The sequence below is a fragment of the Myroides pelagicus genome, assembly GCF_009711055.1.
In the GTDB taxonomy this organism is placed as follows: Bacteria; Bacteroidota; Bacteroidia; order Flavobacteriales; family Flavobacteriaceae; genus Flavobacterium; species Flavobacterium pelagicum.
In genome coordinates this window covers 1-115,343 of record NZ_WMJY01000003.1, presented here as the reverse complement: position 1 = coordinate 115,343, position 115,343 = coordinate 1, and the positions used below count along the sequence as shown (strand labels likewise).

108 protein-coding genes and 4 tRNA genes (1 of these 112 running past the window's edge) are annotated in these 115,343 nt (G+C 34.8%); 92 read left to right on the top strand and 20 right to left on the bottom strand.

Going from position 1 to position 115,343, the window contains the following annotated elements; genetic code table 11:
• The 24 genes from GJV77_RS02560 to GJV77_RS02445 form a co-directional block, all read left to right on the top strand.
• Positions 1 to 444, top strand: the end of a protein-coding gene (locus tag GJV77_RS02560) for a tyrosine-type recombinase/integrase (RefSeq protein ID WP_155034788.1). The gene continues 453 nt to the left of window position 1, outside the view; the window shows 444 of its 897 coding nt (coding positions 454–897); the start codon falls outside the window, past its left edge; it ends in the stop codon at positions 442 to 444.
• Between the two features lie 26 nt (positions 445 to 470).
• On the top strand, positions 471 to 767 hold the full coding sequence (hpf, locus tag GJV77_RS02555; protein WP_155034787.1) for a ribosome hibernation-promoting factor, HPF/YfiA family: 297 nt from the start codon (positions 471 to 473) through the stop codon (positions 765 to 767).
• Positions 768 to 863: 96 nt separating this feature from the next.
• Positions 864 to 937 (top strand) — tRNA-Thr (locus GJV77_RS02550).
• 30 nt (positions 938 to 967) lie between these two features.
• Positions 968 to 1,051: transfer RNA gene (locus GJV77_RS02545), tRNA-Tyr, on the top strand.
• A gap of 21 nt (positions 1,052 to 1,072) precedes the next feature.
• Positions 1,073 to 1,144, top strand: a tRNA-Thr gene (locus GJV77_RS02540).
• 58 nt (positions 1,145 to 1,202) lie between these two features.
• A complete protein-coding gene (gene tuf, locus GJV77_RS02535; protein ID WP_155034786.1) occupies positions 1,203 to 2,390 on the top strand; it encodes an elongation factor Tu in 1,188 nt (395 codons plus the stop codon).
• Positions 2,391 to 2,451: 61 nt separating this feature from the next.
• Positions 2,452 to 2,522, top strand: a tRNA-Trp gene (locus tag GJV77_RS02530).
• 12 nt (positions 2,523 to 2,534) lie between these two features.
• Positions 2,535 to 2,732 (top strand): preprotein translocase subunit SecE, encoded by a 198-nt coding sequence (gene secE, locus GJV77_RS02525; RefSeq protein ID WP_162521551.1) that lies wholly within the window; start codon positions 2,535 to 2,537, stop codon positions 2,730 to 2,732.
• Between the two features lie 11 nt (positions 2,733 to 2,743).
• Positions 2,744 to 3,298 carry a transcription termination/antitermination protein NusG gene (nusG, locus tag GJV77_RS02520; RefSeq protein WP_155034784.1) on the top strand — a complete coding sequence of 185 codons (555 nt, stop codon included), beginning with the start codon at positions 2,744 to 2,746 and terminating at the stop codon, positions 3,296 to 3,298.
• Positions 3,299 to 3,352: 54 nt separating this feature from the next.
• Entirely contained in the window at positions 3,353 to 3,790 is a 438-nt protein-coding gene (rplK, locus tag GJV77_RS02515) for a 50S ribosomal protein L11 (protein ID WP_155034783.1), read from the top strand.
• 18 nt (positions 3,791 to 3,808) lie between these two features.
• Complete coding sequence (gene rplA / locus GJV77_RS02510) at positions 3,809 to 4,498, top strand: 50S ribosomal protein L1 (RefSeq protein WP_155034782.1); 690 nt, start codon at positions 3,809 to 3,811, stop codon at positions 4,496 to 4,498.
• A 22-nt stretch (positions 4,499 to 4,520) separates the two neighbouring features.
• Positions 4,521 to 5,009: a 50S ribosomal protein L10 gene (gene rplJ, locus GJV77_RS02505; RefSeq protein WP_155034781.1), complete on the top strand. Its 489-nt coding sequence runs from the start codon at positions 4,521 to 4,523 to the stop codon at positions 5,007 to 5,009.
• Positions 5,010 to 5,100: 91 nt separating this feature from the next.
• A complete protein-coding gene (rplL, locus tag GJV77_RS02500; protein WP_090405223.1) occupies positions 5,101 to 5,469 on the top strand; it encodes a 50S ribosomal protein L7/L12 in 369 nt (122 codons plus the stop codon).
• A gap of 123 nt (positions 5,470 to 5,592) precedes the next feature.
• Complete coding sequence (gene rpoB, locus GJV77_RS02495) at positions 5,593 to 9,405, top strand: DNA-directed RNA polymerase subunit beta (RefSeq protein WP_155034812.1); 3,813 nt, start codon at positions 5,593 to 5,595, stop codon at positions 9,403 to 9,405.
• Between the two features lie 70 nt (positions 9,406 to 9,475).
• Positions 9,476 to 13,747, top strand: a complete 4,272-nt coding sequence (rpoC, locus tag GJV77_RS02490) for a DNA-directed RNA polymerase subunit beta' (RefSeq protein ID WP_155034780.1) — start codon at positions 9,476 to 9,478, stop codon at positions 13,745 to 13,747.
• 27 nt (positions 13,748 to 13,774) lie between these two features.
• A complete protein-coding gene (locus tag GJV77_RS02485; protein WP_155034779.1) occupies positions 13,775 to 14,080 on the top strand; it encodes a DUF3467 domain-containing protein in 306 nt (101 codons plus the stop codon).
• A gap of 411 nt (positions 14,081 to 14,491) precedes the next feature.
• Entirely contained in the window at positions 14,492 to 17,734 is a 3,243-nt protein-coding gene (locus tag GJV77_RS02480; protein ID WP_155034778.1) for a SusC/RagA family TonB-linked outer membrane protein, read from the top strand.
• Between the two features lie 11 nt (positions 17,735 to 17,745).
• The gene (locus GJV77_RS02475) at positions 17,746 to 19,191 is read left to right on the top strand and encodes a SusD/RagB family nutrient-binding outer membrane lipoprotein (protein ID WP_155034777.1); all 1,446 of its coding nucleotides are present in this window, start codon (positions 17,746 to 17,748) and stop codon (positions 19,189 to 19,191) included.
• A 1,045-nt stretch (positions 19,192 to 20,236) separates the two neighbouring features.
• Positions 20,237 to 21,235 carry a pyruvate dehydrogenase (acetyl-transferring) E1 component subunit alpha gene (gene pdhA, locus GJV77_RS02470; RefSeq protein WP_155034776.1) on the top strand — a complete coding sequence of 333 codons (999 nt, stop codon included), beginning with the start codon at positions 20,237 to 20,239 and terminating at the stop codon, positions 21,233 to 21,235.
• A gap of 9 nt (positions 21,236 to 21,244) precedes the next feature.
• On the top strand, positions 21,245 to 22,873 hold the full coding sequence (locus GJV77_RS02465) for a pyruvate dehydrogenase complex dihydrolipoamide acetyltransferase (RefSeq protein WP_155034775.1): 1,629 nt from the start codon (positions 21,245 to 21,247) through the stop codon (positions 22,871 to 22,873).
• A 138-nt stretch (positions 22,874 to 23,011) separates the two neighbouring features.
• Positions 23,012 to 23,944 carry a M28 family metallopeptidase gene (locus GJV77_RS02460; RefSeq protein ID WP_155034774.1) on the top strand — a complete coding sequence of 311 codons (933 nt, stop codon included), beginning with the start codon at positions 23,012 to 23,014 and terminating at the stop codon, positions 23,942 to 23,944.
• A 5-nt stretch (positions 23,945 to 23,949) separates the two neighbouring features.
• The gene (locus tag GJV77_RS02455; RefSeq protein WP_155034773.1) at positions 23,950 to 24,630 is read left to right on the top strand and encodes an SDR family NAD(P)-dependent oxidoreductase; all 681 of its coding nucleotides are present in this window, start codon (positions 23,950 to 23,952) and stop codon (positions 24,628 to 24,630) included.
• Between the two features lie 12 nt (positions 24,631 to 24,642).
• Entirely contained in the window at positions 24,643 to 25,266 is a 624-nt protein-coding gene (locus GJV77_RS02450) for a SprT-like domain-containing protein (protein ID WP_155034772.1), read from the top strand.
• 8 nt (positions 25,267 to 25,274) lie between these two features.
• Positions 25,275 to 26,345, top strand: coding sequence for a mannose-1-phosphate guanylyltransferase (locus GJV77_RS02445; RefSeq protein ID WP_155034771.1), 1,071 nt, complete (start codon positions 25,275 to 25,277; stop codon positions 26,343 to 26,345).
• 35 nt (positions 26,346 to 26,380) lie between these two features.
• Here the strand turns inward: GJV77_RS02445 and GJV77_RS02440 are convergent, their stop codons facing one another.
• From GJV77_RS02440 to GJV77_RS02430, 3 genes are all read right to left on the bottom strand, one after another.
• A complete protein-coding gene (locus GJV77_RS02440; RefSeq protein ID WP_155034770.1) occupies positions 26,381 to 27,157 on the bottom strand; it encodes an ABC transporter ATP-binding protein in 777 nt (258 codons plus the stop codon).
• 2 nt (positions 27,158 to 27,159) lie between these two features.
• Positions 27,160 to 27,906 (bottom strand): MlaE family ABC transporter permease, encoded by a 747-nt coding sequence (locus tag GJV77_RS02435; protein ID WP_155034769.1) that lies wholly within the window; start codon positions 27,904 to 27,906, stop codon positions 27,160 to 27,162.
• Between the two features lie 67 nt (positions 27,907 to 27,973).
• Positions 27,974 to 28,810, bottom strand: a complete 837-nt coding sequence (locus GJV77_RS02430; RefSeq protein WP_155034811.1) for a glycosyltransferase family 2 protein — start codon at positions 28,808 to 28,810, stop codon at positions 27,974 to 27,976.
• Positions 28,811 to 28,958: 148 nt separating this feature from the next.
• On the opposite strand from GJV77_RS02430, the gene GJV77_RS02425 reads away from it, so the two are divergent.
• Positions 28,959 to 30,443, top strand: a complete 1,485-nt coding sequence (locus tag GJV77_RS02425) for a lipopolysaccharide biosynthesis protein (RefSeq protein WP_155034768.1) — start codon at positions 28,959 to 28,961, stop codon at positions 30,441 to 30,443.
• Between the two features lie 42 nt (positions 30,444 to 30,485).
• Here the strand turns inward: GJV77_RS02425 and GJV77_RS02420 are convergent, their stop codons facing one another.
• The 4 genes from GJV77_RS02420 to GJV77_RS02405 form a co-directional block, all read right to left on the bottom strand.
• Complete coding sequence (locus tag GJV77_RS02420) at positions 30,486 to 31,403, bottom strand: DMT family transporter (protein ID WP_155034767.1); 918 nt, start codon at positions 31,401 to 31,403, stop codon at positions 30,486 to 30,488.
• 220 nt (positions 31,404 to 31,623) lie between these two features.
• Positions 31,624 to 33,012, bottom strand: a complete 1,389-nt coding sequence (locus GJV77_RS02415; protein ID WP_155034766.1) for a phosphatase PAP2 family protein — start codon at positions 33,010 to 33,012, stop codon at positions 31,624 to 31,626.
• Positions 33,013 to 33,450: 438 nt separating this feature from the next.
• Complete coding sequence (locus GJV77_RS02410) at positions 33,451 to 34,509, bottom strand: 3-oxoacyl-ACP synthase III family protein (RefSeq protein ID WP_155034765.1); 1,059 nt, start codon at positions 34,507 to 34,509, stop codon at positions 33,451 to 33,453.
• Between the two features lie 148 nt (positions 34,510 to 34,657).
• The gene (locus tag GJV77_RS02405; protein WP_240142802.1) at positions 34,658 to 35,653 is read right to left on the bottom strand and encodes an alpha/beta hydrolase; all 996 of its coding nucleotides are present in this window, start codon (positions 35,651 to 35,653) and stop codon (positions 34,658 to 34,660) included.
• A gap of 776 nt (positions 35,654 to 36,429) precedes the next feature.
• Between GJV77_RS02405 and GJV77_RS02400 the strand changes: the two genes are divergently transcribed.
• A complete protein-coding gene (locus GJV77_RS02400; RefSeq protein ID WP_155034763.1) occupies positions 36,430 to 39,912 on the top strand; it encodes an AAA domain-containing protein in 3,483 nt (1,160 codons plus the stop codon).
• Positions 39,913 to 40,156: 244 nt separating this feature from the next.
• Here the strand turns inward: GJV77_RS02400 and gcvP are convergent, their stop codons facing one another.
• Positions 40,157 to 43,009 carry an aminomethyl-transferring glycine dehydrogenase gene (gcvP, locus tag GJV77_RS02395; RefSeq protein WP_155034762.1) on the bottom strand — a complete coding sequence of 951 codons (2,853 nt, stop codon included), beginning with the start codon at positions 43,007 to 43,009 and terminating at the stop codon, positions 40,157 to 40,159.
• A gap of 126 nt (positions 43,010 to 43,135) precedes the next feature.
• Here gcvP and GJV77_RS02390 point away from each other — a divergent pair, with 126 nt between their 5' ends.
• A complete protein-coding gene (locus GJV77_RS02390; protein ID WP_155034761.1) occupies positions 43,136 to 43,972 on the top strand; it encodes a UbiA prenyltransferase family protein in 837 nt (278 codons plus the stop codon).
• 24 nt (positions 43,973 to 43,996) lie between these two features.
• On the opposite strand, the gene GJV77_RS02385 is transcribed toward GJV77_RS02390, so the two are convergent.
• From GJV77_RS02385 to GJV77_RS02375, 3 genes are read right to left on the bottom strand one after another with little or no spacing between them, the layout of a single operon-like run.
• A complete protein-coding gene (locus GJV77_RS02385; RefSeq protein ID WP_155034760.1) occupies positions 43,997 to 44,203 on the bottom strand; it encodes a helix-turn-helix domain-containing protein in 207 nt (68 codons plus the stop codon).
• 9 nt (positions 44,204 to 44,212) lie between these two features.
• Complete coding sequence (locus GJV77_RS02380; RefSeq protein WP_155034759.1) at positions 44,213 to 44,863, bottom strand: DUF2975 domain-containing protein; 651 nt, start codon at positions 44,861 to 44,863, stop codon at positions 44,213 to 44,215.
• The gene (locus GJV77_RS02375) at positions 44,850 to 45,002 is read right to left on the bottom strand and encodes a hypothetical protein (protein ID WP_155034758.1); all 153 of its coding nucleotides are present in this window, start codon (positions 45,000 to 45,002) and stop codon (positions 44,850 to 44,852) included. The genes GJV77_RS02380 and GJV77_RS02375 overlap by 14 nt, the downstream gene beginning before the upstream one ends.
• Before the next feature lie 187 nt (positions 45,003 to 45,189).
• Here GJV77_RS02375 and GJV77_RS02370 point away from each other — a divergent pair, with 187 nt between their 5' ends.
• The 3 genes from GJV77_RS02370 (at position 45,190) to GJV77_RS02360 (ending at position 47,624) form a co-directional block, all read left to right on the top strand.
• Positions 45,190 to 46,581: a leucyl aminopeptidase family protein gene (locus GJV77_RS02370; RefSeq protein ID WP_155034757.1), complete on the top strand. Its 1,392-nt coding sequence runs from the start codon at positions 45,190 to 45,192 to the stop codon at positions 46,579 to 46,581.
• 114 nt (positions 46,582 to 46,695) lie between these two features.
• Positions 46,696 to 47,205: a GNAT family N-acetyltransferase gene (locus GJV77_RS02365; RefSeq protein WP_155034756.1), complete on the top strand. Its 510-nt coding sequence runs from the start codon at positions 46,696 to 46,698 to the stop codon at positions 47,203 to 47,205.
• Positions 47,205 to 47,624 carry an HIT family protein gene (locus GJV77_RS02360; protein WP_155034755.1) on the top strand — a complete coding sequence of 140 codons (420 nt, stop codon included), beginning with the start codon at positions 47,205 to 47,207 and terminating at the stop codon, positions 47,622 to 47,624. Before GJV77_RS02365 ends, GJV77_RS02360 begins: the two co-directional genes overlap by 1 nt.
• 93 nt (positions 47,625 to 47,717) lie before the next feature.
• Here GJV77_RS02360 and GJV77_RS02355 read toward each other — a convergent pair whose 3' ends face one another.
• Positions 47,718 to 48,671 carry a sulfatase-like hydrolase/transferase gene (locus GJV77_RS02355; RefSeq protein ID WP_155034754.1) on the bottom strand — a complete coding sequence of 318 codons (954 nt, stop codon included), beginning with the start codon at positions 48,669 to 48,671 and terminating at the stop codon, positions 47,718 to 47,720.
• A 384-nt stretch (positions 48,672 to 49,055) separates the two neighbouring features.
• On the opposite strand from GJV77_RS02355, the gene GJV77_RS02350 reads away from it, so the two are divergent.
• Entirely contained in the window at positions 49,056 to 49,370 is a 315-nt protein-coding gene (locus tag GJV77_RS02350; protein ID WP_155034753.1) for a zinc ribbon domain-containing protein, read from the top strand.
• Between the two features lie 898 nt (positions 49,371 to 50,268).
• On the opposite strand, the gene GJV77_RS02345 is transcribed toward GJV77_RS02350, so the two are convergent.
• Positions 50,269 to 51,171: a DMT family transporter gene (locus GJV77_RS02345; protein ID WP_155034752.1), complete on the bottom strand. Its 903-nt coding sequence runs from the start codon at positions 51,169 to 51,171 to the stop codon at positions 50,269 to 50,271.
• Between the two features lie 246 nt (positions 51,172 to 51,417).
• Between GJV77_RS02345 and GJV77_RS02340 the strand changes: the two genes are divergently transcribed.
• The 5 genes from GJV77_RS02340 (at position 51,418) to GJV77_RS02320 (ending at position 61,648) form a co-directional block, all read left to right on the top strand.
• Entirely contained in the window at positions 51,418 to 52,080 is a 663-nt protein-coding gene (locus GJV77_RS02340) for a hypothetical protein (RefSeq protein ID WP_155034751.1), read from the top strand.
• A gap of 132 nt (positions 52,081 to 52,212) precedes the next feature.
• A complete protein-coding gene (locus GJV77_RS02335) occupies positions 52,213 to 53,772 on the top strand; it encodes a M20/M25/M40 family metallo-hydrolase (RefSeq protein WP_155034750.1) in 1,560 nt (519 codons plus the stop codon).
• 173 nt (positions 53,773 to 53,945) lie between these two features.
• On the top strand, positions 53,946 to 60,011 hold the full coding sequence (locus GJV77_RS02330) for an alpha-2-macroglobulin family protein (RefSeq protein WP_155034749.1): 6,066 nt from the start codon (positions 53,946 to 53,948) through the stop codon (positions 60,009 to 60,011).
• 120 nt (positions 60,012 to 60,131) lie between these two features.
• On the top strand, positions 60,132 to 61,010 hold the full coding sequence (locus tag GJV77_RS02325) for a pirin family protein (RefSeq protein WP_155034748.1): 879 nt from the start codon (positions 60,132 to 60,134) through the stop codon (positions 61,008 to 61,010).
• Between the two features lie 89 nt (positions 61,011 to 61,099).
• Positions 61,100 to 61,648: a hypothetical protein gene (locus GJV77_RS02320; RefSeq protein WP_155034747.1), complete on the top strand. Its 549-nt coding sequence runs from the start codon at positions 61,100 to 61,102 to the stop codon at positions 61,646 to 61,648.
• 150 nt (positions 61,649 to 61,798) lie between these two features.
• Here the strand turns inward: GJV77_RS02320 and GJV77_RS02315 are convergent, their stop codons facing one another.
• Entirely contained in the window at positions 61,799 to 63,826 is a 2,028-nt protein-coding gene (locus GJV77_RS02315; protein ID WP_155034746.1) for a M3 family metallopeptidase, read from the bottom strand.
• 256 nt (positions 63,827 to 64,082) lie between these two features.
• On the opposite strand from GJV77_RS02315, the gene GJV77_RS02310 reads away from it, so the two are divergent.
• The gene (locus GJV77_RS02310; RefSeq protein WP_155034745.1) at positions 64,083 to 65,144 is read left to right on the top strand and encodes an acyl-CoA dehydrogenase family protein; all 1,062 of its coding nucleotides are present in this window, start codon (positions 64,083 to 64,085) and stop codon (positions 65,142 to 65,144) included.
• A gap of 487 nt (positions 65,145 to 65,631) precedes the next feature.
• Here GJV77_RS02310 and purE read toward each other — a convergent pair whose 3' ends face one another.
• The gene (gene purE, locus GJV77_RS02305; protein ID WP_155034744.1) at positions 65,632 to 66,111 is read right to left on the bottom strand and encodes a 5-(carboxyamino)imidazole ribonucleotide mutase; all 480 of its coding nucleotides are present in this window, start codon (positions 66,109 to 66,111) and stop codon (positions 65,632 to 65,634) included.
• Between the two features lie 3 nt (positions 66,112 to 66,114).
• Complete coding sequence (locus GJV77_RS02300) at positions 66,115 to 67,269, bottom strand: 5-(carboxyamino)imidazole ribonucleotide synthase (protein WP_155034743.1); 1,155 nt, start codon at positions 67,267 to 67,269, stop codon at positions 66,115 to 66,117.
• 677 nt (positions 67,270 to 67,946) lie between these two features.
• On the opposite strand from GJV77_RS02300, the gene hpt reads away from it, so the two are divergent.
• The 13 genes from hpt to GJV77_RS02235 all read left to right on the top strand — a co-directional run bounded on the left by hpt (position 67,947) and on the right by GJV77_RS02235 (position 81,655).
• Entirely contained in the window at positions 67,947 to 68,480 is a 534-nt protein-coding gene (gene hpt, locus GJV77_RS02295) for a hypoxanthine phosphoribosyltransferase (RefSeq protein WP_155034742.1), read from the top strand.
• Positions 68,481 to 68,506: 26 nt separating this feature from the next.
• Positions 68,507 to 69,082 carry an adenylate kinase gene (locus GJV77_RS02290; protein ID WP_155034741.1) on the top strand — a complete coding sequence of 192 codons (576 nt, stop codon included), beginning with the start codon at positions 68,507 to 68,509 and terminating at the stop codon, positions 69,080 to 69,082.
• Positions 69,083 to 69,166: 84 nt separating this feature from the next.
• Positions 69,167 to 70,171 (top strand): GTPase ObgE, encoded by a 1,005-nt coding sequence (obgE, locus tag GJV77_RS02285; protein ID WP_155034740.1) that lies wholly within the window; start codon positions 69,167 to 69,169, stop codon positions 70,169 to 70,171.
• 157 nt (positions 70,172 to 70,328) lie between these two features.
• A complete protein-coding gene (gene mbhE / locus GJV77_RS02280; protein WP_155034739.1) occupies positions 70,329 to 72,644 on the top strand; it encodes a hydrogen gas-evolving membrane-bound hydrogenase subunit E in 2,316 nt (771 codons plus the stop codon).
• The gene (locus tag GJV77_RS02275; protein ID WP_377086640.1) at positions 72,622 to 73,068 is read left to right on the top strand and encodes a Na+/H+ antiporter subunit B; all 447 of its coding nucleotides are present in this window, start codon (positions 72,622 to 72,624) and stop codon (positions 73,066 to 73,068) included. Before mbhE ends, GJV77_RS02275 begins: the two co-directional genes overlap by 23 nt.
• Before the next feature lie 3 nt (positions 73,069 to 73,071).
• On the top strand, positions 73,072 to 73,425 hold the full coding sequence (locus GJV77_RS02270) for a Na+/H+ antiporter subunit C (RefSeq protein ID WP_155034738.1): 354 nt from the start codon (positions 73,072 to 73,074) through the stop codon (positions 73,423 to 73,425).
• Entirely contained in the window at positions 73,422 to 74,933 is a 1,512-nt protein-coding gene (locus GJV77_RS02265; protein WP_155034737.1) for a proton-conducting transporter transmembrane domain-containing protein, read from the top strand. Before GJV77_RS02270 ends, GJV77_RS02265 begins: the two co-directional genes overlap by 4 nt.
• Before the next feature lie 6 nt (positions 74,934 to 74,939).
• Positions 74,940 to 75,422, top strand: coding sequence for a Na+/H+ antiporter subunit E (locus GJV77_RS02260; protein ID WP_155034736.1), 483 nt, complete (start codon positions 74,940 to 74,942; stop codon positions 75,420 to 75,422).
• Complete coding sequence (locus tag GJV77_RS02255) at positions 75,419 to 75,694, top strand: cation:proton antiporter (RefSeq protein ID WP_155034735.1); 276 nt, start codon at positions 75,419 to 75,421, stop codon at positions 75,692 to 75,694. Before GJV77_RS02260 ends, GJV77_RS02255 begins: the two co-directional genes overlap by 4 nt.
• Positions 75,687 to 76,052, top strand: a complete 366-nt coding sequence (mnhG, locus tag GJV77_RS02250; protein ID WP_155034734.1) for a monovalent cation/H(+) antiporter subunit G — start codon at positions 75,687 to 75,689, stop codon at positions 76,050 to 76,052. The genes GJV77_RS02255 and mnhG overlap by 8 nt, the downstream gene beginning before the upstream one ends.
• Before the next feature lie 99 nt (positions 76,053 to 76,151).
• Positions 76,152 to 78,305, top strand: coding sequence for a S46 family peptidase (locus tag GJV77_RS02245; RefSeq protein WP_155034733.1), 2,154 nt, complete (start codon positions 76,152 to 76,154; stop codon positions 78,303 to 78,305).
• Positions 78,306 to 78,387: 82 nt separating this feature from the next.
• Positions 78,388 to 79,395, top strand: a complete 1,008-nt coding sequence (locus GJV77_RS02240; protein ID WP_155034732.1) for a hypothetical protein — start codon at positions 78,388 to 78,390, stop codon at positions 79,393 to 79,395.
• Complete coding sequence (locus tag GJV77_RS02235; RefSeq protein WP_155034731.1) at positions 79,355 to 81,655, top strand: hypothetical protein; 2,301 nt, start codon at positions 79,355 to 79,357, stop codon at positions 81,653 to 81,655. Before GJV77_RS02240 ends, GJV77_RS02235 begins: the two co-directional genes overlap by 41 nt.
• Positions 81,656 to 82,096: 441 nt before the next feature.
• Here the strand turns inward: GJV77_RS02235 and GJV77_RS02230 are convergent, their stop codons facing one another.
• Positions 82,097 to 82,594, bottom strand: coding sequence for a DUF4190 domain-containing protein (locus GJV77_RS02230; protein ID WP_155034730.1), 498 nt, complete (start codon positions 82,592 to 82,594; stop codon positions 82,097 to 82,099).
• A gap of 150 nt (positions 82,595 to 82,744) precedes the next feature.
• Here GJV77_RS02230 and GJV77_RS02225 point away from each other — a divergent pair, with 150 nt between their 5' ends.
• From GJV77_RS02225 to GJV77_RS02215, 3 genes are all read left to right on the top strand, one after another.
• Entirely contained in the window at positions 82,745 to 84,103 is a 1,359-nt protein-coding gene (locus GJV77_RS02225) for a UDP-N-acetylmuramate--L-alanine ligase (protein ID WP_155034729.1), read from the top strand.
• A 199-nt stretch (positions 84,104 to 84,302) separates the two neighbouring features.
• The gene (radC, locus tag GJV77_RS02220) at positions 84,303 to 84,995 is read left to right on the top strand and encodes a RadC family protein (RefSeq protein WP_155034728.1); all 693 of its coding nucleotides are present in this window, start codon (positions 84,303 to 84,305) and stop codon (positions 84,993 to 84,995) included.
• A gap of 52 nt (positions 84,996 to 85,047) precedes the next feature.
• Positions 85,048 to 85,743, top strand: coding sequence for a YjjG family noncanonical pyrimidine nucleotidase (locus GJV77_RS02215; protein ID WP_155034727.1), 696 nt, complete (start codon positions 85,048 to 85,050; stop codon positions 85,741 to 85,743).
• 25 nt (positions 85,744 to 85,768) lie between these two features.
• On the opposite strand, the gene GJV77_RS02210 is transcribed toward GJV77_RS02215, so the two are convergent.
• On the bottom strand, positions 85,769 to 87,046 hold the full coding sequence (locus GJV77_RS02210) for a replication-associated recombination protein A (protein ID WP_155034809.1): 1,278 nt from the start codon (positions 87,044 to 87,046) through the stop codon (positions 85,769 to 85,771).
• 141 nt (positions 87,047 to 87,187) lie between these two features.
• Between GJV77_RS02210 and GJV77_RS02205 the strand changes: the two genes are divergently transcribed.
• Entirely contained in the window at positions 87,188 to 87,949 is a 762-nt protein-coding gene (locus GJV77_RS02205) for a rhomboid family intramembrane serine protease (protein ID WP_155034726.1), read from the top strand.
• Positions 87,950 to 87,961: 12 nt separating this feature from the next.
• On the opposite strand, the gene GJV77_RS02200 is transcribed toward GJV77_RS02205, so the two are convergent.
• Positions 87,962 to 89,011, bottom strand: coding sequence for a hypothetical protein (locus GJV77_RS02200; RefSeq protein ID WP_155034725.1), 1,050 nt, complete (start codon positions 89,009 to 89,011; stop codon positions 87,962 to 87,964).
• A 6-nt stretch (positions 89,012 to 89,017) separates the two neighbouring features.
• Positions 89,018 to 89,752 (bottom strand): 23S rRNA (guanosine(2251)-2'-O)-methyltransferase RlmB, encoded by a 735-nt coding sequence (gene rlmB, locus GJV77_RS02195; protein WP_155034724.1) that lies wholly within the window; start codon positions 89,750 to 89,752, stop codon positions 89,018 to 89,020.
• Positions 89,753 to 90,879: 1,127 nt separating this feature from the next.
• On the opposite strand from rlmB, the gene rpsL reads away from it, so the two are divergent.
• The 38 genes from rpsL (at position 90,880) to GJV77_RS02005 (ending at position 115,012) form a co-directional block, all read left to right on the top strand.
• Entirely contained in the window at positions 90,880 to 91,260 is a 381-nt protein-coding gene (gene rpsL / locus GJV77_RS02190; RefSeq protein ID WP_002987523.1) for a 30S ribosomal protein S12, read from the top strand.
• A gap of 26 nt (positions 91,261 to 91,286) precedes the next feature.
• Positions 91,287 to 91,763: a 30S ribosomal protein S7 gene (gene rpsG, locus GJV77_RS02185; RefSeq protein WP_155034723.1), complete on the top strand. Its 477-nt coding sequence runs from the start codon at positions 91,287 to 91,289 to the stop codon at positions 91,761 to 91,763.
• Positions 91,764 to 91,784: 21 nt separating this feature from the next.
• Positions 91,785 to 93,920 (top strand): elongation factor G, encoded by a 2,136-nt coding sequence (gene fusA, locus GJV77_RS02180; protein WP_155034722.1) that lies wholly within the window; start codon positions 91,785 to 91,787, stop codon positions 93,918 to 93,920.
• Positions 93,921 to 93,932: 12 nt separating this feature from the next.
• A complete protein-coding gene (gene rpsJ, locus GJV77_RS02175; RefSeq protein ID WP_006259497.1) occupies positions 93,933 to 94,238 on the top strand; it encodes a 30S ribosomal protein S10 in 306 nt (101 codons plus the stop codon).
• 111 nt (positions 94,239 to 94,349) lie between these two features.
• A complete protein-coding gene (gene rplC / locus GJV77_RS02170; protein WP_155034721.1) occupies positions 94,350 to 94,967 on the top strand; it encodes a 50S ribosomal protein L3 in 618 nt (205 codons plus the stop codon).
• Positions 94,967 to 95,596 (top strand): 50S ribosomal protein L4, encoded by a 630-nt coding sequence (gene rplD, locus GJV77_RS02165; protein ID WP_155034720.1) that lies wholly within the window; start codon positions 94,967 to 94,969, stop codon positions 95,594 to 95,596. The genes rplC and rplD overlap by 1 nt, the downstream gene beginning before the upstream one ends.
• Positions 95,597 to 95,603: 7 nt before the next feature.
• A complete protein-coding gene (rplW, locus tag GJV77_RS02160) occupies positions 95,604 to 95,894 on the top strand; it encodes a 50S ribosomal protein L23 (protein WP_155034719.1) in 291 nt (96 codons plus the stop codon).
• A gap of 6 nt (positions 95,895 to 95,900) precedes the next feature.
• Positions 95,901 to 96,725 (top strand): 50S ribosomal protein L2, encoded by an 825-nt coding sequence (gene rplB, locus GJV77_RS02155; protein WP_155034718.1) that lies wholly within the window; start codon positions 95,901 to 95,903, stop codon positions 96,723 to 96,725.
• 11 nt (positions 96,726 to 96,736) lie between these two features.
• On the top strand, positions 96,737 to 97,015 hold the full coding sequence (gene rpsS, locus GJV77_RS02150; RefSeq protein WP_155034717.1) for a 30S ribosomal protein S19: 279 nt from the start codon (positions 96,737 to 96,739) through the stop codon (positions 97,013 to 97,015).
• A gap of 9 nt (positions 97,016 to 97,024) precedes the next feature.
• Positions 97,025 to 97,435 (top strand): 50S ribosomal protein L22, encoded by a 411-nt coding sequence (gene rplV, locus GJV77_RS02145; protein ID WP_155034716.1) that lies wholly within the window; start codon positions 97,025 to 97,027, stop codon positions 97,433 to 97,435.
• 8 nt (positions 97,436 to 97,443) lie between these two features.
• Positions 97,444 to 98,163 carry a 30S ribosomal protein S3 gene (gene rpsC / locus GJV77_RS02140; protein ID WP_155034715.1) on the top strand — a complete coding sequence of 240 codons (720 nt, stop codon included), beginning with the start codon at positions 97,444 to 97,446 and terminating at the stop codon, positions 98,161 to 98,163.
• An 18-nt stretch (positions 98,164 to 98,181) separates the two neighbouring features.
• Positions 98,182 to 98,601: a 50S ribosomal protein L16 gene (gene rplP / locus GJV77_RS02135; protein WP_133712297.1), complete on the top strand. Its 420-nt coding sequence runs from the start codon at positions 98,182 to 98,184 to the stop codon at positions 98,599 to 98,601.
• A gap of 13 nt (positions 98,602 to 98,614) precedes the next feature.
• The gene (gene rpmC / locus GJV77_RS02130) at positions 98,615 to 98,806 is read left to right on the top strand and encodes a 50S ribosomal protein L29 (protein ID WP_155034714.1); all 192 of its coding nucleotides are present in this window, start codon (positions 98,615 to 98,617) and stop codon (positions 98,804 to 98,806) included.
• A gap of 17 nt (positions 98,807 to 98,823) precedes the next feature.
• Positions 98,824 to 99,081 carry a 30S ribosomal protein S17 gene (rpsQ, locus tag GJV77_RS02125; protein ID WP_155034713.1) on the top strand — a complete coding sequence of 86 codons (258 nt, stop codon included), beginning with the start codon at positions 98,824 to 98,826 and terminating at the stop codon, positions 99,079 to 99,081.
• 2 nt (positions 99,082 to 99,083) lie between these two features.
• Positions 99,084 to 99,452, top strand: coding sequence for a 50S ribosomal protein L14 (gene rplN / locus GJV77_RS02120; RefSeq protein ID WP_155034712.1), 369 nt, complete (start codon positions 99,084 to 99,086; stop codon positions 99,450 to 99,452).
• Between the two features lie 12 nt (positions 99,453 to 99,464).
• Entirely contained in the window at positions 99,465 to 99,779 is a 315-nt protein-coding gene (gene rplX / locus GJV77_RS02115; RefSeq protein ID WP_155034711.1) for a 50S ribosomal protein L24, read from the top strand.
• A 2-nt stretch (positions 99,780 to 99,781) separates the two neighbouring features.
• Positions 99,782 to 100,333 (top strand): 50S ribosomal protein L5, encoded by a 552-nt coding sequence (gene rplE / locus GJV77_RS02110; RefSeq protein WP_155034710.1) that lies wholly within the window; start codon positions 99,782 to 99,784, stop codon positions 100,331 to 100,333.
• Between the two features lie 2 nt (positions 100,334 to 100,335).
• On the top strand, positions 100,336 to 100,605 hold the full coding sequence (gene rpsN, locus GJV77_RS02105; protein ID WP_155034709.1) for a 30S ribosomal protein S14: 270 nt from the start codon (positions 100,336 to 100,338) through the stop codon (positions 100,603 to 100,605).
• 22 nt (positions 100,606 to 100,627) lie between these two features.
• The gene (rpsH, locus tag GJV77_RS02100; protein ID WP_155034708.1) at positions 100,628 to 101,026 is read left to right on the top strand and encodes a 30S ribosomal protein S8; all 399 of its coding nucleotides are present in this window, start codon (positions 100,628 to 100,630) and stop codon (positions 101,024 to 101,026) included.
• A gap of 17 nt (positions 101,027 to 101,043) precedes the next feature.
• Positions 101,044 to 101,586 carry a 50S ribosomal protein L6 gene (gene rplF, locus GJV77_RS02095; protein WP_155034707.1) on the top strand — a complete coding sequence of 181 codons (543 nt, stop codon included), beginning with the start codon at positions 101,044 to 101,046 and terminating at the stop codon, positions 101,584 to 101,586.
• An 11-nt stretch (positions 101,587 to 101,597) separates the two neighbouring features.
• Positions 101,598 to 101,948: a 50S ribosomal protein L18 gene (rplR, locus tag GJV77_RS02090; protein ID WP_155034706.1), complete on the top strand. Its 351-nt coding sequence runs from the start codon at positions 101,598 to 101,600 to the stop codon at positions 101,946 to 101,948.
• Between the two features lie 6 nt (positions 101,949 to 101,954).
• The gene (rpsE, locus tag GJV77_RS02085) at positions 101,955 to 102,479 is read left to right on the top strand and encodes a 30S ribosomal protein S5 (RefSeq protein WP_155034705.1); all 525 of its coding nucleotides are present in this window, start codon (positions 101,955 to 101,957) and stop codon (positions 102,477 to 102,479) included.
• A gap of 12 nt (positions 102,480 to 102,491) precedes the next feature.
• On the top strand, positions 102,492 to 102,674 hold the full coding sequence (gene rpmD / locus GJV77_RS02080; protein ID WP_155034704.1) for a 50S ribosomal protein L30: 183 nt from the start codon (positions 102,492 to 102,494) through the stop codon (positions 102,672 to 102,674).
• Positions 102,675 to 102,685: 11 nt separating this feature from the next.
• Positions 102,686 to 103,138, top strand: a complete 453-nt coding sequence (gene rplO / locus GJV77_RS02075) for a 50S ribosomal protein L15 (protein WP_155034703.1) — start codon at positions 102,686 to 102,688, stop codon at positions 103,136 to 103,138.
• 16 nt (positions 103,139 to 103,154) lie between these two features.
• A complete protein-coding gene (gene secY, locus GJV77_RS02070; RefSeq protein ID WP_155034702.1) occupies positions 103,155 to 104,501 on the top strand; it encodes a preprotein translocase subunit SecY in 1,347 nt (448 codons plus the stop codon).
• 5 nt (positions 104,502 to 104,506) lie between these two features.
• Positions 104,507 to 104,722: a translation initiation factor IF-1 gene (infA, locus tag GJV77_RS02065; RefSeq protein WP_155034701.1), complete on the top strand. Its 216-nt coding sequence runs from the start codon at positions 104,507 to 104,509 to the stop codon at positions 104,720 to 104,722.
• Between the two features lie 13 nt (positions 104,723 to 104,735).
• Positions 104,736 to 104,852 carry a type B 50S ribosomal protein L36 gene (gene ykgO, locus GJV77_RS02060; RefSeq protein ID WP_002987490.1) on the top strand — a complete coding sequence of 39 codons (117 nt, stop codon included), beginning with the start codon at positions 104,736 to 104,738 and terminating at the stop codon, positions 104,850 to 104,852.
• Between the two features lie 2 nt (positions 104,853 to 104,854).
• Positions 104,855 to 105,229 carry a 30S ribosomal protein S13 gene (rpsM, locus tag GJV77_RS02055; protein WP_155034700.1) on the top strand — a complete coding sequence of 125 codons (375 nt, stop codon included), beginning with the start codon at positions 104,855 to 104,857 and terminating at the stop codon, positions 105,227 to 105,229.
• A gap of 11 nt (positions 105,230 to 105,240) precedes the next feature.
• Positions 105,241 to 105,624 carry a 30S ribosomal protein S11 gene (rpsK, locus tag GJV77_RS02050; RefSeq protein WP_155034699.1) on the top strand — a complete coding sequence of 128 codons (384 nt, stop codon included), beginning with the start codon at positions 105,241 to 105,243 and terminating at the stop codon, positions 105,622 to 105,624.
• Positions 105,625 to 105,708: 84 nt separating this feature from the next.
• Entirely contained in the window at positions 105,709 to 106,314 is a 606-nt protein-coding gene (gene rpsD, locus GJV77_RS02045) for a 30S ribosomal protein S4 (RefSeq protein ID WP_155034698.1), read from the top strand.
• Between the two features lie 25 nt (positions 106,315 to 106,339).
• Positions 106,340 to 107,332, top strand: a complete 993-nt coding sequence (locus tag GJV77_RS02040; RefSeq protein ID WP_155034697.1) for a DNA-directed RNA polymerase subunit alpha — start codon at positions 106,340 to 106,342, stop codon at positions 107,330 to 107,332.
• Positions 107,333 to 107,363: 31 nt separating this feature from the next.
• On the top strand, positions 107,364 to 107,837 hold the full coding sequence (gene rplQ / locus GJV77_RS02035; protein WP_155034696.1) for a 50S ribosomal protein L17: 474 nt from the start codon (positions 107,364 to 107,366) through the stop codon (positions 107,835 to 107,837).
• 109 nt (positions 107,838 to 107,946) lie between these two features.
• Positions 107,947 to 109,059: a glutamine-hydrolyzing carbamoyl-phosphate synthase small subunit gene (carA, locus tag GJV77_RS02030; protein WP_155034695.1), complete on the top strand. Its 1,113-nt coding sequence runs from the start codon at positions 107,947 to 107,949 to the stop codon at positions 109,057 to 109,059.
• A gap of 115 nt (positions 109,060 to 109,174) precedes the next feature.
• Complete coding sequence (gene eno, locus GJV77_RS02025; protein WP_155034694.1) at positions 109,175 to 110,464, top strand: phosphopyruvate hydratase; 1,290 nt, start codon at positions 109,175 to 109,177, stop codon at positions 110,462 to 110,464.
• 281 nt (positions 110,465 to 110,745) lie between these two features.
• Positions 110,746 to 112,029, top strand: a complete 1,284-nt coding sequence (locus GJV77_RS02020) for a citrate synthase (RefSeq protein WP_155034693.1) — start codon at positions 110,746 to 110,748, stop codon at positions 112,027 to 112,029.
• A 123-nt stretch (positions 112,030 to 112,152) separates the two neighbouring features.
• Positions 112,153 to 113,067 (top strand): dimethylarginine dimethylaminohydrolase family protein, encoded by a 915-nt coding sequence (locus GJV77_RS02015; protein ID WP_155034692.1) that lies wholly within the window; start codon positions 112,153 to 112,155, stop codon positions 113,065 to 113,067.
• An 11-nt stretch (positions 113,068 to 113,078) separates the two neighbouring features.
• The gene (gene ctlX, locus GJV77_RS02010) at positions 113,079 to 114,020 is read left to right on the top strand and encodes a citrulline utilization hydrolase CtlX (RefSeq protein ID WP_155034691.1); all 942 of its coding nucleotides are present in this window, start codon (positions 113,079 to 113,081) and stop codon (positions 114,018 to 114,020) included.
• Between the two features lie 332 nt (positions 114,021 to 114,352).
• Positions 114,353 to 115,012, top strand: a complete 660-nt coding sequence (locus GJV77_RS02005) for a class I SAM-dependent methyltransferase (RefSeq protein WP_155034690.1) — start codon at positions 114,353 to 114,355, stop codon at positions 115,010 to 115,012.
• Positions 115,013 to 115,343 lie beyond the last annotated feature (331 nt).

The following is a 115,343-nucleotide window of genomic DNA, read 5'->3' as shown; positions in this document are numbered from 1 at the left end:
AATCTAAAAGTGACAGATATCGACTTTAACTTGCATCAGGTAAGGGTAATTGGTAAAGGGGATAAAAGGCGAAATCTACCGATGTTAGAGTCGTTAGAAGAGGTGTTGGTTGAATATTTGAGGCTTAGAGATTTGGAATTGAAAGAGATAGGTGTTAGAGATGCTTTGGTTTTAAATAAGCGCCGAAATAAAGTTGATGAAATGTTTGTTTATCGAGTAATAAATGGCTACTTTAGTAATGCAACATCGAAGGAGAAGAATAGTCCGCACGTGTTGCGTCATTCGTTTGCGAGTCATTTGATAGAGAATGGTGCAGATATTAATTCGATAAAAGAATTGATGGGGCATGAAAGTTTGTCGACAACACAAATGTACGCACAAGTTAATCTTGCGGAGTTGAAAAAAGTGTACAAGGCAAGTCATCCTCGAATGAAAAAGAAATAGAAATTAACCTTTTAAAATCGTTAGTTATGAAAGTAAACATTCAAGCCGTAAATTTTAACGTAGATCGTAAATTAGTAGATTTTGTTAATGACCGTTTGGCTAAGGTGGAAAAGTTTTATGATAAAGTAATTTCAGTTGATGTTTTTTTGAAATTGGAAAATTCAAGTGATAAGGAAAACAAAACGGCAGAGATGAAATTATTGGTTCCTGGAGATGAAATGGTCGTTAAGAAAACGTGTAAAACGTTTGAAGAAGGAGTGGACTTAGGGGCTGATGCTTTAGAGCGTTTAGTTGTGAAATTCAAAGAGAAACAGAAGTTATAATAATTGAAAAAAATAGGTAAATTGTTTTTTTTAATCAATAAAATATATACATTTGCAGTCCGTTAGAAATAGCGGACTTTTTCTATTGAGTAGAATGCCGGTGTAGCTCAGCTGGCTAGAGCAGCTGATTTGTAATCAGCAGGTCGTGGGTTCGAGTCCCTCCATCGGCTCAAAGAAAACTAAGTCAAACATAGGTTTGAGGGGAGATACTCAAGCGGCCAACGAGGACGGACTGTAAATCCGTTGGGAAACCTTCGCAGGTTCGAATCCTGCTCTCCCCACCACTAAATATAAGAGATAAAAGCGCCGGTGTAGCTCAGGGGTAGAGTGCTTCCTTGGTAAGGAAGAGGTCACGGGTTCAAATCCCGTCATTGGCTCAGGTTTTTTTATTATATTTGAACACTAATTATATAACTAAGATTAAATTATTAAATCATGGCAAAGGAAACTTTTGATCGTTCGAAGCCCCATTTAAACATCGGTACTATCGGACACGTTGACCACGGTAAAACTACTACTACAGCTGCTATTACTAAAGTATTAGCTGACGCTGGTTTCTCTGAGTTGCGTTCATTTGATTCAATTGATAACGCTCCAGAAGAAAAAGAGCGTGGTATTACAATTAACACTTCTCACGTAGAGTATCAAACTAAAAACCGTCACTATGCACACGTTGACTGTCCAGGTCACGCGGATTACGTGAAAAACATGGTTACAGGTGCTGCACAGATGGACGGAGCTATCTTAGTAGTTGCTGCTACTGATGGACCAATGCCACAAACTCGTGAGCACATCCTTTTAGGACGTCAGGTAGGTATTCCAAGAATTGTTGTTTTCTTAAACAAAGTTGACTTAGTTGACGATGCTGAGTTATTAGAGCTAGTTGAAATGGAAGTAAGAGATTTATTATCTTTCTACGACTATGATGGAGACAATGGACCAGTAGTTGCTGGGTCTGCTTTAGGAGCTTTAAACGGTGAGCAAGAGTGGGTTGATAAATTATTGCAATTAATGGATGAAGTTGATAACTGGATTGAAGAGCCAGTACGTGACAACGAGAAACCATTCTTAATGCCAGTTGAAGATGTATTTACAATTACAGGACGTGGAACTGTTGCTACAGGGCGTATCGAAACTGGAGTTGCTAATACAGGAGATGCTGTTGAAATCATCGGTATGGGAGCTGATAAATTAACTTCTACTATTACAGGAGTTGAGATGTTCCGTAAAATCTTAGACCGTGGAGAAGCTGGAGATAACGTAGGTTTATTATTGAGAGGTATTGACAAAACTGATATCCGTCGTGGTATGGTTATTTGTAAGCCAGGTTCAGTTAAGCCACACGCTAAATTTAAAGCTGAGGTTTATATCTTGAAAAAAGAAGAAGGTGGACGTCACACTCCATTCCATAACAACTATCGTCCACAGTTCTACGTTCGTACAACTGACGTAACTGGTACTATTTCTTTACCAGAAGGAACTGAGATGGTTATGCCTGGAGATAACTTAACTATCACTGTTGAGTTGTTAAGCCCAATCGCTTTATCAGTAGGTTTACGTTTTGCTATCCGTGAAGGAGGTAGAACAGTAGGAGCTGGTCAGGTAACTGAAATTATTGACTAATTTATTTAGGAAATATAAAATTAGAAAGTCAGTGGTTAAGGCCACTGACTTTTATTAACAAACGGGTGTAGTTCAAGGGTAGAATAGCGGTCTCCAAAACCGTTGATGGGGGTTCGAATCCCTCCACCCGTGCAAAAAAGATTTATCATGAAAGTTATTAATTACATATCAGAGTCTTTTACAGAGCTTAAAACAAATGTGACATGGTCTCCATGGTCAGATGTTCAACGATATACTATCATTGTAGCTATTTTTACAGTGTTGTTTTCATTGGCAACTTGGGGTGTGGACACTGTTTTTGCAGATTTGTTAGGGATATTCTATAAATGGGCTAAAGCATAAGGAGAAATAGTATGGCTGATACAAGCGTAAAAAAATGGTATGTAATCAGTACAGTCAGCGGACATGAATTAAAAGTTAAGAATTATATCGAAACTGAGATTGCTCGTTTAGGACTTTCTGATTATCTATCTCAAGTCTTAGTGCCTACCGAAAAAGTAGTTACGGTTACTAAAGATGGGAAAAAGAAAACAACAGAGCGTGTTTATTTTGCTGGGTATGTATATCTGGAAGCAAGTTTGACAGGAGAATTACCTCACGTGATAAAATCTATACCAAGTGTAATAGGGTTTTTAAGTGAGAAAAAAGGTGGTGAGCCTTTGCCAATTAGAGAAGCTGAAGTAAACCGCATCTTAGGAAGAGTTGACGAATTATCAGTGAAAGTTGATATGGGTGTGATACCTTTCGAAGAAGGAGAAAATGTAAAAGTAATTGATGGTCCGTTTAATGGATTTGATGGAGTTGTTGAGAAGATTAATGCTGAGAAGCGCAAGCTGGAAGTGATGGTAAAAATCTTTGGAAGAAAAACGCCATTAGAGTTGACTTTTACACAAGTTGAAAAATTATAATGTTACATACAAACGCATCTTGCTTCCAAATGAGATGTGCTAAATTTTTGAAAAATGGCAAAAGAAATTAGTAAAGTAGTTAAACTACAAGTTAAGGGAGGTGCTGCGAATCCTTCGCCACCGGTTGGACCTGCTTTGGGGGCTGCTGGAGTTAATATCATGGAGTTCTGTAAGCAATTTAATGCTAGAACACAAGATAAAGCCGGCAAAGTTTTACCAGTACAAATTACTGTGTATAAAGACAAATCTTTTGATTTTGTTGTTAAAACGCCACCTGCTGCTGTTCAATTATTAGAGGCTGCGAAAGTGAAATCTGGATCTGGAGAGCCAAATAGAAAAAAAGTAGCTAGCGTAACTTGGGAACAAGTTCGTGCTATTGCAGAAGATAAAATGCCTGACTTAAATGCATTTACAGTTGAAGCAGCTATGAGTATGATAGCTGGTACTGCAAGATCTATGGGTATATCAGTAACAGGAAATGCTCCTTTTTAATTGTAAAAGAAAGAAGAAATGGCAAAATTAACGAAAAAGCAAAAAGAAGCAGCTGCTAAGATCGAGAAGAACAGATTATATTCTTTAAAAGATGCATCTGCATTGATTAAAGATGTTGCATCTGCAAAATTTGACGAATCTGTAGATATCGCTGTGCGTTTAGGTGTAGATCCTCGTAAAGCTAACCAAATGGTTCGTGGAGTTGTAACTTTACCTCATGGAACTGGTAAAGACGTAAGAGTTTTAGCATTAGTAACTCCAGATAAAGAAGCTGAAGCAACTGCAGCTGGAGCTGACTATGTAGGACTTGACGAGTATTTACAAAAAATTAAAGATGGTTGGACAGACGTTGATGTAATCATCACTATGCCTGCTGTTATGGGTAAATTAGGACCTTTAGGACGTATTTTAGGGCCAAGAGGATTAATGCCAAACCCTAAGACTGGTACAGTTACTATGGATGTTGCGAAAGCAGTTCAAGAAGTTAAAGCTGGTAAAATCGATTTTAAAGTTGATAAAACTGGAATTGTTCACGCGGCTATCGGAAAAGCGTCTTTTGATGCTGAGAAAATCGCAGACAACGCAGCTGAATTAATTCAAACATTAATCAAATTAAAACCAACTGCAGCTAAGGGTACTTATATCAAGTCTATTCATATATCTAGTACTATGAGCCCTGCTATTGCTTTAGATCCTAAAGCAGTATAATTGGTAAATAAAAATTACACGTATGACTAGAGAACAAAAAGCAGTAGCGATAGAAGATTTAAAAGCTAAATTAGCTGAGAACAATATTGTTTATATCGCTGATATTTCGGGATTAAATGCAGATGTTACTTCAGGATTAAGAAGAGCTTGTAATAAAGCTGGGATTAAATTAGAAGTTGTAAAAAATACATTGCTTGAAAAAGCAATGGAGGCATCTGATAAGAACTATGAAGAGCTTCCATCTACTTTAAAAGGTAATAGTGCAGTTATGTTCGCTGAAGTAGCTAATGCTCCAGCTAAAGTTATCAAAGATTTCCGTAAAAAAGCTGAGAAACCAGTTTTAAAAGGAGCTTATATCAATGAAGAGGTATATGTAGGAGATAACTTATTAGATACATTAGTAGCTATTAAATCTAAAGAAGAGGTTATTGCAGAAATCATTGGATTACTACAATCTCCAGCTCAAAGAGTTATTTCAGCTCTACAAAACCAAAACAAAGACGAAGAGTAATATATTATTACTGATTTAACGTCTTTCATTGTTCACATTAAGAACGCACATTAATAAATTATATTTTTACAAATCATTAAAAGATAGAAAAATGGCAGATTTGAAACAATTCGCAGAACAATTAGTTAACTTAACAGTTAAAGAAGTTAACGAATTAGCAACTATATTAAAAGATGAGTACGGAATCGAACCAGCTGCTGCAGCAGTAGTTGTTGCTGGTGGTGCTGAAGGTGGTGCTGCTGAAGAGCAAACTGAATTCACAGTTGTATTGAAAGAAGCAGGAGCTTCTAAATTAGCAGTAGTTAAAGCTGTTAAAGAATTAACAGGTTTAGGATTAAAAGAAGCTAAAGATATCGTAGATTCTACTCCAGCTAACATCAAAGAAGGAGTTTCTAAAGATGAGGCTGAAGGTCTTAAAAAATCATTAGAAGAAGCAGGAGCTGTAGTTGAGCTTAAATAAGCTTATCTTCTAAATCATATTAGGTTTAGGCCTTGGGAGCATACCCTTAGGCCTAAACCATTTTGCGTATAAAGCGATTTGTACGTTTTTATTCAAATTCTAATCAAAATTTTTTGTCCATTGATGATCACTAATCAGACTGAAAGATTAAATTTTGCTTCTACGAAGAATATACCAGCATACCCAGACTTTTTGGATATTCAGGTTAAGTCTTTCAAGGATTTCTTTCAATTAGAAACGAAATCAGAGGAAAGAGGCAAAGAAGGTTTGTATAATACCTTCATGGAGAACTTCCCGATTACTGATACTAGAAACCAGTTCGTGTTGGAGTTCCTTGATTATTTTGTGGATCCTCCGCGTTACTCGATTGAAGAATGTATCGATAGAGGATTGACATATAGCGTTCCGCTAAAAGCCCGTTTGAAGCTGTACTGTACTGACCCTGAACACGAAGATTTTGAAACTATCGTTCAAGATGTTTATTTAGGAACAATACCGTATATGACTCCAAGTGGTACTTTCGTAATCAATGGAGCAGAGAGAGTTGTTGTGTCTCAGTTACACCGTTCACCTGGTGTTTTCTTTGGACAGTCTTTCCACGCAAATGGAACGAAACTTTATTCGGCGAGAGTTATTCCTTTTAAAGGATCATGGATTGAGTTTGCTACTGATATTAATAGCGTGATGTATGCTTATATCGATAGAAAGAAAAAGTTACCTGTGACCACTTTATTCCGCGCAATCGGATTCGAAAGAGATAAGGATATCCTTGAGATCTTCGATTTAGCAGAAGAAGTGAAAGTATCAAAAACAGGTTTAAAAAAATACATCGGCCGAAGACTTGCTGCACGTGTTTTAAATACATGGCATGAAGACTTCGTAGATGAGGATACTGGAGAAGTTGTTTCAATTGAGAGAAATGAGATTATCTTAGACCGTGATACAGTCCTAGATAAAGATAATGTCGAAGAAATCATTGAGGCTAACGTTAAAACTATCCTTATACATAAAGAGGACAATAATCAGGCAGATTATGCCATTATACATAATACGTTACAAAAAGACCCTACGAACTCTGAAAAAGAGGCAGTAGAGCATATCTATCGTCAGCTGCGTAATGCTGAACCGCCTGATGAAGAGACTGCACGTGGTATTATTGACAAGTTGTTCTTCTCAGATCAACGTTACAATCTAGGTGAGGTTGGTCGTTACAGAATGAACAAAAAACTTAATCTTGATACACCTATAGATAAACAAGTATTAACAAAAGAGGATATAATCACGATTGTTAAATATTTGATTGAATTAATTAATTCAAAAGCTGAGATTGATGATATTGATCACTTATCTAACCGTCGTGTTAGAACTGTAGGTGAGCAGTTATCGGCTCAGTTTGGTGTTGGTTTAGCTCGTATGGCTAGAACAATTCGTGAGCGTATGAATGTGCGTGATAACGAGGTGTTTACTCCGATTGACTTAATCAATGCTAAGACTTTATCGTCAGTTATTAATTCATTTTTTGGAACAAACCAGTTATCTCAGTTTATGGATCAAACGAATCCATTAGCGGAGATTACACACAAACGTCGTTTATCAGCTTTAGGACCTGGAGGTTTATCTAGAGAGAGAGCAGGTTTCGAGGTTCGTGACGTTCACTATACTCACTATGGACGTTTATGTCCTATTGAGACACCAGAGGGACCAAATATTGGATTGATCTCTTCTTTGGCAGTATATGCTAAAGTTAATAATATGGGATTCATTGAAACGCCTTATCGACCTGTTGTTGATGGGAAAGTTGATATTAATAGTGAGCCTGTATATTTAAGTGCTGAAGAGGAAGAAGGAATGTTAATTGCTCAAGCAAACGTTGCTATCGATGCAGAAGGAAGAATGACAGATGAAAGAGTTGTAGTAAAAGAAGAAGGGGATTTCCCTGTGGTAGAGCCAAAAGATATCCATTATACGGATGTTGCGCCTAATCAGATCGCTTCTATTTCTGCTTCTTTGATTCCTTTCTTAGAGCACGATGATGCGAACCGTGCGTTGATGGGATCTAACATGATGCGTCAAGCTGTTCCATTATTACGTCCAGAATCTCCAATCGTAGGTACTGGATTAGAAAGACAAGTTGCTTCTGATTCTCGTGTATTAATTAATGCAGAAGGAGAGGGAGTAGTTGAGTACGTAGATGCTCAAAAGATTATTATTAAGTATGATCGTACGGATGATGAGCGCTTAATTAGCTTTGATCCAGATGAGAAAGCTTATAATTTAATTAAGTTTAGAAAAACTAACCAAAGTACTTGTATTAACTTGAAACCTATCGTTAGAAAAGGGGATAGGGTAACTAAGGGACAAGTATTATGTGATGGTTATGCTACGCAAACTGGTGAATTGGCTTTAGGTCGTAACTTGCAAGTGGCATTTATGCCGTGGAAAGGTTATAACTTCGAGGATGCGATTGTGATTTCTGAGAAAGTAGTGCGTGAAGATATCTTTACATCTATTCATATTGATGACTATACGTTAGAAGTTAGAGATACAAAGTTAGGTAACGAAGAGTTAACTAATGATATTCCTAACGTTAGTGAAGAGGCAACAAAAGATTTAGATGAGAATGGTATGATTCGTATTGGAGCGGAGGTAAAACCTGGTGATATCTTAATAGGTAAGATAACGCCTAAAGGAGAATCTGATCCAACACCTGAAGAAAAATTACTACGCGCTATCTTTGGTGATAAAGCAGGAGATGTAAAAGATGCTTCTCTAAAAGCTTCTCCTTCATTAAGAGGAGTTGTATTGGATAAGAAACTTTTTGCTCGCGCCGTTAAGGATAAACGTAAACGTTCTAAGGATAAGGATGAATTAGCTTTATTAGAAACTAAATTTGAGGTTAAGTTTAACGACTTAAAAGAACGTTTGGTTGAAAAGCTTTTCTTCATTGTTAATGGAAAAACCTCTCAAGGAGTTTTAAATGACTTAGGTGAAGAGATCTTGCCAAAAGGTAAGAAGTTTACTCAAAAAATGCTTTATGCAGTAGAGGACTTTGCTCATCTAACAAAAGGTCAATGGACAACTGATGATGATGCTAATGCTATGATCACTGACTTGATTCACAACTATAAGATTAAGTTAAATGATCTTCAAGGAGTTCTTAGAAGGGAGAAATTCATGATAACTGTAGGAGATGAGTTACCATCAGGTATTCTTAAATTAGCTAAAGTATATATTGCTAAGAAAAGAAAACTTCGTGTTGGGGATAAGATGGCAGGACGTCACGGTAACAAAGGTATTGTGGCAAGAATAGTTAGAGATGAGGATATGCCATTCTTAGAAGACGGTACACCAGTTGATATCGTATTGAACCCACTTGGGGTACCTTCTCGTATGAATATTGGTCAGATTTATGAAACAGTACTAGGATGGGCAGGTCTTAAATTAGGTAAGAAATATGCTACTCCAATTTTTGATGGTGCTGAATTGGATCAAATAAATGAGTTAACAGATGAAGCTGGAATTCCAAGATTTGGACACACTTACCTATATGATGGAGGTACAGGAGAAAGATTCCACCAGAGAGCGACAGTGGGTGTTATCTATATGTTGAAATTAGGACACATGGTAGATGATAAAATGCACGCACGTTCTATTGGACCTTACTCGTTGATTACTCAACAGCCTTTAGGTGGTAAAGCACAATTTGGAGGTCAACGTTTTGGAGAGATGGAGGTATGGGCATTAGAAGCATATGGTGCATCTAGTACATTACGTGAGATTTTGACGGTGAAATCAGATGACGTTATTGGTAGAGCGAAAACTTACGAAGCTATCGTTAAAGGAGAAACTATGCCAGAACCAGGATTGCCTGAATCATTCAATGTATTAATGCATGAATTAAAAGGGCTTGGATTAGACATCAGATTAGAAGATTAAACTAAGGTAATAGAGTAAGCAGTTTTGCTGCTTACTCTTTATATCATACACTTTAACAAGTAAGTTTACCATGAATAAAAATAAAGAGAAAAATACCGTTAAAAGGTTTAATAAAATCTCAATCGGTTTAGCTTCACCAGAATCGATTCTTGCTGAATCAAGAGGAGAGGTTTTAAAACCAGAAACAATTAACTATCGTACTCATAAACCTGAGAGAGATGGTCTTTTCTGTGAGCGTATATTCGGTCCGGTAAAAGATTATGAGTGTGCTTGTGGTAAGTATAAAAGAATCCGATACAAAGGGATCGTATGTGACCGTTGTGGGGTTGAAGTTACTGAGAAAAAAGTACGTAGAGATAGAGTTGGACACATCAATTTAGTTGTGCCGATTGCTCATATTTGGTACTTCCGTTCTCTTCCAAATAAAATTGGTTATATCTTAGGATTACCATCTAAGAAATTAGATATGATAATCTATTATGAGCGTTACGTAGTAATCCAACCTGGTATTGCTAAGGATGCTGAAGGTGAACCAATCAAACGTTTAGATTTCTTAACTGAAGAAGAGTACCTAAATATCTGTGATACTCTTCCAATGGAGAATCAATTCTTAGATGATAAGGATCCTAATAAATTTGTCGCTAAAATGGGGGCAGAGTGTATTATGGATTTATTAGCAACTACTGACTTAAATGAGTTATCTTATACATTACGTCATGCTGCTAATAATGAAACATCTAAGCAAAGAAAAACGGAAGCTTTAAAACGTTTGCAAGTAGTAGAATCTTTTAGAGAGTCAAATTTAAACCGTGAGAATAAGCCAGAGTGGATGATTTTAAAGGTTATACCTGTTATTCCACCAGAATTACGTCCATTAGTTCCATTAGATGGAGGTCGTTTTGCTACTTCTGATTTAAATGACTTATATAGAAGAGTTATTATCCGTAATAACCGTCTTAAACGCCTTATGGAGATTAAAGCTCCAGAAGTTATTTTACGTAATGAAAAGCGTATGTTACAAGAGGCTGTTGACTCGTTATTCGATAATACAAGAAAATCATCTGCTGTTAAGACAGAATCAAATCGTCCATTGAAATCTCTTTCAGATTCATTGAAAGGTAAACAAGGACGTTTCCGTCAAAACTTATTAGGTAAGCGTGTTGACTATTCTGCTCGTTCTGTAATTGTTGTAGGACCAGAGTTAAAATTATATGAATGTGGATTGCCAAAAGATATGGCAGCTGAGCTATACAAGCCATTTGTGATTCGTAAATTAATCGAAAGAGGTATTGTTAAGACAGTTAAATCTGCTAAGAAAATTATAGATAAAAAAGAGCCTGTTGTTTGGGATATCTTAGAAAACGTAATCAAAGGACACCCTGTTCTATTGAACCGTGCCCCTACGTTACACAGATTGGGTATTCAAGCGTTTCAACCTAAGTTAATCGAAGGTAAAGCGATTCAATTACACCCATTAGTGTGTACGGCATTTAACGCCGATTTCGATGGTGACCAGATGGCTGTGCATTTACCATTAGGACCTGAAGCTATTTTAGAGTCTCAATTGTTAATGCTTGCCTCTCACAATATCTTAAACCCTGCAAATGGGGCGCCAATTACAGTACCTTCTCAAGATATGGTACTTGGTCTTTACTATATGACTAAGTTGCGTAAGTCAACAGAAGATGAGATTGTAAAAGGTGAAGGACTTACTTTTTATTCAGTTGAAGAGGTACACATTGCAATCAATGAAGGTAAACTTGACCTGAATGCGGGAGTGAAAGTTCGTGCTAAAGATTATAATGCTGAAGGAGAATTAGTATATCAAATTATAGAAACTACGGCTGGTAGAATTTTATTTAACGAAGTAGTTCCTGAAGTAGCTGGATATATTAATGAGGTATTAACTAAGAAGTCGCTTAGAGATATTATTGGTGGTATTTTAAGTATTACTGATGTACCTACTACAGCTGCATTCTTAGATGATATTAAGAGTATGGGATACGGTTATGCATTCCGTGGTGGTCTTTCTTTCAGTTTAGGAGATATCATGATTCCAGGTCGTAAACAAGAGTTAATCGATGATGCTAACCAACAAGTAGATCATATTACTATGAACTATAACATGGGACTTATCACGAATAACGAACGTTATAATCAGGTAATTGATGTTTGGACATCAACAAATGCAATGTTAACTGAGTTAGCTATGAAAAATATCCGTGAGGATAAACAAGGATTCAACTCTGTGTACATGATGCTTGACTCTGGAGCCCGTGGTTCTAAGGAGCAGATTCGTCAGTTAACTGGTATGCGTGGTTTGATGGCTAAACCTAAGAAATCAACTGCAGGTGGTGGTGAGATTATTGAAAACCCAATTCTTTCGAACTTTAAAGAAGGTCTTTCGATTTTGGAGTATTTTATTTCAACTCACGGTGCTCGTAAAGGTCTTGCCGATACGGCTCTTAAAACTGCCGATGCTGGTTATCTAACTCGTCGTCTACACGATGTCGCACAAGATGTTATCGTTAATAGCGTTGATTGTGGTACATTAAGAGGTATCGATGTTAAAGCACTTAAGAAAAATGAAGAGGTTATCGAATCATTAGGAGAAAGAGTTTTAGGTCGTGTATCTTTAAATGACGTAATTAATCCATTAAATTCAGAAGTTATCGTTGCTGCAGGTGAAGAAATTACTGAGGCAATCGCTAAAGCTATCAATGCTGCGCCAATTGAGTCATTAGAGGTTCGTTCTCCTCTGACTTGTGAGGCTAAGACTGGTATTTGTTCTAAATGTTACGGACGTAATTTAGCAACTGCTAAGATGGTTCAGAAAGGTGAAGCAGTTGGAGTTGTTGCAGCTCAATCAATTGGAGAACCTGGTACACAGTTAACATTGAGAACCTTCCACGTTGGGGGTACTGCGGGTAATATCTCTGAAACGTCTAGTATTAAAGCTAAGTTTAAAGGTCGTCTAGAAATGGAAGACTTAAAAACTGTAAAGGGTGAGGATAATGAAGGTAATGTTATAGATATTGTTATCTCTCGTTCTACTGAAGCTAAATTATTTGATGTAAATACAGGTATTTTATTGACGACAAATAATATCCCTTATGGTGCTACTATTTATGTGCAAGATGGTGATGTAATTGAAGAAGAGACTACTATCTGTAAATGGGATCCTTACAATGGTGTAATTGTTTCTGAGTTTACTGGTAAAATTGCTTATGAAGACATTGAACAAGGACAAACGTTCATGGTTGAGATTGATGAGCAAACAGGATTCCAAGAAAAAGTTATTACTGAGTCAAGAAATAAAAAGTTAATTCCTACTTTATTAATTTATGGTAAAGATGGTGAATTAATACGTTCATACAACTTACCAGTAGGTTCTCACTTAATGGTTAACGATGGTGAAAAAATTAAAGCTGGTAAAGTTTTAGTTAAGATCCCTCGTCACTCATCTAAAGCTGGGGATATTACGGGAGGTCTTCCTAGAATTACTGAGTTGTTAGAAGCTCGTAATCCTTCAAACCCTGCTGTAGTTTCTGAAATTGATGGTGTTGTGTCATTTGGTAAGATTAAACGTGGTAATCGCGAGATCGTTGTTGAATCTAAAACAGGTGATGTTAGAAAATATCTAGTGAAATTATCTAACCAAATCCTTGTTCAAGAGAACGACTTTGTGAAAGCTGGTATGCCGTTATCTGATGGAGCCATTACCCCTGAAGATATCTTGAGAATTCAAGGGCCTTCTGCTGTTCAACAATATCTAGTTAATGAGATTCAAGAAGTGTATCGTCTTCAAGGAGTGAAAATTAGTGATAAGCACTTTGAGGTAGTAATACGTCAAATGATGCGTAAAGTAAGAATTCAAGATGCAGGTGATACAGTATTTTTAGAGGATCAATTAGTTCATGCAAGTGACTTTATCGAAGAAAACGATAGATTATTTGCAATGAAAGTTGTTGAAGATGCTGGAGATTCTGAGAATTTGAAAGAAGGTCAGATTATTACGATGAGAGATTTACGTGATGAAAACTCATTGTTACGCCGTGAAGATAAAAACCTTGTGGTAGCACGTGATGTGATGCCGGCTACAGGTACACCAATTCTTCAAGGTATTACAAGAGCTTCACTACAAACGAAATCGTTTATTTCTGCAGCATCTTTCCAGGAAACTACGAAAGTGTTAAACGAAGCTGCTGTTGCAGGTAAAGTGGATACATTAACAGGATTGAAAGAGAATGTTATTGTTGGTCACAGAATTCCTGCGGGTACTGGTATGAGAGACTATGATGATATCGTTGTTAGCTCATTAGAGGAAGATGGAATTATATAAATAGTAATGAAATATAAAGTTTAGATTATGACTGAAGATCAAAAGTTTAATATTGAATTAGATGAAGTAACCGCTGAGGGTGTTTTTAGTAACTTAGCAATTATCAATCACTCTGATACTGAGTTTGTTGTTGATTTTGTAAAAGTTATGCCAGGTATGCCTAAAGCTAAAGTTAAGTCGCGTGTTATTCTTACTCCGCACCACGCTAAGAAATTAGCTAATGCACTGCTCGAAAACCTAAATCGTTTTGAGGCTTTACATGGTGAGATTAAAGAGACTGACGGTGCTTTTGATCCTAGTTCAGTTGGCTTTGGACCTAAAGGAAAGGCTTAACTTGTATAGTACTTATATAAAAGTCCCTACTGCATTGCAGTAGGGACTTTTTTGTTTTACTTGCTAATTTGATAGGATAATTAAAAGGTTTGCGTCGTGTTTTTTTTTTTTTTTCCTTAACGATAACTAAACAGATCTGAAGATTCACTGCTATGTTACTTCATTGTTAATCTCGTTTTAATGTCTTCTTGTTTTATTTAAGTGATTGTTATTTAGGTTATTCGCTTGTCTGGTGTTCTTTATTCTGTTATTTTTTGGCGGGTTTGTTTAGTGAGTGTTAATTATTTGTTTAAGTAGGTTAATGTATACTTAATCTCGTTTCTTGAATTTTCAGGTTTTTATTAGTGTTATTTGCGAGTAGGTAATGAAAATTGCCTTAATTCTTTATTAAGCAACACAATTATAATCCAAATGAAAAGAAATAGAAGAAACGGTCTGGCATTCTTTATTTTTCTAAGTACGCTGAGTGTGTTAACTACACAGCAAGTATCAGCTGAAGAGCGTACGTCTATAGAGAGATCTGAGCAAACTTCTAATCGCTCGATTGACCAATCATCAAATTTTAGTGGACAAATAGTTGACGAATCTGGTATTTCGCTTCCTGGTGCTACTGTTATTCGTTTAAGTGATGGCAAAGCTCTAAGTACTGATTTAGATGGAAAGTTTATATTGGCTTCTACATCAGATGAATTGACTAGTGAATTTCAAATTTCCTTTATTGGATTTGATACCAAGAAGGTAACTCTTAAGCGTGGGGAGTTTGTACGTATTCAGTTAAATTCAACTTCAAATATGTTGAATGAAGTTGTTGTGACTGCACTGGGTATTAAAAGAGCAGAGAAAAAGTTAGGGTATTCTCAACAAACCATCAAAAGTGATGACCTAGAACGTGCGCGATCAAATAGTTGGTCTGATGCATTGAAGGGAAAAGTTGCGGGTATGTCTATGCTTTCTTCAAGCTCAGGGCCTATGAACTCTACTCAGATAAAACTAAGAGGGGATCGTTCTCTTGATTTATCTTCTAATGGTGCTTTAGTTGTTGTTGATGGAGTGATACTTAATAATGATCTTTGGGGAAGTGGAGCTGATAGTTCATATATCAGTAATGATGCTCCTGTTGATTACGGTAATGGATTAGCAGATTTGAATCCAGACGATATTGAATCTATCACTGTTTTAAAAGGACCTGGTGCTGCTGCTTTATATGGTTCTAGAGCTTCGAATGGTGTATTAATGGTTACTACTAAGTCTGGGAAGAAACAAAAGGGATTAGGTGTAACATTTAATTCAAATGTAAGTTTTGATGTTATACAGCGTTGGCCGGATTATCAGTATGAATATGGTCAAGGTACTGGAAAGAGTTTTGATAAAGAGGGTAATGCTTACTACTCTTATGGATTATCTGATGATGGTGGGAATACTGGAAGTACAAGTAGTGCTTTTGGACCAAAATTCGATGGACAATATTTTTATCAATATGATCCTTTAACCGAAGGTCAAGGTGAAGAAAGAACGCTTTGGAGACCTTATAAAAATAATATTAAGGACTTTTGGAGAACGGGTATTACGACAACTAATACATTAGGTTTCTTTGGAGGTAATGATAAGGGAGATATTCGCTCTACTATTACGCACTCTAAGAATGAGTGGATTATGCCTAACACAGGTGTAGATCGTACGACTATTTCTACTAAAGCTAAATACGCTGTATCTAAAGATATTACTATTAATGCTAATGTTAGTTATTCTAATCGTAAGAGTGACAATTTACCAGGTACTGGTTATGGTAACCATACTATAGGATACTTTATGATTTTCCAAAATCCAAACGTTGATTTAGATTGGTATCGTCCAATTTGGAAGAAAGGGTATGATCAAATAGAACAGATACATCCTTTTAGTTCTTATATAGAGAATCCTTATTTGATTGCCTACGAGACCACTAACCCTATCAATGCTAATACCATTAAAGGTAGTCTATCAGCTGATATTGAATTAGCACCGAAGTTGCAATTGATGGTTCGTGCAGCTTTGAATAGTAGAAATGATAAACGTGAACAACGTAGACCATATAATACAAGCAAATTTGGTCAAGGTTATTTTCGCACACAACAAATTAACTTCCAAGAAATAAATACAGATTTCTTATTATCGTATAACAACGATGATTCTGATATTTTTACTTACGGTGCATCTGTAGGGGGAAATATGATGGACTCTAAGTATCACGATGTGTCAGCATCTGTGACTGGACTGGTTACTCCAGGTGTTTACATGTTGTCTAACGGTATGAATATCCCTGATACACGTGTGAAGGATTTAAATATGAAGGTAAATTCGTTATACGGAATGGCTTCTGTAGGGTTTAATAACAAGGTTTTCGTAGATGCAACTTTGAGAAATGACTGGTCTAGTACACTTCAAAAAGGAAACTGGTCGTTCATGTATCCTTCAGTTAATACAAGTTTTATACTTAATGATATTTTCAATCTTCCAGCAGTTATTGATTATTCTAAATTGAGAGTGTCTTATGCTGAAGTAGGAAATGGAACGAAGCCATACCAGACCTTATTATACTATAGTAATAGTGCATTCGCTAGTTCGGCTACATCACCGACAACCTTGCACAATGACAATCTAAAACCTGAACGCACGCGTAGTTTTGAGATAGGTTATGAACATAAAATGTTTAAAAATCGTCTTTCATTTGATGTGACCTTGTATCAAACAAAAACAAAGGACCAAATCTTAACGGTACCTTTAAACTACGCGACTGGATATAGCCGAAAAGTTTTGAATATGGGTGATATTCAAAATAAGGGTATTGAGTTAGTAGTTAGTGCTACTCCTGTAAAAACAGATAATTTCAGATGGAATACTACGGTAAACTGGGCAAAGAATAAAAATGAAATTCTAAGTCTGGCTGATGGATATGAAGGTGGTGATGAGCAAGTTTTGGCTCAAGCAGGTAATGCCTCAATAATTGCTAAAGTAGGTGGTAGTACAGGTGATTTGTATGGATATAAATTTGTTCGTAATGAACAAGGTCAAATAATCTACAATAGTAAAGGGCTTCCTGAGCGTCCTGACGCTATCGAATACATCGGTAGTGCTTATGCTGATTGGACTATGGGGTGGACTAATACCTTAAAATATAAGAATGTTACTTTTAGTTTTACACTAGATGGACAATATGGTGGTAATGTTTATTCTCAATCACATCATAAAATGAGTGAACAAGGAAAGCTTAAACATACCCTTCACGGTCGTGAAGAGGGGTATATTGTAGGAGATGGTGTCGTGTTAAACAACGATGGTACCTACTCTCCTAATGAGACAAAAGTTGATCCAGCTACGTATTATAAAGAATATTATAGACGTGCAAATCTAGAGTCTAATACGTTTGATGCTTCTTATATCAAATTACGCGAAGTGAGTTTAGAGTACAATTTCTCTAAAAAAGTATTGGATAAACTGAGGTTAAAAAAATTGAGTTTATCTGTATTTGGTAGAAATTTAGCGATGATTAGTGATTTTCCAATCTTCGATCCTGAAACCGCAGCCCTTAATGGAAGTAGTATGGTGCCTGGTGTAGAAATGGGACAGATGCCTTCGCCTGCTACCTATGGATTTAACTTAAAACTTGAACTTTAATTTACTTAGTGATGAATTACAAAAAGATATTAGTAGCAGTTGTTGGGGTATTATCTATCGCGAGTTGTACTGCTAACTTTGAAGAGACAAACACGGATCCTAATCGATTGCAAAAAATATATCCTTCTACTTTGCTTAACCCTATTATCTATGAGGCGGCAAGTCATGGGCTATATAGAAGTTGGTCTCATAATAACCAATTTATGCAAGCTAATGTTGCTTTTCCAAGCAGTGTTGATGGTATTCAACGTTATGATTTTTCTGACGATATAGGTTCTTCATCTTGGAATGCTTATTATCGTTGGATTAAGAATGCAAGAGATATGGAGAAAGAAGCTATCAAGGTGGCTGACGCAAACTATGAGGCTATCGCTATTACACTTCGAGTATGGATGGCTGCTAATTTGACTGATTTATTTGGACCTATACCTTATTTTGATGCTTCTCAAGGAGATAGTGGAAAGTTACTTCCTAAGTTTGATAATCAGGAAGATATTTATGCTAGTTTTTTTGATGATTTAGAGCGTGCAAATTCGCTGTATGATACAGGTAAAGCTTTAAAATTTAATCCTGACATCTTATTTACTGATGGAGGGGCTTATTGGAAGCGTTGGCAAAAGTTTACTAATTCACTTCATTTACGTTTATTGCTTAGAGCCTCGAATCGTGCAGAGGTGGGCGCTTATGATAAGATGGTAGCTATGCTAAATGATCCAGTAAAATATCCTGTGATTGAGAGTAATGAAGAGTCCGTTGTTTTAGATATTACTGGGATAACACCTAATGTTTCGCCATGGAGTAGAATTCAAGATTTTACTTTAAGTAAGAAAATGGCATCATTCTTTATCGATCATTTAGTTGCTTTTGAAGATCCTCGTTTGCCAATATACGCTACTGAAGCGTATCGAATTGAAAACAAAAAGAAAGTTTATATCGGATACAAAGGTATACCAAGTGCTTGGGACGGTCCTGATTCTCAGTTTGACTATGAAGCTTCGGGGTTAAACAATGAAATGGCTAAGAATCCTACGAAAGCACCTATTCTAACTTATGCTGAATTATTGTTTATTAAAGCAGAATTGGGAGTGAAGGGTTATCTTCCTGATGCTGAAAAGAACTATAAAGAAGCGGTGAAATCTGCGATAACTCAATTTGAAATTGAGGTGCCTGCTAATTATTTTGACAAGGCAGAAGTTGCGTTTGATGGGTCTTTAGAGAAGGTTATGCTACAGAAGTATTATGCGCTTTATATGACAGATTACCAACAGTGGTTTGAATATAAACGTACAGGACTTCCAGAGTTGCCAAAGACACAATCAATGTTGAATAATGGAGTGATGCCTAGTCGTTTTCCATTTCCACTATCAATTCGTACACAAAACAGAACAGAGTATGAAAAAATAGTTGGAGAAATGGGAGGAGATGACATCAATGTTAAGATGTGGTGGCAAAATTAAAATTTCTTGATCGATTAGATTACTTATTCTTAGTCTATTGGTTTTAGATGTTGAAGTGAGATGTACTTGATTGTACATTAAATAATATACTAAATTGACTTTAGGTTGAACCATTGTCTGTTTAGAAACGATAATAGCGAAGTGTATTCGGATTGTTCTATACACTGAAGTTTGGTTGTGGTTTTGAAACCCAAGAGATATTTTTCTCTTGGGTTTTTCTTTTAAATTCACTTTTTATTTCTTGGATTTATTACTTTAGAGATGTAATTTTTTATTTTAATGTATTGATTTTAAATGTAGTGTATGTGAGTGTTGGTCAGAGTTTAGGCATTTTGACATTACTTTCGAGAAATACCTAACCTATGGTAGAATAAAATTCGTCTTTTAGACTTTTAAATATTAAAAAGTAGGGAAGTCGCTAAGGAAGAGTGTTTGTTATTTTCATTGGTATTGGTAGTTTTTTGTTTTGTATGGTCGGGATATGATCAGGAGATGGTCGGGATATTTTGTAGTAAAAAGTCCCTATCATATCCCGATAAACTCATAAGTAAATCCTTATGATGGAGAAAATGTCGATAAATTTACATCTGTAGTAAATTAGTATAGCGTTCTGATAAGGGAATAGTAATCCAATAGATTGTTAACTCTAAAGAGGTCGCTATATGGAAGACTGAATTGAATTTTGATGAATACTAAAATGAAAAAGTGTGATAATTGGAGAATAGAATAAATATGCTATTCTTTGTATCTTATATCGTAATGTATCTCTTCTATTGAGTAGTCAATAAATAAGAATATATAGGTATAGAGCAATTAGAAAAAAGTATCGATATAGTCATGAATGTTGCTAAAAGATAATAGATACTGTAAAAAAGGTTAAATAAAGTCATAAAATTTATAATTGAAGTGTTTAGGTTTTTAAAATAGATAAAATAAATTTTCCTATGTAAAGTAGATGTGCTACTTTTGCTTCATCACAGTATTGTGGAATATTGAAAAAGTCTGTATTTTAAGCGGTCACGCCGCAGATGAAAAGTAAAGTCATATGAAAGAAATTACAAAAGAAGTTTATCTAAAGTGGTATGAAGACATGCTACTTTGGAGAAAGTTTGAAGACAAACTTGCTGCCTTATATATCCAACAAAAAGTAAGAGGATTCTTACATTTATATAATGGGCAAGAGGCTGTTTTAGCTGGAGCTTTACATGCAATGGATAGGTCAAAAGACAAAATGATTACGGCATACAGAAATCACGCTCAACCGATTGGTTTAGGTGTTGACCCGCGTAGAGTTATGGCTGAATTATTAGGGAAAGCAACAGGTACTTCTCAAGGTTTGGGAGGATCTATGCACATTTTTTCTAAAGAGCACAATTTCTATGGAGGACATGGTATCGTAGGAGGACAAATTCCATTAGGAGCTGGTTTGGCTTTTGCAGATAAATATTTTGACCGTCAAGCAGTGACTATGTGTTACTTTGGTGATGGAGCTGCACGTCAAGGATCGCTGCATGAAACATTCAATATGGCTATGAACTGGAAGTTACCAGTAGTATTTTGTATTGAGAATAATGGGTATGCAATGGGTACTTCAGTAGAGCGTACAGCAAACCATACAGATATTTGGAAACTAGGTTTAGGGTATGAAATGCCTTGTGGACCAGTTGATGGAATGAATCCGGTAAAAGTAGCAGAGGCAATGTATGAGGCTATCGAAAGAGCTCGTCGTGGTGATGGACCTACTTTGTTAGAGATCAAAACTTATCGTTATAGAGGGCACTCAATGTCTGATGCTCAACACTACCGTACGAAAGATGAGGTAGAAGAATATAAGAAAATTGACCCGATTACTCAAGTATTGGATATAATCAAAGCAAATGGTTATGCTACAGAAGAGGAAATTGAAGTAATCGATAAACGCGTGAAGGATCTTGTGTCTGAATGTGAACAATTCGCTGAGGAATCTCCGTTCCCAGAAAAAAGCGTAATGTATGACGTAGTTTACGATCAAGAAGATTATCCATTTATCCCTCATAGATTATAATAGATTAATATGGCAGAAGTAATTACAATGCCTCGCTTGAGCGACACTATGACTGAAGGTGTTGTTGCAGCTTGGTTAAAAAAAGTAGGAGACAAGATTTCAGAAGGAGATATCCTAGCTGAGATTGAAACTGATAAAGCAACTATGGAGTTTGAATCATTTCATTCAGGTACGTTGTTATATATTGGGTTACAAGAAGGTGAATCAGCACCAGTTGATTCATTGTTAGCTATTATAGGAAACGAAGGAGAAGATATTTCTGCTTTGTTAAACGGAGGAGGATCTGCTGAGGCTCCAACAAAAGAGGAAGCATCTACTCCCAGTGAAGCAGAAGCTAAACCTGTTTCAGCGCCTGCTGCATTACCTGCGAATGTAAAGGTGATCACAATGCCTCGTCTAAGTGATACGATGACTGATGGTACTGTGGCTACTTGGATCAAAAAAGTTGGTGATAAAGTAGAAGAAGGAGATATTTTAGCAGAAATTGAAACGGATAAAGCTACGATGGAGTTTGAGGCATTTGAGTCGGGAACTTTATTATATGTTGGTATTCAAGAAGGAGAATCTGCTCCAGTCGATAGCGTATTAGCTATTTTAGGACCAGAAGGCACAGATGTGAATGCTGTTGTAGAATCTGTAAAAAACGGTGGGAATACTAATGCTTCTGCTGCTGAAGTTTCTACAGAAGATGTGAAAACTGAGACTACTGCTGTAGAGGCTGTAGTAACAAATGCAACTGCAAATGGAAGAATCTTTGTTTCTCCATTGGCTAAAAAAATCGCTGAGGAAAAAGGAATTAACTTAACAGAGGTGAAAGGTAGCGGAGAGAATGGACGTATCATCAAACGCGACATTGAGAACTTCGTTCCTGCTGCTAAGGTAGCAACAGCACCAGCTGTAGAAGCACCAGCTACACCAGCGGCAAAAGAGGTAAAACCTTTTATTCCTGCAGGTGAAGTAAGTGTTGATGAAGTGAAAAATTCACAAATGCGTAAAACGATTGCTCGTCGCTTAGGTGAATCTAAATTTACTGCACCTCACTACTATTTGACAATTGAAATCGACATGGATAATGCGATGGCATCTCGTCAAGTAATTAATGCATTACCTGATACGAAAGTATCGTTTAATGATATGGTTGTAAAAGCATGTGCTATGGCATTGCGTAAGCACCCACAAGTAAATACACAATGGACAGAGAATGCGACACTTTATAACAACCATATTAATATTGGTGTTGCTGTTGCTGTAGAAGATGGATTAGTTGTGCCTGTATTGCCTTTTACTGATCAGATGTCTTTAACACATATCGGTGGAAAAGTAAAAGAATTAGCTGTTAAGGCTAAAACTAAAAAACTTACTCCAGCAGAGATGGAAGGAAGTACATTTACAGTTTCTAATTTAGGAATGTTCGGTATTCAATCATTTACATCGATTATCAACCAACCAAACTCGGCTATCTTGTCAGTTGGTGCTATTGTTGAAAAACCAGTAGTTAAAAATGGTCAGATCGTTGTAGGTAATACTATGACAGTTACATTAGCTTGTGATCATAGAACTGTGGATGGTGCTACTGGAGCACAATTCTTACAGACATTGAGAAATTATATTGAGAATCCAGTGACTATGCTTGCATAATCCTTGATTTAAAATCATATTTTAAAGTCCTGCTTTTAATTTAAAAGCAGGACTTTTTCATTAAACTTAGATTTATACATAGTTATTATTAGTTGTATGAACAAGGTTTTTTGTATTTTTGAGTCAAAGTAAAAAGTAATGAGAATATTAAGTATACTTGCTTGTGCAATAGTATTTGTTGGATGTGGTTCTTCACGTCTAAGTCAGTCAACTGAAAAAGTTAGTCAAGAGAATATAAAGGAAAGTGTTTACTATTTAGCTAGTGATGAGTTAGAAGGTAGAAATACAAGTACTGAAGGTAACCGTCTAGCAGCGAAATACCTTTCAGATAAACTAAAAGATTATGGAGTAAAGCCTTTCTTTAGTAGTTATAACGATACTTTGGCGACAATTGATGATAGCTGGAATGTAGTAGGTGTAATTGAAGGAACAGATGCTGAATTGGCTAAGGAATACGTGGTATTAGGAGCTCATTACGATCATATCGGTTTGGCCAAAGAAGGTGAAGATAAGGTTGCAAATGGAGCAAATGACAATGCTTCGGGTACGGCTATTCTATTAGAACTTTCACGTCATATCGCTTTGGCCAAAGAGAATAAACGAAGTGTTATCATTGCTTTTTTTACAGCAGAAGAGATAGGACTAGTAGGTGCAAAGCACTTAGCTAATCGAATGAAAGATGAGCAGGTAAATGTAGTCAGTATGTTGAATTTCGAAATGCTTGGACTTAAGATGAATCGAGATTATGCTGCTTATTTGACTGGATTTGATCATTCGACATTAGCAGGGAAAATTAATGAATATGCTAAATCATCTCTTGTAGGTAGACTAGAGAAAGCAGTAGAGTATAATTTATTTAAGCGTTCAGATAATTATCCGTTCTATGAAGTGTTTTCAATACCAGCACAGACGTTTAGTTCTTTTGATTTTGAGAACTATGAGTACTATCACCATGTAAAAGATGAAGCAGATCAGATGGACTATGAGTTTATGACAGATTTTACGACGCGTGTATTACCAGTAGTGAAAAAAGTAGTTAATGCTCCTGAAGGAGAGATAAGAATGAATTAAGAAAAATGAAGAATATTATAGTAACTGGTACTAGTAGAGGTATCGGTTTAGAAGTGGTGAAAAAGTGTGCGGTATTAGGACATAATGTATTAGCCCTTTCTAGAAAAGTATCAGAAGAATTGTCATCATTAGACAATGTGACTTGTCTGTCTGTAGATATTACGACTGAGAATGATCTAGCTACTGTAAAGACGTTTATCAAAGATAAGTGGGATAGTCGTGTAGATATTTTAGTGAATAACGCAGGTCGTTTGATTAATAAACCCTTTGAAGATTTAACACAAGAGGACTTCTTAGAAGTGTATCAAGTGAATGTGTTCGGTGTTGTACGTTTGATACAAGCCTGTATTCCATTTATGCCTGTGAATAGTCATGTGATCACTATTAGTAGTATGGGAGGAGTACAAGGAGCAATGAAATTTGGAGGTTTAGCGGCTTATAGTTCTAGTAAAGGAGCTGTTAGTATCTTGAGTGAGCTATTAGCAGAAGAATACAAGGAAAGAGGAATATCGTTTAATGTGATTGCTTTGGGAGCTGTACAGACTGAAATGCTAGAAGAAGCATTCCCAGGGTATCAAGCACCTTTAATGCCAGATGAAATGGCTGATTACATTAGTGATTTTGCACTTCACGGTAATAAATATTTTAATGGGAAAGTACTACAAGCATCTAGTACAACACCTTAAAAGAGCATCGATTTGATTGAAAAGTTAAGACCATATTTACCAGAGCATGCTGTAGAGCCAGTTTTTGAATTGATTAAGGCGTATGAGATCCACTTGAAGATTGTCAATGAACGATTTACAAGACATGGAGATTATACGCGTCGATTTGATGGAAAGCATTTGATTACGATTAATTCGAATCTGAACCCTTATCGTTTTTTGATGACTCTCATTCATGAAATAGCTCATTTAGTTGCTTATCAGAAGTATGGTGGACGCATTAAGCCTCATGGGGTAGAATGGAAGTCAACTTTTCGCTTGTTAATGGTGCCATTTATTCGCCCAGAAATATTTCCCAATCAGTTATTGCCTCTTTTAGCAAAGCACTTTAAGAATCCTACGGCGAGTAGTGATACTGATGAGCGTCTGTCTATAGCGATGCAGCTGTATGATAAACGAGAAAAAAGTTTGAATAATTGCTATGTTTATGAGGTTCCTTTGGGAAGTCATTTTAAAGTAAGAAATGGCAAAGTGTTTAAACGTGGACCTTTGAGAGTAAAGCGTTTTGAATGCGAGGAAGTTTCGACTGGATTACTATATACCTTTAAGGCAAATGCAGAGGTAGAGTTATTAAGTCATTATGTTTTAAAAAGTTAATATACTATATGAGTTCGAATTATTATGCTGTGGTTATGGCAGGTGGAGTAGGGTCGCGTTTTTGGCCAGTGAGTACACCTGATTTTCCAAAGCAGTTTCACGATATGTTAGGTACAGGAGATACCTTAATACAAAAGACGTTTAAGCGTTTGTCTCAATTGATACCTAAGGAGAATATTTTAATCCTTACGCACGAGAATTATCGTGATATAGTAAAGGAGCAGTTACCTTCAGTAGCAGAGCAGAATATCATACTAGAGCCAGCTATGCGAAATACAGCACCGTGTATTTTGTATGCAGCTATGAAGATAAAGAAGATAAATCCAGATGCAGTAATGGTGGTAGCTCCTAGTGATCACTGGATAGAAGACGAGGTACAATTTGTAAGTAATCTGCAGCGTACTTTTGACGTTTGTGAACGCGATAAAGTGTTAATGACGTTAGGTATTTTACCTACTTTTCCTAATACAGGATATGGTTATATCGAGTTTAATAAGTTAGATTCAAGACCTATAAAGAAAGTAGTGCAATTTAGAGAGAAGCCTGATTATGTCACAGCACGTAAGTTCATTCAAAGTCGTCATTTCCTTTGGAATGCAGGTATATTTGTGTGGAGTGTAAGCGCTATTATAGATGCATTTTCGGCATATCAACCAGCAATGATAGAATTGTTTGACAAAGGATATGATTTATATAATACAGATAAAGAGCGTGCATTTATAGAAGAGAACTATCCATTAGCAGAGAATATATCGATTGATTACGCAGTAATGGAAAAAGCAAGTAATGTGTACGTATTACCCGCTACATTTGATTGGAATGATTTAGGTACTTGGGGATCTTTATATGATAAGTTACCAAAAGATGCTTCAGAGAACGCGGTTGTTAATGCAAATACTTATTTTAATAATGCTGCGAATAATATAGTTCGTACTGATGGGGATAAGTTGGTCGTTGTTGATGGACTTAATGATTATATTATAGTAGATAAAGAAGATGTTTTACTAATATATCCTAAGCGTAAAGAACAAGATATTAAGACTGTAAGTCAATACATAGAGAGTAATATTAAAAAGTAGTACAAAAAAGAGAGGTATATTACCTCTCTTTTTTGTTATTTTCTTTCGTTTCCAATTTGTCTGACAGCTTCCCTAACCATTTTAAATAGTTCAGAAGAGTAGACGAAGTCAACGACATCTTCATTATCTGTTTGAATGATTTCTTTGTTGTTTCCTGACCAAGCTAATACCCCGTTTTTTAAGAATACAATATGTTCTCCAATTTCCAAAACAGAGTTCATATCGTGCGTATTAATTACTGTTGTAATATCGTATTCGTGGGTGATTTCCTGAATTAGGTTGTCAATTACGATAGCTGTTTTAGGGTCAAGACCTGAGTTAGGCTCATCACAAAACAAGTATTTAGGATTGTTTACAATAGCACGAGCAATAGCAACCCTTTTTTGCATACCTCCTGAAATCTCAGCAGGTCGCTTTTTATTAGCATTAATAAGGTTCACGCGGTTTATAACTTCATTTACACGAGACATGATCTCAGCTTCACTTTTATTAGTAAACATGCGTAAAGGAAAAGCAATATTCTCTTCTACACTCATAGAATCAAAGAGAGCACTTCCTTGGAATACCATTCCGATTTCTGTTCTAAGTGTACGCTTTTCTTTACGCGAAAGTTCTGAATAGATTCTACCATCGAAAGATATTGAACCTTTGTCACTTTGATGAATACCTAATAATGTCTTTAGAAGTACAGTTTTCCCTGATCCACTTTGACCGATAATTAGATTTGTTTTACCTTTTTCGAAGGTGGTTGTTATTCCTTTCAACACTTGAGAACCTTCAAAGGATTTTTCAATATTTTTTACTTCGATCATGATTAATTGGTTAGTAAAAGGGAAGTTAATATATAGTTCGTTAGGATAATAGCTACACTTGTCCATACAAAGGCTGTTGTACTTGCTTTACCTACTTCTAGTGCTCCACCTTTCATGTAATATCCAAAATAAGAAGGAATAGTGGCTAATAATAATCCGAATATAAAAGTCTTAATAAAAGCGTAAGTAATATGGAATGGAATGAATGTATCTTGTAGTCCGATGATAAACTGTTCGGAAGTTACAAAGTTCCCCATTACACCACCAAACCATCCGCCTAAAATACCTAAGAACATGCTGATTCCTATAACGAATGGATATAACATTACTGCAACTAGCTTTGGAAATACTAAATAGTTTAGTGAGCTAACTCCCATTACTTCTAGTGCGTCTATTTGTTCAGTTACTCTCATAGTACCAATACTAGAGGTAATAAATGACCCCATTTTACCTGCCATAATAATAGAGATAAAAGTTGGAGCAAACTCAAGTACTACAGATTGTCTAGTAGCAAATCCAATTAAGTATTTTGGGATTAATGGGTTTGTAAGGTTTAATGCTGTTTGTATAGCAACTACACCTCCCACGAAGAATGAAAGGAAACAGACAATACCTAATGATCCAATGATTAAGTCATCTATTTCTTTGAAGATTAACTCCTTCATTACCTTCCATTTGGTCATTTTACTGAATATTTCTTTCAGCATGATGAAGTACTGACCTATATTTGTTAGTGCTGATTTTATCATAAAAAAATTATATCCGGCTAAATTACCAATTACAATTGAGTTATTAGAATGATTTAATTAAAAATGCTTACCACAGCTTTTCTTTAATTTTTTTCCATCGATATTTGCGTATGAATTTGCCTTGTTCATCAGTTACTAAGTAAGGGAGGCTTTCTTTCTTTGCCTTGTAATACCCTATTAGGTAGTCGATAAAGAGTAAGGGCTTCTTCTTTTTAGAAGCTAACTTAAGTGCAGCAATACACGTTATGATGCCTCCATAGTGTAAACGATAGAAGGATTCGCCTTGTTTGTACCTAGCAGCCTTATTATACATGGCTCCAGTAGGCTTTAGATGTTTGACATGGAGGGAGTCTATCGTATTATATTCCCATTGATAATATAGACAGAGCAACTCATCTACTGTATCCCATCCCATAGCAGGTTTAAGTCCTCCGATCTCTTTAAAACACTTGGTGCGATATGCTTTAAATGCTCCGCGTATATGTTCTTTATTAGTTAGGCTTTCAATAACCCACTCTTTATTTTTTTCTATATAAGCAAAGCCCCCGACAAGCCCGAGTTTTCTATTATTAAGGAATGCTTGATTAATCGTTTCAAAATAGTTGATTGGAAGTATAAGGTCAGCATCTAGTTTGACGATGAAGTCATATTCCTCCAGTTCACTGACTGTATCTAATCCATAATTAAAAGTTTGAACTACCTTACTTCCCGGGAGATGTATGTTTTGTGAACTGCGATTAACTAAAGTTATCCAGCTATACTGCTTCGCGTAATCTTGAATGATATCCTGTGTTTGATCAGTAGAATTATCATTAACAATAATTAGTTTACTTGGAAGCAATCGTTGGTTGACAATACTGTCGATGGTCTGTTTAATATAATCTGCTTCATTGTAAGCAGGCATTATAATTAGATATTTCCCCATGGTTTGTGATTTGGTCATTCCTTCTCATTGGAAGGAGAATACCATAATAGGGTACAAATTTAAAAAAAATGTAATTATACGTTGAATAGCAAGTATATTTGTAATGGTTATAGGACGTTTAAGACAAATGAAATCGAATATATCATCAAAACAAGCTGTTTTATTTACAGGAATTAATTATGTAGGCGTACTGATAGGCGTGCTTTCTACTATATTGGTGTACCCTTTAGATAAAGAATTATTGGGTATTATTCGCTTTGTTGATGCTTGTGCTCAAATTATGTTTCCAATTATAGTTTTGGGGAGTACACATGCTTTAATAAATTATTATCCTCGCTTATCGGATCAATTACAGCGAAGCCTTTTTAGTTTTTCTCTGTTCTCTTTGTTGCGCTTAGCGATTGGTTTAGGTATCCTAGTTTTAGTATTATATTGGTCATTTGGTATTGGTCATTCTAAGTTTAATTATCTCTTATACGGTTATCCTTTAGCAGTAGCTATGGCGTATATTGAGTTGTTTCGTAGGCAGGCAGCTAACCTGCAGCGACTATCAGTACCCACATTTTTTGAAAAGATTATACCTAAACTGACACTGCCAATGGTTTTTCTATTGGTGATTTATTGGCAAACTAGTATTGCTAATGCTTTGTCTATTTATATCATTGCTTATTGGTTTATTGTTGTATTAATAGGAAGTTATATTTATCGTTACTTTAGATTTACCTGGCAATGGAAGTTTACTTCTTTGTTTGAAGAGTTAAGTATTAAGGATTATTATCGTTATAGCCTTTATGCTTTTGCAGGTAGCTTTGGTTCTTTTTTTGCCTTTCGTGTAGATTCGTTGATGATACCGTCATTCCTTTCTTTCGAGGCGAATGGTACTTATACGATTGGAGTTACACTTGCTTCTACGTTAGCAATACCTGCTACAGGTGTATTTGCCTTATATGCTCCAGTCATTGCAAAACTTATTACAAATATTCAACTTAGGGAATTGAATATGAAGTATAAGGAGGTTGCACGAATTCTTTTCTTTGTGGGGATGTTTTTGTTTTCGTGTGTTTTCGTGGGTGTAGAAAGCTTATTCCGTTTAATGCCTACGTATGATAAGTTAGCGCCATCTTTACCAATAATCTATGTGTTGGGAGCGAATGTTGTGATTAATATGGCAACGGGTTTTAATAATGAAATTATCTCTTATTCTAAGTATTACCGGTTCAATCTCGTATCTATTCTTAGTCTTATGGTTATTAATGTAGGGTTGAATCTTTACTTTTTGACCCAGACTACTTCTGGAATTTTAGGAGTAGGGATAGCTTCTCTGCTTTCTTTGACGTTGTATAATATTGCTAAGACTTTTTATATCTATAAAAAGATGCGACTATGGCCTTTTGATCAAGTGTATCTGAAATTAGTGTTGAGTATGGTAACGATACTATTATGTGTTTTCTACTTACCTAATGTGTATAGTGATTTTGTTACTTTAATTATTAAAGTTGGGTTGGTAATAATCAGCAATGGATTTGTGTTTTTTAGCACAAATTGGGTATTTGGTTTAAAAGTTGAAGTCTTGAAGTATCTAAAGATCTTTAGATCGAGAGAAAAGTTATGAAGAGAAAGGGGAGCTAATCTCGCGATTAACTCCCCTTTTTCTTTATAGTTCAGGTTCTGGAAGTATCTTTTTCTTAATCTTTGTTAATAGTAATATGGTAGTGATGATACATAAACTTCCTATCCAATCCATATAGTGAAACTCTACGCCAAAGTATGTAATGGCGATAAATGTAGCAGATAGAGGTTCGGCACAGGCAAGAAGACTTGCACGTTGAGGACCAATATTTTTAATAGCTGTAAGGAATATATAAAAAGGAATTAGTGTTCCTAAAAATACAATAAAGGCTACTGTAGCATAAGTTTCGCCATCCCATATACCTACTAATCGGTGTGGAGGGTGGATAATACTCATTGCGATACCCGCGATTAACATACTCCAGCCTATGATAGCTATAGGGCTATAACGATCTAAGAGGTGAACAGGCATAATTGTATAGGCTGCTAATGCAATGGCAGAAGCAATCCCCCAAATAAGGGCTGTTGGTGTAATGTTTAATGTGGATATATTTCCGTGGGTCACCAATAAGAATGTACCTAGCATAGCTAAACCTATGGCTAAGATTTCAATTGGTTTAGGCCATTTTTTTAAACGTAGGGCAATATATATCGCGATGAACACAGGCCCAGTATATTGTAATACTGTTGCTGTAGCTGCATTTGAATGTAATATAGTTACAAAATAGGTATATTGAACTGTCAACATCCCTAAAATACTAAAAACGACAAGCTGTATTGCGTCTTTTCTGTCTTTCCAGATCTTCTTAATATCTGGGTTTTTTTGTAATAATCCAAAGATTAACATCAAGACTCCTGAGATTAATAATCGAACAGTCACTAACCATTCGGCATTGAATTCTTTTTCTCTAAAAAGAAACTGTGCGAAAGCACCTGAAACTCCCCATAGCATCGCTACAAATATAGCAGACGCAAAGCCTAAAATTTTTTTATTTGATTGCATTTTATACACGTGTACGCTTGTACACAATAAATTAATAGTAAGTATAAACAAGCTTAATTATTAGTCTTGTTTTTTTTGCAAAAGTAAACATTATAGCTATTGGATATACTACTATTTTTTTAAAGGTTGTTATGTCTTTTTTGTTTTGTAAGTGTTATAAAGTTAGGTGTTTAGTTGTTTTTATTATCTTGTGTTATTAGTTTTACTCTAGGACGAAATTTTAAAAATACGCTGTTAATCGTACTCCTGCACTTAAATAATTGAAAGGACCTTTGACTGTATTAGTCGGTATTTGACCTTGATCTATAGAGATGTCATTTAGTTCATAGGTGATTTTGGACATGCTATGATTAAAATCAGAATAGATTGTTGCCCCAAGATTATCAGTAAGGTTATAAGTTAGTGCCATTCCTCCTGTAAACTGAAAAACATTCTCAGGGGTATATGAGGCTATTTGTACTTTACCATCGACTAATTCTGGAATATAGGATTCACCTGATAAAGCCTTTAAAGTAACTGTACCGTCTGCCCCAATACTATAGCCTCCCAGTGCTTTTAACATTAGATTCCATTTTTCCGAAAAGTGTATAGCATAATAAGGACCTATGGAGGCAGTCATATATCCCATAGATTCAGATAGTACTTTGGCTTCCAATCCAGGTGTTTCTTGTGGTGTTATTTTATTTTCTGAGAAAGGGAAACTAGCTACCATTATTTGTCCACCTAATCCCCAATTTTTTGTAAAGAAATAAGCGCCTTCTAATCCAGCTTCCCAACCAAGTTTGTTTAGTGATTCGGATTCTTCAGTTTCTACTAGACTTTCTAGTCCACTTGTCACTCCTAGTTTGATACTCAAGAATGAGGGGTTTGTATTACCTTCGTACTTTGATAAGATACTTAGATTATCTCCTTTGTTTCCGTATATTTTGTCCACAAAGAAATAGGCAAGTTGAGTTGATAGTATACCAATACCTGCACCAGCTAGTACATCTGAAGTCCAGTGTCTGTTGTTAAGGCTTCGTCCAACTCCTGTTAGTGTTGCTAAACCATATCCACCAATAGAATATGCAGGATTAACTAATCCATATTCTTTATCCATAAAAGTCGCATTAGCAAAAGCCATAGCAGTATGACCAGAAGGGAATGAATTTTTTGATGTTCCGTCGGGCCTTTCTACTTTGGTTGTATATTTTAGTCCATTGACCAATACTGCCATTACTGCCATACTAGCAGCATAAGAAATAGTAGTTCTTTTAATATTATTTCTTCCTTTTACTCCTACGGCTTTTAATCCAAATGTGATGGCAGCAGGTGTGTATTGCATGTAGTCATCGAACTTATATTTAAAAGTTGGAATGTATCGATTGCGCACTTCTTTTACATCTTTTCTACTATTCCAAACTGTTGCAGATGCTCCAAAAAAGATGGTAGGAACTAAAGCTATCTTCACAGCATCTTGTTCAAAGAATGATTTTTTTTCTTTAAGGTTAAAGTTTATTGTTTGTTTTTCAAGTGAGACATTGGTTTGATGTGCAGCTTGTGTTAGTGGTTGTCCATGAGAAATACAATATACTAAGAGTAGTATTGTTGTTAATAAGTTGAGTTTCATTCGTTTTTTTTTGCTAAAAGTAGTGAACTTATCGATAGTGTAGGTTTGTTAGAGAAAAATATTATATGAGTGGTTTTACTGTTTTACAAAAGGTTTATTTTTCACTGCGGTGGGTATTGGTTATTAGATCTATTAAATGGCATAATAATTGAAACTCGTGTAGTTTAATAATTTATAATACTATTTAGTTTTGAATAGCGTACGGAAATCGTTTTAATGTGATGCGCAAGGAGATTGTCAATAATGGTTTGATTACAGTTATTTTTGTAATTGTAATTGTTTTAATACTTGACTTGTTTGATGCTTTTGAAGAATATAGTTTGAGTATTAGTCTATTTTGTTATCTTATTTTAGGATTAACTATACTTATTTATGCTTGTACAAAGCGTAATGATTAACATAAGCAAAGGGCTCCAATTAGGAGCCCTTTGTGTATTGTTATAATTGATAAACAAATGCGTTAATGCTCATTCCTGCTCCTACAGAGGCAAAGAGTAAAATATCTCCTTTTTCTAATTGGTGATTTTCCAATTGATTATTAATAATCATATTGTAAAGTGTAGGTAAAGTGGCTACACTACTATTACCAAGTTTATGTATATTCATCGGCATGATATATTCTGGCATTTTCATATCATAAAGTTCGTAGAATCGCTGTACAATTGCCTCGTCCATTTTTTCATTAGCTTGATGAATCATTACTTTTTTGATACGACTGATTTCTATACCACTTTTATCAACGCATGCCTTCATTGCCAGTGGTACACAAGTAAGTGCAAACTCATATATTTTTCGACCATACATTTTTATGTATTTAGTGTCTGGATCTAAGTCTGGGTGGTATGACTTACCATAGTGGATATAGAAGGCCTCTTCTAATGTATAGCTCGCACTATTAACTGCTAAAATTCCTCCTTCTTCATTTGTTAATTCAAAGATTGTCGCACCTGCTCCATCTGCATAGATCATAGAGTCTCTATCGTGCAAATCTATTGTTCGAGAGAGTGTTTCGGCACCGATTATTAAGCAGCGCTTCGCTAAACCTGATTGCATCATTGCATATGCATTTATTACACCTTGTATCCAACCTGGGCAACCAAATAGTAGGTCGTAAGCTATACAGTTGGGGTTTTTTATTTGTAATCGCTGTTTAACTCGTGAGGCAAGACTTGGTACTATATCTGACTGAATGGTTCCGTGCTTAATATCTCCAAAGTTGTGTGCAAATATAATTTGATCGATTGTCTCTGGATCTATATTGGCGTCTTCTAGAGCCTTTTTGGCTGCAAATGCTCCGATATCTGAAGTCGTTAACTCAGTAGTGACATATCGTCGTTCCTCAATACCTGTTATTAATTGTAGTTTTTTAGCAATACGCTCGTTTGTGTCTTTAAAAGGCTCTCCTTTTTCGTCTCTAAAGTCAAATTGACCAAAGTCATTGTTTGTTATTACCTGGGTAGGAATATAGCATCCTGATCCACTAATTTTTATATTCATAATTTTTTTTGGGGATTGGTTTGTATAATGTAAACTTAGGTAATTTTAATTTAATGACAATAACTTTGTCTTTTTAATTAGAAGTTGAAAATATTATCTAGTATTTTTCTAACTGTTTTCTAAATATTTTTTTAATTATTGAATGTTATTAATTATATAACGATCTCTTGTATTGTTCATAATAGTCTACCACTTCTTGATTGTTTATTTGCTTATAATAGTTAATAATAAAGTCTAAATAAGCTTCACTTGGTAGAAATTCGAAATGTATTTTTTTGCTAAAGCTCTTGTACGTATCTTCTACTAGGGTAAGATTGTTTTTGATGTCTTTAAGATTGATTTTATAACCATCAAAGATATATCTCAATCCGTCTAGATTTCCTTTCATTGGAATACTACCGTGATCTTCACCTTGATATTCGATATACTTGTATGCTAGATTGTGCAGTTGTTCATTTTGCATTAACCTATGGAAGTCTTTGATACCTGTATAGTGAGGTTTATTAATGTCTTTATTTAGGCTTTCATCGACTTGTGTAATGAATAGCTTACGATGTTTAAAGTCTTTATTTATCGCTTGTTTATAGGTTTTTAGTATGTATTGATTATCCCACCAAATACTTGGATCATGTACTATGTATGCTTGAAACATAGTGGTATGGTTGAGTAGATTGTTTAATGCTGTTATTCCTCCAAAAGAATGACCAATTAGTACATTATAACCCTTTGTTCTATATTGTTCATTGATAAAAGGCATTAACTCCTTATCAATGAATTCAAAAAAGCGGCTATTTCCTCCTGTTTCTCCCTTAGTTTTATTTTTTTGTTCTGCAGATAAGCTATTTTCGTTTGGAGTAGTAGGTGTAAGATCTCTTGTTCGATTAGTATTGACTATACCTATAATAATCATTTCAGGAATTGAAGGATAGGGATTTCGCGAAAGCTTTTCTACAAATGCAGTTAGGTAGTTAAAGTTAGATTCTCCATCTAGTAAATAAATAACAGGGTAGTGTTGAAGCGAATAATTCGTATCTGTGTAACTTTTAGGTAAGTAGATCTGTATTGTTCTATCCTCTTGAAGTATTTCAGAATTAATTGTGTATGTTTTGCCAATTGTGATGTCTTTTTGCCCGTATGTGTTCATCTTGATTAATAGTAAAAGTAGTAAGGTTAACGTAGTTTTAAACATAAGTTTTCTGGTTTGTATTAGGTAAGCAAATATAGCTATTTATATTGACTCTAAATTATAACATTTGATTGTTATTAATAGATGTACTAACGGGAGATTAGTTGGTGTTTTTCTATCTAGATGACCTACGATTACTTTAAATAAGACAATATGTTGCGCTTTATACTTTTCGAAAATCTACTGCTTTTTCTATTAAATTACTAGTATGCTGCTGCATAGGGATAGATTATTTTTAAAAGAACTAACTTGTTTTAGCTCATAGTGATTTCAAAATAGCAACATATGTTGCCAAGCTTCTGCACGTAAAGGTCAAGAAGGGATGGAAAAATTAGGTCTATAAGTAGATTATCAGTTATGGTAACCTAATCAAGTTTAAATAATAATGCTGACGAAAGCATTAGATTACATGATTTATAAGACGTTTATGAATATGTATTTGCTATAAAAGTGGAGGAAAATAAAACTTTTCTGAGTAGATAACGTAGAATTACTTTTTTTGAAGATAATATTTTAGTTAGCTATGTTTTTCGAATGAATTCTTGCTTTTCTCTAAACCCAGGTTATGATAATAAACGGTGATACTTACCACACTAGACTGAATTTTTTGAAAAAGCATATAGTTTTAAAAGTTGTCGTATAGGCTATTGTAGTATATTAAGTAGAGGAATAACTGTATTATTTTTTTGAGTCCACTATTTAACTAGTATTTTTGTGTTTAAAACGAATAAGCTATGGTCAATCAGGATGCAGTAGGTTTTTATTTTAGCTCACTTTTAGATGTTGTGAGTACAAAGGATTCTGTTTCCATTCGATTAAAATATCATCGGCTAAGATATCTTTTAGATCAAATAAGTAAGGAAGTCGTTCGCGATGAAAAGATTGTATTTTCTAACCTATTTAGTCGATTGTCTTATATCTGTGCTAAGTATAAACTATCTGTTGAGATCCACGAATTTCGAATAATCGAAAATGAGTTGAGTAAGTACAGTGATAAGGAATTAACGGTATGGTTTCTTACTTATTGGCAGGATGTTAATCTATTTATATCTGGAGTATTTGGTGTGTTGGTGCCTGTATCAAATACACAGTGGTATCCTGTAGTTCAAGAACGACGCTCTTTTGCGGTTAAAATATATCAGCAATATGAGGAAAAAATTAAGGTTTCCCTGATGGGTAGAGTGGGGGATTCTTTGTCTTGTTTGCGATTGGATACTAATGAAACTATTGAAGTACAGGTTTTGAAAAATGGGTTTTCTAAGCCTTTTCCTACATTAGATGTATGTCCTATTCCATCAACACTGTACTTGGTGAATGTTTTCTTAGGCGAGGATAATATCTATTACCCTTCTTTAGTGATATTAGAACCTGATTATTTGATTGATGTAACTGGAGTAGCTGAGTGTAATCAAGATTTTGGTTCTTCTCCATTGTTGTTCTTAAAATCAAAAATAGAACCAGTGTCTAATACTAAATATCTGTTGATTGGAAACTTTGCCAATTTGGTGATGGATGAGATGCTTAATGGACAAGAGCATACTAATGAATTAGTGTTTATAGAACTATTTCATAGACATTTTGAAAACTATCCCTTCGAGCACTTATTCTGTAAGGATATAAGTGAAGGAGATGCCTTTATAGATTATCAGTCAACTTGTGAAATGCACTTTAATCATATCAAGAAAGTTATTGATGAAGGTTTTGGATTTTACGGCTTAAAAGATAAAGACCACATAGCCTTAGAGCCTGCTTTTTTGAATAATGTATTTGGTTTACAAGGAAGACTAGATGTGCTTTATGACAATCCTGAAGCAAGGAATTTTCTGATATTGGAGTTAAAGTCAGGTAGTACTGCTTATCCTGACTCAGGGACTAATATTAAGACCAATCACAATACTCAGTTGTTTCTGTATTATTTATTAATAGGTCAAGCCTTGGGAATTTCATTCGATGAATTGGGTGATCAATCAATTCTGAAAGGATATATTTTATATAGTAAATTAGCAATAAATAATTTGCGATCAGACCAAATTACAATTCTTCGCTTACAGGAGATTTGTGAATTGAGGAATCGCATTCTTTTGAATGAGCTATTAATTCAAAAAGGCGATTTAGAGGAGGTTAGAAGTCTCTTCGGTAAGCTGACCATAGATAATATTTTAGATAAACATACAAATGATAAATTCAAGCGTTTATACGATAGTCAACTGAAAGGATTAATTGATCCAATCTTTCAATCATCGGTACTTCAACAAGCCTATTTTTTTAGTTTTTTTAGTTTTATAGCTAGAGAACAGAACTTTAGCAAAATAGGTGATTCAGCACGTGAAGGGAATCAATCTTTATCTAGTCTTTGGAACAAATCAATTGAAGATAAGCGCGATGCTTTTAGCATTTTTTCAAATCTTGAGATTTTGCAGAATGATGTAGATACTGAGCTTAAGCGTATTATTTTTAAGCGTGATACCATAGATAATAGTTTCGCAAGTTTTCGTATTGGTGATTCTTGTGTACTATATCCTCAATTAAATCCAACGGATACTGCTGTAGATTATCGCATATACAAGGGAGTTATAAAAGCCATAGATAATGACGCGATTGAATTTTCTTTGCGTTATCGTCAGAACAATAAGCATTACTTTATGCGCTATGACCGTTGGGCAATAGAGAAAGATTTTATGGATTCTAGTTTCGGCAGTATGTATAAGGGGCTCTACTCGTTTATGAATAGCCCTAACGAGCGTAAGGATTTACTGTTGAATATGCGTGCGCCAAAACAAGGAGCATCTTATGGTTATCACAAGTCACATTTGTCTGAGGAACAAAATAGAATTCTTAATAATATATTGTCAGCAGAAGATTATTTTATTTTGAATGGACCTCCTGGGACAGGAAAGACTTCACATATAATTAAAGAGCTTATAGAGGAGCTGTACTTTCATTCCACAGCGAATGTATTAGTCATTTCATATACAAATAGGGCAGTCGATGAATTATCTGCAGCTGTGTTAGATGCGGTCTCTAGAGCTCCTAAAAGACCTAGTGATTTAGCTTTTTTGCGCATTGGGAATGAACACTCTTGTGCAAGTGAGTTTCAACCTTATTTGCTAAAACAGATAATTAAGCGTCAAAAAGAACGACTAAGACAAGCGAATAAGCGTTTTTCGCGTAAGCATCTTCACAACGTTTTAAGTAACCAACGTATTTATTTGTCCACAGTAGCGTCAATTGTTGGACAGCAAGAATTACTCGCAATGAAGAACTTTGATTTGGTGATTGTTGACGAAGCTTCTCAGATATTAGAACCTCAGATTATAGGATTATTGGCGAGGTCTATGAAATTCGTTATGATTGGCGATCACAAACAACTCCCAGCTATTGTTCTACAAAACGAAGAGTCTGCTAAGACTTCCTTATCTCAACTTCACGAGATAAATTTGTTTACACACCGCAATTCGTTGTTTGAGCGATTGTATGACTATTGTAAAAATAACCGGATTCATTATGCATGTGATACGCTGACTTATCAAGGACGTATGCATAAGAAGATTGCCGAGTTTCCGAACAAAGAGTTTTATAATGGTATTTTAAGTGAAGCAGTACACTTACCTAATTTGTCATTAGAAGCTAAAGGAGCTTTGTCAAGGCAAATAGCAGATTTAGATTTAAATTATTATGATACAAGTCAACTTGATAGGTTGTTAGCTACTAAGCGAATGTTTTTTATTGACATAGAAAATACAACTGAATTATTTTATGCCAAAGCAAATGTAGGAGAGGCGGAGTTAGTCGTTCGTATAATTGAGCATATCATCTCGCTGTATGCATTAAATGGTAGAACAATAGATGTAGCAAAGCAAGTAGGTGTTATTACCCCGTTTAAAAATCAAATAGCCTTAATTAAGCAAAAGTTAGAGGTTAGTTCTATTGTAAATGCTGTAAATATAGTTGTTGATACAGTAGAACGTTTTCAAGGTGGACAACGTGATTTTATGTTGTATTCTTTAGCTGTGAGTAAGCCTTATCAATTAGAAGGAATTGTCAGTATGAATGAGGATAAAACGGTTGACCGTAAACTAAATGTAGCTCTTACTCGTGCAAAGGAGCAAATGATTATAATTGGAAACGCTGAGGTATTAAGTTATAATCCAGTTTATCAAAAGCTGATAGACTATCTAGTTTCCGTTCATAGTTATCAACAATATGATTGTTTGTAAGTGGATATAAATGTTGATAAGTGTATATGTATGTTGATAAGTATGGTATTGAATTGTTTATAATTATTGTATTTGATTGAATATTAGTGTTTAATGTGTTTTCTAATTATTCATATTTTATTAATGATATGTTGATAACTTAAAGATTGGAATGATGATAACTAAGAGTCGAAGCTTCTGTACTCATGAGATATAAAAAAAACGCCATCAAACGATGGCGTTTTTTATCTATAAATAGTTGGAATTAGTTTTCCATGTAAACTTCAATAGGAGCACAAGAACAAACTAAGTTTCTATCACCATAAGCATCGTCAATACGACGTACAGATGGCCAGAATTTGTTATCAGCTACATAAGGTAGTGGGTAAGCAGCTTTTTGTCTTGAGTATGGAAGATCCCAGTTATCAGCAGTTAATAAAGCTAATGTATGAGGAGCATTCTTTAACTCATTAATTGGATTCTCTAATGTAGCATTTTCAATTTCTTGACGAATTGAAGCCATAGCATCACAGAATCTATCAAGTTCCTCTTTACTCTCACTTTCAGTAGGCTCAATCATTAAAGTACCAGCAACAGGGAAAGATACTGTAGGTGCGTGGAAACCGTAATCGATTAGACGTTTAGCGATATCAGTTACCTCAATACCTTTAGCTTTAAACTCACGTACGTCAACAATCATTTCGTGAGCAGCACGGCCTTTCTCTCCAGTATAAAGGATTGAATAGTGTTCTTCTAAACGAGATTTCATGTAGTTAGCATTTAAGATAGCTTGTTGAGTTACTTTCTTAAGACCATCTGTTCCTAACATAGAGATATAACCGTAAGAAATCAAACAAACAAGAGCAGAACCATAAGGAGCAGCAGAAATACCTTTAATTGCATTTTTACCTCCAACAGTTACAACACCATTCGATGGTAAGAATTCAACTAAGTGTTCAGCGACACAGATAGGACCTACTCCAGGACCACCACCACCATGAGGAATTGCGAAAGTCTTGTGTAAGTTAAGGTGACAAACGTCAGCTCCGATACTTGCTGGATTAGTGATAGCAACTTGAGCATTCATGTTAGCACCATCCATATATACTTGTCCTCCATTATCATGGATGATTTGTGTAATCTCCATAATAGCAGATTCATATACACCATGCGTAGATGGGTAAGTAACCATAAGACAAGATAAATTATCTTTGTACTGCTCTGCTTTAGCTTTAAGGTCTGCAACATCGATATTACCTTCTTCAGTTGTTTTTGTTACAACCACTTTCATTCCTGCCATAGTACCTGACGCTGGGTTAGTACCGTGTGCAGAAGAAGGAATCAATACGATATTTCTGTGGAAGTCACCTCTTGAGTGATGGTATGCACGAATTGCCATAAGGCCAGCGTACTCACCTTGTGCTCCAGAGTTTGGTTGAAGCGTTGTACCAGCAAAACCAGTAATTACATTCAATTGATTCTCTAAGTTTGTAAGCATTTCGATATATCCTTGTGCTTGGTCAAGTGGAGCAAATGGGTGAATATTATTCCACTGAGCGTTACTTAAAGGTAACATTTCAGCAGCAGCATTCAATTTCATTGTACATGATCCTAAAGAGATCATAGAGTGATTTAAAGCTAAATCTTTACGCTCTAACTTTTTAATATAACGCATTAACTCAGTTTCTGAGTGATAGCTATTAAATACTTTGTGTTGTAAGAATTTAGAAGTACGTTTTAATTTCTCAGGGAACTTAGTCGTAGTTTCATCTAAAGTTGTTACTTCAAAAGTGTCTTTACCTACAGCTTGAGCGAATACAGCAACTAATGTATTTATATCGTTTAACTCTACAGTCTCGTTTATAGAGATAGAGATTGTATTGGTGTCAATATAGTTTAAGTTGATATTTTTAGCTAAAGCAGCAGCTTTTACTTTTTCAGCGTCTGCTTTTACAACGATTGTGTCAAAGTAAGCAGAGTTTGTTTGTTCAATACCTAATTTTTCTAAGCTATTAGCAAGGGTCACTGTTTTTGCGTGTACTCCATTAGCGATAGCTTGTAGTCCTTTAGGTCCGTGGTACACAGTATAGAAACTAGCCATAACAGCTAATAACACTTGTGCAGTACAGATATTAGAGGTAGCTCTTTCACGTTTGATGTGTTGTTCACGTGTTTGTAGAGCCATGCGAAGTGCATAGTTGTCATCAGCATCTTTAGAAACACCAATAATACGACCTGGTAAACTACGTTTGTATTCTTCTTTTGTAGCAAAATAAGCAGCGTGTGGACCTCCAAAACCTAGTGGAATACCAAAGCGCTGTGTAGTACCAACAACAACATCAGCTCCCATTTCACCTGGTGCTTTTAAACTAACTAAAGATAGAATGTCCGCAGCTACAGCTACTTTTATGCTTTTCGTTTTAGCAACATTGATGAAATCTGTGAAGTCATGTACTTGTCCGTATTTACCTGGATATTGAACTAATGCACCGTAGAAGTCTTCAGAGAAGTCGAAATCATTGTGATTACCAATTACTATTTCGATATCAAAAGGAGCAGCTTTAGTTTCTAATACAGCTAAAGTCTGTGGAAGTATTTCTTCTGAAACGAAGAATTTAAGTACATTATTTTTCTTTTGGTCTCTTGTTCTAACGTCGTATAGTAATAACATAGCTTCAGATGCAGCGGTAGCCTCATCTAATAAAGAAGCATTCGCTATTTCCATTCCTGTTAGTTCTATGATAGCCGTTTGGTAGTTTAATAAAGCTTCTAAACGTCCTTGAGCAACCTCTGCTTGGTATGGAGTATAGGCAGTGTACCATCCTGGGTTTTCAAATACGTTGCGTATGATTGCTGCAGGAACTACTGCTTCATTGTAACCTAAACCAATAAAAGAACGGAATACTTTATTCTTATTTCCTAACTCTTGAATATGTGTTAGATATTCATACTCAGTTTTAGCAGGAGCTAATTTAAGATCTTCTTTTAAACGGATTGTCTCAGGGAAAGTCTCATTTATTAATTGATCGATGTTCTCAACGTTGATCGTTTTAAACATATCAGACAAATCCTCAGGGCGAGGACCAATGTGTCTTAATGCAAATGCGTTTGTTTTCATTTGAGCGTTAAATATAAAAGTTGTGTTTAAGCAAACAAAAATAACCATTAATCTCGTAATAGTACTCAATAAACTATTAATTTTGGAGAATTAGCGTATATGGTACGTGTTAACTTAGTTTATTTTATGAATCTGTTAAAAAATCAACTACTTTACGTTTATTTGAATGGAAGTATTCACGTTTCATTGGCTGTTTTTGCCTTAACACAAATGACGTTTTATTTCTGCGGTCTTCCCTTCGACTTATTTACGTCTTTGATGGTGTTTAGTGGCACATTGTTTTCATACAATTTTATTAAATACGCTTCATTAATACGCAGTGTTAGGTTTTCTATTTCTCCTAGTTTGAAGGTTATTGTAGGGTTGAGTCTATTGGCACTTCTAGTAGGAACCTATTCTTTTCTACAACTGCATACTAAAGCACAACTAGTAACCTTAGGGCTATTGTTCTTGTCTGTATTATACGCTATTCCAATTAGTAAAAAGATACCTAATTTAAGAAATTTAGCTGGTCTAAAAGTGTATATTGTCTGTTTTTGCTGGGCAGTAGTTACGGTAGTGGTTCCTGTGATAAATGCAAGTCAAGAACTGAATTTGGACATATTGATTAAGTGTGTTCAGCGCTTTATTCTCGTTTTAGTTTTAATTGGAATATTTGAGATAGTTGATTTACAACATGATTCTTTAAGTTTAAAAACTTTACCTCAACAATTGGGGATTACTACGACTAAATGGTTTTTATCCTTTTTGTTATTGCCTTTTTACACTCTAGAGTTCTTTAAGATTGGATACCATTCAATCCAGGCATGGAATAATCTGGCTATAGTCACCCTAACTTTATTCTTTATTTGGTTTGCGACTCCCAAAAGGACAAAGTTTTATACGTTGTTTTGGGTTGAGAGTATTCCAATAATATGGTGGCTAATTATAGTGTTTCAGCAAGGGACATTATTCACACAATAAGGTGTGATGTTGTAATACCTGACCTTATTCTGGTTGATATTCTAATATATCTCCGGGTTGACAATCTAATTCTCTACAAATAGCTTCTAACGTACTGAATCGAATTGCTTTTGCCTTATTGGTTTTTAGTATAGAGAGATTACTAATGGTAATTCCCACTCTGTCTGCTAGCTCATTCAGCGTCATTTTACGCTTAGCCATCATTACATCTAGGTTTACTATTATGGGCATTTTAGGGGATTAAATAGTTAGTTCTTGTTCTTCTTTAATTTTCACGTGTTGCTTTAAGACTTCTAAAATAACCAATAAAATAATTGGAATAAAGAATACAGATGTATCTATATCTTCTTTAATAAGTTTTAAATCAAAAGGCTGAAGTAGTTCTTCGTGTAGGTGGTTGAAAAATAAAATGTAAGAGGTGTTAAAGACAGCAAAAGAAAGAAGAGGGTAAGTAATATATCGTAGTCTTTTTATTTGAGCAGAGCTAGCTATATGTCCGAAGAACATTTGCTGCAAGAACTTAAGTAATACGAATACTGATATTATTATAGCGATTAAAGTTACTACTCCAAAGAACATTAGAAAATTATCTACAAAATTATAGAATGGAGAGAGTGTATTAAACTCGACTAATACCTCACTAGTATTTTCTATATTCTTTAACGCAATAGTGTAGTTGCTGCTTTCTAAGGTTTGTAATTCCTCAGTTGGAATTTGTCTTTCTACCTTTAGAAAGGTGGTGTTGTTATAAAGAGAGTTTTCATTAAATTCGTTATACCCATCCTTAAAGCCTTTTATTAAGTCGCCAAAATGACTTATTATCGTAAAGGCATAAATAATTACGAGTATGATAGAAAATATTCTAAATTTAATCGGCTTATTTTGTTTCATTGTTAATGTCGTCTCTTGTTTTATCGACAAGGATAGTAGTGTCTTTATCTCCTTGATCAATACTTTTTGTTGTTAAGTAATCTGAAGGGATGAAAGATACACAATAAGTAACAATAATTGCAACTATTTTTGTTATCATAGTATTTAGTTTTTTAGTTAGAGCAAATATATAATATACAATCTTTATTTTTGTTGATTTTCGATAAATAATTAGCTGTAAACATGAATTTTATCCTTTTCGGATACTTTGGTACTACATAGGACTTTCATAAGTCTAGATTTTTTAGTTATGCTTATAAATGTATATTTGTAGTAAATTTTTCAAGATGATTAGATTAATTAACGAGGTAAAAACAGATAGTAATATTGTATTTGTTGTAGGAAAAGGTGTTATTGATGCAACTATTTTTCCAGTAGCTATTAATGATTTCGCAAAGGAGTTTCAATTAGGGGATAAGCAAGATGACTTCCTTAAAATTGGTGGACAGTATTTCTTTTTTATAAAAGAAAATGAAAGCCTTGAGAAGATGCGTTTAGCGGGGTTTAATGTGCGTAAACAATTGGATAAAGCAGTGAATAATATAACTGTTGTTGGAAATGGTGAAAGTACATTAGCATTAGTTGAAGGTTTGAGTCTTTCTAATTATCAGTTTTTAAAATATTTTAAGGAAGCTGCTGATATGAAGTATGCACTGGAAAAAATAGATGTATATGGACAGTTTTCAGTGAAAGAAATAGAAGCTTTAAATAATACAGTGAAAGCTGTTTATTGGGCACGTACTATGGTAAATGAACCAGTTAGCTACCTTACAGCAACTCAGCTTGCGGAAGAAATAGTAAAACTTGGATCAGAAGCATCTTTCTCAGTAAAGGTGTTAGGTAGAAAAGATATTGAAGACCTAAAGATGGGAGGTATTCTTGCCGTAAATAAAGGTTCTGTGGAGCAGCCTACATTTACAATTATGGAATATAAACCAGCGAACCCAATCAATAAAAAGCCAATTGTTTTTGTTGGAAAAGGGGTAGTTTATGATACAGGGGGATTAAGCTTAAAACCAACTGCAGGATCTATGGATTCTATGAAGAGTGATATGGGAGGGGCTGCCTGTATGGCTGGAGCTATTTACGCTGCTGCATTGAATAAGTTAGATGTTCATGTGATAGGGTTAATTCCTGCGACAGATAATCGTCCAGGAGGAGATGCATATGCCCCTGGTGATGTTGTTACGATGTATGATGGTACAACCGTTGAAGTGTTAAATACTGATGCTGAAGGACGTATGATCTTAGCTGATGCTATTGCCTATGCAAATCAGTATGATCCGCAAGTCATCGTTGATGCTGCGACATTAACTGGAGCTGCTTTGGTTGTAGCTGGAGATATTGCTTCTTGTATTATGGGGAATGATGAGCAAACAATGGATGCGATTATTGCTTCTGGATATACTGTGCATGAGCGTTTAGCTAAGTTACCTTTCTGGGATGACTACAAAGATTTGTTGAAATCAAATATTGCTGATATGAAAAATATTGGTGGACGCTTTGCGGGTACTATAACTGCTGGTAAGTTTCTAGAGCACTTCGCTAAAGCACCGTATATACACATGGATATCGCAGGTCCAGCTTGGATGGATGCACAGAGAGACTATAAAGGTAATGGTGGTACAGGAAGTGGAGTACGTACGCTTGTTGACTTCTTGACGAATTACAAAGGATAGTAATTTAGATTAAGATAGAATTGATGAGGGGTAAATAGTTGTGCTATTTATCCCTTTTTTCATTTGTTCTTTTATGTTTTATTGTATTTTAGTCAAACTAAATAGGAGAAGTAGATGAACCAGTTAGTTAATGAATTAGAGTTTGTTTTAGTAGATAAAGATAATTTGCATTGTATATTTCCTTTAGCGAAGCGTATATGGCAATTGACCTACCTTGACTTGATAGGGCAAGAGCAGATTGATTATATGTTGCCAATGATGTATAGTGATGAGCGAATTCTTGAAGAGCAAGCTTTAGGCTATCAATGGGTATTAATCAAGCATAAAGGAAATATAGTAGGATACCTTGATTTCAAGTTGGAGGATGATAATCGCGTATTTTTATCTAAAATATATACGGATATCGAAAAGCAAATAAAAGGCTTAGGTAGGGCTTTAATGGAGTTTGTGATAACGTATGCTAAGACACACAAAGCAAAAGCTATATATTTGACAGTAAATAAGGGAAATAGACGTGCAGTTGCATTTTATGAATTAATGGGAATGCGATGTATTGAATCCAAAACTGTAGATATAGGAGGAGGATATGTAATGGATGATTATATTTTTCAATTGGAAGTGTGATGATGACGTGTAGTACAACTTCGAACGAATGTGTGTTTTGTCAGATTGTCGAAGGTAGGTTACCTGCCGAGGTAATCTATGAAGATGATAGTTTCTTAGCTTTTTTAGATATTGATCCAATCAATAATGGGCATATATTAATAATACCTAAAGATCACTTACTTGATTTAGACGCTTTAAGTGAGCAATTAATTACTTCAGTTTTTTTAATAGCACAGAAGCTTTTAAAGCGCTTACGTCGTGTTTGCCCGATGGAAGGATATACAATTATGCAGAATGGAGGATTATTTAATGATATAGGGCACTTCCACCTTCACTTATTTCCCAGAAACAAGTCCGATGGTTTTGGTTGGGTATGTGATGAGTCGCGTGAGTTTACTGAGTTACACAAGGTCAGAGCTTTGCTAAGTAATGAGTAAATACAAGTGTATTTAATAGCTTTTCTTTCACTATAGTGAAAGAAAAAAGCAAGAAAGTCTTATGTACACCATAAGACTTTCCTGTTTGGTCCTTTATTTAAAAATGTCTTTGATTACTTTTCCTTGGCTATATTCAAGCTTTACATCTAGTAATTCAGCGATAGTGTTAGCTACGTCTATTTGCTCATAACTTCCAGTACTGATCGTAGTGTTTTGCTTGAAATCGGGGCCTATAGCAAAGAATTCAATGTGACGACATCCTGTGCAGTCGTCTCCATGACTGATAAAACCTTTTCCATTGTCATCTACGTGACGACCGTGATCATTAGATACAATTAATGTAGTTTTTCCCTTATAGTTTTCATCTCCTTGTAAATATTCCCATATCTCTTTAATACTTTGATCAGTTGTTTCGATTGCATCTAAGTATCCGTCCCAATCCCCTGAATGACCTTTACTATCCACGTCTTTTAAGTTAATAACTACAATATTAGGTTTGTCTGTTTTGATTACGTTTTTAAATTTAGAGATAGTAACAGCGTCTTCTCTGTAGGCTGAGGGGTTCCCTGCTGTACCAGCATCTGCTTTAGGCATATATTTGTTATTCCATTCTGTGTTTTTTGTATTATTTAATACTTCTAATTTGTCTTTAGAAACAATAACCCATGCTTTACTATTATCATTCTTACTCTGTTTTAGCCATTGTTGTAGGACAGATGGATTTGTCGGTAGTTCTTTACCGTTGTTTTGGATACTGTCATAGACTCCTGTTATTAAAGCTGTATGACCTGCATTGGTATTGGTAAGGCCGTTGTTTTTAAAGTTGCTAATGAAAACCCCTTGCTTCAATAAGTTTAATCGATTTGGGATAAGTATCTGGTCTTTTTCTAACCAAGTTTCTGATATTCTAGGCCCATCAATGACTAGTAGGACAACATTTTCAGTTTGATACTTCTTGTTTTTAGTTTTAGTTTCAGGTGTATTGTCGTCTTTAGAGCAAGAAAACAATATAAAGCCTAAAGCTAGGCTTAGAATAATTTTTTTCATTTCTTTTTTGTTTTTTTATTCACAGCAAATAAAGCACGTATTACTGATATAGAGAGTGATTTTGTATTATTCAATTGTAAACCTTAAGTTAGGTTAGTGTGTTGTTGTATTTGAATAGTTTTCAGTTAGTTATAGTTTTGTTTGGATTTTTTATATATTGTTATATAATGGTTAATAATACTCGAAAACAGAATGTATAGTGGTTTTATTATTTGGATTTTTAGCATTAATAATTAAGTATCGATAGTATAATTTTCGAAGTGTATTTTATAGGCTTTGGCGATAATATTGACCGTATTTGTCGTGCTAATTATAGAGGAAATGATCCCTGTTTTTTTATTCTTGAATAAAATGGTAGCTTTGAAGATGAATAGCAAATAAATCATGTCATCAAATATTGTACATATTCGTTGTCCCAAATGTGGCACTTTCAGTGTAAATGCTGAGGTGTGTTCTCAGTGTGGCCAACGATTAAATACTGTTCAACAGCGTGAAGAAAAACGTCTAGATCAGGAACGAGAAAGAGTTGCTAAAGCACTAGCGGAGAAGCCTTCTGCTATCGAACAGTTTTTAATTAAGATGACTAAGCATCGTTGGATATTAGTCCGCTTGTTTTTTAAACTGATTTATGGGATTTGGTTTACAGTTATGGCTATTGCTATGTTCATAGCATGGTTAATAGGTCTAATAGTTGCTTAAATGGTAATCAAGCACTGGTCTTTTATAGTTATGATTTTAATTGTTACTCCTGTTTATGTCTTGCAGCGTATAGGGGTTATACTTCCTAGATTAGTTAATAACTATCTAAACGATTTACTGTCGATCCCCTTAACTTTATGTCTCATTTTAACAATATTGAAATGGAGAAAGGGGAATCATTATCTATTGCCTATTTCTATGATTTCTATTGTAGTTCTTTATTATTCCTTTTATTTCGAATATTATTTACCGCAGTATCAGCCAAGATATACAGCTGATTATTTGGATATATTGTGCTATGTTTTAGGTGGTTTTCTATTTTACTTGCAACAAAGATTTGTTCTTCCTAAAGTATAGTTTAGTTTTTTCCTTTTGATTAATAAGAAGTTTGACTTTTCGTATTGTCTTATTGTATTGTTTTAATGTAAATTGCATTAGTTTTTCGGAAAATCTAAATATCAGTTAGACAGTTTTTAGAGGAAAAAACTATGTGTTATTTAGTGGAGAAGTATTAATTTGCTTTCTTTCATTAGATGAAGTGGCAATCTATTTGTTCCACAAATTGCAAATAAAAAAGCCAAAGTGGGTGTGTAAACTACGAAAGAGCTTTACCTTTTCAAATATTATCTGAAAGCATTTTGGGAGACCTTTACTGCTAAGGTACTAACAGACTTTTTTTCCCCAGCTTTGTTGACCTATACTTGCAGAATGCGTGCACTTTCCTTGCCAAGAAAGTGCTTCTGGGCTAGTAAAGTGCACGTATTGCACAAGCTTGGCAACAAAAGCTAGTGTTTTAAAACCTCTATGAGCTAGAACTAGCTACATAATTAAAGAAGAAATTGTTTCTCTATTCTGTATCATACTGGTGACTATACCTTCCTTTGCTTGATTAAACGGCTTAATGTTCTTGTCGCTTACTAGCTATAATGACTAATGTCACGGCTCCTAAGACAAAAAGTAGTCCTATAGCGGAAACCCAATCAAAGTGCTCGGCAAAAAATAATGTACCTACTAATACAGCGACTACAGGTTCCATTGACCCCAAGATAGAGGTAATAGTTGATCCAGCATGTTTGACAGCTAATACTAGACACAAATCAGAAATAAACGTAGCAAAGAAACCTAATAATATTAGATTAATCCAGTCACTTCGTAAGGTAACCATTTGTAATCCTGTTGTGAGTAAAGCGTAAAATAGAAATATCAGACACCCCATGATAAGAACATAGAAGGTAAGGGAATCAAAGTTCATTTCTGAAACTCTTGATTTGTTTAATCCTACAATGTATAAACCGTAGGTAAATATGGTTAAGGCAGCTAGTGTTAATCCTTTGAATAAAGCTGGTGAAGGTTCACCATGCCAACACATTAAAGCTACGCCTATTAAAGAAAGGATGGAAGCAATAATGAGTGCTGTTGACTTCTTTTCTTTATAGAATAGAATCATCACAATACTAACAAATATCGGGTATAGGAAGTGGACTGTTGTTGCTAATCCACTGGCAATGTATTCATAAGAATCAACAATAAACTTTGCCGTTGCTGCATATAATAATGCTAAGAAGAAAACAACAACCAATTCTTTTGTGTTAATTTTTAAGCTTGTTTTCTTGTATAAGCATACGCCTCCCATTGTAATAGAGGAGAATAAAAATCGATAAAATAATATGGTAGGTATTCCAATTGCCGCTACACCTTCTGGTCGTAACCCCGGTACAATTAACGGCAAGGAAAATAACGGAACTAAACCAAAGGTTCCTGAGGAAATTAGTGCGTAGATGATTCCTTTTAGGTTTTTCATTGTCGATATATTGAATGTTTTGATAATTGCGGCTAATGTACGCTTTACTTTTGACTTGCATAGTTTTTAGTTAATCACATGATTAGGGCAGTTTTTTATTGTGTAGATACTTAGAATAATTGAATCTACGTTTATAGGTTTTTTTTATTATCTAAGTTGATAACGTATAAATACAACGTCTTAAAATATTTTTTAGTATTAATAATTATTGTTAATTTTCTGCTTTAAAATAATTAAAAGGAAATTATGAAAAAGTTGTTTGTATTGATGCTTATAGCATCATTTGTTAGTTGTACGCAGAAGAGTGATTTAATAAAAAATGACCTTTTGATTGCTGGGATTAAGGGGAAAGTAAAGTCTTATACGGAAACTGTTACTAATTTGAATAAACATGAAACGATTAAAACTGTTTATTCTTTTAATGATCAAGGGTATATTGTTAAAGCGGAATCATTTTTTATAATGCAGGTGGATAGCGAAGGAGTGCAAGAGTTTATGATGAATTCAATTGAATATCCTGCCTATGCTGAAGGCAAACGTGAAATACAAACCAAACCTTTAAATGGTGTTTCTGTTATGTCGTCAACCGAAGAATGGAATGATAAAGGGCAATTAGTAGTTACGCAGATTAATGGTGATTATCGATTGAAAAGTACTAAAAGTTTTAATGATCATAACCAATTGATTTTGATAGAAAACGAAGGGGTTGTTTCTGAAGTTCCATTTACCTATTCTGAAGAGTTTACTTATAAAGAAGATGGGAGTTTAGATAAAATAATTAAACGCAGTGGAGATGCTGAAAAAATAATTGTAAACAGAGTGATAGATAGAGATAATGCTTTGATTGTGGAGCAAGGTGAAGGAGGCGGTTTAGATACCCGAAAACTCTATACATACGAGTACTTTTAGGGAGATAAGGAATTTTTTTGAGTTGAATATGTTAAATATGGTACTTATTTACTAGATAGCTACTGCTTTTCTTGGTTATGATAGGCATATTTGTGTATTTTGGTTGTTTGAATTTAACTAAAACTAACCAAAATGAGAATTAACAATGTGGTAAAGATGGGGGTCTTGGGAGTTACACTTCTTTCAAGTACTTTCATGCAAGCTCAACAATCAAATGATCCAATTATTGATGCAATTGTAAAAGAGGGAACGGAAAACTCACAGTTAAAGCGTTATGCTTTTGAATTGTTGGATGTGATAGGTCCCCGTTTAGTAGGTACTCCTCAGATGATGCAAGCGCATAATTGGGTAAAGGACGAATACCAAGCGATGGGATTCGAAGCGCGTAACGAAGCTTATGGAACATGGAAAGCTTGGGATCGTGGCACAACACAATTGACAATGACTTATCCGCGCATCAAAAGTCTTGAAGGAACCCAATTAGCATGGAGTCCTAGTACAAAGAAAAATGGTGTGGAAGCAGAGGTGATTATTTTAGCTGATGTGGCTGACAAGGCTGCTTTTGAGGCATGGCTACCTACCGTTAAAGGAAAGATTGTTTTGATTTCTATGCATCAAGAGACTGGTCGTCCTGAATACCAATGGGAAGAATATGCTACAAAAGAGTCTTATGAAAAGATGATAGCGAATAAAAAGGCTGCTACGGAAGCATGGGCACAACGCATTAAAAATACTGGTTATACAGCAAAGGAATTACCGAAAGTGCTAGAGGAAGCGGGTGCTGTTGGAATAGTAATGTCACATTGGAGTGGCGTTGTTGGTGCAAACAAAATATTTGGAGCTACAACAGAAAGAATTCCAACAGTTGATATTGCTTTGGAGGATTATGGACTGTTATACCGTCTAGCAGAGAATGGAAAACAACCTAAGATTAATATTAATGCACAGTCTAAAGATTTAGGTACAACACAGACTTATAATACGATTGCAGAGTTAAAAGGAGGAGAAAAAGCAGATGAGTATGTGGTTCTTTCAGCTCATTTAGATAGTTGGGATGGTGGTACAGGTGCTACAGATAATGGTACAGGTATTATTACGATGATGGAGGCTGCACGTATTTTGAAAGAAGTGTTACCAATACCAAAACGTACAATCTTAATTGGTAACTGGGGAAGTGAAGAGCAAGGTTTGAATGGTTCTCGCGCTTTCGTGGCTGATAACCCAGAAATTGTAGAAAAAACGCAAACAGTATTTAATCAAGATAATGGTACAGGAAGAGTCGCTTATTTATCAGGACAAGGTTTCTTAAATTCTTATCAATTCCTTACAGATTGGCTTCATGCTGTTCCACAGAAGTATAAACAAGATTTGAAGACTTATTTCCCTGGATCCCCTTCGGGAGGAGGTTCAGACCACGTTTCTTTTGTAAGTAAAAACATTCCCGGTTTTATGATGAGTTCTTTAAGTTGGGGATATGGTAAATATACTTGGCATACCAACAGAGATACTGCGGATAAAATCGTTTATGATGATGTACAAAGCAATGCTATCTTGATCGCAATTCTTGCTTATAAGGCAAGTCAAGAAGAAGAGCTAGTTTCGAGAGAACGTATAGTATTGCCATTGACTAAAGACGGCGAACGTCAAAAATGGCCAGAATCGAAAGGGCCAAAACGCACGAGTAATGAATAGATTAATATAGAAAAGGGGGAACAGCTGCAAGTTTGTTCCCCTTTTTGGTATTTTGGGAGTGAGTTTATAAAATAAAGAAGTGATTTTCCTCGTTTGTGTATTATGAATATATTTAAGAGATTAATAACTGAAAGGGTGCGTATTTACCCCTACTGTTTAAAAAATAGCGTATTATGAAAAAAATTTGCCTGTATTTAATGCTTTTAGCTCCTCTTGGTGGAATGGCACAAGGAGGAGGCGAAAGCAATTTGCAACAACTTTGGGAAAGCGTCCTCTCGATGGAAGAGAAGCGTGAAGTGAAAGCAATGTCTTCTGATATCAATAAGATTATAGATATTTCTAGACAACAAAAGGATTATGCTAGTCTTTTGAAAGGTATGTTTTATAAAGCTAAAGTTGATATAAATACAAAAGAAGATTCAGAGTATAATATTAATCAGGTTATAGAAGCATTTGTTGAAGAACGAAGTAAGGCTAAAGGGATTTATAGTGCACTTATCGACGTTTATCTAGCGAAGATATATCAGATCTATTTATCAGAGAATAGATATAAGCTTCATAGTCGAACAAGTTTAGACTTATCGAAGCCAATGGATGATATTCGTATGGCAACGAAAGAGTATCTGGAGGAAAAGATTAACGAGTGTTATCAACGTGCATTGGTAGAGGCAAAAAAGCACAATAAAGTGCTGGTTAAGGAGTGGGATTCTCTATTTTTATATGATCAGTCGTCTAGTATTGATTTGTCAAGTTTTACTATTTATGAAGTACTGCGTTTAGAATATGCGAATTACTTAGAGAATAGTTTGTTTTATTCTGTTGAGGATGAGTTACGTGAATCGGTTATCGAAACAACAGAAAAGCTCAGAAGGAACGTTGTATCCGATTTGCAAGCGCGTAAAAAGAAAGATTTAGTCGTTTACGTTACTTTATATACACTTCAAACAGGAAGGGAGTTATCAGCAAAAGAGAAAGATAAGCACTATCGTGAACTATTAAAGGAGTATTCTAATAACGTAGATATATATAAAGCTTATACACAGTTTTTATATAACCAATTTAATGCCTATTATCAGGAAGAAAAGTTTAGCGTTTCTGGACAGGCCTTATTAGATTTTATTAATAAAGCGCAGAAGAAACTTTCAACGACCTTGATTGAGTCGGATAAGTTGTATTTTGACAACCTTAGAAAACAGATTGAAAAACCAGTTTTATCAGTTTATTTAAATGAATATACGGTAGCTAATCAGGAAACCCCTGTCTTTCTAAATTATACGAATCTAGAAAAAATATATGTACAAGTATTTGAGAATACTAACCGTACCTATAATGAAGAATTTCCTCATGATTTTCACGAAAAAGAAGGACTCTACTATCTGACATCTAATAGAACATTAGTTAGCAGTTATAGTTTACCTCTAAAGAAGCATGAAGATTATAAAGGGCACAGTACGCATGTAGCTTTACAGGGATTGAAAGTAGGAAAATACGATGTAGTCATAAGTTCTGCTCCATTAGATAAACTTAAGAATGGAAAAGATCTAGTAGAACGTATGACTGTTAATGTTTCAAATAAGGGAATAGTTTTTAGTGATAAGGTTTTACGTGCTTATGATCGCATAACAGGTCAGCCATTAGTCAATACACGCATTAAAGTAACAAATAGACGCTCAGATCAAGAAGATAAGAATTATTGGGAAATGATAGTTGTTACGGATAGTAAAGGGGAGCATAGTTTGACTTTAGACGATAAAAATGGTTACCGTTTATATAGCTTCGAAGAAGAACCTATTGTTTATAGCAATCGTTACTATAATCGAAGAGTGCGTCAAGAAGACGAAAATGCAAAATTCACTACAGCAAAGGTTTTTTTAGATAGAGCAATTTATAGACCTGGGCAGACTGTTTACTTCAAGAGTATTTTGACGGGCATTGAAGGAGTCAAGGAATATATTGAGCCGAATAAATATGCAGAGGTAACGCTAAAAGATGTGAATGGAAAAACAGTGTCGAGTTTACAATTGGTCTCTAATGAATTTGGATCGGTACAGGGAGCTTTTGTACTTCCGAATACAGGACAGCTGGGTAGTTATGTTATTGAAGTTAATGAGAATGAGGGAAGTAAGTATTTTAGTGTAGAGGAGTATAAGCGCCCGACTTTTGAAGTAACGATGGATAAGGTTGATAAACTTTATACTATTGGAGATCAAGTAGAGGTTACAGGTGAGGCTATCGCGTATTCAGGTATCAAAATAAGTGAAGCTAAAGTGCGATATACTGTGTTTAGACAAGAGGAGTTTCCTTATTTACCTTGGTATAGACGAATGAAGATTGGATATGGTGGTAATAAACAGATAACGGAAGGAGAAGTAATTACTAATAAAGAGGGGAAGTTTGCTATTGTGTTTAAAGCAGAGGCTTCAAAGAAAGAATCAAGTGATCCTCGCACCTATCAATATATTATAAATGCTGAAGTTATTGATAGTACGGGAGAAATCCAATCGATGTCTTCTCGTGTTAGGATAGGCGATAAATCTGTAGTGTTAGCTTTTAATGTAGCAGATGCTATTTCTGCAGAGGACTTGAAGAATATTACAATCACATCAACTACCTTAAATGGAGCGGACTATAAAGGAAAAGGGAAGATATCTATTCGCCCATTAGTTTCACCATATCGCAATCGAGTATTGAATAAAAGGTGGAATCATACGAGTGAAGAAGAGACTTATTCATATGAAGAGTTCGTAGCTAAGTTTCCTCATTTAGCATATGGAGAGGAAGGTGATAAAACTAAATGGAAAGAGGGAGCTGTTTTGTTCACTTCTTCATTTGATACTTCGGTGTCGTCTAGAATCACTTGGAATGGAGCTAGAGATATACCTTCTGGTACTTATATTTTAAAAGGAGAAATAACAGATAGCAAAGGGGAGAAAATTACGGTAGAGCAAATAGTAGAAGTTACTAATACGAAGCTTTCTAGTTTGTTGACTACGGATCTAATTGCTGTTGAAGAACTTGAGAAAACGTATCGTGCAGGTCAACCAGCAAGCTTTAAACTTCGTGCTGCACTAGCTGATACTAAAGTATTGATGGAAGTATTTGCACTAGGGAAAAAGCAATCTAGTGAATTGATTACTGTTGGTACTAAACCCAAAGATGTAAGTGTTTCTTTTAAAAAAGCTTATGATCAAGCAGTTGTTTACTTTACCGTGGTAAAAGAAAACTTATATCAAATAGAAAGTGTTGCCATTGATACGCGTGAGCAAGTAGAGGGGCTTTCTATTGAAGTCAGTACGTTTAGAGATAAGTTAAGTCCTGGTCAAGAAGAAAAGTGGTCATTGTTAATCAAGGGAGCAAATAAAGATAAAGTACTCGCTGAAGTACTTGCAACGATGTATGATCAGTCTTTAGATCAATTTGTCCCACATTCATTGAATGATCTTTATACTCCTCGTAAGCATTACTATAACAACTCTAATTATTTTCAATTTGGCAACGCTTTTGACAAGCGTACTTATGGAAGAGAAATTATGTCTAATGGTCATTTGGCTACTAGCTTCTATCTCTTTAGAATAGTAGAATTGAATGATTTCAAATTCTCTACACGTAGTTTTAGAATTGCAGACTCTAATGGAAGGACTATGCCTCCCCCTCCAGCTGTTCAAGCTAAGAAAAGAGGGATAGGGACTAAATCTGATGAAAGTGTACAAGTTAGAGGAGCATCGAGTTTTAATGATGATAATTCACCGTTATACGTTGTCGATGGTGTAATTGTGAATGAAGCACCTGCTAAAGATGAAATAGCAACAATAGAAGTACTGAAGGAGGAGAAGGCGACTGCACTTTATGGAAGTCGCGGTTCAGCGGGTGTTGTTGTGATAACGACTAAGGATGCGGCATTACAAGTTTTAGAGAATATAGATAGTAGGAAGAACCTTAAAGAAACAGCTTTCTTTTATCCACAGTTAAAAACAGATAAAGATGGCAATGTCAAGATTGAGTTTACTGCACCTGAAGCATTGACTCAGTGGAAGTTTATGGCATATGCACATACTAAAGACTTGGAAAGTGCCTATTTAGAGAAAACAGTACGTACACAGAAAGAGTTAATGGTGACTCCTCATGTTCCCCGTTTCTTGCGTCAAGGTGATGAGATTGTTTTATCTTCTAAGGTGACAAATCTTAGTGATGGAAAAGTAGATAGTCATGTTGCGTTATTGTTGTTCGATGCGTTTACTATGGAGCCAATTGATGCTGCGTTTAACCACGTGGATAAGGTGAAAGAGGTGATAGGTCTAGAAAGAGGAGAATCAGGAGTTGTACAGTGGACAGTTAATGTACCACAACACATACAAGCTGTTGTTTATCGAATAGTAGCTAAAGCAGGGGATTTTAGTGATGGTGAAGAAGCGGCGTTGCCAGTATTAAGTGATAAGATACTACTAACAGAGTCTATGCCAATTTTTGTAAAAAAAGGAGATGACAAACAATTTACTTTTGACCGTTTTGTTCAAGCACGTACTGAATCGACAGAAGATTTTCGTCTGACATTTGAAATGACAACAAACCCTTTGTGGAATGCTATTTTTGCTTTACCTAGTTTAAGAGAAACAAAGTCTAAGAATTCAGATGCTATATTTCGTCAATTGTATGCTAATGTTGTTTCTACGGGGATTGTAAATAATAATCCTGTTATTAAAAAGGTGTTTGAAGAATGGAACACTACTGGGCAATTAAAATCTCGTTTGTCAAAACAAGAAGAGTTGAGAACTATTCTCTTGGCTGAGACTCCGTGGTTAGCTGATGCGGAGAGAGAAGAGGAACAGATGAAACGCATTGCTTTATTGTTCGACTTAAATGAAATGAAACAAGACCGCATACAGAAGTTCGAGAGTTTATTAGAGTTGCAAAATAGTGATGGTGGTTTTCCATGGTTTCCTGGTGGCGATTCAGATACTCATGTAACACAATCAATTATTGAAGGTTTTGGTGAATTGAAAAAGATGGGACTATTGAATGAATCGCTAGGTTTTGATTATCAGACATTGATACAACGTGCAATAACTTATGTAGATGAGGTACAATATGGTCAATACCTAAAGGAAAAGGAACAAGATAAAGCATTGTATCCATTGCAAACACAGTATTTGTATGTGCGTTCCTTTTTTATAGAAGATGTTAGAATTAATGATCGTTATACAACCATGTTTGCTCAATATTTAAAGAGAACAGAGGATTATCAACCGTCAATGGTGTATCAACAAGGAGTAAATGCCATTGTTGCTTACCGTTTTGGAAAAGGCAAAAGTGCTGCTAAACAAATGAAATCTTTGTTCAATCAATCAGTAGAGTCTGCTAATACTGGAATGTATTGGAAATCGAATATAGTTGGGTGTAATTGGTATGATACACCAGTAAGTAATCAGGTTTTAATGTTAGAAGCTGCTTTAGAAATTAATGCGCACAAGTATGCTAAGGAGATTGAAGCTATGAAGGTTTGGTTGTTGAGAAACAAACAAGCGAAGGCTTGGCGTTCTGATAAAGCTACAGTAAAAGCAATTTACGCGTTAATGCGAACTGAAAAGTCAGGAAAGGCTAATAATCAGGACTTAGTAATCAAGATTGGAGGAGAACCTCTTGATATAACAGCTTCAGAGCAAATGAAAATAGGGTATGTTAAACAAGCTTGGTCCGCGAAGGAGATTAACCCGATGATGCAGACTGTTGAGGTATCAAAGCAATCGCCAGGTGTGGCCTATGGCGGTATGTATTGGCAGTATTTTGAAAAGTTAGATAAGATTACGTCTAGTAATACGGGTGTTTCACTAAATAAGCAATTGTACATAAAGACGGTTACATCAAAAGGTAATGTTTTACAAGAGATTACTAAAGATACACCGATTAGAGTGGGTGATATAGTTACTGTGCGTTTAGAGATGGAAGTAAGACAAGATATGGATTACGTTCATTTGAAAGATATGCGTGCTAGTGGTTTTGAACCGACGAATGTGTTATCAGGTTATAGAAGGGAAAACTCATTGAGTTATTATGAAGAAACAAGAGATGCATCGACAAATTTCTTTATTTCTCGATTGCAATCAGGCACTTATGTATTTGAGTATGACTTGAGAGCTAGTGTACCAGGTGTGTTTTCAAATGGGGTTATGACCTTACAGAGTATGTATGCTCCTGAGTTAAGTGCACATACCGAGGGAGTAAAGGTTACGATTAAACAATGAAATTGAATTGAAAAGGGGCTTGCTGTGGTAAGCCCCTTTTTGTATTTAATTACTTCTTGTTGTAGGTTAAGTGCTATTGCCGATATAGGACGTAACTTTGTAATACAAAAACCAATAGATATGAAAACGAGAAGTATAGAACAAGTAGTAGCACCACAGCCTGCACATTTTGTAGGTGATGGTTTTAGAGTACATAACTTTATACCTAGTATGCCAGGTATGAGTATGCAAAGAATGGATCCTTTCATTATGTTAGATTATAATTCTAAATATGAGTTTGGTCCGTCAGAGATACCAAGAGGAGTAGGTGTACACCCACATAAAGGATTTGAGACTGTAACGATTGCTTATAAAGGACGAGTAGAGCATGGTGATAGTAGTGGAGGTGGAGGTATTATCGGAGAAGGTGATGTACAATGGATGACTGCGGCTTCTGGAGTTTTACATAAAGAGTTTCACGAAATAGAGTGGAGTAAAACAGGAGGACTGTTTCAGATGGTACAACTATGGGTAAACCTTCCTGCAAAGGATAAAAAAGGTCCTGCTAAGTACCAAGCGATTGAACATGCACAAATGACCAAGTACAACTTAGAAGATGGATTAGGTGTTGTTGAGGTCATAGCAGGTAACTATAAAACAGCAAAAGGACCAGCTTCTACATTTACACCTGTCCATATGTCAAACTTTAAAGCAAAAGCAGGAGGAAAGGCTTCTTACAATTTCCCTGAACATTACAATGTAATGTTGCTTGTAATTGAAGGTGAAATGAAAGTAAATGGAGAGTATCTTATTCCACAAGATCACATGGTTGTGATGCAACATGATGGAGAAACTTTTGAAGTTGAAGCTACACAAGATGCTGTGATATTAGTATTAGCTGGCGAACCTATAAATGAACCAATTGCTCACTATGGTCCTTTTGTAATGAACACAAGAGATGAATTAGTAGAAGTAGTTAACGACTTTAATGCAGGTAAGTTTGGTGAGTTGAGTGAATAATATACTTAACGATTATTTGTAAAATAGCTGTTTCTGGCTATTGTATAATTAGGATAGATGGTTTTACATTTGTCTTTTAAAATACAAGTATGAGGAAAGTAGGTTTAGCAATAGTAGGCTTGATGTTATTGACAGTAAGCTGTAAAGATAAAGAGGTAGAAACACCTGTAGTAGTTGAAGAAACAAAAGTAGAAACTGTAGAAGAACAACCAAAAACTACGGAGCTTAGATTGTCTGCTGAGAATATGGATAAGTATGCAGAATCTGAAGACAAAATGATGGTGTCTTTAGGAGACGATGATCAAATGCGTTTGCAAAAAGCAATACAGATTATAGGAAATTATAACATCGTTTACGGTGCAGAGGAAGATATAGATAATGATAAAACTGATGCTGTTTTCTTAAAGCAAGTAGGAGGTAAGACATTCAAAGAAGTATGTGAAGTTGCAGAAGGATATCTTAAAGCATATCAACAACGAGAGTTAGACCGTATCAATACCCTTTTAGGTACTATTAAAGACCCTAAAGCTGCATCGGAGGAAGATAAGTATAACGAAGCTCAAAACGATCTTGAAGAGGCTAAAAAGATGCCTATTACGATAGATGCTTACGACTATAACGAGGAGTGTTTTCTGTAGAGACGTACTAATCCTTCCTTCTCCTGGCTCATCATTCATAATGTCCACTGGACATTCTTCTTTCTGTCCTGTCTACTATCCAGTAACAACAATGTAGATAACGTTTCAAAATAGAAGAAGCCCTTTGCAACGCAAAGGGCTTCTGTGTTTTTATAACAATCCTGCTCTTTTTAGTAAAGCATCAGGAGTAGGTTCTTGTCCTCTGAATTTTTTGTACAAAGTCATTGGGTGATCAGTACCACCTTGAGACAGTACATTGTCTTTAAACTTGGTAGCTACTTCTTTGTTAAAGATACCGTTATCCTTAAAGTATGCAAAAGCATCAGCATCTAATACCTCTGCCCATTTGTAACTGTAGTATCCAGATGAGTAACCCCCTTGGAAGATATGTGAGAACGAAGTACTCATCGCATTCTCTTTTACATCAGGGTACTGTTGTGTAGATTGGAACTGTTTTACCTCAAAGTCTTTCAAACTTGTGATAGCAGTAGGGTCTTGTCCATGCCATCCCATATCCAATAATCCGAAGCTCAATTGACGTACTGTAGCTAACCCCTCTAAGAAGCTTGCGCTCTCTTTAATCTTCTCTACTAACTCCATAGGAATAGTCTCCCCAGTTTGGTAGTGTTTTGCGAACAACTCTAACGCTTCTTTCTCATAGCACCAGTTCTCCATTACCTGACTTGGTAACTCTACGAAATCCCAATATACATTAGTACCTGATAACGAAGGATAAGTAGTATTAGCCAACATACCATGTAGTGCGTGTCCAAACTCGTGGAATAGAGTTGTCACCTCATTAAACGTAAGCAATGATGGTTTAGTAGCAGTAGGTTTTGTGAAGTTGCATACAATAGAGATATGTGGTCTCTCGTTTACACCTTCTTTGATGTATTGGTTCTTGAATGAAGTCATCCAAGCTCCGTTTCTCTTTCCTTTACGAGGGAAGAAGTCGGTGTAGAACACAGCGATAAAGTCACCTGCTTCGTTTGTAACTTCGAACGTACGTACATCAGCGTGATACTTTTCTATAGTATGTACTTCAGTGAATACTAATCCATATAATTTATTCGCTACTTGGTAAGCCCCATCTAATACGTTCTCTAATTGGAAGTATGGTTTTAACAACTCGTCGTCTAAGCTAAAACGCTCTTGTTTTAATTTCTCAGAGTAGTAAGAACCGTCCCATTTCTCTAACTGATCAATACCATCTGTTTTCTTAGCAAATGCAGTTAACTCTGCAAACTCTTTATCCGCAGCAGGCTTAGCCTTTGCCAATAACTCCTCTAAGAAAGCATTTACCTTATCTGGACTTTGTGCCATACGCTCTTCTAATACGAAGTGTGCATGTGTAGCATATCCTAATAGGTTAGCTCTTTCGTGACGAAGGTTTACTATGCTTAAAACATTTGCTTCATTGTTGTACTCATTGTCTTGGAATGCTTTTTTACCACCAGCAATAGCCATTTCTTTGCGCAACTCACGGTTATCCGCATACGTCATAAAAGGAATATAACTTGGATAGTCTAAAGTGAATACCCATCCCTCTTTACCTTCTTGTTCTGCCAATGCTTTAGCCTCTTCGATAGCTCCTTCTGGCAATCCAGCTAAGTCTTGTTCAGCAGTGATGTGTAGTTGGTACTTATGCGTTTCGGCTAATACATTCTCTCCAAACTTTAGAGCAGTAGTAGATAGTTGCGCATCAATAGCTCTTAAGCGTTTTTTTTTGTCTTCAGATAACAAAGCACCATTTCTCACAAAGCTCTTATAATTCTTTGTCAATAGTGTTTCTTGTTCTGTCGTTAGGTTAAGGCCGTCTTTTTGTTCATATACAGCTTTAACGCGTTTAAACAACTCTTCGTTTAATGAAATGTCATTACTCAAAGCAGACAACATAGGAGCTACTTCCTGTGCTATCTTTTGCATCTCGTCATTTGTCTCAGCAGAGTTGAGGTTAAAGAAGATATTAGACAATACATCTAACTCCATACCTGAGTATGTAAGAGCTTCTAAAGTATTCTCAAAAGTTGGTGTACTGTTATTAGAAGTGATTGCTTCTATCTCGTTTTTAGTATCTTGAATTGCTTTATTAAAAGCAGGGATATAGTCTTCTGTTTTAATCTGTGTAAAAGGAGCAGTACTGTGTACTGTGTTGAATTTACTGTTTAGTAATGTCATATATTGTGTACTTAATTTTTAATCGAAAGATTAAAAATACGAGTTTTTAAAGGAATAAGCTGTTAAATCTATATCAATGTTTGCTTTTTGGTGTGACAGCATAACTGTTTTTAGGGGTGTTGTAAGATTGTTGAGAGGTTTAGTAAAATGTATAATAGTGCTAAAAAACGACAGGATAGTATGTTAAATGTTGAATTAACAGCGATTGATAGGGTAAATATGATAGTTTTGCCATCACCAAATAACAAATGTAATTATGATTAAAATAGCTTTAGAAGATAAGTTAGCCTTGCAGAAATCTATAGTTGCTGCTGAGGAACAAGGTCATTTAACTAAAGAACAACTTACAGTAATTTACAAATACAACTTATTCAATTTATTTGTTCCAAAAGAATATGGAGGTTTAGCACTTGATTTTATAGATGCCCTGGAGCTACAAGAAGAAATAGCTTGTATAGATGGAAGTTTAGGTTGGACGGTCGCTTTGTGTAGTGGAGCGAATATGTTTGTTGGTTATTTAGATCAGGGGCTGAGTAAGCAATTATTTGCCGACTCTCAAGTATGTTTTGGAGGTAGTGGAAAAGTAGGTGGTGTAGCTATAGAGATAGAAGACGGTTATATTGTTTCGGGACATTGGAAAGTGGCTACAGGTTTACATCATTGTACTGTATTCACAGCTAATTGTAAAATTGAGCGTGATGGAAAGTTTGTTGAAGATGCCGAAGGAAATCCGATTTATCAATCCTTTTGTTTTCTACCTGATGAGGTTGAGGTTGTCAAAGAGTGGAATACTATGGGGCTTATAGCTACAGGTAGTGATTCGTTTACTGTAAATCGATTAAAAGTAAGTCGTAATAGAGCTTTTTCTATAACAAAAGAGGATAAGGTTATTGATAATGCGTTATTTTCTTTTCCTTTTTTGCCATTTGCTAAATTTACGTTGGCAGTTAATCACTTAGGTATTCAAGCCCACTTTATAGCCTTAGCTGAGCACTATTTTAATTCACTGTCTAGTAAAACACATGCTATAAAGCACCAGAGCCTTTTGGGACAAATGAAAGCAAGTTTTTTAAATAGAAAGATTAAGTTTTATCAAAAAGCACAAGAGTGTTGGCAAGTTGTGAAAGATGATGAAGTTTTTACAGATGGTTTACTTGCGGCAGTAGATAAAGTATGCGAACAAGTCGTCTTTGAAGGACGTAAAGACATCGTGGAGTGTATGCCTTATTTAGGGTTAACGGTTATCAATAAGGACGCTGATATCAATAGAGTATTTAGAGACTTAATGACAGCAGGTCAGCACAGTTTGTTTTTGTAGTTGTTGCTTTCGTATTTTTTAGAAGTTTCAAATTCAGGCATTAAGGTAGCATTCAAATTGTCATCGGATTTTCAGTATAGCTTTATAGTTTCAAAAATCTATCAGTGAGTCAGTGTCGTAGGAGATAGACCTATGCGTGCAGTATTCGTGCACATTCCTTGCCAAGAGATGCTCTGTGGGCTCGTAAACTGCACGAATACTGCACGTATGGCTCAACCTTGCGAGGAAATGACAATAAAATAGGGTGTCTAGGGGAGGCACGAAGATAATAAACACACTTTATCTCTGTGATCATATAGTTTGCTTTAATGATTTTGATTATAAGAAACTCAATATGTTGAGTTGAATAGATGTCAGTACGTTATCTACTTATGAATCGTTAGGTGAATTTTGATGATCTTTCAATAAAGATATGAAAAAAGGGAATAGTAATAGTGTTTTTGTACCTATTATCAACTCCCTTTTTCATCTAATAAAACAGATGTTGTTATTTTATAGACTCTGCAGCTTTGAGTACAGCTTCTCGTAATCCGTTTTTGTAATCTACCATTTTGTTAAGTAGTTCTTCGTTTTGACTACCTAATATCTGTAGAGCAAGTAATCCTGCGTTCTTAGCTCCGTTTAGTGCTACAGTTGCTACTGGGACACCACCTGGCATTTGCAAGATAGATAGTACGCTATCCCAACCATCAATAGAGTTGCTCGATTTGACAGGTACTCCGATAACAGGAAGGGGAGACATAGAAGCTACCATACCTGGTAAGTGAGCAGCTCCACCTGCACCTGCGATAATTACATTGATGCCGCGTTTGTGAGCGTTTGAAGAGAAGTCTACTAACTTCTCTGGTGTTCTGTGTGCAGATACAATATCTACTTCTACCTCTACACTGAATTCTTTGATTATATTGATTGCATCTTGCATTACAGGCATGTCTGATACACTGCCCATTACTACTGCTATTTTCATAATTTATTTACTGATTACTTTGATTGTTTCTTTTACTTGTTGTGCTATTTTTCTAGCTTCAGTCATATCGCTATTGACGATCGTTACATGTCCCATCTTGCGGAATGGTCTTGTTTCTCTTTTGCCATAGATATGAGGTGTAACTCCATCTATAGCTAAGATTTCCTCCATATCTTCGTAAAACACTTGACCTGTATATCCCTCAGCACCGACTAAGTTGACCATAATACCGGCTACTTTACTATCTGTATTACCTAGAGGTAAGTCAAGTATAGCACGGATGTGTTGCTCAAACTGTGAAGTATAGCTTGCCTCGATCGAATAGTGTCCAGAGTTATGTGGGCGAGGAGCTACTTCGTTTACCAATACTTCGTCCTCTTGTGTTTGGAACATCTCTACTGCAAGTAAACCAACGTGGTTAAACTTCTCAGATACCTGAAGAGCGATAGCTCTTGCTTTGTCAGCTACTGTCGCATCTATACGCGCAGGACAGATGACGTATTCTACTTGGTTTGCCTCTGGGTGAAACTCCATTTCTACTACAGGGTAAGTTTTGATTTCTCCAGATGCAGAACGAGCCACGATTACCGCCAACTCATTTTTGAACGGAACCATTACTTCGGCAATACACTCTACATTGGGTAAAGTCTCCAAATCAGCAATCGAGCGAACTACTTTTACACCATTACCATCGTATCCAAACTGTGCAGACTTCCATACAAAAGGCATGTTTACCTCATTTGTTTTTGCTGCTGAGATTAGCGATTCTATACTCTTATATCTCTTATACGGAGCAGTAGGAATATTGTGAGTTGTGTAAAAATCTTTTTGATTTCCTTTGTTTTGGATTAGACGTAGCGTCTTTGGAGAAGGAAATACTTTAAGTCCCTCTTCTTCAAGTTTGTCAAGGGCATCTAAGTTAACGTTTTCAATTTCGATAGTCAGTACATCGACCGTTTTACCAAAGCGATATACCGTTTCGAAGTCCATTAAATCTCCTTGAAAGAATTGATGAGCACCATATTGCGCAGGAGCATCTTTACTAGGGTCTAGTACATTCGTGGCGATGTCAAATTTGCGAGTGTCGTATAGGAGCATTTTACCTAATTGACCGCCTCCTAATATTCCTAAACGGAAATCAGTAGAAAAGTAATTCATTGTGTAGTTGTATTGTTATGCCACAAAGATAATTTAAAATTATATAAAATGAATAATTAAGGTTTAGTCTTCAATCTTTATGAGTAATCAATTGATTTTCAATGGTTGATTTAACGAGACATTATTGTTCATCTGAAAGATTTAGTTTTAAGCAAATTAAAGTGTGATGAAAGAGATTATAAGGAGAATATTTTCTTTGTGAATTATCCTTTTAATTTAAGTGAATATTATAATTAGTTTGATTTTGGAGTTAAAGTGTGATTAATTGTGTTTTTTGTTAGCATTTTATTAAAAGGTGTTTATTTTTTAATTATAATGATTTATTAAAAAAGTATTTTTTAGTTAAAAAAATTAACTTATATTTGTGAGAAAGGAATAAAAATAGAAGTACGTTTCTAAAGATAGATTACTAGAAATAGTAATAAAAATAATCTCAACGATAAAACTCTACTTTGGTTTTAGAGTTAGATTGAATTAGTTTGTTTTAGGCGTAGCGTTGTGAAACGCTACGTTTTTTATTTGTCTATTTTGATTAATATTCTGGTCTTTTATAGATAAGATTGCTAAATTTAAGAAGGAATACTTTGTTTATTAATGTGTTTGTGTAATTCCTTTGTTAATAAACTTATATAGGTTTTTTCTTTTTGTATATTTGCAAATTATCAATAAACAACACAATGGAAATACAAGTATTAGATAAGACATTCGTGCCTTTTATATCAGCCGAACGAATCCAAACACGATTAAAAGAAATAGCAGCACAGATAAAAGCTGACTTGAATGGAGAAGTGCCTTTATTCATAGGTGTATTGAATGGTTCTTTTATGGTGTTTAGTGATTTAGTGAAGCATTATGATGGAGACTGTGAAATGAGTTTTGTAAAAATGGCGTCTTATATCGGGACACAGTCTACAAATCAAGTAAATCAACTTATTGGTTTGGATATTGATGTAACGGATCGTACAGTGATAATTATTGAGGATATTGTGGATACAGGTAATACGTTAGTTGCTTTGAAACATTTGTTTGATCAACAGCGTCCTAAACAGGTGAAAATTTGCACCTTATGTTTGAAGCCAGAAGCATATACTAAAGATATACCTTTAGATTATGTAGCTTTTGAAATAGAAAACAAATTTATTGTAGGGTATGGTATGGACTATGATAAGTTTGGAAGAAATATACCAGAGATATACCAGATTAAAGAATAATTGACTAACAGTATAAATATAGAATAATGATTGCAATCGTTTTATTTGGAAAGCCAGGTGCTGGAAAAGGTACGCAGGCTGAGTTCCTTAAAGAAAAGTATAATTTAACTCATATTTCAACTGGAGATGTTTTCCGTTATAATTTAAAGAACGGAACGGATTTAGGTAATGAAGCAAAAGTATTTATTGACAAAGGTGAATTAGTGCCAGATTCAATAACAATCAATATGTTGGCGGAGGAAGTTGCTAAAAATATGGATAAAGCAGGTTTTTTATTTGATGGATTTCCAAGAACAATCAAGCAAGCTGAGGCATTGGAAGAGCTATTAAAAGAAAAAGGAATTTCTTTTGCAGGAACTATTGGGTTAGATGCAAATGATGAAATATTAGTAGCGCGTATCTTAGAAAGAGGAAAAACAAGTGGTAGAGCAGACGACCAAAATGAAGCTAAGATTCGCAATCGCTATAAAGAATACAATGAGAAAACAGCTCCACTTATAGCGTTTTATGAAAATAAGAAAATGTATTCTTCAGTAGATGGAATTGGAACAATAGAGGAAGTAACAGAGCGTCTTAGCAAAGTTATAGATACCTTAGTATAAGCATACAGTTTGTATCTGAAAAAAGACTAATTTTGCAGCTTAGATTTATTGCCTATTGCAATAAGAAGAAATAATTAAAGAAAGATGACTGAAGGGAATTTTGTCGATTACGTAAAAATATATGTAGCTTCTGGAAAAGGAGGTAGAGGTTCTACGCACTTGCACCGCGAAAAATTTATAGAAAAAGGTGGACCAGATGGAGGAGATGGTGGTCGAGGAGGACACGTTTATATTGTAGGGAATGAAGGACTGTGGACTTTATTCCATTTGAAATTTATGCGTCATATTAAAGCTGGGCATGGAGGGGATGGAGGTAGTTCTAGAAGTACAGGTGCAGATGGAGAGGATAGAATTATTGAAGTGCCGTTAGGAACGGTTGTAAAAGACAAAGAAACAGGAGAGGTTTTATTTGAGATTACAGAGCACGGTGAAAGTCGTGTTGTTGCTCAAGGAGGTAAAGGAGGTTTAGGAAACTGGCACTTTAGATCATCGACAAATCAGACACCACGTTATGCACAGCCTGGTTTGTCAGGTATGGAACTGGATGTTATTTTGGAGTTGAAAGTACTTGCAGATGTAGGACTAGTAGGGTTTCCTAACGCAGGTAAATCAACATTGTTGTCTGTATTGACTTCAGCTAAACCAAAGATTGCTGATTATCCATTTACAACGCTTAAGCCTAATTTAGGAATTGTAGCTTATAGAGATTTTAAATCATTTGTAATAGCAGATATTCCTGGAATTATCGAAGGCGCTGCGGAAGGAAAAGGGTTAGGACATTACTTTCTAAGACATATTGAACGTAACTCTACACTGCTGTTTATGGTGCCTGCTGATGCAGATGATATCAAGAAAGAGTACGATATCTTAGTTGATGAGTTGAGAAGATATAATCCTGAGATGTTGGATAAAGATCGTCTTTTAGCTATTACGAAATGTGATATGTTAGACGATGAATTGAAAACTGAGTTAAAAGAGCAATTAGATACAGAATTAGACGGAGTACCATATATGTTTATATCAGCTGTAGCGCACCAAGGGCTTACGGAATTGAAAGATAAACTTTGGGAAATGTTGAATAAAAAATAAAGAATTAAGAATATAAATTTTATTCTTATTTGTAAGTAGAAGTGAGAAAAAATTAACGTTAATTGTTGGTTAATACTAACTTTTGGTTTAGTTTTTGATTTTTTTATATATATTTACTCCTGTTCAGGAAATAAGTAATTAGAGAATTAAAACCTATATGCTAACATTAATTTTTCTCACTTTTGTACTTGCGTTTGCAATCCTTTTGTTGAAGGACTTTGTACAAACAAAATTTGTAGCATTAATATCCCTATTACCATTCTCGATATTTGTTTACTTCTTAATTTATCTGACAAAGATAAAAGATGGAGTAACATCACTTGTTTATACTTCGGATTGGGTCCCTTCATTGGGTATAAGTTTAGACTTTAAGTTTGATGGTCTATCTGTTCTTTTTGGATTATTGATATCGGGTATTGGTACATTGGTATATTTGTATGCAATTTCATATTTAAGAGGACATCCTCTTTTGCACCGATTTTTATGCTACCTTACTTTATTCATGGGAGCAATGTTAGGGGTTGTTACTTCTGACAATTTAATTACACTATTTGTTTTTTGGGAATTAACGAGTATTAGTTCTTTCTTTTTGATAGGATTTAATAACGAAGAAGAAGAGTCAAGGAAGAGTGCAATGTGGGCATTCTCGATCACTGGTTTCGGAGGGTTCTTTCTCTTGTCATTTGCGATTATAGTAGGATCTATAACGGGTACATATTCAATAAGTGAGTTATTATCGCAGAGCGATTTATTGAAAGAAAGTCCGTATTATATTCTTTTAATTTCCTTTCTTTTTATTGCAGCTTTTACGAAGTCAGCGCAGTTTCCTTTTCATTTTTGGCTACCTGGGGCGATGAAGGCACCAACCCCCGTATCGGCATATTTGCATTCAGCGACTATGGTTAAGGCAGGTGTGTTTTTGATAGCACGCTTTACGCCAATCTTAGGAGGAGAGGTTTACTGGAATAATACTTTACTTTTGGTTGGTGGAGCTACTATGGTTTTTGGTGCTTTTCACAGTGTGTTTAGAAAAGATATGAAAGGTATATTAGCCTATTCTACAATTTCTGCATTAGGAGTATTGATGTTTTTGTTGGGAATTGGAACGAAAACAGCTATGTATGCAGTTGCTGTATTTATTGTAGCACATGCATTGTATAAAGCTACATTTTTCTTAGTGACAGGGATAGTTGATCATGCCTTACATTCAAGAGATATTAGTACTATAAGGGGATTGAGACATCAGTTTCCAATACTTTCTATTGTAGTTATGGTAGCCGCACTTTCATGTGCAGGTATTCCATTTACCTTTGGATTTATAGGTAAAGAGTTGATTTATGAAACGGGGTTATTATTGACTAATCAAGTTTATGCTTATGTTTTGACGGGGGCATTGTTGTTTACTAATGTTTTTTTGACTGCATCTGGATTTTTGATAGGAATTAAGCCTTTTTTCGGTTCATTTGATAAGTTAAAGCGCATTTATCACCGTCCAGATTTGTATTTGTTGGTACCGACAATTGTGCTAAGCCTTTTGACCATTGTATTTGGTGTTTTTCCTTTATTTATATATAATGAATTGATCTTATCAACGTTCTCAGCATTATATGGTGCAGTAGTAGAATTGCCTTTGAAAATATGGCATGGAATAAATACAAGCCTCTTGTTAAGTGGGTGTTCAATAGTGTTAGGAACGGTAGTTTATGTTATATTTAGTAAATGGAATAATTCACTAGCAGTGATGGATCGGTTCAATCAATTGTCACCAAAAGTTATTATTAGCTTTTTTGTAGAGAAATTTAGACAATTTGCCTATCGTTATACATTTATGTTTCACAGTAGTTACCTACGTTCATATTTAGCTGTTATCATCGTTTTCTTTATAGGGTTGGTTGGGTATAAGTTGTTTTCTGACGTTCCTTTACGAGTAAATACTACAGGTCTTTCGGCTTTTCGTGTATATGAGTTGGTTGTTTTTTTGATTGCGGTAATAGCTGTGATATTTGCGATTAATACATCTTCTCGACTTAGTGCCATAGCAGCAACAGGCGTAGTAGGTTATTGTATTTGTTTAATATTTGTTTTTTACGGAGCGCCAGATTTAGGAATGACTCAGTTTGCTATAGATACTTTGACTACAGTTTTGTTTGTCTTGGTATTGTTTAAACTGCCACCTTTTTTGAGGTTTAGCGATAGAAAATTACAGATACGCGATGCTATAATTTCGATATCATTTGGGACATTGATTGCAATTATAACTTTACAAGCTTTAGTATCACCAGCGGACAAAGACATTAGTCGATTCTATGCAGATAATGCTTATGTGTTGGCAAAAGGAAAAAATGTAGTCAATGTTATTTTGGTTGATTTTAGAGGATTTGACACGTTGATAGAAACAATTGTATTATCAATCGCTGCAATGGGAGTATTTAGTATGTTAAAATATAAAGATGATGAAGAGCTCGAGAAATAGGAAAAGGAAGTTAGATGCCACAATTTTGCGTACGGCAACTAATTATTTACTTCCTTTATTACTGATGTTTTCTCTTTTTGTTTTATTGAGAGGACATTATCTTTCTGGAGGTGGATTTGTAGGAGGACTGATCGCTTCGATTGCTTTTGTTTTGCATTCGTTTGCTTATAATACAAAACGCACGTTACGATTATTTTCGATACCTCCTTTAATGTTAATCCCTATAGGATTAGTCATATCATTTGTCAGTAGCTTTTTACCAGTACTGTTAGGAGAGTCGTTTTTGACAGGGGTATGGTTTGCTGATTCAGTAGCGGTAATAGGGTCAGTAGGAACAGCCTTATTTTTTGATATAGGTGTTTATCTAGTGGTTATCGGAGTTGTATTAACGATTTTATTTACTATTTCAGAAACTGTACAATAAATTATGGAGTTACTTTTAGTTTTCTTGGTAGGGATATTGTATTCAGCAGGGATTTATTTGATCCTAAGACGAAGTATGGTCAAGCTACTATTAGGATTTATGATGTTAGGTAATGGAGCTAATATTTTGATTTTTTTGATGGGAGAGCTTTCAAAGGGAAAAGCTCCAATTATCGATGGAGAAGAGAGTCAATTTACGGACGTTTATGCCGATCCAGTACCACAGGCATTAATATTAACCGCGATTGTCATTAGTTTTGGACTAACCGCATTTGCTATTATTCTTTTGAAGAAAGTACACGCAACAACAGGGACAGATGACTTAGATTCACTTAACGTGCAAGATTTAGATATATGATTTCGAACTTTATATTAGCGCCTATTTTAGTACATATGCTTACGGCAATAGTATTAATGTTTTTTTGGAAGAAAATCCGCGCACAGAAGACGATTAGTATTATAGGGAACAGTATTGCTTTTTTAGTAAGCTTGCAATTATCGATATCTGTATGGCAAAATGGCAATATGACGCTCCAAGTAGGAGGCTGGGAAGCTCCATTTGGAATCACTTTTGTCAGTGACATGTTAAGTGCAACAATGGTTATGCTTACCGCTTTGGTATCTTTGTGTGTAGGAATTTATTCTACAGAAGCTATTAATACAAGTCGCATTCGCTATGGTTATTTTGTGATCTTTCACTTTTTAATTATGGGGCTAAACGGTGCTTTTTTGACCGGCGATATTTTTAATCTCTATGTGTGGTTTGAAGTTGTTATTATTTCATCATTTGTTTTATTAACCTTAGGTGGGAAGAAGCGACAGATGGAAGGAGCAGTGAAGTATGTAACGATGAATATGCTTGCCTCGTCTATATTTCTTACGGCTATAGGAATTTTGTATGGTATTACGGGAAGTTTAAATATCGCTGATTTACCAGAGCACGTGGCAGCTGTTGAAAACAGAGGTTTGGTAACAGTAACTGCATTACTATTTTTTGTAGGCTTTGGAATTAAATCAGCAGTATTTCCAATGTATTTTTGGTTGCCATCATCATATCATACACCACCATCAGCTATTGGTGCAGTGTTTGGTGGATTATTAACGAAGATGGGAGTTTATTCCATGTTACGCATATTTACGGTAGTTTTTACACCAGATGACTTCATTCAAGGAGTATTTGTAGCAATTGCAGTTTTGACGATGATTAGCGGAGCATTAGGAGTGATTAATAAGAGAAATTTACGACGTATTTTATCTTATTTTATAGTATGTCATATAGGGTATTTAATAGCAGGGATTGGTTTGTATACAGAGCTAGCTCTTGTAGGTGTTATTTTCTATTTAATCCACGATGTTATCATTAAAAGTAATTTGTTTATGATGAGTGGTATCATAAATAAAATTAGGGAAACACAAGATATTTATCGTTTAGGAGGATTCTATAAAGATTACCCAAAGTTGAGTATAGTTTTTGCAATTATATTGTTTTCATTAGCGGGTATTCCACCGTTATCTGGTTTTTGGCCGAAGATTATGTTGTTTCAAGAAGCATTTGCTCAAGGCAGTTACGTATTGTTAGGAACCTTAATTTTTGCTAGCTTTATCACTTTATTTATAGTAGCGCGAATTTGGTCGGAGATTTTTTGGAAAGATTTACCTAAACCAAATAGTGAAGAAATAGATCACTTTTGCAATTTTCATAAAAGAGGTAAAATAGCACTAGTGTTACCTATTGTTGCTTTAGCAGTAGTATCTTTATTTATAGGATTTAAGGCGTCTTTTATTTTTGAGATTTCTGAACGAGTTGCCTATGAGTTAAAGAATCCTCAGATTTATATTGATTCAGTAATGAACCATTTAAAGTAATAGCATATGTTGAAATACTTTTTATTAAATCTATTATTGACGTTCGTTTGGGTTGCATTGACAGGTCAATTAAATTACTCAAATTTTTTGTTTGGTTATTTAGCAGGTTTTTTCATTTTGTGGATGTTGACGCGACATTCTAACTTGAAGGAGAAGCAGTATTTTTATCGAGTACCAAAGGCATTAGTTTTTACAATGTACTTTTTTTATGATATGATGGAGGCTAATCTACGCGTAGCAAAAGATGTGATCACGCCTAACTATAATACAACACCAGGGATAATTAAATATCCATTAGATGCAAAGACAGATTTTGAGATTACAATGTTAACGAATATTATTGCTTTAACACCAGGTACTATGGTGATGGATATAGCAGATGATAAAAGTTATTTATATATACATACAATGTATTTGCGCAATAAGCAGAAGTTTATACGCAATTTAAAAGACCGAACAGAAACTAAATTATTAGAGTTATTGCGATGACAGTTGATGATTATTTATTTTATGTGATAATGCCTATCATAAGTCTTTCTTTGATCTTTATATTCATAAGATTCTTAAAAGGGCCATCTGTAGCGGATCGAGTAGTAGCTTTAGATTTGCTTATTACGGTAGGTGTAGGAGTAATTGGCTTGTTTAGTTTAATAGCTGATAGCGCCTTGTTTTTAGATGTAGCCATTATTTTGGCATTAATTGCTTTTTTAGGCACAGTAGCATTTTCGTTTTACTTAGAAAAAAGAAATAGAGATGACTGATATATTAATTATGGTATTAAGCACGTTAGGGGCGATATTTATTTTGATAGCGTCTATTGGTATAGTACGTATGCCTGATTTTTATACGCGTTTATCGATTACGATAAAAGCAGCAACCTTGGGTATTGGTTGTATTTTGGCAGCGGCGGCAATTCATTTTTCAGAATTTTCAACAACGACCAAAGTGATTGCTATTATCTTTTTCCTATTTATTACTTCACCAGTAGCAGCTTTTCTTATTGCGCGCACAGCTTATATAACAGGAATAAAGCTTTGGGATAAGTCAATTGTAGATGAGCTTCAGGATCGTTATGATAACAACAATAATATTCCTAATAATCGATGCAAAGAAGAATAATAAGTTATCGTTCTGTGTTTATTTAAAATTATTTAATTTAAATGTGAAGGAAATTGTTGAATAAAATTTATCTTCGCAAACTAACATTCTATAATAATTATGAAAAAAATAGTATTATTCTTATCAGCTTTGTTATTTGCTATGCCTTTTAAGGTAAAAGCAGACGAAGGAATGTGGTTCCTAATGTTTTTAGAGCGTTTAAATCAACGCGATATGGAGAAGATGGGATTGCAATTGACTGCTGAAGAGATTTATAGCATTAATAACCATTCATTGAAAGATGCTATCGTTCAATTCGATGGAGGTTGTACAGCAGAGATAATCTCAAACCAAGGTTTAGTTTTAACCAATCACCACTGTGGGTATGATAAAATTGCAAAGTTATCTACACCTGAAGACGATATTCTAACAAATGGATTTTGGGCTTCAAATCAAAAAACAGAGCGTGAAGCAGATGGCTTATCAGTTCGTTTCTTTGTACGTATGGACAATGTTACGGATAGAATTCTAGGAGTAGTAAATGACGCTATGTCTGAATTGGACCGTGAAAAAGTAATAAATAAAGAAATAGCTAAAATTCAAAAAGAGAATAATGAAGGTGGTAAATATACAGTATCTGTTCGTTCATTTTTTCAAGGAAATGAATATTACTATTTCGTATATCAGGATTATACAGATGTACGTCTAGTAGGTACACCACCTAATAGCATTGGTAAGTATGGTGGAGACACTGATAACTGGGAATGGCCTCGTCATACAGGAGATTTCTCTATTTTTAGAGTATATACAGATAAAGACGGAAATCCAGCACCATATTCTCCTGATAATGTTCCAATGAAACCGAAGCACTATTTGCCAGTTTCTATGGCTGGAATTAGCGAAGGAGATTTTTCTATGATTTTAGGTTATCCTGGGCGTACAAATAGATGGATGCCTGCACAAGGAGTAGAGCAAAATATAAAATATGCTTATCCTGCATGGGTTGAAGGATCTAAGCTTGGTATGGATGTAATGAAAAAATACATGTCTGCAAGTGATGAAGTTCGTTTAAATTACGCTTCAAAATACGCTGGTGTAGCTAATTATTGGAAGAATAGACAAGGGATGATTGATGCTTTGACACAACATCAAACTGTTCAGGCTAAGACAATCAATGAAGAAGCATTTAATGTTTGGGCTAATAGGTCTGAGAATAAAGCTAAATATGGGCAAGTGATCAGTGATATTAATGCGTGGTACGCTGCGACAAATGAAAAAGCACGTCACGATAATTATTTAATGACAATGATGCGCACTTCTGCAATGTCTTCTATACCATATAGGTTATCAGGAGGAGCAGAAAAATATATCTTAGCTAAAAAATCTGTAAGAGATTCTATGCGTGGAGAGTTTGAAGAATTTGCTAATGGTTTATATAATGGAAAATATGAAGCATTAGAGAAAGAAATGCTTGCTCAGCAATTGAATTTGTATGCGAATAAATCTGAAGGGTATGAGATAGCACCTTATGTTGCACAAATTGCTAAAGAGTATAAGGGGGATTTTGATAAATTTGTAAATGAAGCTTTTGATAAGAGTATATTTGCCAATATTGAATCTTTCAAAGCGTTTTTAGATAATCCAAAAGGGACAGTAATTTCTAGAGATCCATTGTTTAAGTTGTCTTTAGCTTTAATGGAGAAAGCAAGGTATAAAACTGAGGAATTAGCCAAATTAGAAGATAAATACCAAAAAGCATTTAGGTTATTAGTAGATGGTCTTCAAAAGAGTAATCCAGATAAGAAGTATTACCCTGATGCAAACTCAACTTTACGTTTGACGTATGGAACTGTTAAAGGATTACCAAGAGGAGAGAAAGTAAATGATGCGAAAGAGAACTGGTATACTACATTAAAAGGAACAGTTGCGAAACATATTCCAGGCGATGAAGAGTTTGAAAACCCTCAAAAGTTAATTGATTTGTATGAGGCTAGAGACTTTGGTCCTTACGCGGATAAAGAAGGTCACTTACCAGTAAACTTTTTGACTAATCACGATATTACAGGAGGAAACTCTGGATCTCCAGTACTTAATGCTAAAGGAGAATTGATTGGATTGGCATTTGATGGAAATATTGAAGCTATGGCAGGAGATGTTATTTATGATCCAGAATTACAACGAACAATAAATGTTGACATACGTTATGTATTATTTATCATCGATAAGTTTGCTGGAGCAAAACATTTAATAGATGAGATGACAATTGTAAAATAAGATATAGAGACTATATACACAAAAGCACCTTTTTAGAGGTGCTTTTGTGTTTCTAATAGGTACAAGTTATTACATTTGTAATATGAAATATTTATCACTGCTTATAGTCATTTTTGTCGTATTAGGTTGTACTGATCATAATAAAAATCAGCAGTTGAAACTGTCTTATTATTATTGGCGTACCTCTTATGCTTTAGATAGTGTAGAGCGTAAATCACTTCAGGATTTATCTATTGATAAGATGTATATGCGTTATTTTGATGTTGTATTGAAAAATCATGCGGCTGTCCCGCTAAGTCCAATAATGTTTAAGGAAAGAGTTGATAGTACAATGGCTTTGGTTCCTGTTGTTTTTATTAAAAATGAAGTGTTTCTTGATTCATTTGTACATCCGAAAAAATTAGCGAGTCAAGTTGCGGATTTTATCATACAAATAAATATTAAGCAGAACCTTAAGATAAGTGAAGTCCAATTTGATTGTGATTGGAGTTTGTCTACGAAGGAGCGTTTCTTTGCCTTTGTTGAGGAAATTAAAAAGAATCAACCATGGAAAGTTTCTGCAACAATACGTTTGCATCAGGTGAAATATGCTGATAAGACGGGAATTCCTAAGGTAGATAATGGTGTTTTGATGTATTATAATATGGGGAGTATTGCAGCGGATAGTTTAAATTCGATATATGATAGGAAAATAGCGAGACAGTATATTTCTTATTTAAAAGACTATTCGTTGCCTTTAAATTATGCACTACCAATTTACTCATGGTTAATTCATATAAGAGAAGGGCATGTAGTACGTCTAATCAGTAGAGTTCGCAAAGAAGATATTAATCGAAACGAATCTTTTAAATTGATAGAGGAGAATCGTTACTTAGTTGCTAAGGAAGGGGAATACTTTGGTCAGTATTTTAAGCAAGGTGATCAAGTAAAAGTAGAACAAGTGACAGCGCAGCAATTGATAGAGATGAAAGAGGACTTAATAGAATCATCTGGTTCTTGTCCTGAAGAAATAATATTATACGATTTGAATTCAAAAAATATTGAATCATATGAAAATGAAGTATTTGAAGAACTTACTATATGTCAGTAGTATTTCTGTAGTTATAGGGTTAGGAGCTTATGGTTATGCCTGCGCAGATGACTATTGGAGTTATGCTAGTACATCGTCTTTCACACCTGAGGCATTTGTAGATAAGTCTTATAAACCTATGTTTTTTGCTCCATACGAGCGCTTTTATAATAATAGCTATATCTCTAATAATGATATGTTTGATCAGACGGTTATTGAAGAATGGAAGGTGTATTTAGGAAATAGTGTGTCAGAACAAGCATTGAATTATTATTTATTGAATAAAGTAGATCAGCATGTAAATGCCTCTTATACGACAACTAATGTTGTAGAGGATAGATCGGCAGATTTTCCGTTAAAACTAAATAATCCTAAAGTTAAAAAGTTTGTTCAGTTTCTTGATTTAGCTAAAAAGATAGAACCTTATACTACGAGTTCCTTTAATTATTGGAGTTATGAGGATCATATTAGTTCTCTTGTACCTGATAGTTTGGTGCAATTAGCAGAAAACGAATACTTAAAGACGACGAGTAAGGATAAATTCTTTTATAGTCGTATGTGGTTTCAAGTGTTGAAAGCTAAGTTCTATTCTAATAATCGTCATTCAGTAATTAGTTATTTCGAAGAAACGTCTTCGAAGCTAGAGCGAAATATTCTTTATTATAGAGGTCTTAGTTACGTAGCAGGAGCTTACTATCAAAGGGGTAATTATATAATGGCAAATGCTTTGTATGCTGAAGCTTATGATAAAGCGCCTCAATTGCGTCAAGTTTCCACATATAACTTTAGACCTATGGATGAAGAAAATATAGAAAAAGTCTTAAGTGTTACTAGTGATGTTGGGGTGAAGTGTGCTGTTTGGGCAATGAATGGTTTTTATTTGGATGAATTCAAAAGTATGAAAGCAATCTATGCTCTAGATCCAGGTAGCCCTCATTTAGATTATTTATTGACAAGATGGGTAAATAAACTAGAGCAAAAGCTTAACATACCTTCTGAAAGTAGGTTTAGTTCAAAGGAAGCCTATTATGAAGAAATAAAAACGAATATTGATCAAGAGGTTTATGCTTGGATCAAGAGTGTTAGTTCAGATAATAAGCGATTACATAATCCAGTGATGTGGAAACTAGCAGTTGCTTATATCGATATTTTTCAAGGTGATTATGGACAGGCAAGTATTTATTTGGAGGAAGCGAATGGCTTGGCAACGGCTAGTAATAAGTTATTGAAGGATCAAATCCGTCTTTTTGAAATTATTAATAAAGTATCTCAGGTAAAAGATGTAAATGCAAAGATTGAGGCCGAGTTATTAGCGGATTTGACTTGGCTGTTTGCGAAATCAAATAAGCATTCATATGATGATCCTTTTAGATTTGACTATGCTTCCAATTGGGTAAAACGTTTTATTTCTACTATTTATTTAGAGAATTATAATCCTATTATGGCTGAGATTGTTCAATCAGAGGGTCCTTCATTCTATAGTGACTTAAAGCTTTCTAATCAGATGGAAGCTTATCTTAAAAAAACAGATAGAAGCGCCTTTGAACAACTTTTCGTCAATGATTATAAATATAATTTAAGTGATATTTACGAAAGTCGTTCAATATATTTGTTTTATCAAGATGACTTGGATGCTGCTATAGAAGAAATGAAGAAGGCTGTTCCTGTAAAGGGATCAACTTACGAAGGGAATGGTTCATATCAGTCTTCGATTTTATTAGGGAATCCTTTTAATGGTAAGATAAAAGATTGTAATGATTGTGATCATACAGCAAAGCAATCCGTTAAATATACAAAGCTTTCTTTCCTTGAGAAGATGAAAGAGATGAAGGATAAAGTTGAGCGTGGTGAGGACATTTATAATAATGCGTTACTTATAGGGAATGCATTTTATAATACAACTCATTTTGGAAATGCTAGAGTTTTCTATACGAATAGTATTTTAAATGAGTATGGAGGTAATTCAATTTTGAGCGTAAATAAACCATTGCTACTGAGTATGAAGCTTGCAAAAAAGTATTATGACATTGCAAATTCTGCAGCAACAACTGATGAACAGAAAGCGAAGTTGGCTTATTTCTCTGCTAAATTGGAAAGAAATGAATTCTATGTAGAGAAGTACCATAACTCAGATTATTATATGGGGGCTTGGTATAATGATGTAATGTTCAAGAAGTGGAAAGGATTCAAGGTCCTGAAGGAAAAGTATAATAATACCAAATTCTACAAGGAAGTGATCAACGAATGTGAATATTTTGAAAGATATGCTAGAATGTATTAATTCTTAAAAAAAAGTAAAGGGTGTACTAGTAAGATAGATACACCTTTTTAATGTTTAGAATATTAGAGGTACAAAAGCATATAAAAAAAAACTAATCAATAGAAACGCATCAACAATTATAGTGATAGGACTAGTTATTTTTATTAGTATCCTATTGATGACTATTCTTGATAATAGCGCATAGACAAAGAATAAGAATATAGTTAAGCTATACGGATTGATTAGGTGATTTTGCTTAAATCCATACTGGAATATTGTTATAAAGTCTCTAGTAAGACCTCTACTTTTACAAAATTGTATTGGAAGTCCTTCGCAAGCTGAAGCAATTGAAATGCCTTGAATAGAAGTAAAGGATAATGTAGCTATATAACTGAAAAAAGCTAATAACAAGTAAATAAAGGTTGTGTTAATTGTACGATATGCAGTGTTCAAGATTAACGATTAATTATTTTCTTCGGTATTGATATCTTCTTCTACCCAAATTGTCTCAATGTCTTCACTTGTACTATTATTCAATGTATCTTCTTCTTCTTTCTCGTATTCATAATATTCAGTAGATTGTATTCCCTCTCTTTGCCATTCACTATTTTTTAGTGAACTGAAAAAACCTCCAATAATAGTTCCCCATAGAAGACAAAGGAGTAAAGCTATACCACTAATTACTACACTCGCAATTGCCATTCCTCTTGGAGCATTTGCTTTTGAAGCTCTACTAATTGCAATGATACCAAGAATAAGTGCTGGAAGTACAAACAGTAGCGCTATTAAAGAAATACATGGGATAAATGCAGTAATTAATCCTAAAATACCTAGTACCAATGCTATTATTTCGAATGTTTGATTATACGGAGTAGCTTGGTTAGGTTGTTGTGTATTTCTAGTCCAATTGTTTTGATTGGTGATGTTTCTTTCGTTGTTATTGAATTGATTTTCTTTCATTTCTTTTTTTGTTAAAAGTAATCATTTCTAGTTTATTTGTATTCTATGTAGTGAAGTTTTTGTGAGAGTATTTATAGAGAACGATAGAAAAAATGTGTGCATTTTATTTTAAAGTATTAATTTTACGTTTCAAGTAAAAAAAGAATTAAAATGCGTGTACATTTTATTGCAATAGGAGGTAGTGCAATGCACAATCTGGCCTTAGCACTACATGATAAAGGGGACGTGGTATCTGGAAGTGATGATGCTATATTTGAACCTTCTAAATCAAGGTTAGCTGTTCAAGGGTTGTTACCTCAAGAGGAAGGATGGTTTGCTGAAAAGATCACTGCGGATATAGATGCAGTTATATTAGGAATGCATGCTAAAGGAGATAATCCAGAGCTTCTAAAAGCAAAGGAGCTTGGATTGTCTATTTACTCTTATCCTGAGTTTATCTATGAGCAATCTAAAAATAAAACAAGAGTAGTTATAGGAGGGTCACATGGTAAGACGACGATTACTTCGATGATTCTTCATGTGATGCAATATCATGATCGTGAAGTAGATTATCTCGTAGGAGCTCAATTAGAAGGATTTGACCGTATGGTTAATCTGACAGATGATAATGAATTTATGTTAATCGAAGGTGATGAGTATTTATCGTCAGCATTGGATTTACGTCCAAAGTTTCATTTGTACCAACCTAATATAGCTCTTCTTAGCGGAATCGCTTGGGATCATATAAATGTTTTTCCTACGTTTGAAAACTATATTGAACAGTTCAAGATATTTATTGATAAAATCGTAAATGGGGGTGTTCTTGTTTATAATGAGGAAGATCGAATTGTAAAGCGATTAGTTGAAGAGACAGAAAACCCAATACGCAAGCTTGCATATATTACTCCTGAGTATTCAATTGAAGATGGGGTTACTTATTTGGAAACAAATGAAGGGGCTATGCCTTTGGAGATATTTGGAGCGCATAACCTAAGTAATTTAAATGGTGCTAAATGGGTATGCCAAAATATGGGAATAGATGAAGATGACTTCTATGAAGCTATTGCAAGCTTTAAAGGAGCATCAAAAAGATTAGAGAGATTGTATGATGCTGAGGGTACGATTGTCTATAAAGATTTTGCCCATTCTCCTAGTAAAGTTAAAGCTACCACAATGGCAGTTAAAGCTCAATATCCTAATAAAAAGGTAATTGCCTGTTTAGAATTACATACCTATAGTAGTTTAAATACCGATTTCTTAACGCAGTATAAAGGAGCTCTTGATGGTGTAGATGAGGCCGTTGTTTTTTATTCTTTAGATGCTCTAAAGATTAAACAAATGAGTGAAATATCAAAAGAGCAAATGGTAACTGCATTTGATCATAAAGCATTAAATACTTACACTGATGCGGATAGTTTTAAATCTTTTTTGTATGAATTAGACTTAAAAGATACCGTCCTTTTATTTATGAGTTCTGGTAATTACGGTGGTCTGTCATTGGATAAATTCATTTCAGAGAGATGTTCTTAGCTGTAAAAGCCTGAAGCACTATAAGAGGGATAATCGTGTGGATTATCCCTCTACTTTTTTTACGAAACGTTGTTAAAGTGTTAGGTTTCTGATATTGTTAAGATCTTAGTAATGGTTAATATTATTATTGTATTATTAAATCTTTTCTCAGTTAATATGGGGGGATTTTTGATGTTGATAAGGTGAAATTTCACATGATATGGAAACAATTAATTTTACAATAAAACAATGGGCAGAAGATGATAGACCTAGAGAAAAGGTTTTAAGTAAAGGGAAGTCATCACTTAGTGATGCAGAGTTGCTAGCAATCCTTATTGGCTCAGGAAGTCGAAATGAGACTGCTGTAGAGCTGTGTAAGCGATTATTGAACACTTATAATAACGATTTGACATTACTCGCACGACAAGGAGTAAAAGAGCTGATGTTGTTTATAGGAATAGGTGAGGCTAAAACAGTTTCCATTATAGCAGCATTAGAGTTAGGCCAACGTAGAAGAATGGCAGATCAGTTGTTGCAAGATCGTATTACGTGTAGTAAAGATGTATTTGAATTAATGCAGCCGCTACTCGGGGATTTAGATCACGAAGAGTTCTGGGTTTTATTACTGAGTAATTCCAATAAGATAAATTTCAAATTAGCTTTGAGCAAAGGAGGTATGACAGGCATTGTTGTTGATGTTCGTTTGTTGTTTAAAGCAGCATTAGATCATCGTGCGACTGGTTTGATCTTAGTACACAATCACCCTTCAGGAAAGTTGAAACCAAGTGAGGCTGACATTTCGCTAACTAAGAAAATTAGAGAAGGAGGTAAAATTATGGATGTTTCTTTGTTGGATCATGTTATTGTTACTGAGTTCGGGTATTATAGTTTTGCAGATGAAGGGATACTTTAAAGATTTATATTTTTACTAAATAGTACTACTTTTGTAGCTTAATAATAGAATTATGAGATTGTCATATAGAGATAAGACAGATGTATTTTTTGATTTAGACCATACACTTTGGGATTTTGAGCGCAATTCAGCATTAGCTTTTCACGAAGTCATAAAAAGGCTGAAATTGCCATTTGCTCCTGATACCTTCTTAGATTTTTATGTTCCGATTAATGCTGCTTATTGGGAAAAATATAGTTTAAACTTAGTTTCGAAAGAAGAGCTGCGCATTGGTCGTATTCGTGACACATTTGAACAATTGAGTTATCAATCTGATGAATATGAAATTAGGTTGTTGGGAGATAATTACCTTCAGGAAATGCCTAATCACAACCATTTATTTGACGGTGTATTGGAAGTGTTGGAATATTTGCAAGATAAATATCAATTGCACATTATCACGAATGGGTTTAATGAAGTACAAGACAAAAAATTGAAGCGTTCGGGAATTGAACCTTATTTTAAAACAGTGACAAACTCTGAGATAGCTGGTGTTAGTAAACCAAATCCTCAAATCTTTAATTTTGCTTTAAATGCTGCTAATGCTAATGCAGCTCAGAGTATAATGATAGGTGACAACCTGATGGCTGATGTAAAGGGGGCTTTAGCTGTTGGAATGGATGCTATTTATTACAATCCTCAAGTGAAATTAAATACTAAGGATTATTTCCAAATAACAGACTTGATAGAATTAAAAAAACTGCTATAAAGCAGTTTTTTTTAAGTTTAGGTGTTTAGTATTCGTATTTAATGTCCCAGCGATTTTTCAGGAACTCTCTAGTGCTTTGTTCCCGATTGTTTTGACCAGGTTCATAAAATACGGTATTTACTAAGTCATCAGGAAGATATTCTTGTTGTACAAAGTTATTTGTGAAATCGTGAGGATAGTTGTATTCTTCACCGTACCCTAGCTCTTTCATTAGTTTAGTAGGTGCATTTCTCAAATGTAGAGGTACGGATAAGTCTCCTGTTTGCTTGACAGTTTGTTGTGCTTTTCCTATTGCTAAGTAGGCGGAATTGCTTTTTGGAGATGTAGCTAAGTAGATTGTGCATTGACTTAATAGGATACGACTTTCTGGGTATCCTATTACAGATACTGCTTGAAATACATTATTTGCCATAATCAATGCAGTAGGGTTTGCAAGGCCAATATCTTCAGAAGCGTGAATTAATAAGCGTCTAGCAATAAATTTTAGATCTTCTCCTCCTTCTATCATTCGTGCTAACCAATACACTGCACCATTCGGGTCACTTCCTCTTATCGACTTGATAAATGCAGAAATGATATCATAGTGTTGCTCTCCAGTTTTGTCGTATAAGACAGTATTTTGTTGTACTATTTTTAATACCATCTCATTGTTTATCTCAATATAGTCTCCTCCTGTAGCATTGACAATTAGTTCAAAAGTATTTAGGAGTTTTCTCCCATCTCCTCCAGAAAGTCTGAAAAGAGCTTCAGTTTCTTTAAGTGTTATTTTTTTAGTTCTTAGAATTTCATCTTGTTCTATTGCTCTATTAAGTAGGGTTTTGAGGTCTTCTTTAGTGAAGGCATTAAGTGTATATACTTGACATCGGGATAGTAAAGCAGGTATCACTTCAAAGCTTGGGTTTTCTGTTGTTGCTCCTATCAGAGTTACCCATCCTCTTTCTACAGCTGCTAATAGGGAATCTTGTTGTGATTTACTAAATCGATGTATCTCATCGATGAAAAGGATAGGATTCTTTGTTGTAAAAAGACCAGTGTTTTTCTTCGCTTTCTCTATTACTTCACGAACATCTTTTACTCCTGAATTGATTGCGCTAAGTACATAGAATGGTCGCTCACTCTGTTTAGCTAAGATTTCCGCTAACGTTGTCTTTCCTGTACCAGGAGGTCCCCAAAAGATTAATGAAGGTATGAATCCCATCTTTAATTGATTGGTTAGTATTCCATGTTCACCAACTAAATGATTTTGACTGACATAATCTTCTAATCTGTGGGGTCTCACTCTTTCTGCTAATGGTGCATCCATCATAATTCATTTGGTTATTCAAAACAAAAATACAATGCTTTTTGGAAATTTATTCCACAATTACAGCGAGTTTTATTCAATTCAGTCAATATCTTGTGAATACTGCTGTACATTGTAGTTTAAAAGTGTTATTTTAGTTTAATGAAGAAAGTGCCTCATTTATCGCTATCTATTGTCTTGTTGCCTTTGTTTTTTGTCTTATGCATTTGGCTAGTTTATTGGCTTGACTGGAGTTATTTTTATTTGCAGTTGTATGAGTTTGGGATTTACCCTAGAACGTGGATAGGGTTGAGAGGTGTACTTTTTAGTCCTTTCATACATGGCGATTTAAAACATTTATATCACAATTCCTTGGCTCTTTTTGTATTGCTTTTATTGCTACAATATTTTTATAAGAAGCAAACAAGTAGGGTTATTGTCTATGGCATTCTTCTTTCTGGGCTATTTACATGGTTGTTTGCACGTACGAGTTATCATATAGGAGCGAGTGGATTGATTTATGTGATGATTAGTTTTATATTCTTTAAAGGAATGCGTACGCGCTATTATCGATTGATGGCAGTTTCATTTGTTGTGGTAGTTATCTATGGAGGGGCTGTATGGTATATGTTTCCTTCTGTAGAAGAGGGGATATCTTGGGAAGGGCATCTAAGTGGTTTTATTGTTGGTTTCATTTTGAGTGTATGGATAGAGGAGCCTGATATTCCTGAAAAATATTATAGATACGAGTGGCAAAGGCCAGATTACGATGAACGTTTAGATCCGTTTATGCAGTGTTTTGATGATCAGGGTAATTTTGTTTTGAAACCTAGGGAGAATTCCAATGAGATGAAGAATCCTTATCGTTTAGGCTTACCCGTAATTCCTGTAGATTATTTGAGTAAGTATGTGGAAAAGTTATGAAAAAAAAGCGTCTTAAAAGACGCTTCTATAATTCTTTACTGTAAATGCAATGGCTGTATCTAATATGTCTCCCATGCTTTCGCAGTATTTGAAACCTTTTTCGTGTACATAGTCATATAGTTCTAACTTGAGTTGTTCTACGTGTTCTCGTGGAGCGATATGATCATTTTTCATTACCTCTAAAAGGTCTTCTAGTCTTTCTTTATTACTCAATACCCTTCTGACCAAAACCGAACGTATTTCTTTTCGATATTGTTCAATAGTTGTGTCTTTAAATTTCCCTAAGACTAATTGGACAATTTTATTGTTTTCTTTGAAGAATTGAGGTAGATAAAACTTAAGGCTACCTTCATAGCATTGTTGATCAAAATCAATAGGTCGTATACGATAGACCACATGGTCAAAATCATGCGTAGGAATAATGACATAATTATATGCCCTCATATCACCTAATAAACCGATCAGACAACGCTCATTAAACTTTACATACTCTTTTGCAATTTGTGCTTGTTCTAGAGCGTTGCATTGTTCTAAATGTTCATTGATGAATACATCGCCAGGAATCCCCATAATATGTTCTTCTATTAAAGTATCTTGGTGCACAAGATAGTTCATAGAATAAGGGGATAACATTTCTTCTAATTCTAAACCATAGATGCGGGAAGCATCTGCGCGTTTGATATAGAAATTAGTATAGATGTCATTTAGCTTGTTTCTTACTTTGATGCGGAATGGTTGTGAGTTACCAAAGGAGCAAAAGTCAATCGAATCTACTGTTAAGTGCTGTAAGGTCTCTACGTCACCATCTGAATGCAGTAAGGTGTATATTTTGGTAAGACTTGCCTCAATTTCTTTGTATTCATGCTCGGGATAATAGACTCTTAACCAAAGTGTATCATTGCCATTTTTATCTTCAACACTAATGTAACCACTAAAACGCAACAAGTCCTCGTACAGAATACTGATTTTAGTAGTACGTTTATATTTATCAAGGTATTTTTCCAGATGCTTTGATACGGGATAACTTGGCTTTTTTAGTTGTTTTTTAATGTCTTTTTTCATGTTGTTTTATCTTCTTTGGCGAATTGCTTCGTATAAGAATGCACCACAAGCAACAGATACGTTTAGAGAATCAATTACACTAAACATTGGCAATTTAGCTTTTACATCAATGATTTTTAATACAGATGGATTTATCCCCTTATCTTCACTTCCCATGATGATTGCTATCGGAACGTTTAGATCAACATCATAGATTTCCTGCTCAGCTTTTTCTGTTGCACCTAGTGTTGTTACTCCAGATCCTTGTAGGTAGAATACAGCATCTTTAATATGGTCTACTTTGCAAATAGGGATATTAAATACCGCACCTGCTGATGTTTTAACAGTGTCTCCATTGACTGGAGCTGCTCCATTTTTAGAGATGATGATACCGTCTGCACCACAGCATACTGCTGTACGAATAATTGCACCAAAATTACGCGCATCAGATAGTTGATCTAGAATTACAAATAAAGGTTTTTCTTTTTTTGCTAGAACATCTTCAACTAACGTTTCCATCGATACAAAAGAAATCGGAGCAATGGTAGCTATTGCACCTTGGTGATTCTTTTTTGTCAGTCTATTTAATTTTTCAATGGGGACATATGAAAAATTAACATTATTCTTTTTTAGTGTTTTTGTTAATTCATTCATTAACTCTCCATTAGCTTCTTTTTGAATAAACACTTTATCAATGTCTTTCCCTGCCTCTATGGCTTCGATAATAGCACGAATACCAAATATTTGATTGTCCTGTTCCATGATGCAAATGTAATATAAAATACTGGGTAATTGGAAAGGAGAGTCTTTGAACTTGTATACATATTAATTGTATTTTTATTTTTCCATCATTAGTAATTGACTCGCTTTCCTTTTGAAGTAAAAGGTTGTCGTTATGCTGTGTTTTTTCAATTAATGTTTTATCTAAGTTAATTGTAGGTATTTGATCAACTGGAGATTGTTTTTTACTGTTCTTAAAATGTGCTATAGGGATAGTTGAAAAAGTAGATTATAACTTACTGAAATGTGTCTTAGCTTAATGGATTTAAGGCTTAAGCATGCTTTTTCGAGTCTTGTTCGAGACGTCTTCGGTAGAAGTGCCTACAACTAGGGTTTTTTCCGAATACGATTCGAAGAAGTCTTGGGAAAGGCTTATAAATACTGAGGATGACTGTGGGTTTTAAGGTTTTAAAGAAAAAAACAAATGATAAAATGAGAAAAATAAAGCACCTTGTGGAATGGTGTTTTTGCAGCGTAACCAAGGGGGCTTTGAATAGTATATCTCTTAGTACTCTAAATATCAGTTGACGTGTTGTTACGATGCAAAGATATGAAATTTATAGGTGTATTTTGTTTAGTAGAGCATTATGAATTAATGTTGTTTATTGATGTTGTTTTAATAGGGAAGCTTATTGGTTGATGATGATTTTAGGAATGTTGAGGAGTAATAATCGTTTTTAGGTGTATTAGCAAATTCGTAAGTAACTTTTTTAGTTTGTAGTCTATATTGAGTGTTTATTAGATATACAGTATGGGGGATGGTAAAGTTTTAAAAATGTGATTTAATAGAATAGGTGTGTGGGTGATTTAGCGTAATGTGTAGGGCTTTGATAACTTTAGCTGAGTTACGACTATTTTGCTTGTTGTTTATAAGAGGTATTGTTTGAAAAAAAAATATAGATGTTTGTAATTGTTTGATTCGAATGCTTTTATGGGATAGATGTTTTTTGCTGGTGCAATAGTAGGTGAGAATAGGTTGAGTATGAAAAAAGTTTAATATGATTGAAAATTAATATGTTGAGACTTTGAATAATTCAAAAAAGTTTATACATTTGCAACCCCGTAAAGTGTGCGGGAAAATATATTTTTGGAAATTATTAATAAACATTATGCCAACAATTCAACAATTAGTAAGAACAGGGAGAACCCAATTGACTAAGAAGAGTAAATCGGTTGCTTTGGATTCTTGTCCTCAAAGAAGAGGAGTTTGTACGCGTGTTTATACTACTACACCTAAAAAACCAAACTCTGCAATGCGTAAAGTTGCAAGGGTACGTTTAACAAATGGTAATGAAGTAAACGCTTACATCCCAGGAGAAGGACACAATTTACAAGAGCACTCGATAGTATTAGTTAGAGGTGGAAGGGTAAAAGATTTGCCAGGTGTTAGATACCACATTGTACGTGGAGCTTTGGATACTGCCGGAGTAAACGGTAGAACTCAAAGAAGATCTAAATATGGAGCTAAACGCCCTAAAGACAAAAAGTAATCGTATAAACGTTTAAGAAGGAAGACATGAGAAAAAGACAGGCTAAAAAGAGACCTCTTTTACCGGATCCGAAATTTAATGATCAATTAGTTACGCGTTTTGTGAATAACTTAATGTGGGATGGTAAAAAGTCTACGGCTTTTAAAGTGTTCTATGATGCGTTAGCAATCGTAGAAGAGAAAAAACAAGATGAGGAGAAAACTTCTTTGGAAGTTTGGAAAGATGCATTAACTAACGTTATGCCTCACGTAGAAGTGCGTTCTCGTCGTGTTGGAGGGGCAACTTTCCAAATTCCAATGCAAATTCGTCCGGATAGAAAGATTTCTATGGCGATGAAATGGATGATTTTGTATGCGAGAAAAAGAAATGAGAAATCTATGGCTGGAAAATTAGCGTCTGAAATCTTAGCTGCTGCTAAAGAAGAAGGAGCTGCTGTTAAAAAGAGAATGGATACTCATAAGATGGCTGAAGCTAATAAAGCATTCTCTCACTTTAGATTTTAATCCATACAGAAACTATATACAATGGCAAGAGATTTAAAATATACAAGAAACATTGGTATCGCTGCTCACATCGATGCTGGTAAGACAACAACTACAGAGCGTATTTTGTTCTATACAGGTAAAAACCATAAAATGGGAGAAACTCACGAAGGGTCTTCTACTATGGACTGGATGGAGCAAGAGGCTGAAAGAGGTATTACTATTACATCGGCAGCTACTACTTGTACTTGGAATTTCCCAACAAACCAAGGAGCGAAGTTACCTGAGTCTATGGAGTACCACTTCAATATTATTGATACTCCGGGACACGTTGACTTTACGGTAGAGGTTAACCGTTCTTTACGTGTATTAGATGGATTAGTGTTCTTATTTAGTGCTGTTGATGGTGTTGAGCCTCAATCAGAAACTAACTGGAGATTAGCTGATAACTATAAAGTTCCACGTATGGGGTTTGTTAATAAAATGGACCGTCAAGGAGCTAACTTCTTAGCAGTTTGTCAACAAGTTAAGGATATGTTGAAATCTAACGCTGTGCCAATCGTTTTACCAATTGGTGATGAGGCTGATTTCAGAGGAATCGTTGACTTAGTGAAAAACCGCGCAATCGTATGGCATGATGAGAATCATGGTTCTACATTTGATATTGTTGATATCCCAGCTGAAATGGCTGATGATGTTAAACAATATAGAGGTCAATTAATTGAGGAAATTGCAGCTTACGATGAGAATCTTTTAGAGAAATATATGGAAGATGAAAACTCAATCACTGAAGAGGAAGTACACACGGCTTTACGTGCAGCTACTCTTGATATGAGTATTATCCCAATGACTTGTGGATCATCGTTCAAAAATAAAGGGGTTCAGTTTATGTTAGATGCTGTATGTCGTTATTTGCCTTCTCCAATGGATAAGGAAGCTATCGAAGGTACAGATCCAGATACTGAAGAACCGATTGTACGTAAACCTTCTGTAACTGAGCCGTTCGCTGCTTTAGCATTTAAAATTGCTACTGATCCTTATGTAGGTCGTTTAGCATTCTTTAGAGCTTATTCAGGGCACTTAGATGCAGGTTCTTATGTGTTGAATACTCGTTCAGGAAACAAAGAGCGTATCTCTCGTATTTACCAAATGCACGCTAACAAGCAAAATGCAGTAGAATATATTGAGGCTGGAGATATCGGTGCAGCTGTAGGGTTTAAAGATATCAAAACTGGAGATACTCTATGTGATGAGAAAAATCCTATCGTACTTGAAAGTATGATATTCCCAGATCCTGTAATTGGTATCGCTATTGAGCCAAAAACAAAAGCGGATATGGATAAGATGGGTGTTGCTTTGGCTAAATTGGCTGAAGAGGATCCAACATTTACAGTGAAAACTGACCAAGCGTCTGGACAAACAGTAATCTCTGGAATGGGTGAGCTTCACTTAGACGTACTTATCGATCGTATGAAACGTGAGTTTAAAGTAGAGGTTAATCAAGGTGAGCCACAAGTTGAGTACAAAGAGGCGCTTACGCGTACTGCTAATCACAGAGAAGCTTATAAAAAGCAATCAGGTGGACGTGGTAAGTTTGCGGATATTGTATTTACAATTGGACCAGCTGACGAAGTTGATGGTAAGCCATTCGTAGGGTTACAATTCGTTAACGAAGTTAAAGGTGGTAACGTTCCTAAAGAATATATTCCTGCAGTAGAGAAAGGATTTAGAGAAGCAATGAAGCAAGGGCCTTTGGCTGGATTCGAAATGGATGCAATGAAGGTTACTTTAACAGATGGTTCATATCACGCGGTTGACTCGGATGCATTATCATTCGAATTAGCAGCTAAGATGGGGTATAAGGCAGTGGCTAAGGCAGCAGGAGCTGTAATCCTTGAGCCAATCATGAAGTTAGAGGTATTAACTCCTGAAGAAAACATGGGTGATATCGTTGGAGATTTGAACCGTCGTCGTGGACAAATCAACAGTATGGATGATAGAGCTGGATCTAAAGTTGTTAAAGCTTCTGTACCTTTATCAGAAATGTTCGGTTATGTAACTACGTTAAGAACATTATCATCGGGTAGAGCAACTTCTACAATGGAGTTCTCTCACTACTCTGAAACTCCATCAAACATTTCAGAGGATGTAATCGCTAAAGCAAAAGGAAACGCTTAATCTTAGAGAAAAATGAGTCAAAAAATCAGAATAAAATTAAAATCTTACGATCATATGTTGGTTGATAAATCAGCAGAGAAAATCGTAAAAACTGTAAAAAGTACAGGTGCTGTTGTTACTGGGCCAATTCCATTACCAACACATAAAAAAATCTTTACTGTTCTTCGTTCTCCTCACGTGAACAAAAAAGCTAGAGAGCAGTTTGAATTAAGTTCATACAAAAGATTGTTAGATATTTATTCATCATCTTCAAAAACGATTGATGCTTTAATGAAATTAGAGTTACCAAGTGGAGTTGAAGTTGAGATCAAAGTGTGATAATAACTAACTTTTCATATTGAAAAATATTCTCGCTAAGTATTAAGATTTGTTTCTTAATACTTAGCTTCTTAAATGAATAAAACAATTTATAATTAATAATTAATATTTATGTCTGGGTTAATTGGTAAAAAAATCGGCATGACTAGTATTTTCGACGAAAATGGAAAAAACATTCCATGTACAGTAATCGAAGTTACTCCAAATGTCGTTACCCAAGTCAGAACCATTGAGGTTGACGGGTATGAAGCGTTACAACTTGGTTTCGATGACAAATCAGATAAACATGCTACTAAAGCTGAGTTAGGTCACTTTAAAAAAGCTGGAACATCTGCTAAAAGAAAAGTTGTTGAAATTAAAGATTTTGCTGGAGAGTATAAGTTAGGTGATGCAATCGCTGTGGATTTATTCTTAGAAGGTGAGTTTGTAGACGTACAAGGTGTGTCTAAAGGTAAAGGATTCCAAGGGGTTGTAAAACGTCATGGATTCGGTGGAGTTGGACAAGTTACTCACGGTCAAAAGAACCGTTTGAGAGCGCCAGGTTCAGTAGGTGCATCTTCTTATCCTTCTAGAGTATTCAAAGGAATGCGTATGGCAGGAAGAACAGGAGGAGTAAATGTAACAGTACAAAACCTTAGAGTTTTAAAAGTAGTTGCTGATAAAAATCTACTTGTTGTTAAGGGAGCAGTTCCAGGACACAAAAACTCTTATGTAATCATTCAGAAGTAATGGAAGTAAAAGTTTTAGATATCACAGGAAAAGATACTGGTAGAAAAGTTGAACTTTTAGATTCAGTATTCGGTATAGAGCCAAACAATCATGCAGTATATCTTGATGTTAAACAATATTTAGCAAATCAAAGACAAGGTACTCATAAAGCTAAAGAAAGAGCTGAGATCTCTGGAAGTACTCGCAAGATTAAGAAACAAAAGGGAACTGGTACTGCAAGAGCAGGAAGTATTAAGTCTCCAGTTTTCAGAGGGGGAGGAAGAATCTTCGGACCTAGACCAAGAACTTACTCTTTAAAATTAAACAAAAGTTTAAAACGATTAGCGAGAAAATCTGCATTCTCAATTAAAGTGCAAGAGTCAAATTTAATCGTTGTTGAAAACTTTAACTTTGAAGCTCCAAGTACTAAGAATTTCATTAATGTATTGAAAGGATTAGGGTTGGAAAATAAAAAATCTCTATTTGTGTTGGGTGAATCAAATAAAAATGTATATTTGTCATCACGCAATTTAGAGAAGGCTGCTGTTGTAACTAACTCAGAATTAAGTACTTATGCGATTTTAAACGCAGGAAGTTTAGTGCTTACAGAGGGTTCAGTGGCTGGTATTGTTGAAAATTTAAGTAAATAATAGGAAGATGAGTGTTTTAATTAAGCCTATAATTACAGAAAAAATAACTAAAGACAGTGAGGTTTTTGGTCGTTTTGGTTTCGTAGTGAATAGAAAAGCTAACAAAATTGAGATTAAAAAAGCAGTGGAAGCTGCTTATGGAGTTACAGTTGTTAGTGTAAATACTATGAACTATGGTGCAGAGCGTTCAGTGAAATACACAAAAAGTGGTATGATCAACGCTAAAACTAATGCTTATAAGAAAGCAGTAGTTCAATTGAAAGAAGGAGAGAGTATAGACTTTTATTCAAATATCTAATAAATAATGTCAGTTAGAAAATTAAAACCTATTACCCCAGGTCAGCGTTTTAGAGTTGTGAATAGTTTTGACGCTATAACAACTGATAAGCCGGAGCGTAGTTTACTAGCACCGAAAAAAAAATCTGGAGGTAGAAATAGTCAAGGGAAAATGACCATGCGCTATATGGGTGGTGGTCATAAGCAAAGATACCGTGTGGTAGATTTTAAAAGAGCTAAAGTTGGTATTCCAGCTACAGTTAAAACTATCGAGTATGATCCAAACCGTTCAGCTTTTATTTCATTATTAGCTTATGCGGATGGTGCAAAAACATACATCATTGCACAAAGTGGTATCAAAGTTGGACAAACTGTAGTTTCAGGTCCAGATGCAGCGCCAGAAGTTGGTAATGCAATGCCTTTAAGAAATATTCCTTTAGGAACTGTTATTTCTTGTATTGAACTACGTCCAGGACAAGGAGCTGTAATTGCTCGTTCGGCTGGTACTTTTGCGCAATTAGTTGCAAGAGATGGTAAATATGCTACAATCAAAATGCCTTCTGGAGAGATCCGTTTAATCTTGTTAGATTGTATGGCAACGATTGGTGCAGTTTCTAACCACGATCATCAATTAATCGTATCAGGAAAAGCTGGTAGATCAAGATGGTTAGGTAGAAGACCAAGAACTAGAGCTGTAGCGATGAACCCAGTAGATCACCCAATGGGAGGTGGAGAAGGACGTTCATCAGGAGGACACCCACGTTCAAGAAACGGGATGCCTGCTAAAGGATACAGAACGCGTTCTAAAGTTAAAGCGAGTAATAAGTATATTGTTGAACGTAGAAAGAAATAAAAGATTAAGAGATGGCACGTTCGTTAAAAAAAGGACCTTATGTTCACTTTAAATTAGAGAAAAAAGTTCAACAAAATATTGAAGGAGGAAATAAAGGGGTTGTTAAGACTTGGTCAAGAGCTTCTATGATTACTCCAGATTTCGTTGGACAAACTATTGCAGTGCATAATGGTCGTCAGTTTGTTCCTGTTTATGTAACAGAGAACATGGTAGGACATAAATTAGGAGAGTTTTCACCAACAAGATCGTTTAGAGGTCACGCTGGTGCAAAGAATAAAGGTAAAAAATAATAAGAAGCTATGGGAGTTCGTAAAAGAGAGAGAGCTGAGCAAATTAAAGAGGCTAACAAGCAGGTTGCTTTTGCAAAGCTAAATAATTGCCCTACTTCTCCTAGAAAAATGCGCTTAGTAGCGGATTTAGTTAGAGGACAGAAAGTAGAAAAAGCTCTAAATATATTAAGATTCAGTTCAAAAGAAGCTTCTCGTAACTTAGAGAAATTGCTTTTATCTGCAATCGCTAACTGGCAAGCGAAAAACAGTGATTCAAATATTGAAGAAGCTGGATTAATCGTTAAAGAAATCAGAGTTGATGGTGGTTCGATGTTAAAAAGATTACGTCCTGCACCTCAAGGAAGAGCACATAGAATTAGAAAACGTTCAAATCACGTTACAATCGTGTTGGGAGCTAATAATAACACACAAAGCAATTAATAAGCAGTATGGGACAAAAGACTAATCCAATCGGGAATCGCCTTGGTATTATTAGAGGATGGGACTCAAACTGGTATGGTGGAAATGACTACGGTGATAAAATCGCTGAAGATCACAAAATCAGAAAGTATATCCATGCTCGTTTATCAAAAGCTAGTGTTTCAAAAGTAATCATTGAAAGAACTTTGAAACTTGTAACCGTTACTATCACTACAGCTAGACCTGGTATCATTATCGGGAAAGGTGGACAAGAGGTAGACAAGCTAAAAGAGGAGTTAAAGAAGATTACTAATAAAGAAGTTCAGATTAACATTTTTGAAATCAAACGTCCTGAATTAGACGGATATCTTGTGGCTGCAAGTATCGCACGTCAAATTGAGAACAGAATTTCTTATCGTCGTGCAATTCGTATGGCTATAGCTGGTGCGATGAGAATGAACGCTGAAGGAATTAAAGTTATGATTTCTGGTCGTTTAAATGGTGCTGAGATGGCACGTTCTGAAACTTTCAAAGATGGACGTATTCCTTTATCAACTTTCAGAGCTGATATTGATTATGCACTTGCTGAAGCTCATACTACTTACGGTAGAATGGGAATTAAAGTGTGGATCATGAAAGGTGAAGTTTACGGTAAAAGAGATCTTTCTCCGTTAGCTGGTATGGATAAAAAACAATCTAAATCAGCAGGATCTCATAAAGGTAAAACGAACCAACGCAAAAGAAAGTAATTTTTAAACTGAAGAAAAATGTTACAGCCTAAAAGAACAAAATACCGTAAGGTACAGAAAGGTAAAATGAAAGGGATTTCTCAAAGAGGGCATGAACTTTCAAATGGTATGTTTGGTATCAAATCTATGGACTCTGCATTTATCACTTCTCGTCAAATCGAAGCGGCTCGTATTGCAGCGACTCGTTTTATGAAACGTGAAGGGCAATTGTGGATTAAAATTTTCCCAGATAAGCCAATTACTAAAAAGCCTCTTGAAGTACGTATGGGTAAAGGTAAAGGTGCAGTAGAGTACTGGGTTGCTGTGGTAAAACCAGGAAGAATTATGTTTGAGGTTGGTGGAGTGCCAATTTCTGTTGCAAAAGAAGCATTACGCTTAGCAGCACAAAAACTTCCAGTTAGAACTAAATTTGTAATCGCTAGAGATTTCGAAGCATAATCTAAAATTTATCATGAAACAATCAGAAATAGTAAATCTATCTGTAGCTGAATTACAAGACCAATTAACAGAATTGGTTAGCGCATATAATAACTTAAAATCTGCTCACGCGATTTCTCCAATAGAGAATCCTCTTCAAATCAAATCGGTTAGAAGAAGCATCGCTAGAGTGAAGACAGAGTTAAGTAAAAGAGAGTTACAATAATTGTATTCTGCCGAAAGATGGAAAATAGAAAAGAAAGAAAAGAAAGAATAGGTGTTGTTACTAGCAACAAAATGGAGAAATCTATTGTTGTGTCTGAAGTAAAGAGAGTAAAGCACCCTTTATACGGAAAGTTCGTGTTGAAAACTAAGAAATATGTTGCGCACGACGAAACAAATAACTGCAACATTGGAGATACAGTTAGAATTATGGAGACACGTCCATTATCTAAATCGAAATGTTGGAGATTAGTTGAAATCATTGAAAGAGCGAAATAATTATGGTACAACAGGAATCTAGACTTAAAGTAGCAGATAACACGGGAGCAAAAGAAGTTTTGACTATCCGCGTGTTAGGAGGAACGAAACGTCGTTATGCCTCTGTAGGAGATAAAATTGTAGTTTCAGTAAAAGAAGCAACTCCAAACGGAAACGTTAAGAAAGGAGCTGTATCAACTGCAGTTGTTGTACGTACCAAAAAAGAAGTGAGAAGAGCCGATGGGTCTTACATCAGATTTGACGATAACGCATGTGTATTGTTAAATGCTGCAGGTGAGATGAGAGGAACTCGTGTTTTTGGTCCAGTAGCGAGAGAGCTTCGTGAAAAACAATTCATGAAAATTGTATCATTAGCACCAGAGGTGTTATAATTCTTTCAAAAGATGATTAAGCTAAAGATAAAAACAGGAGATACAGTACGAGTAATTGCTGGTGATCATAAAGGTCAAGAAGGTAAAATTGTACGAGTATTACGTGAAAAAAACAAAGCTATTGTTGAAGGGTTAAACATCATTTCAAAACATGTTAAGCCTAGTGCTACTAACCCTCAAGGTGGAATTGTTAAAAAAGAGGCTCCAATTCATATTTCTAACTTAGCGATTATTGATCCTAAGTCTAATGAAGCTACTAGAGTAGCTATCAAAGAGGAAAATGGAAAAAAAGTGAGAGTTTCTAAAAAATCAAATCAAGTATTATAGTTATGGCTTATTTACCAAGACTTAAAGAAGAATATAAAAGCAGAATAATTTCTGCTCTTACTGAGGAATTTGGTTACAAAAACGTTATGCAAGTTCCAAAACTTGAGAAAATCGTTGTTAGCCGTGGTGTTGGAGCAGCTGTATCTGATAAGAAATTAGTTGACTATGCAGTAGAAGAGTTAACTAAAATTACAGGACAAAAAGCAGTTGCTACTATCTCTAAAAAGGACGTTGCTTCTTTCAAATTGAGAAAAGGAATGCCTATTGGAGCTAAAGTAACTTTACGTGGAGAGAAAATGTATGAGTTCTTAGATCGTTTAGTAACTTCTGCTTTACCACGTGTTAGAGATTTCCAAGGAATAAAATCTGACGGATTTGATGGAAGAGGAAATTATAACTTAGGTGTAACTGAGCAAATTATTTTCCCTGAAATCAATATTGATAAAGTAAACAAAATCGCTGGTTTTGATATCACTTTCGTAACATCTGCACCAACAGATAAAGAAGCGAAATCTTTACTTGCTGAATTAGGATTACCTTTTAAAAAGAATTAAGTATGGCTAAAGAATCAATGAAAGCCCGTGAGGTTAAAAGACAAGCATTAGTAGATAAATATGCTGCTAAGAGAAAAGCTCTTTTAGAAGCTGGTGACTACGAAGGGTTACAAAAATTACCTAAAAATGCTTCACCAGTACGTTTGCACAATAGATGTAAACTAACGGGAAGACCAAGAGGGTATATGCGTCAATTCGGTATTTCTCGTGTTACTTTCCGTGAGATGGCAAATAATGGATTGATACCAGGAGTTAAAAAGGCAAGTTGGTAATTAAGATTTAAAGGTAAAAACAATGTATACAGATCCAATAGCAGATTTTCTTACAAGAATTAGAAACGCTGTACGTGCTAACCACAAAGTGGTTGAGATACCAGCATCTAACTTTAAAAAAGAAATCACGAAAATTTTATTCGATCAAGGATATATCTTAAGCTATAAGTTTGATGATAGTTCTGTTCAAGGAACAATCAAAATAGCTTTAAAATATGATAAGGACACTAAAGAGTCTGTAATTAGAGATATCCAAAGAATTAGTAAACCAGGTTTGCGTAAATACGCTTCTGCAGCTGATCTTCCTAGAATCTTAAATGGTTTAGGAATCGCTATTATTTCAACATCAAAAGGATTGATGACTGGAAAACAAGCGAAACAACAAAATGTTGGTGGAGAAGTAGTTTGTTACGTATACTAATTTAAAAAGACTAAGAGATGTCAAGAATAGGAAAAAGTCCAATAGCAATCCCTGCTGGAGTAACGGTTGACGTTAAAGAAGGAGAGATAGTTGTTAAAGGTAAATTAGGAGAGCTTACTCAGAAATTTGATGCAGTTAGTGTTAAAGTTGAAGAAAATAATGTTGTAATAGAGCGTTCATCTGATTCAAAAGATGACAGATCTAAGCACGGTCTATACCGTAGTTTAATTAACAACATGATTACAGGTGTATCTGAAGGGTTTACAATCACTTTAGAATTGGTAGGGGTAGGATATCGTGCTTCTAACCAAGGTCAAAAGTTAGATTTAGCTTTAGGTTATTCTCATAATATTTTATTAGATATTGCTCCAGAAGTAGGTGTAGAAACTATTTCTGAGAAGGGGAAAAACCCATTAGTGAAATTGACTTCATTTGATAAACAATTAGTAGGTCAAGTAGCAGCTAAAATCCGTTCATTCCGTAAACCAGAACCTTACAAAGGAAAAGGTATCAAGTTTGTGGGTGAAGAGTTAAGAAGAAAAGCAGGTAAATCAGCTTAAAAATTAAGACTATGTCATTAACAAAATCTGAAAGAAGACAACGTATAAAATTCAGAATTAGAAAGGTGGTTACTGGAACTTCAGTAAAACCAAGACTTTCTGTATTCAGAAGTAATAAAGAAATCTATGCTCAAATCATAGATGACGTGAATGGAGTAACTCTAACTTCAGCATCTTCAAGAGAAGCTGGTATAACAAGAGGAGCCAATAGTGAAACTGCTGCATCAGTTGGGAAACTAATTGCAGAAAAAGCTTTAAAAGCCGGTATAGAAAATGTATCTTTCGACAGAAATGGTTATTTATACCACGGACGTGTTAAATCATTAGCTGAAGGTGCTAGAGAAGCTGGATTAAAATTCTAATTAGTTATGTATCAAAATTATAAAAACGTAGAATTTGTAAAACCAAGTGGTCTTGATTTAAAAGATCGTTTGGTTAGTGTTAATCGTGTAACTAAAGTAACAAAAGGTGGGCGTGCATTTGGATTCTCAGCTGTAGTTGTTGTAGGAGACGAGAACGGTGTAGTGGGTCATGGTTTAGGTAAATCGAAAGATGTTTCTGAGGCAATCGCTAAGGCGGTAGAAGATGCTAAAAAGAACTTAGTTAGAATTCCTTTGAATGGTCATACTATTCCTCACGAGCAAAAAGGTAAATTCAGTGGAGCGAGAGTATTATTGATGCCTGCATCTTTGGGTACTGGAGTAATTGCTGGAGGTTCTGTGAGAGCAGTTGTAGAATCTGTAGGGATAAAAGATTTATTATCAAAATCTCAAGGTTCATCAAACCCGCATAACGTGGTTAAAGCTACTTTCGATGCTTTATTACGCTTAAGAAGTGCTTCTACAGTTGCAAAACAGAGAGGAATTTCTTTAGAAAAAGTATTTAAAGGTTAATTTGAAAGAGTTATGTCAAAGATAAAAGTAAAACAAGTAAGAAGCCAAATCAACTGTCCTCTTAATCAAAAGAGAACGTTAGAGGCTTTAGGACTTCGTAAAATTGGACAAATTGTAGAACATGATGCTTCTAGTGCAGTTTTAGGAATGGTAAAAAAAGTTCAACACTTAGTTTCTGTAGAAGAAATTAAATAATTTTGTAAAGTATGAATTTAAGTAATTTACAACCAGCAAACGGTTCAGTACACAACCAAAATAAAAGAGTTGGTCGTGGTGAAGGTTCTGGAAAAGGAGGAACTTCTACAAAAGGACATAAAGGAGCAAAATCACGTTCTGGATATTCGAGAAAAATTGGATTTGAAGGAGGGCAAATGCCACTTCAAAGACGTGTACCAAAATTTGGTTTTAAAAATATTAATAGAGTAGAATATGATGTTGTTAATTTAGAGACTTTACAAGGTTTAGTTGACAACGGCGTAGTTACAGATACTGTAGATTTCGCTCTTTTAGTAGATTTAGGTCTAGCTTCTAAAAATGGTTTAGTTAAGGTTTTAGGACGTGGCGAATTAAAAGCTAAATTAAAAGTTTCTGCTCATAAATTTTCTGCTTCAGCTAAACAGGCTATTGAAGCAGTAGGAGGAGAAATTGTAACGTTATAAAATCTTAGTAAACAAGATGAAGAAGTTTTTTGAAACATTAGCCAGTATTTGGAAGATTGAAGAACTAAAAAATAAGATCTTAATAACATTGGGATTATTACTTGTGTATCGTTTCGGTACACAAGTAACCCTTCCAGGTATTGACGCTACAAAATTGCAAGCTTTAACAGAGCAAACTAATCAAGGTGTTGGTTGGTTAATTAATGTGTTTACAGGAGGAGCATTTTCGCAAGCTTCTGTTTTCGCTTTAGGTATAATGCCTTATATTTCTGCTTCTATCGTAGTTCAATTAATGGGAATAGCTGTTCCGTATTTACAGAAACTACAAAATGATGGAGAAAGCGGTAGAAAGAAGATGAACCAGATAACAAGATGGTTGACTATTGGTATTACCTTACTTCAGGGGCCTAGTTATATTTATAATTTGTACCTACAATTACCATCGGATGCATTTTTGCTAGGTTTCAACTCTTTCTCATTCTTGTTTTCTTCAGTAATTATACTAGTTACCGGAACTGTTTTTGCAATGTGGTTAGGTGAAAAGATTACTGATAAAGGTATTGGAAATGGAATTTCATTGTTAATTATGGTTGGTATTATTGCTAGATTGCCAATGGCTTTTGTGCAAGAGTTTCAATCAAGAACAACAGATAACAATGGAGGACTAATGTTAGTGGTAATAGAAGTAATTGTATGGTTGTTAATCATTATAGCTTGTATTTTATTGACGCTTGCCGTTAGAAGAATTCCTGTTCAATATGCAAGAAGAAGTGCTTCAGGGACTTATGATCAATCAATGTTAGGTGGAAACCGTCAATGGATTCCTTTAAAGCTTAACGCTTCAGGAGTAATGCCTATTATTTTCGCTCAAGCGATTATGTTCGTGCCAGCGGCAGTAGCGGGATTATCAACTTCAGATACTGCAAAATCAATTAGTGCAACCTTTCATAATGTATTTGGATGGGAGTATAATTTGCTTTTTGCTTTATTAATCATAATTTTTACGTACTTTTACACCGCAATTACAGTGCCTACTAATAAAATGGCTGATGATTTAAAGAGAAGTGGTGGATTTATACCGGGTGTACGCCCTGGTAGTGAGACAGCTGATTTCTTAGACAGAATTATGTCTTTGATCACTTTCCCAGGTTCATTATTTCTTGCGCTTATAGCTGTATTTCCTGCAATCATGAAAAGTGTTATAGGAGTTCAAGATCATTGGGCAATGTTTTATGGAGGAACTTCGTTATTAATTATGGTTAGTGTTGTTATTGACACTATACAACAGATTAATTCGTATTTGCTTAACAAGCAATATGATGGTATGATGACGAGTGGTAAAAATAGGAGAGCAACAGCTTAATTTTTATGGCAAAACAAGCAGCAATAGAACAAGACGGAGCAATTATAGAAGCACTTTCTAATGCAATGTTCCGCGTAGAATTAGAAAATGGACATATCGTGATCGCTCATATATCTGGTAAAATGCGTATGCATTACATTAAGTTGTTACCAGGTGATAGAGTAAAACTTGAAATGAGTCCTTACGATTTGACTAAAGCAAGAATTACTTATAGATATTAAAGAGGCTATTAAAATGAAAGTAAGAGCATCAGTTAAAAAAAGAAGTGCCGAGTGCATTATAGTACGTAGAAAAGGTAGACTTTACGTTATTAATAAAAAGAATCCTAGATTTAAACAAAGACAAGGATAATTATGGCAAGAATCGCAGGGGTAGATATACCTAAACACAAAAGAGGAATTATTGCTTTAACTTATATCTTCGGAATTGGTTCAAGCAGAGCAAAAGAAATTCTTGAAAGAGCAAACGTTAGCGAAGATAAGAAAGTTTCAGAATGGAACGACGAAGAGATCGGAGCAATTCGTGAAGCTGTAGCTCAGTACACTATCGAAGGTGAATTAAGATCTGAGATTTCATTAAACATCAAACGTTTGATGGATATCGGATGTAATAGAGGAATTCGTCATAGAGTTGGTCTTCCATTAAGAGGACAAAGAACTAAGAATAACTCTAGAACTAGAAAAGGTAAAAGAAAAACAGTTGCTAACAAGAAAAAAGCAACTAAATAATAAGTAGTAATATGGCTAAAGCGAATACAAAAAAACGTAAAGTACTTGTTGAAGCAACAGGTGAGGCTCATATTAATGCGACGTTTAACAATATCATTATTTCTCTTACAAACAAAAAAGGAGAAGTAATTTCTTGGTCATCAGCAGGAAAAATGGGGTTCAGAGGTTCTAAAAAGAACACTCCTTATGCTGCTCAAATGGCTGCAGAAGATTGCGGTAAAGTTGCACTTGAGGCAGGATTGAAAAAAGTAAAAGTTTATGTAAAGGGACCTGGAAACGGTAGAGAATCTGCTATCAGATCATTACATAATGGAGGAATCGAAGTAACGGAAATTATTGATATTACTCCAATTCCTCACAACGGATGTCGTCCTCCAAAGAGAAGAAGAGTTTAATTTATAGTATAACCAAAGGTAGGAATAGATTATCGGAGGAAAGTGACCTGAATTCATAATCCCTACCTTTTTTAATTTTTAGAAATGGCAAGATATACTGGTCCACAAACAAAAATCGCTCGTAAGTTCGGCGAAGCTATTTTCGGAGATGATAAATCTTTTGAAAAAAGAAATTACCCTCCAGGGCAACATGGTTTAGCAAAGAAGAGAGGTAAAAAATCTGAATATGCTATCCAGTTAATGGAGAAACAAAAAGCTAAATATACTTATGGTATTTTAGAAAAACAATTCCGTAATTTATATAAGAAAGCTGCTGCTGCTCGTGGAGTGACAGGTGAAGTTTTGATACAATTATGTGAGTCTAGATTAGACAATGTTGTATTCAGAATGGGTATTGCACCTTCACGTCGTGCTGCACGTCAAGTTGTTTCTCATAGACACATTACTGTTAATGGGGAGTTAGTAAATATTCCTTCTTATCAACTAAAACCTGGTGATAAAGTTGCAGTTCGTGAGAAATCAAAAACTCTAGAAATTATCGAACGTTCGTTATCTAATTCTAGTGCTGTTTATGAATGGATTACATGGAATACTGAAACTTTAGAAGGTACTTTCGTTTCTGTGCCTCAAAGACTTCAAATTCCTGAAAACATTAAAGAACAGTTAATCGTAGAGTTGTACAACAAATAATAATTGACTTTCAGTCGAAACAAATATGGCAATATTTAATTTTCAAAAGCCCGATAAAGTTATCATGATTGATTCGACCGATTTTAAAGGTAAATTCGAATTTAGACCTTTGGAACCGGGATATGGATTGACAATTGGTAATGCATTAAGAAGAGTTCTTCTATCTTCACTTGAAGGATATGCAATTACTTCAGTTCGTATAGAAGGTGTAGATCATGAGTTTTCTACTATAGCAGGTGTTGTTGAGGATGTAACAGAAATCATTCTTAACTTAAAGCAAGTTCGTTTCAAGCGTCAAATTGAAGATGTTGATAACGAAAATGTTAGTATCTCTTTCTCTGGTAAGGAACAAATGACAGCTGGTGATTTTCAAAAATTTATTTCTAGTTTTCAAGTTCTTAATCCGGATTTAGTAATTTGTAACCTTGATGCTAATGTGTCTATTACTTTAGATCTTACTATCGAAAAAGGAAGAGGATATGTTGCTGCTGAAGAGAATAGAAAGCCAAATGCACCTATCGGAACTATCTTTACGGATTCTATATATACTCCAGTTAAGAATGTTAAGTATGCTATTGAAAACTATCGTGTAGAACAAAAAACTGACTACGAAAAGTTAGTTTTTGATATTGTTACAGATGGTTCAATTCATCCAAAAGATGCTCTAACTGAGGCAGCAAAGACGTTGATTCATCACTTTATGCTGTTCTCTGATGAAAGAATTACTTTAGAGGCTGATGAAATCGCTCAAACTGAGTCGTATGATGAAGAATCATTACATATGAGACAGCTTCTAAAAACTAAATTGGTAGATTTAGATCTTTCAGTTCGAGCATTAAATTGTTTGAAAGCGGCTGAAGTAGATACATTAGGAGATTTAGTTTCTTTCAACAAGAATGATTTAATGAAGTTTAGAAATTTTGGTAAAAAATCTCTTTCTGAATTAGAAGAACTTGTTGCTGTAAAAGGACTGAATTTTGGTATGGATCTATCAAAATACAAATTAGATAAAGAATAATCTAGGCTTTAAGTCTAAATTCTAGAAAGTAATGAGACACGGAAAAAAAATAAATCATTTAGGTAGAAAAGCTGGTCATAGGAATTCTATGTTAGCTAATATGGCTTGTTCTTTAATCGAGCACAAGCGTATAAATACTACTGTTGCAAAAGCTAAAGCTTTAAAACAGTATATTGAGCCATTAGTAACTAAAGCTAAAACAGACGATACTCATAATCGTCGTGTTGTTTTTTCTTACTTAAGACAAAAAGAAGCAGTTACTGAGTTATTCAGAGAAGTTGCTGTTAAAGTTGGTGATCGTCCAGGTGGTTATACTCGTATAATCAAATTGGGTAACCGTTTAGGAGATAACGCTGATATGGCTATGATTGAGTTAGTAGACTTTAACGAGCTATACAATGTAGCTAAAAAAGAGGCTAAAAAATCTACTCGTAGAGGTAAAAAGAAAGTTTCTGAAGCTGAAGCTTCTGTAAGTGAATCTACTGATACTCAAGTTAATGAGTAATCCTGTAATTACATATTGTAAATTATAATATAAAAAGACATTCTTTTTTAGAATGTCTTTTTTTTTGTTTTATTTTTGTCGAAATTTCAATACAACTAATTTTTAAATAATGGAATATAATCAAAGAGACACTGCTGTAATAGTGCTAAAGGACGGAACAGTTTTCTATGGTAAATCTGTAGGTATTAAGGGTACTGCTTATGGTGAGATTTGTTTTAATACTGGAATGACAGGATATCAAGAAATATTCACAGATCCGTCATATTATGGTCAGATTATGTTGTCTACAACTGCTCATATAGGGAATTATGGTGTAAATGTTGATGAAGTTGATTCAGATGGAATCAAGATTGCTGGATTAGTTTGTAAGAATTTTAGTTATAATCATTCTCGTGCAAATTCTGAATCTGATTTATTTGATTATTTAGATAAACATCAGTTAGTTGCAATATCTGATGTCGATACTCGTGCGTTGACAGCTTATATTCGAGATAATGGTGCAATGAATGCTGTAATTTCAACTGATGGTAAACCAATAGATGAGCTAAGAGAACTTGTTAAGGAAGTTCCTAGTATGGATGGGTTAGAGTTAGCATCAAAGGTTTCAACTAAAGAGGCTTACTTTTTTGGTGACGAGAATGCAACTTATAAAGTATCAGCTTTAGATTTCGGTATTAAAACTAATATTTTAAGATGTTTAGCTGAAAGAGATTGTTATGTCAAAGTGTTTCCATATAATAGCTCTTATGAGGAATTATTAGCATTTAACCCTGATGGTATATTTTTGTCTAATGGACCTGGTGACCCAAGCGCTTTAGGTAAATTAGGTGTACTTCCAGTTGTCGAGTCTATTCTAGGGGGTGATTTGCCAGTTTTTGGTATTTGTTTAGGACATCAATTGATTGGTCTATCTAAAGGTATTAATACATTCAAGATGTTTAGTGGTCATAGAGGAGTTAATCATCCTATTTTAAATACTATTAGTGGTAAAGGAGAGATAACTTCTCAAAATCATGGTTTTGCTGTGATTAAAGAAGATGTTTTAGAGCATGCTGAGTTTGAGATTTCACATTTGCACTTGAATGATGGTACAGTTGCTGGTATGCAAATGAAAGATAAGGATGTTTTTTCAGTTCAATATCATCCAGAGTCTTCTCCAGGGCCACACGATTCTAGATATTTGTTTGATCAGTTTGTTTCAAATATGGGTAAAAAAGAGTAGCTAACTATTAGCTACTTTTTTAGTATATTTAAGTGTGATAAAGATTATCGGATACGTTTAGGTGGTTTTTTATTCGTAAATTTGTTTATACTAAATTTTAAGACACAATAAAAATATGAGTACAATTGTTAGTGTTCACGCACGTCAGATTTTAGATTCACGTGGTAATCCTACTGTAGAAGTAGATGTAGTAACTGATGCTGGTTTTTTAGGAAGAGCAGCTGTACCTTCCGGAGCTTCTACAGGAGAACATGAAGCTGTAGAATTACGTGACGGAGGTAATACTTTTATGGGTAAAGGTGTTAGAAAAGCGGTTGAAAATGTTAATACTATCATAGCTGAGAATGTAATAGGACTTAGTGTTTTTGAGCAGAACTATATTGATCAGTTAATGATTAGTATTGATGGTACATCTAATAAAGGAAATTTAGGAGCTAATGCTATATTAGGAGTTTCTTTAGCTGTAGCTCGTGCGGCAGCAGCTGAGTTAGGAATGCCTTTGTATAGATATGTAGGGGGTGTTTCTGCAAATACACTGCCAGTTCCTATGATGAATATAATCAATGGAGGTTCTCATTCTGATGCGCCTATTGCTTTTCAGGAATTTATGATTATGCCTGTTAAAGCAAAAAATTTCAGTGAAGCTATGCAAATGGGTACTGAGATTTTCCACAATTTGAAAAAAGTACTTCATGGTAGAGGTCTTAGTACAGCTGTGGGTGATGAAGGAGGATTTGCTCCAACTCTTGAAGGTACGGAGGATGCGCTGGATTCTATCAAAATTGCTGTTGAGAATGCTGGCTATAGTTTCGGTGATGAAGTAATGATTGCTTTGGACTGTGCAGCATCTGAATTTTATGTAGACGGTAAATACGATTATACTAAGTTTGAGGGAGATAAAGGGCAAATTCGCTCAGCTAAAGAACAAGCTGATTATTTAGCGGAATTAGTAAGTAAGTATCCTATTATTTCGATTGAGGATGGTATGTATGAAGATGATTGGGAAGGATGGAAATATTTGACAGAAAAAATAGGAGATAAAGTTCAATTAGTAGGAGATGATTTATTCGTAACTAATGTTGAGCGTCTTGAGAGAGGAATTAATGAAAATATTGGAAATTCCATTTTAATTAAGGTTAATCAGATAGGTACATTGACAGAAACTATAGCGGCAGTGAATATGGCGAAGAATGCAGGTTATACATCTGTAATGTCTCATCGATCTGGAGAAACAGAAGATAATACAATTGCGGATTTAGCTGTTGCGCTTAATTGTGGTCAGATTAAAACGGGATCAGCCTCTAGATCAGATCGTATGGCTAAGTATAATCAGCTACTTAGAATTGAAGAAGAATTAGGTGATATAGCGTATTACCCACAGAATAAAGCATTTAAAATAAAATAGTGTTTTGATTGCCATAAAGCAGCTCTAATTATATTAGGGCTGTTTTTTTTTATTTATGTTTTTAGGTATTTTGTTACGAATTTGCTATTTGCACTATTATGTTTTTTTTATAAGGGTAATATGATTGTGAAAGGATTGTATTAATGTTTTTATATTGTTTTTCTCTATTAATTTAACTTGTATGTATGCATATTAATTCTTACCTTTCCTACTGAAATCGTTTTGAAAGCATAAAACGTTAGGATTTTAAGAAACTAGTAAAAAAATAAAAAAAACAAAATATGTCTAAAACAGCTTATATAGAGGTCGATGGCCAAAGACACGAATTTCCAACAATTGTAGGTACTGAAAATGAAGTAGCTATTGACGTGTTGAAATTACGTGCCTTAACAGGTGCTATTACATACGATCCAGGTTATAAAAACTCAGGTTCTTGCAAAAGTGCTATTACTTATCTTGATGGTGAAGAAGGTATTTTAAGATATAGAGGATATTCAATTGAAGATCTTGCAAATAAATCAAATTTTTTAGAAGTAGCTTACTTAATTATTTTTGGTGAATTACCAACTAAAGAGCAAATTGAACTATTTGAGAAAGATATTCGTAAGTATTCTTTAGTAGATGAAGAGATGAAAAATATCATAGATGGTTTTCCAAAAACTGCACATCCAATGGGTGTATTAGCTTCTCTAACTAGTGCGCTAACGGCTTTTAATCCGAAAGTAGTTAATGCAGAGTGTGAGAAGGATTTATACGAGGCTGTTTGTAAAACAATGAGTAAATTTTTAGTAATTGCTACTTGGACATATAGGAAAGCTAAGGGATACCCACTTAACTATTATGATAATACACAGAGTTATGTGGATAACTTTTTAAGATTGATGTTTTCGATACCAACTCAACCTTACGAAATTGATCCAGTAGTTAAAAATGCAATCGATAAGTTATTTGTGCTACATGCTGATCATGAACAGAATTGTTCTACTTCAACAGTACGTATTGTAGGATCTTCTCATGCTGGTCTTTTTGCATCAATCTCTGCAGGAGTTTCTGCTCTATGGGGACCACTACATGGAGGTGCAAATCAAGCGGTGTTGGAAATGCTAGAAGCGATTCAGAATGATGGTGGAGATGTTGAAAAATATTTGAATAAAGCTAAAGATAAAGAAGACCCATTCCGCTTGATGGGCTTTGGTCACCGTGTTTATAAGAATTTTGATCCAAGAGCTCGTATTATTAAGAAAGCAGCTGATGATGTACTTGGAAAATTAGGTGTTGATGATCCAGTATTAGAAATTGCAAAAAAATTAGAAGCAGCAGCATTAAAAGATCCATATTTTGTAGAAAGACACTTATATCCAAATGTTGACTTTTATTCAGGTATCATTTATCGCGCTTTAGGTATTCCTACTGAAATGTTTACAGTAATGTTTGCAATTGGGCGTCTTCCAGGTTGGATTGCACAATGGAAAGAAATGAGAATTAATAAAGAGCCTATTGGTCGTCCGCGTCAAGTTTATGTAGGTGAACCTTTGAGAGAATTCGTTCCTATAGATAATAGATAATAGATAATAAAAGAAAATAAAAGAAAATAAAAGCTACATTTGTGTAGCTTTTTTGTTTTTATGCTAAGCCTGTAGTAGTTGTATTACTTGTGTTTTACTATATTTGTGCAAAACACATTTGATATGTTAGAATTAAATATTAAAAACGAAACAGCTCGTTTGCGGGCTGTGGTCCTTGGTGTAGCTACCAGTAATGGACCAATTCCAACAGTTGAGGAAGCTTATGATCCAAAATCTTTAGAGCATATAAAAGCTGGAACTTATCCTATTGAGGCTGATATGGTTTCAGAAATGGATGAAGTGAATAAGGTATTTCAGAAATATGACATAAAGGTATTTCGTCCAGAAATAATAGATAATTATAATCAGATATTTACTCGTGATATTGGATTTGTAATTGATGATATGTTTATTAAAGCAAATATATTACCAGATCGCGATCGTGAATTAACTGCTATTCATGAAGTTATTGATCAGATTGATCCAGATCGTATCGTTACAGCTCCTGATGATGTTCATTTTGAAGGAGGTGACGTGATGGTGTGGAATGACTATATATTCATTGGGACCTATAAAAGAGATGATTATAAAGAGCAAATCACTGCACGTACTAATATGGCAGGTGTTAAGTTTATTGAAGATTTATTTCCTAATAAAAAAGTGTTAAGTTTCGATTTGGTTAAGTCTAATACAGAAGCAAGGGATAATGCTTTGCATTTAGATTGCTGTTTTCAGCCGATTGGACTTGATAAGGCTATTATTTATAAGGATGGTTTTTATAATGAGAGTGAGTATAATAGTTTAGTTGATATTTTCGGTTTTGAAAATTTGTTTCATATCGATAGGGAGGAAATGTATAATATGAATTCTAACGTGTTTTCTATTTCTCCTACCGTAATTGTATCGGAACGAAGTTTTACCAGGTTAAATACTTGGTTGATTGATAGAGGTTTTACTGTTGAGGAAGTCTCTTATAACGAGATTGCAAAACAAGAAGGTTTGTTAAGGTGTTCTACTTTACCATTAATTCGTGATTAAATAATATAGATATGAATCAGACAACTAATACAATTTTAATGATTCGCCCAGTTGCGTTTCGTATGAATGAACAAACAGCAGTTAATAATTATTATCAAAAAGTTTTAGATAATACTACTCCTGCTACAGTAAATGTTAAGGCACAGCATGAGTTTGATACCTTTGTTGAAAAGCTTAGATCGGTTGGCGTTAATGTAATTGTTGTAGATGATACTATTGATCTAGATACTCCTGATAGTATCTTTCCTAATAATTGGATTTCTTTTCATGAATCAGGAGAAGTGGTTCTTTATCCGATGTTTGCTGAAAATAGAAGGGCAGAAAGAAGAGAGGATATATTAGATTTATTAGAAGAAAAGGGGTTTGAAATTTCAGATATTTGGGATTATACTTCTGCGGAAGATGATGAATTGTTTTTAGAGGGTACAGGTAGCTTATTATTAGATAGAGTTAATGAAAAAGTTTATTGTGCACTTTCGCCTAGAGCAGATGAAGGTTTGGTAATTGAATTTTGTGAGGAGTTTGAAAATGATCCTGTGATATTTGAGGCGTTTCAGACAGTAAATGGTGAACGTAAACATATTTATCATACTAATGTAATGATGTGTTTAGCTGAAAATTTTGTAGTCATATGCGCTGACTGTATTGATGATAAGCAAGAAAGAAAGTCTGTTTTAAACGCGTTGAAGAGTTCGGGAAAAGAAGTGATTACTATTACAGAAGAACAAGTTAAGAATTTTGCAGGCAACATGTTACAGGTTAAAGGAGATAATGATGAATTGTTTTTAGTTATGTCTACTCAAGCTTTTAATAGTTTAACGGATGTACAAGTAGAAGCTATTGAAAAGCACTGTCCAATTTTGCATAGTAGTTTAGACACTATAGAGGCTTGTGGTGGAGGTAGTGCTCGTTGTATGATGGCGGAGGTATTTTTACCTAAAATTATGGATTAAGCTTAAATTATTTTTCATTTATAATTTAGAAAGTGCTTCAGTAATGTTGCACTTTTTTTATGAAATTCCATATATCTTATTTGGTTTAAATAAAAATAAAGAATATCTTTGGTCTTAGAATTGTAGGAGTACTGTTTAATGAGTATTTTCTAATACTAAGGTTTTCCTAATTACGAGGTAAATATGGTATTGTACAGTTTATTAACTGTAAATATATTTTGTTTAGCTAAAACATGTAATAGTTATTATGTTGTTTAGTGAGTTGTTAGTTTATTTTTGTTAATAAGCCCTTATGTTTGTCGCACTTAAGGGCTTATTGTTTAGATATTAAGATGAGTAAGGTTGATAATTTTAATTTAGCTATGCAATTAAGATGTCCTTCGGGTAGTGAGGGTGAGAAATTAGGTGATGTTATGTTTAAATCCAACATTAATATGATTTATAAAACAATTGACAGAATTAATTTAGAGCCAGGGGACAGGGTTTTAGAATTTGGTTTTGGAAATGCGAAACATCTCGATTATTTATTTAAAAAACAAGGTGATATTGAATATATTGGTTTTGAGATTTCGCAGGTTATGATCGAAGGAGCTCTTAAAGTTGTTAAGGAGTTAGGAGAGGATTTTAGAATTAGTCTTTTATATAAGGATTCGGGGCCTTGTCTAGATTTAGGAGCAAATATATTAAATCATTGTTTTTGTGTTAACGTTATTTATTTTTGGGATCAACCTAGTAAATATTTACAAGAAATCTATAGAGTGTTAAAGGCTGATGGTTCTGTTGTTATGTCTTTTGTTGATCCAAAATTTGCGGAGACCCTACCATTCGTTGTTGAAAACATTTTTAATAATCATAAGATTGATTTGTTGATTAGATTAATGACTAATATTGGTTTTAGGAGTATTGAATTATGGCGCTATCATGAGGAGGTAAAAGATAAAATGGGTAATAATGTAGTTAGGCCTTATGTGATTTTACAGGGAAGGAAATAAGTTACTAATTTGAGTAGNTTTGGAAGGGAATAAAAAAGGTCTACTTTTGCACCCGCAATCAAGCAGACGATCATAGATAACTAAGAGAAAAGTAAAGAGTAAATACATACTTTAAGAGACTTAAAAGAATTTAACAAAAATAAATTTGGATAAGTAAAAAATAAGGTGGTATCTTTGCAGTCCGCTTCAGTAAAACTGGGGCTTGCGAGAAACTGGTTTAGAAATATTTTTAAAAAAAGTTTTGCGAGTTTCGAAAATAGTTTTACTTTTGCGCTCGCTTTGAAACACAAGCGAAAATAAACAAGAAGACACGTTCTAAGACATATTGGAC

Bases quoted from the DNA above. Each gene is read 5' to 3' on its own strand.
- ctlX (WP_155034691.1), top strand. From the start codon at position 113,079: ATGAATCAGACAACTAATACAATTTTAATGATTCGCCCAGTTGCGTTT.
- GJV77_RS02355 (WP_155034754.1), bottom strand. From the start codon at position 48,671: ATGAAAAAAATTATTCTAAGCCTAGCTTTAGGCTTTATATTGTTTTCT.
- rplN (WP_155034712.1), top strand. From the start codon at position 99,084: ATGGTACAACAGGAATCTAGACTTAAAGTAGCAGATAACACGGGAGCA.
- GJV77_RS02260 (WP_155034736.1), top strand. From the start codon at position 74,940: ATGTTGAAATACTTTTTATTAAATCTATTATTGACGTTCGTTTGGGTT.
- GJV77_RS02385 (WP_155034760.1), bottom strand. From the start codon at position 44,203: ATGCCCATAATAGTAAACCTAGATGTAATGATGGCTAAGCGTAAAATG.
- rlmB (WP_155034724.1), bottom strand. From the start codon at position 89,752: ATGGAACAGGACAATCAAATATTTGGTATTCGTGCTATTATCGAAGCC.
- rplP (WP_133712297.1), top strand. From the start codon at position 98,182: ATGTTACAGCCTAAAAGAACAAAATACCGTAAGGTACAGAAAGGTAAA.
- GJV77_RS02435 (WP_155034769.1), bottom strand. From the start codon at position 27,906: ATGATAAAATCAGCACTAACAAATATAGGTCAGTACTTCATCATGCTG.
- GJV77_RS02270 (WP_155034738.1), top strand. From the start codon at position 73,072: ATGGAGTTACTTTTAGTTTTCTTGGTAGGGATATTGTATTCAGCAGGG.
- hpt (WP_155034742.1), top strand. From the start codon at position 67,947: ATGGAAATACAAGTATTAGATAAGACATTCGTGCCTTTTATATCAGCC.
- rplL (WP_090405223.1), top strand. From the start codon at position 5,101: ATGGCAGATTTGAAACAATTCGCAGAACAATTAGTTAACTTAACAGTT.
- GJV77_RS02020 (WP_155034693.1), top strand. From the start codon at position 110,746: ATGTCTAAAACAGCTTATATAGAGGTCGATGGCCAAAGACACGAATTT.
- GJV77_RS02275 (WP_377086640.1), top strand. From the start codon at position 72,622: ATGATGAAGAGCTCGAGAAATAGGAAAAGGAAGTTAGATGCCACAATT.
- eno (WP_155034694.1), top strand. From the start codon at position 109,175: ATGAGTACAATTGTTAGTGTTCACGCACGTCAGATTTTAGATTCACGT.
- rpmC (WP_155034714.1), top strand. From the start codon at position 98,615: ATGAAACAATCAGAAATAGTAAATCTATCTGTAGCTGAATTACAAGAC.
- GJV77_RS02240 (WP_155034732.1), top strand. From the start codon at position 78,388: ATGAAATATTTATCACTGCTTATAGTCATTTTTGTCGTATTAGGTTGT.
- rplQ (WP_155034696.1), top strand. From the start codon at position 107,364: ATGAGACACGGAAAAAAAATAAATCATTTAGGTAGAAAAGCTGGTCAT.
- GJV77_RS02485 (WP_155034779.1), top strand. From the start codon at position 13,775: ATGACTGAAGATCAAAAGTTTAATATTGAATTAGATGAAGTAACCGCT.
- GJV77_RS02290 (WP_155034741.1), top strand. From the start codon at position 68,507: ATGATTGCAATCGTTTTATTTGGAAAGCCAGGTGCTGGAAAAGGTACG.
- GJV77_RS02255 (WP_155034735.1), top strand. From the start codon at position 75,419: ATGACAGTTGATGATTATTTATTTTATGTGATAATGCCTATCATAAGT.
- rpmD (WP_155034704.1), top strand. From the start codon at position 102,492: ATGTCAAAGATAAAAGTAAAACAAGTAAGAAGCCAAATCAACTGTCCT.
- mnhG (WP_155034734.1), top strand. From the start codon at position 75,687: ATGACTGATATATTAATTATGGTATTAAGCACGTTAGGGGCGATATTT.
- nusG (WP_155034784.1), top strand. From the start codon at position 2,744: ATGGCTGATACAAGCGTAAAAAAATGGTATGTAATCAGTACAGTCAGC.
- GJV77_RS02390 (WP_155034761.1), top strand. From the start codon at position 43,136: ATGAATCTGTTAAAAAATCAACTACTTTACGTTTATTTGAATGGAAGT.
- pdhA (WP_155034776.1), top strand. From the start codon at position 20,237: ATGAAAGAAATTACAAAAGAAGTTTATCTAAAGTGGTATGAAGACATG.
- rpsM (WP_155034700.1), top strand. From the start codon at position 104,855: ATGGCAAGAATCGCAGGGGTAGATATACCTAAACACAAAAGAGGAATT.
- rpsH (WP_155034708.1), top strand. From the start codon at position 100,628: ATGTATACAGATCCAATAGCAGATTTTCTTACAAGAATTAGAAACGCT.
- infA (WP_155034701.1), top strand. From the start codon at position 104,507: ATGGCAAAACAAGCAGCAATAGAACAAGACGGAGCAATTATAGAAGCA.
- rpsN (WP_155034709.1), top strand. From the start codon at position 100,336: ATGGCTAAAGAATCAATGAAAGCCCGTGAGGTTAAAAGACAAGCATTA.
- rplO (WP_155034703.1), top strand. From the start codon at position 102,686: ATGAATTTAAGTAATTTACAACCAGCAAACGGTTCAGTACACAACCAA.
- rpsJ (WP_006259497.1), top strand. From the start codon at position 93,933: ATGAGTCAAAAAATCAGAATAAAATTAAAATCTTACGATCATATGTTG.
- carA (WP_155034695.1), top strand. From the start codon at position 107,947: ATGGAATATAATCAAAGAGACACTGCTGTAATAGTGCTAAAGGACGGA.
- GJV77_RS02410 (WP_155034765.1), bottom strand. From the start codon at position 34,509: ATGAATATAAAAATTAGTGGATCAGGATGCTATATTCCTACCCAGGTA.
- GJV77_RS02040 (WP_155034697.1), top strand. From the start codon at position 106,340: ATGGCAATATTTAATTTTCAAAAGCCCGATAAAGTTATCATGATTGAT.
- GJV77_RS02370 (WP_155034757.1), top strand. From the start codon at position 45,190: ATGATTAGATTAATTAACGAGGTAAAAACAGATAGTAATATTGTATTT.
- tuf (WP_155034786.1), top strand. From the start codon at position 1,203: ATGGCAAAGGAAACTTTTGATCGTTCGAAGCCCCATTTAAACATCGGT.
- ykgO (WP_002987490.1), top strand. From the start codon at position 104,736: ATGAAAGTAAGAGCATCAGTTAAAAAAAGAAGTGCCGAGTGCATTATA.
- GJV77_RS02455 (WP_155034773.1), top strand. From the start codon at position 23,950: ATGAAGAATATTATAGTAACTGGTACTAGTAGAGGTATCGGTTTAGAA.
- rpoC (WP_155034780.1), top strand. From the start codon at position 9,476: ATGAATAAAAATAAAGAGAAAAATACCGTTAAAAGGTTTAATAAAATC.
- GJV77_RS02225 (WP_155034729.1), top strand. From the start codon at position 82,745: ATGCGTGTACATTTTATTGCAATAGGAGGTAGTGCAATGCACAATCTG.
- obgE (WP_155034740.1), top strand. From the start codon at position 69,167: ATGACTGAAGGGAATTTTGTCGATTACGTAAAAATATATGTAGCTTCT.
- GJV77_RS02215 (WP_155034727.1), top strand. From the start codon at position 85,048: ATGAGATTGTCATATAGAGATAAGACAGATGTATTTTTTGATTTAGAC.
- rpsQ (WP_155034713.1), top strand. From the start codon at position 98,824: ATGGAAAATAGAAAAGAAAGAAAAGAAAGAATAGGTGTTGTTACTAGC.
- GJV77_RS02235 (WP_155034731.1), top strand. From the start codon at position 79,355: ATGAAAATGAAGTATTTGAAGAACTTACTATATGTCAGTAGTATTTCT.
- GJV77_RS02380 (WP_155034759.1), bottom strand. From the start codon at position 44,863: ATGAAACAAAATAAGCCGATTAAATTTAGAATATTTTCTATCATACTC.
- GJV77_RS02315 (WP_155034746.1), bottom strand. From the start codon at position 63,826: ATGACATTACTAAACAGTAAATTCAACACAGTACACAGTACTGCTCCT.
- GJV77_RS02335 (WP_155034750.1), top strand. From the start codon at position 52,213: ATGAGAATTAACAATGTGGTAAAGATGGGGGTCTTGGGAGTTACACTT.
- GJV77_RS02265 (WP_155034737.1), top strand. From the start codon at position 73,422: ATGATTTCGAACTTTATATTAGCGCCTATTTTAGTACATATGCTTACG.
- GJV77_RS02300 (WP_155034743.1), bottom strand. From the start codon at position 67,269: ATGAATTACTTTTCTACTGATTTCCGTTTAGGAATATTAGGAGGCGGT.
- GJV77_RS02425 (WP_155034768.1), top strand. From the start codon at position 28,959: ATGAAATCGAATATATCATCAAAACAAGCTGTTTTATTTACAGGAATT.
- rplD (WP_155034720.1), top strand. From the start codon at position 94,967: ATGGAAGTAAAAGTTTTAGATATCACAGGAAAAGATACTGGTAGAAAA.
- rpsK (WP_155034699.1), top strand. From the start codon at position 105,241: ATGGCTAAAGCGAATACAAAAAAACGTAAAGTACTTGTTGAAGCAACA.
- rpsD (WP_155034698.1), top strand. From the start codon at position 105,709: ATGGCAAGATATACTGGTCCACAAACAAAAATCGCTCGTAAGTTCGGC.
- GJV77_RS02340 (WP_155034751.1), top strand. From the start codon at position 51,418: ATGAAAAAGTTGTTTGTATTGATGCTTATAGCATCATTTGTTAGTTGT.
- GJV77_RS02345 (WP_155034752.1), bottom strand. From the start codon at position 51,171: ATGAAAAACCTAAAAGGAATCATCTACGCACTAATTTCCTCAGGAACC.
- GJV77_RS02310 (WP_155034745.1), top strand. From the start codon at position 64,083: ATGATTAAAATAGCTTTAGAAGATAAGTTAGCCTTGCAGAAATCTATA.
- GJV77_RS02350 (WP_155034753.1), top strand. From the start codon at position 49,056: ATGTCATCAAATATTGTACATATTCGTTGTCCCAAATGTGGCACTTTC.
- rplK (WP_155034783.1), top strand. From the start codon at position 3,353: ATGGCAAAAGAAATTAGTAAAGTAGTTAAACTACAAGTTAAGGGAGGT.
- GJV77_RS02210 (WP_155034809.1), bottom strand. From the start codon at position 87,046: ATGGATGCACCATTAGCAGAAAGAGTGAGACCCCACAGATTAGAAGAT.
- rpsL (WP_002987523.1), top strand. From the start codon at position 90,880: ATGCCAACAATTCAACAATTAGTAAGAACAGGGAGAACCCAATTGACT.
- GJV77_RS02330 (WP_155034749.1), top strand. From the start codon at position 53,946: ATGAAAAAAATTTGCCTGTATTTAATGCTTTTAGCTCCTCTTGGTGGA.
- GJV77_RS02405 (WP_240142802.1), bottom strand. From the start codon at position 35,653: ATGAACACATACGGGCAAAAAGACATCACAATTGGCAAAACATACACA.
- radC (WP_155034728.1), top strand. From the start codon at position 84,303: ATGGAAACAATTAATTTTACAATAAAACAATGGGCAGAAGATGATAGA.
- GJV77_RS02320 (WP_155034747.1), top strand. From the start codon at position 61,100: ATGAGGAAAGTAGGTTTAGCAATAGTAGGCTTGATGTTATTGACAGTA.
- GJV77_RS02365 (WP_155034756.1), top strand. From the start codon at position 46,696: ATGAACCAGTTAGTTAATGAATTAGAGTTTGTTTTAGTAGATAAAGAT.
- GJV77_RS02430 (WP_155034811.1), bottom strand. From the start codon at position 28,810: ATGCCTGCTTACAATGAAGCAGATTATATTAAACAGACCATCGACAGT.
- rplV (WP_155034716.1), top strand. From the start codon at position 97,025: ATGGGAGTTCGTAAAAGAGAGAGAGCTGAGCAAATTAAAGAGGCTAAC.
- GJV77_RS02245 (WP_155034733.1), top strand. From the start codon at position 76,152: ATGAAAAAAATAGTATTATTCTTATCAGCTTTGTTATTTGCTATGCCT.
- GJV77_RS02445 (WP_155034771.1), top strand. From the start codon at position 25,275: ATGAGTTCGAATTATTATGCTGTGGTTATGGCAGGTGGAGTAGGGTCG.
- gcvP (WP_155034762.1), bottom strand. From the start codon at position 43,009: ATGAAAACAAACGCATTTGCATTAAGACACATTGGTCCTCGCCCTGAG.
- rplR (WP_155034706.1), top strand. From the start codon at position 101,598: ATGTCATTAACAAAATCTGAAAGAAGACAACGTATAAAATTCAGAATT.
- rpsC (WP_155034715.1), top strand. From the start codon at position 97,444: ATGGGACAAAAGACTAATCCAATCGGGAATCGCCTTGGTATTATTAGA.
- rplA (WP_155034782.1), top strand. From the start codon at position 3,809: ATGGCAAAATTAACGAAAAAGCAAAAAGAAGCAGCTGCTAAGATCGAG.
- GJV77_RS02480 (WP_155034778.1), top strand. From the start codon at position 14,492: ATGAAAAGAAATAGAAGAAACGGTCTGGCATTCTTTATTTTTCTAAGT.
- rplB (WP_155034718.1), top strand. From the start codon at position 95,901: ATGTCAGTTAGAAAATTAAAACCTATTACCCCAGGTCAGCGTTTTAGA.
- rpsE (WP_155034705.1), top strand. From the start codon at position 101,955: ATGTATCAAAATTATAAAAACGTAGAATTTGTAAAACCAAGTGGTCTT.
- GJV77_RS02400 (WP_155034763.1), top strand. From the start codon at position 36,430: ATGGTCAATCAGGATGCAGTAGGTTTTTATTTTAGCTCACTTTTAGAT.
- rplJ (WP_155034781.1), top strand. From the start codon at position 4,521: ATGACTAGAGAACAAAAAGCAGTAGCGATAGAAGATTTAAAAGCTAAA.
- hpf (WP_155034787.1), top strand. From the start codon at position 471: ATGAAAGTAAACATTCAAGCCGTAAATTTTAACGTAGATCGTAAATTA.
- fusA (WP_155034722.1), top strand. From the start codon at position 91,785: ATGGCAAGAGATTTAAAATATACAAGAAACATTGGTATCGCTGCTCAC.
- GJV77_RS02205 (WP_155034726.1), top strand. From the start codon at position 87,188: ATGAAGAAAGTGCCTCATTTATCGCTATCTATTGTCTTGTTGCCTTTG.
- rpoB (WP_155034812.1), top strand. From the start codon at position 5,593: ATGATCACTAATCAGACTGAAAGATTAAATTTTGCTTCTACGAAGAAT.
- GJV77_RS02325 (WP_155034748.1), top strand. From the start codon at position 60,132: ATGAAAACGAGAAGTATAGAACAAGTAGTAGCACCACAGCCTGCACAT.
- purE (WP_155034744.1), bottom strand. From the start codon at position 66,111: ATGAAAATAGCAGTAGTAATGGGCAGTGTATCAGACATGCCTGTAATG.
- GJV77_RS02005 (WP_155034690.1), top strand. From the start codon at position 114,353: ATGAGTAAGGTTGATAATTTTAATTTAGCTATGCAATTAAGATGTCCT.
- rplE (WP_155034710.1), top strand. From the start codon at position 99,782: ATGGCTTATTTACCAAGACTTAAAGAAGAATATAAAAGCAGAATAATT.
- rpsG (WP_155034723.1), top strand. From the start codon at position 91,287: ATGAGAAAAAGACAGGCTAAAAAGAGACCTCTTTTACCGGATCCGAAA.
- GJV77_RS02415 (WP_155034766.1), bottom strand. From the start codon at position 33,012: ATGAAACTCAACTTATTAACAACAATACTACTCTTAGTATATTGTATT.
- rplX (WP_155034711.1), top strand. From the start codon at position 99,465: ATGATTAAGCTAAAGATAAAAACAGGAGATACAGTACGAGTAATTGCT.
- GJV77_RS02200 (WP_155034725.1), bottom strand. From the start codon at position 89,011: ATGAAAAAAGACATTAAAAAACAACTAAAAAAGCCAAGTTATCCCGTA.
- GJV77_RS02440 (WP_155034770.1), bottom strand. From the start codon at position 27,157: ATGATCGAAGTAAAAAATATTGAAAAATCCTTTGAAGGTTCTCAAGTG.
- rplC (WP_155034721.1), top strand. From the start codon at position 94,350: ATGTCTGGGTTAATTGGTAAAAAAATCGGCATGACTAGTATTTTCGAC.
- GJV77_RS02230 (WP_155034730.1), bottom strand. From the start codon at position 82,594: ATGAAAGAAAATCAATTCAATAACAACGAAAGAAACATCACCAATCAA.
- mbhE (WP_155034739.1), top strand. From the start codon at position 70,329: ATGCTAACATTAATTTTTCTCACTTTTGTACTTGCGTTTGCAATCCTT.
- rpsS (WP_155034717.1), top strand. From the start codon at position 96,737: ATGGCACGTTCGTTAAAAAAAGGACCTTATGTTCACTTTAAATTAGAG.
- GJV77_RS02465 (WP_155034775.1), top strand. From the start codon at position 21,245: ATGGCAGAAGTAATTACAATGCCTCGCTTGAGCGACACTATGACTGAA.
- rplF (WP_155034707.1), top strand. From the start codon at position 101,044: ATGTCAAGAATAGGAAAAAGTCCAATAGCAATCCCTGCTGGAGTAACG.
- secY (WP_155034702.1), top strand. From the start codon at position 103,155: ATGAAGAAGTTTTTTGAAACATTAGCCAGTATTTGGAAGATTGAAGAA.
- GJV77_RS02420 (WP_155034767.1), bottom strand. From the start codon at position 31,403: ATGCAATCAAATAAAAAAATTTTAGGCTTTGCGTCTGCTATATTTGTA.
- GJV77_RS02460 (WP_155034774.1), top strand. From the start codon at position 23,012: ATGAGAATATTAAGTATACTTGCTTGTGCAATAGTATTTGTTGGATGT.
- GJV77_RS02015 (WP_155034692.1), top strand. From the start codon at position 112,153: ATGTTAGAATTAAATATTAAAAACGAAACAGCTCGTTTGCGGGCTGTG.
- GJV77_RS02360 (WP_155034755.1), top strand. From the start codon at position 47,205: ATGATGACGTGTAGTACAACTTCGAACGAATGTGTGTTTTGTCAGATT.
- rplW (WP_155034719.1), top strand. From the start codon at position 95,604: ATGAGTGTTTTAATTAAGCCTATAATTACAGAAAAAATAACTAAAGAC.
- GJV77_RS02475 (WP_155034777.1), top strand. From the start codon at position 17,746: ATGAATTACAAAAAGATATTAGTAGCAGTTGTTGGGGTATTATCTATC.
- GJV77_RS02375 (WP_155034758.1), bottom strand. From the start codon at position 45,002: ATGATAACAAAAATAGTTGCAATTATTGTTACTTATTGTGTATCTTTC.